The 115,343-nt window shown below is 66.4% G+C and carries 77 protein-coding genes, 1 tRNA gene and 5 pseudogenes (2 of these 83 running past the window's edge); 44 read left to right on the top strand and 39 right to left on the bottom strand.

Annotated features, from left to right (window positions below; genetic code table 11):
• Positions 1 to 1,773, bottom strand: the 5' portion of a protein-coding gene (locus AC3A57_RS01665) for a PKD domain-containing protein (RefSeq protein ID WP_487577275.1). 1,029 nt of this gene lie to the left of the window's left edge; only the first 1,773 of its 2,802 coding nucleotides appear in the window; it begins with the start codon at positions 1,771 to 1,773; the stop codon falls past the left edge of the window.
• Positions 1,774 to 2,464: 691 nt separating this feature from the next.
• Between AC3A57_RS01665 and AC3A57_RS01670 the strand changes: the two genes are divergently transcribed.
• A complete protein-coding gene (locus AC3A57_RS01670; RefSeq protein ID WP_487577276.1) occupies positions 2,465 to 3,190 on the top strand; it encodes an FKBP-type peptidyl-prolyl cis-trans isomerase in 726 nt (241 codons plus the stop codon).
• A 15-nt stretch (positions 3,191 to 3,205) separates the two neighbouring features.
• Here the strand turns inward: AC3A57_RS01670 and AC3A57_RS01675 are convergent, their stop codons facing one another.
• Both AC3A57_RS01675 and AC3A57_RS01680 read right to left on the bottom strand, forming a co-directional pair.
• Entirely contained in the window at positions 3,206 to 4,345 is a 1,140-nt protein-coding gene (locus AC3A57_RS01675; protein WP_487577277.1) for a metallophosphoesterase, read from the bottom strand.
• 83 nt (positions 4,346 to 4,428) lie between these two features.
• Positions 4,429 to 7,251: a TonB-dependent receptor domain-containing protein gene (locus AC3A57_RS01680; RefSeq protein WP_487577278.1), complete on the bottom strand. Its 2,823-nt coding sequence runs from the start codon at positions 7,249 to 7,251 to the stop codon at positions 4,429 to 4,431.
• A 507-nt stretch (positions 7,252 to 7,758) separates the two neighbouring features.
• Here AC3A57_RS01680 and AC3A57_RS01685 point away from each other — a divergent pair.
• From AC3A57_RS01685 to AC3A57_RS01705, 5 genes and pseudogenes are all read left to right on the top strand, one after another.
• On the top strand, positions 7,759 to 8,310 hold the full coding sequence (locus AC3A57_RS01685) for an RNA polymerase sigma factor (RefSeq protein ID WP_487577279.1): 552 nt from the start codon (positions 7,759 to 7,761) through the stop codon (positions 8,308 to 8,310).
• On the top strand, positions 8,307 to 9,320 hold the full coding sequence (locus tag AC3A57_RS01690) for a FecR family protein (RefSeq protein ID WP_487577280.1): 1,014 nt from the start codon (positions 8,307 to 8,309) through the stop codon (positions 9,318 to 9,320). The genes AC3A57_RS01685 and AC3A57_RS01690 overlap by 4 nt, the downstream gene beginning before the upstream one ends.
• A 387-nt stretch (positions 9,321 to 9,707) precedes the next feature.
• Positions 9,708 to 11,516: a DUF7933 domain-containing protein gene (locus AC3A57_RS01695; protein WP_487577281.1), complete on the top strand. Its 1,809-nt coding sequence runs from the start codon at positions 9,708 to 9,710 to the stop codon at positions 11,514 to 11,516.
• Between the two features lie 119 nt (positions 11,517 to 11,635).
• Entirely contained in the window at positions 11,636 to 12,067 is a 432-nt protein-coding gene (locus tag AC3A57_RS01700) for a MarR family winged helix-turn-helix transcriptional regulator (protein ID WP_487577282.1), read from the top strand.
• A 108-nt stretch (positions 12,068 to 12,175) separates the two neighbouring features.
• A pseudogene (locus AC3A57_RS01705) lies at positions 12,176 to 13,369 on the top strand (aldehyde dehydrogenase family protein); the annotation flags it as partial.
• A 371-nt stretch (positions 13,370 to 13,740) separates the two neighbouring features.
• Here the strand turns inward: AC3A57_RS01705 and AC3A57_RS01710 are convergent.
• From AC3A57_RS01710 to AC3A57_RS01750, 9 genes are all read right to left on the bottom strand, one after another.
• Positions 13,741 to 14,385 (bottom strand): DUF2894 domain-containing protein, encoded by a 645-nt coding sequence (locus AC3A57_RS01710; RefSeq protein ID WP_487577283.1) that lies wholly within the window; start codon positions 14,383 to 14,385, stop codon positions 13,741 to 13,743.
• The gene (locus AC3A57_RS01715) at positions 14,375 to 15,028 is read right to left on the bottom strand and encodes an OmpA family protein (protein ID WP_487577284.1); all 654 of its coding nucleotides are present in this window, start codon (positions 15,026 to 15,028) and stop codon (positions 14,375 to 14,377) included. The genes AC3A57_RS01710 and AC3A57_RS01715 overlap by 11 nt, the downstream gene beginning before the upstream one ends.
• A complete protein-coding gene (locus AC3A57_RS01720) occupies positions 15,025 to 17,415 on the bottom strand; it encodes a DUF802 domain-containing protein (RefSeq protein WP_487577285.1) in 2,391 nt (796 codons plus the stop codon). Before AC3A57_RS01720 ends, AC3A57_RS01715 begins: the two co-directional genes overlap by 4 nt.
• Positions 17,416 to 17,422: 7 nt before the next feature.
• Positions 17,423 to 18,130 (bottom strand): DUF3348 domain-containing protein, encoded by a 708-nt coding sequence (locus AC3A57_RS01725; protein ID WP_487577286.1) that lies wholly within the window; start codon positions 18,128 to 18,130, stop codon positions 17,423 to 17,425.
• Positions 18,131 to 18,313: 183 nt separating this feature from the next.
• The gene (locus AC3A57_RS01730; RefSeq protein ID WP_487577287.1) at positions 18,314 to 18,802 is read right to left on the bottom strand and encodes a YfbM family protein; all 489 of its coding nucleotides are present in this window, start codon (positions 18,800 to 18,802) and stop codon (positions 18,314 to 18,316) included.
• A gap of 358 nt (positions 18,803 to 19,160) precedes the next feature.
• Positions 19,161 to 19,820, bottom strand: coding sequence for a hypothetical protein (locus AC3A57_RS01735; RefSeq protein WP_487577288.1), 660 nt, complete (start codon positions 19,818 to 19,820; stop codon positions 19,161 to 19,163).
• A gap of 19 nt (positions 19,821 to 19,839) precedes the next feature.
• The gene (locus tag AC3A57_RS01740) at positions 19,840 to 20,607 is read right to left on the bottom strand and encodes a DUF899 domain-containing protein (protein ID WP_487577289.1); all 768 of its coding nucleotides are present in this window, start codon (positions 20,605 to 20,607) and stop codon (positions 19,840 to 19,842) included.
• 213 nt (positions 20,608 to 20,820) lie between these two features.
• Positions 20,821 to 21,486 (bottom strand): Vgb family protein, encoded by a 666-nt coding sequence (locus AC3A57_RS01745; protein ID WP_487577290.1) that lies wholly within the window; start codon positions 21,484 to 21,486, stop codon positions 20,821 to 20,823.
• 44 nt (positions 21,487 to 21,530) lie between these two features.
• Positions 21,531 to 22,751 carry a helix-turn-helix domain-containing protein gene (locus tag AC3A57_RS01750; protein WP_487577291.1) on the bottom strand — a complete coding sequence of 407 codons (1,221 nt, stop codon included), beginning with the start codon at positions 22,749 to 22,751 and terminating at the stop codon, positions 21,531 to 21,533.
• A 334-nt stretch (positions 22,752 to 23,085) separates the two neighbouring features.
• Between AC3A57_RS01750 and AC3A57_RS01755 the strand changes: the two genes are divergently transcribed.
• The 3 genes from AC3A57_RS01755 to AC3A57_RS01765 all read left to right on the top strand — a co-directional run bounded on the left by AC3A57_RS01755 (position 23,086) and on the right by AC3A57_RS01765 (position 24,311).
• Positions 23,086 to 23,538, top strand: a complete 453-nt coding sequence (locus tag AC3A57_RS01755) for a helix-turn-helix transcriptional regulator (RefSeq protein ID WP_487577292.1) — start codon at positions 23,086 to 23,088, stop codon at positions 23,536 to 23,538.
• A gap of 31 nt (positions 23,539 to 23,569) precedes the next feature.
• Positions 23,570 to 23,980: a VOC family protein gene (locus AC3A57_RS01760; protein WP_487577293.1), complete on the top strand. Its 411-nt coding sequence runs from the start codon at positions 23,570 to 23,572 to the stop codon at positions 23,978 to 23,980.
• A 112-nt stretch (positions 23,981 to 24,092) separates the two neighbouring features.
• Positions 24,093 to 24,311: a hypothetical protein gene (locus AC3A57_RS01765; protein WP_487577294.1), complete on the top strand. Its 219-nt coding sequence runs from the start codon at positions 24,093 to 24,095 to the stop codon at positions 24,309 to 24,311.
• A gap of 4 nt (positions 24,312 to 24,315) precedes the next feature.
• Here AC3A57_RS01765 and gcvA read toward each other — a convergent pair whose 3' ends face one another.
• Positions 24,316 to 25,242, bottom strand: coding sequence for a transcriptional regulator GcvA (gene gcvA / locus AC3A57_RS01770; protein WP_487577295.1), 927 nt, complete (start codon positions 25,240 to 25,242; stop codon positions 24,316 to 24,318).
• A 130-nt stretch (positions 25,243 to 25,372) separates the two neighbouring features.
• Between gcvA and AC3A57_RS01775 the strand changes: the two genes are divergently transcribed.
• Positions 25,373 to 26,197 carry an MBL fold metallo-hydrolase gene (locus AC3A57_RS01775; RefSeq protein ID WP_487577296.1) on the top strand — a complete coding sequence of 275 codons (825 nt, stop codon included), beginning with the start codon at positions 25,373 to 25,375 and terminating at the stop codon, positions 26,195 to 26,197.
• Entirely contained in the window at positions 26,194 to 27,054 is an 861-nt protein-coding gene (locus AC3A57_RS01780) for an MBL fold metallo-hydrolase (RefSeq protein WP_487577297.1), read from the top strand. Before AC3A57_RS01775 ends, AC3A57_RS01780 begins: the two co-directional genes overlap by 4 nt.
• Before the next feature lie 222 nt (positions 27,055 to 27,276).
• On the opposite strand, the gene AC3A57_RS01785 is transcribed toward AC3A57_RS01780, so the two are convergent.
• Positions 27,277 to 28,284 carry a GlxA family transcriptional regulator gene (locus tag AC3A57_RS01785; protein ID WP_487577298.1) on the bottom strand — a complete coding sequence of 336 codons (1,008 nt, stop codon included), beginning with the start codon at positions 28,282 to 28,284 and terminating at the stop codon, positions 27,277 to 27,279.
• Positions 28,285 to 28,390: 106 nt separating this feature from the next.
• On the opposite strand from AC3A57_RS01785, the gene AC3A57_RS01790 reads away from it, so the two are divergent.
• Positions 28,391 to 28,849 carry an SRPBCC domain-containing protein gene (locus tag AC3A57_RS01790; protein ID WP_487577299.1) on the top strand — a complete coding sequence of 153 codons (459 nt, stop codon included), beginning with the start codon at positions 28,391 to 28,393 and terminating at the stop codon, positions 28,847 to 28,849.
• A gap of 187 nt (positions 28,850 to 29,036) precedes the next feature.
• Here AC3A57_RS01790 and AC3A57_RS01795 read toward each other — a convergent pair whose 3' ends face one another.
• Positions 29,037 to 30,587 (bottom strand): M4 family metallopeptidase, encoded by a 1,551-nt coding sequence (locus AC3A57_RS01795; protein ID WP_487577300.1) that lies wholly within the window; start codon positions 30,585 to 30,587, stop codon positions 29,037 to 29,039.
• A gap of 645 nt (positions 30,588 to 31,232) precedes the next feature.
• Between AC3A57_RS01795 and AC3A57_RS01800 the strand changes: the two genes are divergently transcribed.
• The 4 genes from AC3A57_RS01800 (at position 31,233) to AC3A57_RS01815 (ending at position 33,149) form a co-directional block, all read left to right on the top strand.
• Positions 31,233 to 31,517, top strand: coding sequence for a DUF6959 family protein (locus tag AC3A57_RS01800; protein ID WP_487577301.1), 285 nt, complete (start codon positions 31,233 to 31,235; stop codon positions 31,515 to 31,517).
• Between the two features lie 61 nt (positions 31,518 to 31,578).
• Complete coding sequence (locus tag AC3A57_RS01805) at positions 31,579 to 31,953, top strand: hypothetical protein (protein ID WP_487577302.1); 375 nt, start codon at positions 31,579 to 31,581, stop codon at positions 31,951 to 31,953.
• The gene (locus AC3A57_RS01810; RefSeq protein WP_487577303.1) at positions 31,950 to 32,216 is read left to right on the top strand and encodes a hypothetical protein; all 267 of its coding nucleotides are present in this window, start codon (positions 31,950 to 31,952) and stop codon (positions 32,214 to 32,216) included. Before AC3A57_RS01805 ends, AC3A57_RS01810 begins: the two co-directional genes overlap by 4 nt.
• A 492-nt stretch (positions 32,217 to 32,708) precedes the next feature.
• On the top strand, positions 32,709 to 33,149 hold the full coding sequence (locus AC3A57_RS01815; RefSeq protein ID WP_487577304.1) for a hypothetical protein: 441 nt from the start codon (positions 32,709 to 32,711) through the stop codon (positions 33,147 to 33,149).
• A 4-nt stretch (positions 33,150 to 33,153) separates the two neighbouring features.
• Here the strand turns inward: AC3A57_RS01815 and AC3A57_RS01820 are convergent, their stop codons facing one another.
• A complete protein-coding gene (locus tag AC3A57_RS01820; RefSeq protein WP_487577305.1) occupies positions 33,154 to 33,486 on the bottom strand; it encodes a cupin domain-containing protein in 333 nt (110 codons plus the stop codon).
• Between the two features lie 286 nt (positions 33,487 to 33,772).
• On the opposite strand from AC3A57_RS01820, the gene AC3A57_RS01825 reads away from it, so the two are divergent.
• The 5 genes from AC3A57_RS01825 (at position 33,773) to AC3A57_RS01845 (ending at position 39,717) form a co-directional block, all read left to right on the top strand.
• Positions 33,773 to 34,228: a hypothetical protein gene (locus AC3A57_RS01825; RefSeq protein WP_487577306.1), complete on the top strand. Its 456-nt coding sequence runs from the start codon at positions 33,773 to 33,775 to the stop codon at positions 34,226 to 34,228.
• 487 nt (positions 34,229 to 34,715) lie between these two features.
• Positions 34,716 to 36,041: a glycosyltransferase gene (locus AC3A57_RS01830; RefSeq protein ID WP_487577307.1), complete on the top strand. Its 1,326-nt coding sequence runs from the start codon at positions 34,716 to 34,718 to the stop codon at positions 36,039 to 36,041.
• Positions 36,020 to 37,375: a condensation domain-containing protein gene (locus AC3A57_RS01835; protein WP_487577308.1), complete on the top strand. Its 1,356-nt coding sequence runs from the start codon at positions 36,020 to 36,022 to the stop codon at positions 37,373 to 37,375. Before AC3A57_RS01830 ends, AC3A57_RS01835 begins: the two co-directional genes overlap by 22 nt.
• Positions 37,372 to 38,385, top strand: coding sequence for a glycosyltransferase family 2 protein (locus AC3A57_RS01840; RefSeq protein WP_487577309.1), 1,014 nt, complete (start codon positions 37,372 to 37,374; stop codon positions 38,383 to 38,385). The genes AC3A57_RS01835 and AC3A57_RS01840 overlap by 4 nt, the downstream gene beginning before the upstream one ends.
• A gap of 36 nt (positions 38,386 to 38,421) precedes the next feature.
• A complete protein-coding gene (locus AC3A57_RS01845) occupies positions 38,422 to 39,717 on the top strand; it encodes a condensation domain-containing protein (RefSeq protein ID WP_487577310.1) in 1,296 nt (431 codons plus the stop codon).
• Positions 39,718 to 39,738: 21 nt separating this feature from the next.
• On the opposite strand, the gene AC3A57_RS01850 is transcribed toward AC3A57_RS01845, so the two are convergent.
• Positions 39,739 to 40,389: a putative immunity protein gene (locus AC3A57_RS01850; RefSeq protein WP_487577311.1), complete on the bottom strand. Its 651-nt coding sequence runs from the start codon at positions 40,387 to 40,389 to the stop codon at positions 39,739 to 39,741.
• A 76-nt stretch (positions 40,390 to 40,465) separates the two neighbouring features.
• Between AC3A57_RS01850 and AC3A57_RS01855 the strand changes: the two genes are divergently transcribed.
• A complete protein-coding gene (locus AC3A57_RS01855) occupies positions 40,466 to 40,903 on the top strand; it encodes a hypothetical protein (RefSeq protein WP_487577312.1) in 438 nt (145 codons plus the stop codon).
• 38 nt (positions 40,904 to 40,941) lie between these two features.
• Here the strand turns inward: AC3A57_RS01855 and AC3A57_RS01860 are convergent, their stop codons facing one another.
• The 3 genes from AC3A57_RS01860 to AC3A57_RS01870 all read right to left on the bottom strand — a co-directional run bounded on the left by AC3A57_RS01860 (position 40,942) and on the right by AC3A57_RS01870 (position 46,976).
• Complete coding sequence (locus tag AC3A57_RS01860) at positions 40,942 to 41,403, bottom strand: DUF4019 domain-containing protein (RefSeq protein WP_487577313.1); 462 nt, start codon at positions 41,401 to 41,403, stop codon at positions 40,942 to 40,944.
• Between the two features lie 61 nt (positions 41,404 to 41,464).
• Positions 41,465 to 42,298, bottom strand: coding sequence for an outer membrane protein assembly factor BamE (locus AC3A57_RS01865; RefSeq protein WP_487577314.1), 834 nt, complete (start codon positions 42,296 to 42,298; stop codon positions 41,465 to 41,467).
• A gap of 103 nt (positions 42,299 to 42,401) precedes the next feature.
• On the bottom strand, positions 42,402 to 46,976 hold the full coding sequence (locus tag AC3A57_RS01870; protein WP_487577315.1) for a YadA-like family protein: 4,575 nt from the start codon (positions 46,974 to 46,976) through the stop codon (positions 42,402 to 42,404).
• Between the two features lie 729 nt (positions 46,977 to 47,705).
• Between AC3A57_RS01870 and AC3A57_RS01875 the strand changes: the two genes are divergently transcribed.
• Positions 47,706 to 49,130 carry a sensor histidine kinase gene (locus AC3A57_RS01875; RefSeq protein ID WP_487577316.1) on the top strand — a complete coding sequence of 475 codons (1,425 nt, stop codon included), beginning with the start codon at positions 47,706 to 47,708 and terminating at the stop codon, positions 49,128 to 49,130.
• A gap of 7 nt (positions 49,131 to 49,137) precedes the next feature.
• Here AC3A57_RS01875 and AC3A57_RS01880 read toward each other — a convergent pair whose 3' ends face one another.
• The 3 genes from AC3A57_RS01880 to AC3A57_RS01890 all read right to left on the bottom strand — a co-directional run bounded on the left by AC3A57_RS01880 (position 49,138) and on the right by AC3A57_RS01890 (position 53,348).
• Complete coding sequence (locus AC3A57_RS01880; protein ID WP_487577317.1) at positions 49,138 to 51,507, bottom strand: ligand-binding sensor domain-containing protein; 2,370 nt, start codon at positions 51,505 to 51,507, stop codon at positions 49,138 to 49,140.
• An 8-nt stretch (positions 51,508 to 51,515) separates the two neighbouring features.
• On the bottom strand, positions 51,516 to 52,232 hold the full coding sequence (locus AC3A57_RS01885; protein ID WP_487577318.1) for a response regulator transcription factor: 717 nt from the start codon (positions 52,230 to 52,232) through the stop codon (positions 51,516 to 51,518).
• 201 nt (positions 52,233 to 52,433) lie between these two features.
• Positions 52,434 to 53,348 (bottom strand): LysR substrate-binding domain-containing protein, encoded by a 915-nt coding sequence (locus tag AC3A57_RS01890; protein ID WP_487577319.1) that lies wholly within the window; start codon positions 53,346 to 53,348, stop codon positions 52,434 to 52,436.
• 91 nt (positions 53,349 to 53,439) lie between these two features.
• Here AC3A57_RS01890 and AC3A57_RS01895 point away from each other — a divergent pair, with 91 nt between their 5' ends.
• The gene (locus AC3A57_RS01895) at positions 53,440 to 54,534 is read left to right on the top strand and encodes a hypothetical protein (RefSeq protein WP_487577320.1); all 1,095 of its coding nucleotides are present in this window, start codon (positions 53,440 to 53,442) and stop codon (positions 54,532 to 54,534) included.
• A 123-nt stretch (positions 54,535 to 54,657) separates the two neighbouring features.
• Here AC3A57_RS01895 and AC3A57_RS01900 read toward each other — a convergent pair whose 3' ends face one another.
• A complete protein-coding gene (locus tag AC3A57_RS01900) occupies positions 54,658 to 54,897 on the bottom strand; it encodes a hypothetical protein (RefSeq protein ID WP_487577321.1) in 240 nt (79 codons plus the stop codon).
• Between the two features lie 247 nt (positions 54,898 to 55,144).
• The gene (gene ligD, locus AC3A57_RS01905; protein ID WP_487577322.1) at positions 55,145 to 57,760 is read right to left on the bottom strand and encodes a DNA ligase D; all 2,616 of its coding nucleotides are present in this window, start codon (positions 57,758 to 57,760) and stop codon (positions 55,145 to 55,147) included.
• A gap of 427 nt (positions 57,761 to 58,187) precedes the next feature.
• Here ligD and AC3A57_RS01910 point away from each other — a divergent pair.
• Positions 58,188 to 59,306, top strand: a pseudogene (locus tag AC3A57_RS01910) (PAS domain S-box protein); the annotation flags it as partial.
• Positions 59,280 to 59,681 carry a response regulator gene (locus AC3A57_RS01915; RefSeq protein ID WP_487577701.1) on the top strand — a complete coding sequence of 134 codons (402 nt, stop codon included), beginning with the start codon at positions 59,280 to 59,282 and terminating at the stop codon, positions 59,679 to 59,681. The pseudogene AC3A57_RS01910 and the gene AC3A57_RS01915, both read left to right, overlap by 27 nt.
• 140 nt (positions 59,682 to 59,821) lie before the next feature.
• Here the strand turns inward: AC3A57_RS01915 and AC3A57_RS01920 are convergent, their stop codons facing one another.
• Entirely contained in the window at positions 59,822 to 60,154 is a 333-nt protein-coding gene (locus tag AC3A57_RS01920) for a hypothetical protein (protein ID WP_487577323.1), read from the bottom strand.
• A 345-nt stretch (positions 60,155 to 60,499) separates the two neighbouring features.
• On the opposite strand from AC3A57_RS01920, the gene AC3A57_RS01925 reads away from it, so the two are divergent.
• Positions 60,500 to 60,880, top strand: coding sequence for a hypothetical protein (locus AC3A57_RS01925; protein ID WP_487577324.1), 381 nt, complete (start codon positions 60,500 to 60,502; stop codon positions 60,878 to 60,880).
• Between the two features lie 72 nt (positions 60,881 to 60,952).
• On the opposite strand, the gene AC3A57_RS01930 is transcribed toward AC3A57_RS01925, so the two are convergent.
• The 4 genes from AC3A57_RS01930 to AC3A57_RS01945 form a co-directional block, all read right to left on the bottom strand.
• Positions 60,953 to 61,405 carry a hypothetical protein gene (locus tag AC3A57_RS01930; protein ID WP_487577325.1) on the bottom strand — a complete coding sequence of 151 codons (453 nt, stop codon included), beginning with the start codon at positions 61,403 to 61,405 and terminating at the stop codon, positions 60,953 to 60,955.
• A 73-nt stretch (positions 61,406 to 61,478) separates the two neighbouring features.
• Positions 61,479 to 61,961: an acyl-CoA thioesterase gene (locus AC3A57_RS01935; RefSeq protein WP_487577326.1), complete on the bottom strand. Its 483-nt coding sequence runs from the start codon at positions 61,959 to 61,961 to the stop codon at positions 61,479 to 61,481.
• Entirely contained in the window at positions 61,961 to 62,992 is a 1,032-nt protein-coding gene (locus AC3A57_RS01940; protein ID WP_487577327.1) for a hypothetical protein, read from the bottom strand. The genes AC3A57_RS01935 and AC3A57_RS01940 overlap by 1 nt, the downstream gene beginning before the upstream one ends.
• Positions 62,993 to 63,163: 171 nt before the next feature.
• On the bottom strand, positions 63,164 to 65,200 hold the full coding sequence (locus tag AC3A57_RS01945) for a hypothetical protein (protein ID WP_487577328.1): 2,037 nt from the start codon (positions 65,198 to 65,200) through the stop codon (positions 63,164 to 63,166).
• A 941-nt stretch (positions 65,201 to 66,141) separates the two neighbouring features.
• On the opposite strand from AC3A57_RS01945, the gene AC3A57_RS01950 reads away from it, so the two are divergent.
• The 3 genes from AC3A57_RS01950 to AC3A57_RS01960 all read left to right on the top strand — a co-directional run bounded on the left by AC3A57_RS01950 (position 66,142) and on the right by AC3A57_RS01960 (position 70,042).
• Entirely contained in the window at positions 66,142 to 66,783 is a 642-nt protein-coding gene (locus AC3A57_RS01950) for a TetR/AcrR family transcriptional regulator (protein ID WP_487577329.1), read from the top strand.
• A 251-nt stretch (positions 66,784 to 67,034) separates the two neighbouring features.
• Entirely contained in the window at positions 67,035 to 68,645 is a 1,611-nt protein-coding gene (locus tag AC3A57_RS01955) for a DUF1800 domain-containing protein (protein WP_487577330.1), read from the top strand.
• A gap of 8 nt (positions 68,646 to 68,653) precedes the next feature.
• Positions 68,654 to 70,042 (top strand): DUF1501 domain-containing protein, encoded by a 1,389-nt coding sequence (locus AC3A57_RS01960; RefSeq protein ID WP_487577331.1) that lies wholly within the window; start codon positions 68,654 to 68,656, stop codon positions 70,040 to 70,042.
• 130 nt (positions 70,043 to 70,172) lie between these two features.
• On the opposite strand, the gene AC3A57_RS01965 is transcribed toward AC3A57_RS01960, so the two are convergent.
• Positions 70,173 to 70,826 (bottom strand): hypothetical protein, encoded by a 654-nt coding sequence (locus AC3A57_RS01965; RefSeq protein WP_487577332.1) that lies wholly within the window; start codon positions 70,824 to 70,826, stop codon positions 70,173 to 70,175.
• Positions 70,827 to 70,942: 116 nt separating this feature from the next.
• Between AC3A57_RS01965 and AC3A57_RS01970 the strand changes: the two genes are divergently transcribed.
• The 8 genes from AC3A57_RS01970 to AC3A57_RS02005 all read left to right on the top strand — a co-directional run bounded on the left by AC3A57_RS01970 (position 70,943) and on the right by AC3A57_RS02005 (position 80,997).
• On the top strand, positions 70,943 to 72,076 hold the full coding sequence (locus tag AC3A57_RS01970) for a hypothetical protein (RefSeq protein ID WP_487577333.1): 1,134 nt from the start codon (positions 70,943 to 70,945) through the stop codon (positions 72,074 to 72,076).
• A gap of 124 nt (positions 72,077 to 72,200) precedes the next feature.
• Positions 72,201 to 72,276 (top strand) — tRNA-Ile (locus AC3A57_RS01975).
• Positions 72,277 to 73,057: 781 nt separating this feature from the next.
• Positions 73,058 to 73,390 (top strand): helix-turn-helix domain-containing protein, encoded by a 333-nt coding sequence (locus AC3A57_RS01980; RefSeq protein ID WP_487577334.1) that lies wholly within the window; start codon positions 73,058 to 73,060, stop codon positions 73,388 to 73,390.
• Positions 73,387 to 74,352: an ABC-three component system protein gene (locus tag AC3A57_RS01985; RefSeq protein ID WP_487577335.1), complete on the top strand. Its 966-nt coding sequence runs from the start codon at positions 73,387 to 73,389 to the stop codon at positions 74,350 to 74,352. The genes AC3A57_RS01980 and AC3A57_RS01985 overlap by 4 nt, the downstream gene beginning before the upstream one ends.
• Positions 74,336 to 74,584: an ABC-three component system middle component 8 gene (locus AC3A57_RS01990; RefSeq protein ID WP_487577336.1), complete on the top strand. Its 249-nt coding sequence runs from the start codon at positions 74,336 to 74,338 to the stop codon at positions 74,582 to 74,584. Before AC3A57_RS01985 ends, AC3A57_RS01990 begins: the two co-directional genes overlap by 17 nt.
• Entirely contained in the window at positions 74,571 to 76,364 is a 1,794-nt protein-coding gene (locus tag AC3A57_RS01995) for a DUF2326 domain-containing protein (protein WP_487577337.1), read from the top strand. Before AC3A57_RS01990 ends, AC3A57_RS01995 begins: the two co-directional genes overlap by 14 nt.
• A 432-nt stretch (positions 76,365 to 76,796) precedes the next feature.
• On the top strand, positions 76,797 to 76,934 hold the full coding sequence (locus AC3A57_RS02000; protein WP_487577338.1) for a hypothetical protein: 138 nt from the start codon (positions 76,797 to 76,799) through the stop codon (positions 76,932 to 76,934).
• A 280-nt stretch (positions 76,935 to 77,214) separates the two neighbouring features.
• A complete protein-coding gene (locus AC3A57_RS02005) occupies positions 77,215 to 80,997 on the top strand; it encodes an SIR2 family protein (protein WP_487577339.1) in 3,783 nt (1,260 codons plus the stop codon).
• Positions 80,998 to 82,001: 1,004 nt separating this feature from the next.
• On the opposite strand, the gene AC3A57_RS02010 is transcribed toward AC3A57_RS02005, so the two are convergent.
• Positions 82,002 to 82,538, bottom strand: coding sequence for a MepB family protein (locus AC3A57_RS02010; RefSeq protein WP_487577340.1), 537 nt, complete (start codon positions 82,536 to 82,538; stop codon positions 82,002 to 82,004).
• A gap of 1,549 nt (positions 82,539 to 84,087) precedes the next feature.
• On the opposite strand from AC3A57_RS02010, the gene AC3A57_RS02015 reads away from it, so the two are divergent.
• Positions 84,088 to 84,462, top strand: a complete 375-nt coding sequence (locus AC3A57_RS02015; protein ID WP_487577341.1) for a transposase — start codon at positions 84,088 to 84,090, stop codon at positions 84,460 to 84,462.
• A gap of 113 nt (positions 84,463 to 84,575) precedes the next feature.
• Here the strand turns inward: AC3A57_RS02015 and AC3A57_RS02020 are convergent, their stop codons facing one another.
• A complete protein-coding gene (locus AC3A57_RS02020) occupies positions 84,576 to 85,217 on the bottom strand; it encodes a response regulator (protein WP_487577342.1) in 642 nt (213 codons plus the stop codon).
• Positions 85,218 to 85,527: 310 nt separating this feature from the next.
• Between AC3A57_RS02020 and AC3A57_RS02025 the strand changes: the two genes are divergently transcribed.
• The 3 genes from AC3A57_RS02025 (at position 85,528) to AC3A57_RS02035 (ending at position 105,528) form a co-directional block, all read left to right on the top strand.
• Positions 85,528 to 86,712 (top strand): EAL domain-containing response regulator, encoded by a 1,185-nt coding sequence (locus AC3A57_RS02025; protein WP_487577343.1) that lies wholly within the window; start codon positions 85,528 to 85,530, stop codon positions 86,710 to 86,712.
• A gap of 198 nt (positions 86,713 to 86,910) precedes the next feature.
• On the top strand, positions 86,911 to 91,620 hold the full coding sequence (locus tag AC3A57_RS02030; protein WP_487577702.1) for an ATP-binding protein: 4,710 nt from the start codon (positions 86,911 to 86,913) through the stop codon (positions 91,618 to 91,620).
• A 1,065-nt stretch (positions 91,621 to 92,685) separates the two neighbouring features.
• On the top strand, positions 92,686 to 105,528 hold the full coding sequence (locus AC3A57_RS02035) for an autotransporter-associated beta strand repeat-containing protein (protein ID WP_487577344.1): 12,843 nt from the start codon (positions 92,686 to 92,688) through the stop codon (positions 105,526 to 105,528).
• Between the two features lie 1,030 nt (positions 105,529 to 106,558).
• On the opposite strand, the gene cpaB is transcribed toward AC3A57_RS02035, so the two are convergent.
• Positions 106,559 to 107,269: a metalloprotease secretion chaperone CpaB gene (gene cpaB, locus AC3A57_RS02040; protein WP_487577345.1), complete on the bottom strand. Its 711-nt coding sequence runs from the start codon at positions 107,267 to 107,269 to the stop codon at positions 106,559 to 106,561.
• 112 nt (positions 107,270 to 107,381) lie between these two features.
• Positions 107,382 to 109,175, bottom strand: coding sequence for a metalloendopeptidase CpaA (gene cpaA / locus AC3A57_RS02045; protein WP_487577346.1), 1,794 nt, complete (start codon positions 109,173 to 109,175; stop codon positions 107,382 to 107,384).
• 594 nt (positions 109,176 to 109,769) lie between these two features.
• Between cpaA and AC3A57_RS02050 the strand changes: the two are divergent.
• Positions 109,770 to 110,055 (top strand): annotated as a pseudogene (locus AC3A57_RS02050) (hypothetical protein); the annotation flags it as partial.
• Here AC3A57_RS02050 and AC3A57_RS02055 read toward each other — a convergent pair.
• The 4 genes and pseudogenes from AC3A57_RS02055 to AC3A57_RS02070 all read right to left on the bottom strand — a co-directional run.
• Entirely contained in the window at positions 109,980 to 110,225 is a 246-nt protein-coding gene (locus AC3A57_RS02055; protein WP_487577720.1) for a hypothetical protein, read from the bottom strand. The pseudogene AC3A57_RS02050 and the gene AC3A57_RS02055 overlap by 76 nt on opposite strands.
• Before the next feature lie 172 nt (positions 110,226 to 110,397).
• Positions 110,398 to 111,051, bottom strand: a complete 654-nt coding sequence (locus AC3A57_RS02060) for a hypothetical protein (protein WP_487577347.1) — start codon at positions 111,049 to 111,051, stop codon at positions 110,398 to 110,400.
• Between the two features lie 406 nt (positions 111,052 to 111,457).
• Positions 111,458 to 111,705 (bottom strand): annotated as a pseudogene (locus AC3A57_RS02065) (transposase); the annotation flags it as partial.
• A 655-nt stretch (positions 111,706 to 112,360) separates the two neighbouring features.
• Positions 112,361 to 112,576, bottom strand: a pseudogene (locus AC3A57_RS02070) (integrase core domain-containing protein); the annotation flags it as partial.
• A gap of 1,921 nt (positions 112,577 to 114,497) precedes the next feature.
• Here AC3A57_RS02070 and AC3A57_RS02075 point away from each other — a divergent pair.
• Positions 114,498 to 115,343, top strand: partial view of a peptidase domain-containing ABC transporter gene (locus AC3A57_RS02075; protein ID WP_487577348.1) — the start only. Its footprint extends 1,290 nt past the window's final position; 846 of the gene's 2,136 nt are visible here — the first part of the coding sequence; it begins with the start codon at positions 114,498 to 114,500; its stop codon lies off the right edge, out of view.

The following is a 115,343-nucleotide window of genomic DNA, read 5'->3' on the forward strand; positions in this document are numbered from 1 at the left end:
CAGGGCGTTGCCGCTGGGCGGCTCGGACACCGTCACCGCCTTGGTGACCGAATGGCTGGCGCCGTCGTCGTCGGTCACCTTGAGGGTCACGTTGAAAGTGCCCGCGGCCGCGTAGGTATGCGAGGGGCTGGCGGTGGTCGAGGTGACGCCGTCGCCGAAGTTCCATTCGCGCGTAACGATGCTGCCGTCGGAGTCGGTGGACGCATCGGTGAAGCTGGCGGTCAGGTTCGAGGTTGAGAAGGTGAACGCCGCGACCGGGTTGGCGTTGCCGGGCGTGGTCACGGTCACCGGCTTGCTCGCGGTGTGGGTGGCGCCGCCGTTGTCGGTTACGGTCAGCGATACCGTGTAGGTGCCGGCACTCGTGTAGGCGTGGCTGGGGTTGGTCGCGGTGGAGGTGGCGCCGTCGCCGAACGCCCAGGCGCGCGACACGATGCTGCCGTCGGCGTCGGTGGAACCGTCGCTGAAGTTGGCGGTGAGGCCGTTGGTCGCGGCGCTGAAGTTCGCCACCGGCGGCACGTTCCCGCCCGAGGCCTTGTTGCAGGTGCCGGTGAAGTTGTCGGTCCAGGTCTTGCCGGCGACCGGGACGAAATCGCCGGTGTAGCCGCTCGCGGTCAGGGTCAGCTTGAGCACGCCGAAGGTATGGTCCTGGCTTTTTTCCAGCAAGGCGTGGGTGCCGCTCAGGTCGTACAGGTCGCGGCCGCCGGTGCCGATCAGCACCTGGCGCAGGCCGTCGCTCTTGGCCGTGCGGGTGCCGTCCATCTTGCCGTAGCGCTGGTAGTTGTGGTCGTGGCCGACCAGCACCAGGTCGGCCTTGGCCGCGTACAGCCGCTCGTAGATCGGCTTGACGTCGTCGTCGTTGCCGTAATGGCCGCGGCTGATCAAGGGATGATGGAAGTAGGCCGCGGTGCAGGGCTTGGTGTTCGCCGCCAGATCGTTGCTGAGCCAGGTCAGCTGCGCCGATGAGATGCTCCCCCCCGACATCGTGTTGAGAGCGATGAAGTGCCAGTCGCCGACGTCGTAGCTGTAGTAGCCCTTGCTGCGATCGCCGGCGCGATCCGGCATATCGTCGTCGTTGTAGTAGTCGAAGTAACCGGATGCGCCCGAGGTAAGATAGTCGTGGTTGCCCGGCGAGGGGCGAGTCAAGGCCTTGAACCGGCCCCAGCGCGGGTCGTACAGCTCGTTGTACTCCGACAGCTTGCCGCTACCGTAGGCGTTGTCGCCGGCGGTGAACACAGCCGCCGGGTTGATCGCGACGATCAAGTCCGAGGTGGCCTTGCAATCGGCCGGCGAGCTGTCGCAGATGTCGCCAGCGCCGGCCACGGTGACCGTGGTCAGGTTCAGGTCCTGGGTGCCGGCATCGTAGCTCTCGACCGCGTAACGGCTGTCGGGATCGCCGAAGTAGGGCTCGATGGTCACGCATTCGCCGCGGAAAGCGCGGGTGTGGAAGGATCGGCCATTCCAGTGCTCGCCCTGGAACACGTAACGGTCGCCGCCGGAGCTGGTAATACGCAACGAGTCGTAGCCTTGCAGCACCAGCTGCTTGAAGCCCAGCCGGATCCATTTGGCGCCGGCCTCGCAGACCCGATTGCCCGGCGTGGCCAGCAAGGCCGATGGCGCGGCCTGCAAGCGCTTGCTGACCACGCCGTCCTCGCTGATCTGAACGGTGCGTTGCGCCTGCACGGCGCTGGGCGATACGGCGATCGAACTTGCCAGCAACAACAGCGCGGCGAACGATCTGCGCCGGCGTATACCGCGTAAAGCTGGGGTGGCCATCAGAGTTTCCTCTTAGCTTCCGATTGGGATAGCCGCTGGCGCACCGATCCGCCGGCGCGCAGGGCATGCGCTCATCGCACAGGCGGACCTGCGGCGACGGGCCATGCCGCAACGGCCGGCGAGTGGGGATGACGCCATCGCCGCGCACGGCCAAACCGGCCCTGCCCTGCATCTAGCGATGGGTAAGCCGAACGCCGCAACGGCCGCCGGCGACGCGCAAGGATGCGAACGCTAATGTGTTCGATATCGATGCCATCGACATCTTTTGTGGATGAATCGCAGGGCGCCAGCCGCGCATCGGATATCGCGAAAGCGGTGTTTGAGCGCGCGTACGAAGTAGCCGTCGCGCCTGCACTTGCCGGCATGACCTGGTCTCGCGTCTGGCGAACGAATCGCCCCCTGTAGAGACGCAGACGGAGCCGATCGCCTATACCTCAGCTGCGATCGTCCGAATTTCTCATGATCTTTGGTTATTTGACTCGACCCGCCGCCGAGTGAAACAAACACCGCAAAACAAGGGATTTTGTGTGCTTTTCCGGCATCAGGAATCGTGACAAGCGCCATGAATCGAGTCCTGCGCGCGTGGCCGCTTCGCGTCCTCATTGCCATGCGATCCGTCGCCGCGTCACGCCCGTTCCGGTCCGATCGCGCCTTCCATCCACGCCTACGCCTTGTCGCCAGGAGCCTCGCCATGAACCGCGCCGCCCATGCCCTAGTCCTGTGCCTGCTGGTCCTGCCGGCCGCTTGCGGTTCCGACACCGGGCCCGGGGCCACCGCGGCCAAGGCCGCTACGCTGGCGTTGGACGGACCGCGCGACAAAGCCAGCTACATGGTCGGCCTGGATCTGGCCAAGCGGATCGGGCCGATCAAGGACGAGGTCGACATCGACACCGTCGTCGCCGCGCTGCGCGCCGCTCACGCCGGCGCGCCGGCCCAGCTCGACGACAAGCAGATCGCCGCGATCCGCAGCGAATTCGTCGCCCACCTTCAGGCCAAGCGCGACGCCGCGCTCAAGGCGCTGGCGCAGAAGAACCGCAACGAGGGCGCGCGCTATCTGAGCGACAACGCACGCCGCGACGGCGTCGCCACCACCGCCTCCGGCCTGCAGTACCGCGTCGAGCGCGGCGGCCGCGGAGCGAAGCCGTCGGCGGACAGCACGGTGCGGGTCAATTACGTCGGCCGCCTGCTCGACGGCCGCGAGTTCGAAAGCACCTACGCCACCGACCATCCGGCCGAGTTTCCGCTCAACCGGATCATGCCCGGCCTGCGCGAAGGCCTGATGCTGATGGCGCCGGGCGCGAAGAGCCGGCTGTGGATTCCGGCCGCGCTGGCCTACGGCGAGGCCGGCGTGCCCGGGCAGATCGAGCCCAATGCGACCCTGGTGTTCGATGTGGAGCTGCTCGAGGTGGCGCGCTGAGCGCGCCCCGCGATCTCAGTCCGTTTCTGCGTCGCGCGCCATCGCCTGCAGGGGCAGGCGCTTGCCCTCGGGCGTGGCGCGCTGCATCCGGCCGCGCTCGATCAGCAGCAACTCGCCGTACTCGCCGTTCTTGATGCTGCTGTCGATGCCGATCACCCGGCCATCCAGGTAGCTGCCGACCTGCTTGTGCGAGGTGTGGCCGACGACGATGCGGCGCACGCCGAGCCGGGCCAGCAGCGCCTCGACCTCGGCCTGGCCCAGCGTGGCGTCGTTGAAATAACCGCGATACCAGATCGGGCTGGTCTTGCCGTTGTACAGCGGCGCCAACGCCGGATCCTGCTGCCAGACGGCCTTGGGCGTGCCCAGCGAGGCGCGATAGCGCGCGTTGGTATCCGCGCGGCTCAGGCCCAGATCGAGGTAGTCCGCGGAAATGCCGCCATGGACGAACAGCAGGTCGTCGATGCGCAGGATCGCCGGCCGGCTGCGCAGCCAGCGGCCGAGCACGGTGTCGGGCCCGTACAGCTCGGCATAGGGCGTGCCCAGCTCGGCGGCCGCATGCCGGTAACGCTGGTTGACGTAGCGCAGGTCGTTGGCCAGCACCATCGCCTCGTGGTTGCCGATCAGCAGATGCACCCCGCCGCCGGCCGCGCGCGCCTGCTGCTCCAGCCCGTACAGCAGCCACAGCACCTGGTTGACCTGGGGACCGCGGTCGAACACGTCGCCGGCGATCACCAGATGGCCGCGGCCGTAGCTCCAGTCGAGCCGTCGATCGACGATGCCGTTGCTCTGCAGCAGCTTGCGCAGCAGCTCGTACTGGCCATGCACGTCGGACAGGGCGGCGATGCGCGCGACCCGGCCCGGCACCGTGTCCGGCGCCGGCTCGGCCGGCGCCCGCACGCTCACCGGCTTGGCGTAGCCGCATCGCGCCGGCACCGCCACCGGCCAGCCCGGCGCGGCGTAGCTGCGTTCGACCGTGCGGCCGGCGCAGACCCAGCGCGCCTGGATCTGGCCCGGCGCGTAGCGCAGATAGGGGCCGTCGTCGAAGGATGCCGCCGCTGCCGCGGCGGCGTCCGGTTCGGTTTGCGCGGCGGCCGCGAACGGCGCCGACAGCCCCCAGGCCAGCGCGGCGCGGAACAGGAAAGCAGGCAGTTTCATCGTCGTCAGTATCGCCATTCGTCCGCGCAGGGCCAAGCCGACGGCCCGCAGAAGCAGGGGCGCGCTGCGCCCCTGCGAACCGCTCAGCGGAAGCGATATTCGTACTCGACCGCGACCTCGCGGCCGATCGGGCTGTACACGTCGTAGAAGTACGGGAAGCTGGTGTTGGTCTCGTCGTGCGGGTGGGTGTTGTCGAACAGGTTGTTGACGAACAGCTTCAAGGTCGCCTGTTCGGTGATGCGCTTGGCCAGGTTCGCGTTCCACAGGATGTGGACGCCGGTGCGGCCGGCGCCGCTGAACTTGGGCAGGCTGCCGTAGCGGGTCATGAACAGGCTCGACGACCAGTCGCCCGCGCGCCAGTTGGCGCCGGCGCGCAGCCGGCTGCGGAAGTCGAGATTGCCCGGGTCGTCGCGCCAATCGCTTTCGACCGGATCGGTGGCGAACACCTGGCGCTCGGACTTGAGCGTGTGCGACCAGTTCAGGTCGAAGCGGAAGTCGCCGTAACGCTCGGTCTTGAGCCGCCAGTTGACCCCGGCGTCGATGCCGGCGACGCGTCGGTAGGACTGGTTGAGCGGCGCCGACTTGACCTGGACCACGCGGTCGATCGGCTCGCTGCCTTCGGCGCGCCGGGTCACCAGGGCGGTGACGTTGCGGCAATAGCCCGAGTCCGGCGCGAACGCGAACGGCTGGCCGTTGAGCCGCTTGCCGGTGCGGCAGCCGGCCTCGCCTTCGAGGATGCTGGTCGGGCTGAGGCGCTCGATCGCGCCTTCCAGTTCGATGCTCCAGTAATCGGCGGTCAGGGCCAGGCCGTCGGCGACGTCCCAGACCGCGCCGACGTTCCAGGACTTGCCGGTTTCCTCTTCCAGGTTCGGATCGCCCTGGCTGAGGCTGAAGACGTTGTAGCTGTAGCCCGAGCACCCCGGGTTGGCGCCCGCGGCGATGCAGCGCCAGGGATCGACCGCGTTGCCGAAACTGCCGCTGCCTTCGCTGAACACCCAATGCAGGTCCGGCGCCTTGAAGCTGGTGGCGTAGCTGCCGCGCACCAGCAGGCTGTCGAACGGACGCCATTCCAGGCCGGCGTTCCAGGTCTTGGCGTCGCCGACCGCGGTGATGTCGTCGTACTTGTCGAAGCGGCCGGCCAGGCTGGCCTTGAGCGTGCGGTGGAGCGGAATGCGCAGCTCCGCGCCGACGGCGTAGCGGTCGCGTTCGCCGCCACCGTTGGTGCCGGTCAGGTTGTACAGCTGGACCACGCCGGGCTGCACGCGCGGGTCGCTGGACAGGTCGTAGCCCTGCGAACTGGCTTCCAGCACCGCGGCCGCGCCGACCGGGCCGGCCGGCAGTTCGAACAGATCGCCGCTGAGCACGAAGCTGGCGGTGTTGACCCAGGACTCGGCCTCGTACTTGGCCACGGTCGAGATCGAGGCGTATTCCTGCGGCGTCATCGGCCGGTACCAGCGATCCAGGTTGAGCCGGTGGATCGGCACGCCGTTGGAGCGGGTGCCGAGCTGCGGGCCGAAGAAATAGTCGTTGACCCGGTTGCCGACCATGCGCCGGCGGGTGCGCTCGAACCAGTAGTCGGCGCGGCTGAAGGTGGCATCCCAGTCCCAGCGTTCGCCGAGCTTGCCGCGCAGGCCGAGCGCGACGTCGAGCGAGCGCTCGCGGTAGTGCTGGTTCATCGGTTCCACCCCGCCCAGGTCGACCGGGGTCAACAGGCGGTTCGGCGCGATCACCGCATTGAACTGCGGATCGTAGAAGTCGCCGCGGCGACCGACGCCGTCGGTATGCGGCCCGGTGACGCTCTCGAATCCGCCCAGCGATTCGACCCGCGAGCGCCAGGCCTGCACCGACGCCCAGCCCTGCAGGCCGTCGCTGAAGTCCCAGGTGCCGAACACGTAGCCGGCGAGCTCGTTCTTGCCTTTGCTCAAGTGCTGGTAGGTGGCGTCGCGCCAGCTGCCGCAGCCGTCGCCGAGGCTTTGCACGGCGTTGCCGCTGATGCGCTTGTAGGTATGGCGGAAGAACTCGCCGCCCCAGCGTTCGCAGGTGCCGGCCGGCGGCGCGATCAGCGGGCTGCTGCTACTGGTGCTGCCGCGGCGGATGCGCAGGCCGGCGTCGGGCTGCACGCCCAGGCGCGGGTCGGGGCCGGGATGCGCGCGCAGGTCCCACTCGTCGCGCTGGAAGCCGTACAGCAGCTCCTGGTTGTAGTACTGGAAAGCGTAGGTCAGGCCCCAGCGTTCGCCGGTCTTGCCGCCGGTCCATTGCAGGTCGAAACGGTCGCGCCCGCCCTGGGTGCTGGTGCCGGCGCGCAATTTGACTTCGTCGCCCTGGTAGCCGCGCTTGAGCACCACGTTGACCACGCCGGAGACCGCATCGGCGCCGTAGATCGCCGACGCGCCGCCGGCCAGGATCTCGATCCGGTCGACCGCACCGGAGGGGATGTTGCCGAAGTTCTGGAAGTTGCTGCGGCCCTCGTAAGGGAAGGGATAGTCGGCGGCGCGGCGGCCGTCGATCAGCAGCAGCGAGCGTCCCGGCCCCAGCCCGCGCAGGTTCAGCGGATGGGCATTGGCCGAGAAACCGCCGGACAGCTCGGTCTCGACCTGGCCGTTGGCCATCACCAGCGTATCCAGCGCTTCGAACACGGTGGCGTGGCCCTCGCGTTCGAGCTGCTCGGCGCTGATCACCGTCACCGGCGAGGGGCCTTCGATTTCCGCGCGCTTGATGCGCGAGCCGGTGACCTGCACCGTTTCCAGTTCGGTCGGGTCGGGTTCGGCCCGCGCCTGCGGCTCGCGCGGCTGGGCCGGCTTGGCCGGCGCGGCCTTGGGCGCGGCGACGATCGCGATCACTCCGCTCGCGGTCACCCGGTACGACAGGCCGCTGCCGGCGAGCAGGCGCGCCACCGCTTCGCGCACGGTGTAGCGGCCCGACAGCGCCGGCGCTGCGCCCGCGCACCAGGTCCGGCGGAATCAGGATCTGCGCGTCGGCCGCCGCCGCGACCTGGTTGAGCGCCGCCGCCAGCGGCTGGCTCGGCAGGACGTACTGGTGCGCCGGATCGGCGGCGGGCGGCGCCGCCGCTGCCGGCGCGAACGCGGCGGCGAGCGCCACGCCCAAGGCCAGGGCGAGCGCGCTCGCCAGCGGACGCCGGCCGGCGCGGGCCGGGGCGGCGATGAGCGAATCCCGTGGTTTGCTGCGCTGCGCCTGCGTCCGACTGCCCTGCTCCGCCTGTTGCGGTGAAACGATCCCCATTGCAACGCTCCCCGATGAGTGACGACGACGCCGCTTCCCTGGCACTCGATCTCCTTTCCCCAATCGATGCAGACGCAGTCCGGCGCGGATTCCTCACTCGCCTTTCGGCAGGGTTGCCGGCGGCCAGCCGGTGGCTTAGCGTAGCCCCCGCTTGTCCGGCCGCGGGAGGGGCGATGAACAACAGCGAAGCCGGCGATGCGCCGGAAGCTGGCGCTGCGCCCGGTGCCGCCGACCTGCCCTTGCTGGCGGCTCGCTATCGGCCGGCGCTGGTGCGCTACTTCACCCGCCACCTGCCCAGCGCCGACGACGCCGAGGACCTGGCCCAGGAGGCGCTGGTCCGGCTGGTGCGGATGCCGTCGCTGGATGGAGTGAGCAACGTCGAAGCGTTCCTGCTGCAGATCGCCTCGAACCTGCTGCGCGACCGCTTCCGCCGCGACAAAAGCCACCAGGCGCAGCATCACGTCTCGATCGACGAGGTGGCGCGCGACTGGCCGAGCGAGGACCCGCACGGCGAGTGCGTCTACGAAGGCAACCGTCGCCTGCAGTCGTTCCTGGCCGCGTTGGACGAACTGCCGCCGCGTTGCCGCCAGGTGTTCCTGCTGCAGCGTTACGAAGGCCTGACCTACAGCGCCATCGCCAAACGTTTGCAGATCAGTGTCAGCGCAGTGGAGAAGAACATGATGCGCGCGTTGCTGCATTTCGACGCCCGTCTGGGAGAAGCGTGAAAACCCCGTTGCTCAACGTGATCGAAGGCGGCGACCCGTCGCGGCGCCAGGCCGCGGCCTGGTTCGCGCGCATGCACGCCGACGACGTCGCCGAACGCGACCGCCAGGGTTGGCAGCAGTGGATGGCGGCCGACCCGCGCCACCGCGCCGCTTACGAGCGCATCGAGCGGCTGTGGTCGGCGGCCGGCGAGCACGCCCAGCATCCGCAGATCGCCCAGCGCCTGCGCGAGGCGGTGACGCCGCCCGCCGCGGCGCCGAAACGCCGCGGCCGCGCCGGCTACGCCTGGGGCGCGGCCGCGGCGGCCGCCGCGCTGGCGCTGGCCCTGTTCGTGCCCGGCCTGCTGCGCCGGCCGGCGCCGGAGCAGAGCTACCTCACCCAGGTCGGCGAAAGCCGCACCATCGCCCTCGACGATGGTTCGCGGATCAGCATGGACACCGACAGTCGGCTGGTCGTCGCCTACTCCGACGCCGAACGCCGGGTCACCCTGTTGCGCGGTCGCGCCTACTTCCGCGTCGCCAAACAGGCGCGGCCGTTCCTGGTCCGCAGCGACGAAGGCAGCGTGCGCGCGCTCGGCACCGAGTTCGAGGTTTATCGCCATGGCGACGCGCTGGAAGTCGCCCTGGTCGAAGGCCGGGTCGCCTTGCTCGCGGCGCCGGCGGGCGCGGACGCGGAACCGACGTTGTTGGCAACGCTCGATCCGGGCCAGAAAGCGCGCTTCGGCAAACGCAGGCCGCTGCAGCGGCTGGCCTCGGCGGCAGCCGGCGCGCAGCCGGGCTGGCTGTCGGGCAAGCTGGTGTTCGACGACCGCAACCTGGCCGAGGCGGTGGCCGAGTTCAACCGCTACAGCCGGCGCCGCCTGGTCGTGGACGGCGACGAAACCGCGCGACTGCGGGTCAGCGGCGTATTCCGCAGCGACGACCCGCACGCTTTCGCCGAAGCCTTGCAGGAGTTGTATCCGGTCGCCGTGGACGAGTCGGCCGAACGGATCCGGATCAGTTCGCGGCGCTGAGTCACCGGCGGCGCGACGGCGCCGGGCCGATGCGTCTGCCGGCGCCTGCCGCGAGCCCCGCCGCGGCCGAAGCGCGGCCCAACTGGCCGGAACCCCGAGGGTTAAATGTGCTAACAGGCGCATTTGTTGCATGATCGCAACGTGCCCAGGATCCGACGGCGAGCCTCGACCTGCTCGGCCAAGCCTTGGAAATCCATCCCATTCAACGAATTACCGGCTAATACAGCGACGGCCGCAGGCCTCGAGCGCACTGCAACGCGGCTGTCGAGCGGAAGGCGACAAAGGCGACCCGATACAAGTACTCACCGCGTCCCATTCTGTTAGAGTCCGCCCAACACGGGGGGGAATGTGATGGACACCTCAAATTTTCGCAGGTGTGCCGCCATATTGCTGTTGGCCTGCGCCGGGTCCGCGCACGCCCAGACCACGATCCTGCGCGAGACTTTCGAGAACCGCGCCGGCGCCGCACCGGTCAGGCTCAACACCTACACCGGCACCATCCCGGCCGGCGTGACCTACACCGCCGACCCGGTCTACTTGGGCAACTGCAACGGCTGGGTCGCGAAATGGAACGACCCCCATCAGGCGCCGGCGGCGAATACTCAGATCGCCGACTGCTTCAACAGCCAACTGGCCTGGTCCCTGGCGCTGTCGATACCGCAGGCGCTCGGCGTACTCAATGGGCAGACCCTGGCGGCGGCCAAGGAAAATCTGGCGCTGACCGCTTTCACCCAAGGCGGCACCTATACCGCTACCGACATCGAAATCCAGAGCTCGCAGGCGCCGCTGACGCCGATTCCGGCCGGCGGCAGCGGTCGCTTCGTCACCTTCGGCGTCGATGCCGCGGCACAAAGCTGCGGCGCTCCTTCGCCCCTGTTCCAGTTCTATCTGCTGAGCCCGAGCAACGTCGAAACGGCCTTGGGCGCCGTGCTCAACGTCTGCACCGATCCGCGCGGCATCGATCTGATCGTGAGCAATCGCAACACCGATACGCAAATCGTCCCGGTGCGCGCGGTGCGCCTGCTCGCCACCGCCAGCACGCTCTATACCGGCGGCGCCACCATCGGCGTGCGCATGCGCAATACCGCCGCCACCGCGGCCGGCAACGACGGCGGCATCGACAACCTGTTGATCCTCGACGTCACCCCGACCCTGAGCAAATCCGCCACGCCGCTGCTCAGCTACGTCGGCCAGACCAAGACGCTGACCTTCACCGTGACCAACACGCCGGGCGACAACCTGGCCAAGACCGGCTGGGGCTTCACCGACACCCTGCCCGCCGGCGTCGTCGTCGCCAGCCCCAACGGCGTGATCAACACCTGCGGCGGCACCGTCACCGCAACCGCCGGCGCCGGCTCGATCGCGATCGCCAACGGCGCCCTGCCGGCCGGTACCGCCGGCGGCCCAGCCAGCACCTGCACCCTGACCGTCAACGTGGTCAGCAACACCGCCGCCAGCTACAGCAATGGAGCGAGCAATATCGGCAGCTCCACCGGCCTGAACCTGCCGCCGACACCGGCGGTGATGGAATGGGTGCAGAACCGGCTGACCCTGACCAAGATCAGCAACGGCCTCACCGGCGCCTTCCAGTTCGCCGGCAACAACGGCATCGCCAACCACACCATCACCACCACCGCGGCCGGCGCGCCCGGCACCGCCGGTGCGCAACAGACGCTCACCGTCGGCAGCACCACCGCCAACACCGTCGTCACCGAGACCGCGGCGGCCGGCTGGGCGATCACCGCCGCTACTTGCACCGGCCTGGTCGCCGGCCAGAGCCCCGGCTTCACCGCCACCACCCTGACCCTGCCCTTCGCCGGCCTGGCCCTGCAGAGCGGCGGGCGCAACGTCGCCTGCACCGTCAGCAACACCTTCTCGGCCGATCTGTCGATCACCAAGACCAACACGCCGAACATCAACAACGACCTCGACCAGGCCGCCGATACCGTGGTGAAGGGCTCGACCACGACCTACACCATCGTCGCCCGCAACAACGGCCCGGGCACCGTCACCGGCGCCATCCTGCGCGACCCGCCGCCGACCAACCTGTCCTGCAGCACGCCGGTGCCGTGTGCGGGCAGCGCCTGTCCCGGCGCGACGATCCCGCTGGCGACGCTGCAAGGCGCCGGCGCGGTCCTCGGCACCATGGCCAGCGGCGACACCGTGCAACTCTCCCTGAGTTGCACCGTGTTGTAGCGAAACCTCGTAGCGAAACCAGCCCGCACCGCCAGCCTCGGCCGGGCTGCGAGGCTTGCGGTACAGTGGCCGCCGTCCGGCGCGATGCCGTGGCGCGCCCACTTCTCCGCGAGTCCCCGATGGCAGCCAGCCGCGACATCGACATCCTCAACCTGGTCAACACGGTGGCGCACCAGGCCACCGCCGGCATGCAGCGCGCGTTGCGCGAGGCCGAACTCGGCCTGGTCGCGATGGAGGCGCGCACCCTGCGTTTCGTCGCCCGCCATCCGGGCTGCACCCAGAACGACATCGTTCGCGAGAGCGGCCGCGACAAGGCGCAGATCGCCCGCGTCATCAAGGCCTTGCTGGACCGCGGCGAGATCCGCCGCCTGGCCGACGAGCCCGGCGAGAAGCGCCTGCGCCTGCAGATCACCGACGCCGGCGCGGCCACCCATCGCCATGCCGAGGCCCTGCGCGGCAAGGTCGCCCAGTCGCTGCTGCGCGGCCTGGACGCCGGCGAACGCCGCAGCCTGCAAGCGCTGCTGCAGCGCATGACCGAAGCCGAGTCCTGACCCGGGCCCGGGACATGCATCAGGTTGACTTTATCAACCAGCTGGCCGAAAGTTGATAAAATCAACCCGGTAGCGGCCCGTCCGCGCCCCATCCCGCAGGCGCCTTGCATGACTCCAGTCTCCGCCGACACCGAAGCCTACGACGCTCACGCTCTGGACGCGCTGCGGGACTCGCTCGCGCAACGTCCGCCGGCGCTGCTGATCGACGGACGCTGGCAAGCCGCCGCATCCGCCGCCGCCCTCCAGGTCGACGCGCCGGGCGACGGCCGGCCGCTGGCGCGCATCGCCGCCGGCGACGCGCGCGACATCGACCTGGCGGTCGCCGCGGCCCGGCGCGCGTTCCGCCACGGGCCCTGGCCGCGGCTGCCGGCGACGCGGCGCGCGGCGCTGTTGTTCGCCCTGGCCGACGCGATCGAGCGCGAGCGGATCGGGCTGGCGCGGCTGGAGTCGCTCGACGCCGGCCATACCCTGCGCTCGATCCTCGCCGGCGACTTGGCCCAGGGCCTGCGCTCATTGCGCGACTACGCCGGCTGGGCGACCAAGATCGCCGGCGAGACGCCGGCGCAACCGGCCGATGCCGGGGCGATGGACTACTTCCTGCGCGAACCCATCGGCGTCGCCGGCCTGATCACGCCGTGGAACGCGCCGTTCCTGATGGTGCTGCAGAAACTCGCCGCCGCGCTGGCGGCCGGCTGCACCGCGGTGATCAAGCCGGCCGAACTGGCGCCGTTGAGCGCGCTGCGCATCGGCGAGTTGTGCCTGCAGGTCGGCATCCCCGCCGGCGTGGTCAATATCGTCACCGGCACCGGCGCCGCGGCGGGCCGGGCGCTGGCCGAGCATCCTGATGTCGACCTGGTCAGCTTCACCGGTTCGACCGCGGTCGGACGTTCGATCCTGGCCGCCGCCGCGCACAGCAACCTCAAACGGGTGGTGCTGGAACTGGGCGGAAAATCGCCGGTGCTGGTGTTCGCCGACGCCGACCTGGACCGGGCCGCGACCGCCATCGTCGCCGAGATCGCGTTCAAGAGCGGCCAGTACTGCGCCGCCGGCTCGCGCGTATACGTGCAGGCCTGCGTGCGCGAGGCCTTGATAGAGCGCATGCAGGCGGCGATGGACCGGCTGCGGGTCGGTCCCGGCCATCTCGCCGACAGCGACATGGGGCCGATGATCTCGCAGGCCCAGCGCGAACGCGCCCTGGACATCGTCGGCCACAGCCGCGCCGCCGGCGCGCGCCTGTTGCGCGGCGGGCATGCGCTGCCCGGGCCGGGCTATTACTTCGAGCCGACCTTATTGACCGAGGTTGCCGCCGACAGTTGCCGCCGACATGCGCGCGATGCGCGAAGAGATCTTCGCCCCCGCTTTGGCGGTCGCGTCGTTCGCCGACGACGCCTCGCTCGACCAGGTCGCGGCGCTGGCCAACGATTCGGCCTACGGGCTGTCGGCCAAACTGTGGGCGCGCGATGTGGGCACGGTGCACGGTCTGATCCGCCGGCTCGAATCCGGCCAGGTCGTGGTCAACGGCGGCGGCGGCGAGGCGGTGCTGCCGTTCGGCGGCGTGAAACAGTCCGGTTACGGCCGCGAGAACGGCCACGTCGGCCTGTCGGCCTTCACCGAAATCAAATCGGTGCGCCTGGGCTACTGACGGCGCACGCGGGGCGATCGCCGCGACGCGCTCATTCGCGCCGCTTGCGCGGCTTGTCGCGGCCGCGCTTGCCGTTGCCGGCCGGGCGCTGGGCGTCCTCGGGCTCGATCACGCCGTCGGCCTGCAGGTGCTCGATCCAGGCCAGGGTGTCGACATAGGACAGGAATTGCTGCAGATACTCCGGCGACGCCTCGCGCATCAGCAGCAACGAACGGTGCACCAGCCGGCCGGAATTGAGCGGCCCGGCGTTCTGCGGCGCCTGCTCCAGCGATTGGCGCAACTGGCTGTCGGCGCGCAGGCCGGCCCACAGCGCGCGGAATTCCGCCAGCGCGCCGAGTTCGGGAAACGGCGTCGACGAAGCGGCCGTGTCGATGCCGAGCGAGCGTTCGCGCGCCGCGGTCTCGCCGGCCGCGTCCCGGACGAGCGCGGCCAGCGAATCGGCGGCCGACGGTGGTTCGGCCATCGCCGCCTCGGCGCGCGCCTGCGCTACGGCGGCGAAGTCCTCGGCCAAGGCCTCCAGGCGCGCCTCCAGCAACCGCCGCGCCTCGCCGTCGCGGCTGCGCGCGCGCCGCGCCAAGGCCTCGATGCGATGGAAACGCAAGGGCTCGGCGCGATCGGCGCCTTGCGCGCGCCAGGCCTCGAGCCGGGCGACGAACTGCGCGGCCTTATCGTCCACGCGCGGCCGTACCGGTCTTGGATGGCTTCGGCACCGGCGCGATTTCCACCCGCCGGTTGCGGCTGCGTCCGGCCTCGTCGGCGTTCGAGCCGACCGGCTGTTCGGCGCCGAACGCGGCCGCGAACAGCGACCCCGAGGGCACGCCCTCGGCGATCAACGCGCGGGTCACGGTCAGCGCGCGCTGCGCCGACAGTTCCCAGTTGTCGGCGAACTGCCGATTGCTGTCGCTGACCTGACGGTCGTCGGTGAAGCCGCTGACCATCAGGATCTCGTCGCGCGAGCGCAGATAGCCGGCCAGCGGGCCGGCCAGGCTCTTGAGCAGTTCGCGCCCTTCCGGCTGCAACTGGTCGGAATTCAACGCGAACAGCACGCTGCCGCTGATGCCGATGCGGCCGTCGACCAGGGTCACCCGGCCCGCGGCCAAGGGCCCGGCCAAGGCCTGCTCCAGGGTCTGGCGGCGCTGCGCCTCCTGCTGCCGGCGCTTGACCTCCTGGTCGAGGCGATCGGACAGCTGCAGCTGCGCGCCGATCACGCCGACCAGGATCAGCACGAACACGCCCAGCAGCACCGACATCAGGTCGGCATAGGCGGCCCAGACCGGCGCCGAAGTGCCGGCTTCGGCGTCGTCGAACTCCACGCTCATGCCGCTTCGGCCCCGGCGCGCCGTTCCGCCAGTTGCTGCAGGTTCTCGATGATCTGCTTCTGCGACAGCACGCTCAGGTCGATGACTTCGCGCGCCTGCGCCACGTAGTAGCCCAGTTGCTCGTCGCTGCGCGACAGCGACTTCTCCAGCGCGTTCTCGACCCCCAGCAGGCGTTCGGAGAGCTGCTCGCTGGATTCGCCGAACGCCTGCACCGCCGCGCCGAAGGCCTCGCCCAGGCTGGCGACTTCGGCCGCGCCGACCGAGACCTGCGCGGCCAAGCCGCCGAGCTTGCCGGTTTCGATCTCGACCCGTTCGCTGAAGCGGCTGCCGACCTGTTCCAGCGCCTGGGACGAAGCGGCCAACAGAGCGTCGACCGCCGCGCGCTGTTGGGTCGAAGCGTGGTCGACCGCGTCGAGCAGGGTTTCCAGGGTCGCCAGCAGCCGGTTGCGCTCCTCCAGCATCGCGGTGTCGCGGACCATGCTGTCGGACAGCTTCTGGCGCAGCTCGGCGACCACCTCGGCCGCGGCCTTGGGCGCTTCGGCGGCGGCATCGACCAGGCGCGAGATCTCGGCGATCGTGTCGCGGGCATGGCCCTGCGCCTGGGCGGCGATCTCGTCCGCGGTGCGCGCCAGGGCGTCGCAGATCGCCTGCTGGCGCTCGCTCGCCCGCTCGCCGGCCTGCTCCCAACGCTGGCCCAGATTCGCCGCCATGCCTTCGAACGCGCCGGTCCACGCGGTCAGGCGCTGCTCGTCGCGCGACTCCAGCGTCGCCTGCAGCTCGGCATGCGAGGCCTGGGCGGCGCGCACCAGTTCGGCGGCGGCCTGGGGCGCTTGCGCCGCGGCATCGACCAGACGCGCCACCTCGGCGAGGGTGCCCTGGGCATGGGTTCGCGCCTGCGCGGCGATGTCTTCGGCGGTGCGGGCCAGGGCGTCGCAGATCCGCTGCTGACGCTCGGCGACCTGCTCGCCGGCCTGCTGCCAGCGCTGGTCCAGCGCGCCGGTCAGGGCTTCGAAGCGCTCCGACCAGAGCGCCAGGCGCTGCTCGTCGCGCGCGGCCAGGCTGGCCTGCAGCTGCGCGTGCGAATCGTCGGCGCCGCGCACCAGCGCCGCGGCCTGGGCCTGGAAGCCGGCGGTCGCCGCGCTCAGCGCTTCGCGATTGCGCGCCGCCAGTTCCTCGTGCGCAGCGGACTGCCGCGCCAGGGCGTCGCTCCAGGCCTGCTCCGTGCGCTGCGCGTCGGCCTGCATGCGCGAAGAAAGGTTGTCGAGCAGATCGGTCGCGCCGCGACCGAAGGTTTCGGCGACGCCGTCCAGGCTCTGGCGCAGATCGCGCACCAGCGCTTCATGGGCGCGGCCCTGGTCGGCCAGGGCCCCGTTCCAGATCCCGGTCACCGTGCTCGCGGTGGCGGCGAAGCCCGCCGCCAATCCGTCGGCCTGGCGTTGCACCGCCGACTCGACCGAGGCGTGCAGCGCGCGGGTCTGCTCGGCGATCGCGCCCATGGTGGCGTCGACCATCGGCTGCAACGCCGCGCCGCTGGCGCGCACGCTGTCGCCGATGCTGTCGCGCAGCGAGTCCTGCACCGACGAGGCCAGGCGCGCGTAGGCCGCTTCGGTGCGTTCGTGGAAGGCTTGCTGCGCCGCCGTCTGGCGTTCGTGCGCGACCTGGCTGTGCTGCTCCAGCGCGGTTATCATCGCCTGCATCCGTTCGATCAGCGCCGGCATGGCGTCGGCCTGGCGCTGCAGCAACTTGAACGATTCTTCGCGGCGCTGCGCCTGCGAATAGCCGCGCAGATCGGTCGCGATGGCCGCGTCCAGGCCCTGCACCGCCTGGTTGCGTTCGCGTCGGCACAGCGCCGACAACAAGCCGAGCATGGCCGAGGCGGCGACGCCGGCGATCGAGGTGCCGAAGGCGAAGCCCAGGCCGGCCACCGGCGCGGCGATCGAGTCGCGCACCGCCTGCAGGTCGGCGGCGCTTTCCAGCGCCAGCCCGGTGCCGCGCAAGGTGGTCATCATGCCGAGCAGGGTGCCGAGCATGCCCAGCAGCACCAGCAAGCCGACCAGGTACGGGGTCAACGCCGGCGCCGGCAAGGCCGCGCGCTCGCCCTCCACGCGCAGGCGCACCGCCTGGCGCAGCGAAGGGTCCAACGCCTGCAGCCATTCGCCCAGCGCCGGCGGCGGCGGCGGCGCCGACAGGCCGTCGAGCGCGCGGCGCAACGAGGCGGTCGCCTGCCGATAGCGATGCAGCTCCAAGGCGCCGGCGCAGTAACAGGCGCCGATCAGGACCGCGACCGAAAGCGCCAGCGGATGGCTGCCGACATAACCGGCGGCGACCCAGACGATGGCGGCCAGGCCGGCGAGAAAGACGAAGGCGTGCAGCGAGGGCTTGGACATATCGTTCTTATGAATTGTTGCGCAGGGCCGAGAGCAAACCCTCGGCCGGTTGAAGTCGTACATCCAGCTCGGCCAGCAGCAGGTTGCGCATGTCGCGGCGGAACGTGTCCAGCCACGCCTGAGCGCACGGCGCCGCGGCCGCATCGTCCTGCGCCGCCAGGCGCAAGCGTTCGAAGTGTTCGCCCAGCAAGGCCGGCGCCGAGCCCAGCAAGGCGCGCTCGCGCCGGGCCAGCGCGCGTTCCATCACCTGGTCGACCGCGGCCAGCTGCGCCATGCCCGGCGTGCCCAGGCTGAGCCGGTCGCGCAGGCGTTCGCGCAGGCGGCCGGCGCCGGCTTCCATGGTCTGCTGCAGGGCCAGGTAGCGTTGACGGAAGAACGGGTAATCGGCGGCGTCCTCGACCCGCGGCGCGGCCGGCGCGCCCGCTTCGGCGGTGGCGAAGGCGCGGTCGCCGGCGATCGCCTGGCTCAGCGCGCTGCGCACCTTGGCGCACTCGGCCGCCTCGCTGTCGGCGCACACGCGTTCGCCCGGCGCGGCGGCCAAGGGGGCGGCGTCGAGCGCGGCCGACAAGGTCAGCGAATGCGTCCAATCGACCCACTGGCTCAAGCGGTCCGACAGCGGCTGGCTCGGCTGCGGTATATCGGCGTGGGTCAGGCGGGCGAGCAGGCGAATGAACGTCGGGCCGCGGACCGTCGCCCGTCGTGAAGCTTCCATCATTACCGCAGGCTAAAAAAGGCGGCTATTTTACACGGCGAAGGCGACCGCTTGCTGACCGCCGCTCCGACGCGCCAGGCAGAAAACGCCGCTCGATTCAGCGGATTCATATTCATGCCCGGATGGCGGCGAACGCCCCTGCCCCCGGGCGAGCGGCGCCCGGGGCCGCTCGTGAGGCGACCTGTATCAGTTGATATAGGCCAGAACCGCATCGCCGCGTTGCGCAGCCTCGCGGTAGAACGCCACCAACTCCAGATAATACCCAAGCACATATTCCCGCCCTTCCTGGTCGTCGCGCTGCCAGATCTGCGGATAGATCTCGGCCGCGGCCAGGGCCGCGGGCGAGAATCTCGCACCGAACTGCGCCGCATCGATCGCCGACAAGGCCGCCGACACGGCCTGGACCTGGCTCGGACTGAGGTAGCGCACCGGCCCGTAGCCAACGTCCTCGCCGATCGCCTGCCCGCCCAGTACCGCCAGGAACAAGGGCGCTTCGCCCTCCCAGGCGCTGCCGTTGAGGGTGAAATGGATCGCGTGCCAGGCCTTGTCGATGTCCAGATGGTTTTCCGGTTCGTCCTCATCCGGATAGATGAAGCTATGCACCGCGCCGGGATCGTCGAGCAGGGCTTGCAATTGCGCCGGCGACAGCGCGGCGAAGTTTCCGATCATCCCCATTACGTTTCTCCGTCCCACCGCGCACCCGGCCGCGCGGCCGCCCGGGGCAAGCGCCGCAGGGCGCGGCAACAGCGCACAGCGCCGGTTCCGTCCTGTCCGCAGGCGGCGGCGCTCAGTTTGCCGGACAGCTTTGAGGTTGGGTAAGGCGGTCTCCATCGGATGTCGATCGCCTGAACGCCTGCGGCGCCGGGGAATGCTCGGCGAAAACCGCGCGATGCGAATGAAATGTCGACTCGACGGCGCCTCATCCGCAGTTGCTCCTATCGGCCGCGCCGACGTATTCGAACCGGTGCCGCATGAATGCCGTCCCGATCGTGCGCCGCCGACCATCGGCCCGAATCGTGACCGCACCGGCGGCTCAGCCGCGCATCGCCAGGATCGCGCCGGCGATACCCAGCGATGCCGTCCAGCCGTGCCGCACCGCGCGTGCGCCGGCCCACGACGACAGCCCGGCAAGGCCGCGGGCGACGCCGGTCGCGATCGCGGCGACGACCAGCAGCATCGCCGCCAGATGCACGGCGGCCATGGCCAGGGCGAACGCGAGCGGTCCGCCCGACGCGGCCGCATCGCCCGTCGCGCACATCGGCCCCAGGGTCGGCAACAGGATCAAACCGGCGCCTTGACCGGTCGCCGCCAGGCACGACCACAGCGCGAGACCGGCATGGCCGCCGCACCCAACCGGCGCTACGCGCGCCGATACGGCAGACGCGGCGGACAGGTCGCTACGGACCGAACCGGCGTCTTGCAAGGCTCGATACACCGCGGTCGCGATCAGCAGCGCCGCGGCGCACCGCCTGCTGAGCCCGGCATCGAGCCACAGCCCCTGGGCGAAGGCGAACCCGGCGATGGCCAGGGCGGCGATGTGGCCGACGGCCAGGGCGAGCACGCCGCGCGCCGTCGCCGCCGCGCCGTGCGGGCCCGCCTCCCGCGCGGCGAGTAGGCACCAGCCGTTGACCGGGCTGAGCCCATGCAGCGCGCCGGTCGCCGCCATCAACGCCCAGGGCCACCACCCGTCCACGCGCGGGCCCCGGTCCGGCTCAGCCCTGCGAGCCGCAGCACGCGCTCGCCGCGTCCGCGTCATAGCGGTCGCGGTGGCGCACCCAGGCCATCGAATACTCCAGGCCGTCCTCGTCGCGTCCCTTGGGCGTCAGATCGAGCAATGGATAGGTGTGCATCATCACTTCGACGCCGCGGCCATAACAGGAATAGGTGTGGAATACCGCGCCGGTCGGGTCGCGGTAGAACACGCTGAGGCCTGGCGCTTCCTCGTGCGGGAAAGCCTGGCGCACGTAGTTGTAGTTCACCTGTCCGGACGACATCTCGTCCTGGTCGAAATTGACCCCGAAGTCGCGATTGAAGTCGCTGCCGTAGGACGACGCCCAGGCGAAACCCCATCCCATGCGCCGGCGGAAGGCTTCGATCTGCGCCAACGGCGCGCGCGAGATCGCGACGAAGCCGACATCGCGCTGGGCGAGGTGGGCGATCGCGCCGTCGGTGTGGTCGGCCATGAAGGAACAACTCTTGCAGCCCTGCTCCCAACCGGGCGCGAACATGAAGTGCTGGACCAGCAGCTGGCTGCGGCGGCCGAACAGCTCGCCCAGCCGGCGCGGTCCCTGCGGCGTATCGAACCGATAGTCCTTCTCGACCCGCAGCCATGGCAGCGCGCGGCGTTCGCGCGCGATCTGGTCCTGCAGGCGGGTCAGTTCCTTCTCGCGCGCCAGCAGCCGGCGGCGCTCGGCCAGCCAGCGCTCGGCGGAAACCACGGCATGGCCGGCGAGGCCGGCGTCGGCGATCACAGCGTTCATCGTGTGCTCCTCGGCCCGAGGGGCCGTCGTAGGGAAGGCGGTGCGATGGTTGGTCGAGCCGGACCGGTGCCTTTCCGGATCGGCATCTTTTGGGACCGGCACCGTTCGGAACCGGCACCGTTCGGCGACGGCGTGCCGTTCCGGTGCGCGAACCGGTGGGGGAGATCGGATCCGGCGCGGCGGCAGCGAGCCGCCGCTTGCGCGGCGCGAGCGCTAGCCGGCCTTGGCTTTCGGCCGGCGCACCGCGCGCACCCGGCCGCTGGAACCGCCGCCGCAATAGAACAGCTCCGCGCCGTCGGACTCGAGCCCGCTGACGAAGCTGTCGGCCGGCATCGCCAGCCGTTGCAGCACTGCGCCGCTGTGCGGTTCGATCCGGCGCAGTTCGCTTTCGTCGCCTTCCCAGGTGGCGTGCCAGAGCTCGCCGTCGACCCAGGTCACGCCGGTGACGAAACGATTGGATTCGATCGTGCGCAACACCGCGCCGCTGGCGGGGTCGATCTGGTGGATCTTGCGTTCGCGGTACTGGCCGACCCACAGGCTGCCTTCGGCCCAGGCCAGGCCCGAATCGCCGCCGGCGCCCGGCGCCGGGATCGTCGCCAACACCTCGCCGGTGACCGGGTCGATCTTGTCTATGCGCGCTTCGGCGATCTGATAGAGGTAGGTGCCGTCGAATGCGGTGCCGGCATCGGCCGCGCGCTCGATGCTGCGTTCGACCCGGCCGCTGGCGGGGTCGAAGGCCAGCACCCGGTCGCCGGTGGCGGCCCAGACATGGCGGCCGTCGTAGGTCACTCCGGCGATCTTGTCGGCGCCGTCGAACGGGCCGTATTCGCGCACGATCTGCGCCGGCAACGGATCGGGCTGGTGGGCGTTGCGGGCCATGCTGGACTCCCGGGGGGCGCTCGTCGCGGCGCCGTGAGGCCAATCTACTCAGGCGGCAGCGAAGCGGGGAGTAACAAGATCGTCGTGAATCCGAGCAGCGGCGGCGCCAGCCAGCGCTGGGCGCGGGCACGGCCGACCGAACGCACCCGGCCTTGGTCCTGCAACTCGGCCAGGGCGCGCTGCACCGAGCGCTGGCTGGCGCCCAGCGCCTGCGCCAGGCCCGAGGTCGACCAGGCCGCGCCGTCGGCGAGCAGGGCCAGCAACGAGGCCTGGCCGCCGTCGATCGGCGGCGCCAGCACCGCCACCCTTCGCCCTTGCCGCGGCCGCAGGGCGAAGCCGTGCGCGGTCGCCTCGATCGCGGCCGCCGGCGCCAGCAGCGCGCGCAGTCGGCCGATCTCGACCCGCAGCCGCGCGCGATGGCTGTCGTCGGCGACGCGAGTGCGGAACACGCGCGCGATCAGCTCGCCGCGCTCGGCCTCGCCGGGCCAGGCTTCGGCCAGGGCGCGCAGCAAGGCGAACAGCACCGGCCGCCGCGCCAGCGGGCGCCAGACCTGGCCCGCCTGCCAGCCGCGACGGCAGGCATCGACGACCAGCGCGTCCGAGACGAACAGGGCTTCGACCTGCTCCAGGCGCAGCGGTTGCTCGTGCCCGGCGCGGATCAACCGCGCCGCGACGCATTCGAGCGCACCGCGCGCCTCGGCGGTTTCGGCGACCAGCGAGGCCACCCCGGCATGCCGAGCCGCCGCTTCGGCACGATCCAGGGCCGCGCGCGCGGCACGGGTACGCAACGAGCGCAAGGCCAGTTCGGCCTCGACCAATGCCGCCACCGCGGTCAGCGCCGGCGGCAAGTCGGTCGGCTCCAGCGTCGCCAACACCGACATCGCTTCGTCCAGGCGGCCGAGCAACAGCGCCCGGCGCGCCGCGATCAACCGCGCCTGGCCGGCGTTGGCGCGGTCGCCGCGTTGGGCCAGCGCTGTCGCGGCTTGGGCGAGCGCGCGCGGCGAGCCGCCGAGGTCGCGCATGGCCAACGCGGTTTCGGCCTCGGCGACCACGCAACGCGCCCGCGCCCCGGCCTCGCGCGCGCCGAACCCGCGCGCGGCGCGGCGCAGCAGCTCGCGCGCGCGCGGGTAATCGCCCAGTTGGGCCATGGCGATGCCGCGCAGGGCCAGCGCCGGCGGATCCTCGCGCAGGGCCACCCGCTTGAGCGCGGCGAGCGCATCGCCGACGGCCAATGCGCGTCCGGCGGCGGCGATCAGCGAGTCCATCGCGCCACGCTACGCCGGCGCCGCGGCGGCGTACAGGGCAGCGACCGCAGCGGCGCACATCGCCGAAGTCTCTGCGTGCCCGGGTGCGCGGCACGAGCGCCCGAGACCAGGGACGCAGGGGGTTAAGCGCGCTTGACCCTGCGTCCTTTCGCAACCGCTCGGACCACTGGAGCGAAGCAGCGGATAAGCGCAATGCGCGACGAAACCTTCCGCCGTCGTTGCCGCGAAAGCGGGAGCCCAGGGCTCTACCGAGACAGGGTTGCGGAACCGCTGCCCGCCTGCGCGGTGATGACGCCACTCGCGCTGGCGACCTCGCCGTGGCAGGATCGCCGCCGTGACCAGCCGACCCACCGCAGCCGCCGCCACGGTGCACTTGCGCGATCTCGCGCGGCTGCGCCGTGTGCGCGACCGGATCGACCGCGAGTACGCGCAGCCGCTGGACGTGGAAGCCCTGGCTCGCGCCGCCGGCATGTCGGCCGGCCATCTCAGCCGCCAGTTCAAGCTCGCTTACGGCGAATCGCCCTACGCCTATCTGATGACCCGGCGCATCGAACGCGCCATGGCCCTGCTGCGCCAAGGCGAGCAAAGCGTGACCGAGGTCTGTTTCGCGGTCGGCTGCTCCTCGCTCGGCACCTTCAGCACCCGCTTCGCCGAACTGGTCGGCATGCCGCCCAGCGTCTATCAGCGCCAGCACGCGCAGGCCACCGCCGGCCTGCCGTCGTGCGTGGCCAAGCAAGTGACAAGACCGATCAGGAATCGAGAAGCGCCGGCCGTCGAGCCCGCCTAGGATGACGGCTCACTCACCCACCGAGACGGCCATGAACCTCAACATCCACTCCAGCTTTCTGCCGCACAACGATCCGGAAGCCTCGCTGGCCTTCTACCGCGACACGCTCGGCTTCGAAGTGCGCAAGGACGTCGGCTACCAGGGCCTGCGCTGGATCACCGTCGGCCCCAGCGGCCAGCCCGCGACCTCGATCGTGCTGTACCCGCCCAATGCCACCCCCGGCATCACCGACGAAGAACGCCGGGTGATCGCCGAGATGATGGCCAAGGGCACCTTCGCCATCCTGATGCTGGCCACGCCCGACCTGGACGGCGTGTTCGCCCGCCTGCAGAGCGGCGAGGTCGAAGTCGTGCAGGAACCGACCGATCAGCCCTACGGCGTGCGCGACTGCGCGGTGCGCGATCCGGCCGGCAACTTGATCCGCATCCAGGCCCAGGGCTGAGCCGAGCGGCGGCCGCGATGCCACGCGGCCGCCATCGCCCCCAGCCGCTGCCGCTACCGCCTCTCCCCGGCCGCGCGCCGGGGCCCATCGGTCGTCCCGCCCAGGAGCACTCATGAACGCGAATCAGTGGATCCGGCAATTCCACCGTTGGACCTCGATCGTCTTCACCCTCAGCGTCATCGCCACCTTCGTCGCCCTGGCGCAGGAAAAACCGATCGTCTGGGTGTCGTATGTGCCGCTGTTGCCGCTGGCCTTGCTGGCTTTGACCGGGCTGTACCTGTTCGCCCTGCCCTATCTGGCCAAGCGGCGCCGGCCCGCGGCCGGCGAATGAGGCCTCACGCGCCGGCGCCGGCGTCCATCGCCGTCGCTTCCGCGCGCAGCCAACCGCAGAACGCGTCGATCGCCGGGTGCGCGTCCGCGCCCGGCCGGCGCACGATCCAGAACGCATAGGCGTTGTCCAGCGACAGCGCGAACGGCCGCGCCAGCCGTCCGCGCTGCAGATCGTCCGCGACCAGGGGCGCCACCCCCAGGGCCACGCCGTGGCCCGCGGCGGCCGCCTCCTGGGCCAGATAGATGCTGGCGAACAGCGGCCCGCGGCCGGCGTCGATGCGGCCGGCGCCGGCCGCCTGCAACCACGCGCGCCAATCGGGCACGCCGGCGCGGCCGACCGCGCTTTCGTCGTGCAGCAACGTGTGCCGGCGCAAATCCTGCGCGCGCTGCAGCGGCCGCGCCGCGTCCTCCAGCAGCGCCGGAGCGCAGACCGGAAACGCCGGCGCCGGCATCAACCGCTCGGCGCTCAGCCCCGGATACGCGCCGACGCCGTAACGGATCGCCACGTCGATGCCGTCGCGGACGAAATCGGCGTGTTCGTTGCCGGTTTCGATGCGCAGCCTGAGTTCGGGATGGGCCTGGTGGAACCGGTGCAGGCGCGGCGCCAGCCATTTCGCCGCGAACGACTCCATCGTGCTCACCCGCAGATCGGCCGCGGCCGGCGCAGCGACCCGGTCCACAGCCAGATCGAGCAAGCCGAACAACTCGCCCAGCGACGCCGCCAGGGTCGCGCCTTCGCCGGTCAGTTCGATCGCGCGGTGGCCGCGGTGGAACAGCTTCGTCCCCAGATACGCTTCCAGGCGCTTGACCTGATGGCTGACCGCGGCCGGGGTCACGAACAACTGCGCCGCCGCATTCTGGAAGCTGCGGCAGCGCGCGGCGGCCTCGAAGGCGCGCAGGGCGTTGAGCGGAACGGGAGGACGCGGCTTCACGGTGGCCTCGGGCGCGGAGCCGGCATCGTATCAAGTTAGTTTTACTAATGCGTACGCGAAAACATCTCGTTTGTCGCGCCGGCCGGCGCTGGCCATCCTGGCCGCCCGCCCCCCCCCTCAGGCACGCGCCATGAAAGTCGAGCCGCTCCACCCGGATGCCGTCATGTTCGTCGGCGACGAGTACGAATCGGTCGCCACCGCCTTCTTCGACGGCGACGACGCCCTGCTGGTCGATGCGCTGGCCGGCGAGGCGGATGCGCGCCGCCTGCGCCAGGTGCTGTGCGAGGAACTGGGCAAGACCGTGCGGGTGGTGGTCTCGACCCATCGCATGAGCGACCACATGGCCGGGCTGGCCCTGTTTCCGCAGGCGCTGGGCATCGCCCACCGCCACCACCGCCATACCTTCCTGTCGCAGAACCGGCGCGTCGACGCGTACTACCGCGAGCCGAAACTGGTGTTCGACGCCGCGATGAGCCTGCGCTGGGGCCGGCACGAACTGCATCTGCTGCACAACCCCGGCAAGACCCTGGACCATGTCAGCGTCGACGTGCCCAGCGCCGATCTGGTCTGCGCCGGCGACAACATCGTCGGCCGCATCGTCTACCTGTCCAAGGCCGACCCGGCGCAGATCCGCGCCGCGATCGGCCGGATCGCCCAGCTCGGCCGCGGCACGGTGATCGGCGGCCACATCGGCCGCTTTCCCGCCGCCGCGCTCGGACAGGCGCTGCACTACCTGGACCGGTTGCAGAACACCGTGGTGGGCATCCGCGGCGAAGCGGCGCCGGAGCGGGCGGAACGACGCATCCGCGCGATCGCGATCGAAGACTGCCTCGCGCCCGGCGTGACGCCGACGGCGTTCGAGCGCGAATGGCACGGCCACAATCTCGACGTCATCGTCGCCCAATCGGTGTTCGCGCTCGACGCCGCGCTGGCCGTAGGCGAGGCCCGCGCATGAGCGCCGGCCGCGATCCGTCCGCCTACCGCCTGCAGCGGCGCCGTTTGCTGCTCGGCGGCGTCGGCCTCGCCGGCGCCGCGCTGCTCGGTGCGCGCTCCGCCTTCGCCGCGCCGGGCGAGGGACTGCGCATCCAGCGCCTGGCCTGGGCCGGCATCCGCCTGCAACTGCCGGCCGCGAGCCTGTTCGTCGATCCGCTGATCAATCCCGAAGAATGGGGCCGGGCCTTGGCCGATCCACTGATTCCGGTCGAGGTCGCCGACGGCGATGCTTATGTCCTGATCACCCACGCACACGGCGACCACTTCGACGCCAAAGCCGCCGCGCAGGCCCTGCGCAACGGCGGCGTGCTGGCGCATCCGGCCGGCACTCATCCGCTGCCGATCCCGCCCAAGGCGCGGGTGCGGCCGAGCGCGCTGTGGGAGCCGCAGTTGCTCGGCGACTTCACCGCCACCGCCGTGCCGGCCTCGGACGGCTACGGCGACCCGCAGGCCTCGTGGGTGATCTCGGCCGGCGGCCGACGCCTCTTCCACGGCGGCGACACTCTCTGGCACGGGCACTGGTGGCGCATCGGCCGCCAATACGGTCCCTTCGACGCCGCCTTCCTGCCGGTCAACGGCGCCCGCTTCGGCTGGCGCAAACCGGTCAGCGGCCAGCCCGGCGTGCTGACCCCGGAACAGGCGGTGGCCGCGGCGGCCATCCTCGGCGCCGAACGCCTGGTGCCGATCCACTACGGCGTGTCGGGCATCGCCGAGTACGTCGAGGTCGACGATCCGATCGGACGGTTGCGCGCCGCCGCGCGTGGCCAGGCCGTCGAGATCCGTCCGCTCGCGCCGGGGCAATGGCTGGATTGGGATTGATCCGCACGCTCTTGTAGGAGCGGCGTCAGCCGCGACCACCGAAGCGATGGACGCGAGCGAAGCATCCGAAGGCAGCTTGCGGCAGATACGCTTTCGAACACCGCTTCGGTGGTCGCGGCTCATGACCGGAGGAAATCCCTGTGGGACGCCGCTCCTACAGGCTGCTTGCGGTTGGCGACGCAATCGGCTCGGCGGCAAAGGCGCGCACGCAAAACTTGCGACTTAGGCCCCCGACCGCCGCCGGTTGCGCAAGCGGTACTGCGCCGGAGTCACCCCGGTCTTGCGCTTGAACAGCTTGCGGAAGAAGGTCGGATCCTCGTAGCCGACGATCGCGGCGATCTCGTCCACGCCGGCGTCCTCGCACTCGAGCCGCTGCTTGGCCGCTTCGATCCGCAACGATTGCGCGTATTCGACCGGGCTGTAGCCGGTGGCGGCCTGGAAGCGCCGCTTGAAGCTGCGTTCGGCCAGGCCGGAATACGCCGCCATCGCCGCGACCGGGTTGGCGGCCGCGTAGCGCTGCGCGATCCAGGCCTGGACCTTGGCGATCGCGGCATCGTTGTGCTGGCGCGGGCGGGCCATGGACGCGAACGGCAACTGGCCCTGGCCGCGGTCGCCGATCAGGAACAGCCGGGCGACGCGCGAGGCCTCTTGCTGGCCGCAGAACCGGCCGATCAGATACAGCGCCAAGTCCTGCCAGGCGGAGGCGCCGCCGGCGGTGATCAGCTGGCCGCCGCGGCCGCTGTCGCACAGGATGCGCTCGGGACGGAACTTCACCTTGGGGTAGCGATCGCGGAACAGGTCCGCGAGTTGCCAATGCGACGCCACCTCGGCCCCATCGAGCAGGCCGGCTTCGGCCAGCAGGATCGCTCCGCTGCACGAGGAGCACACCAGCGCGCCCTGCTCGGCGTGCCGGCGCACCCAGGCGATTTCCTCGCGCCAACGCCCCGCCGGAGACTCCTGCGGCGCGAGGTGGATGTCGCAGACGATCACGATGTCGGCCGGCGCCTCGTGCAAGCCGTCCTGCGGCGTGACCCGCAGGCCGGTGCTCGACGCGAACGGTCGGGCGCGGCGCGCCACCAGGCGCGGGTGCAGCGCGCGCGGACCGGCCTCGGGATTGCTCGCGGTGTCGCCCAGCACTTCGTGCAGCCCATAGGCCGCCATGGTCCCGCTCTCGGCCAGGGACAGGATCGACAGGTTCAGTGCGGTCTTGGGTCGGGGGCGTACGGGCACCCGGCGATCGTGGCACAAAAGCCCCGATTCCGGCGAATCCGCCTCTCGTTCCGGGCCGCTGCGCGGGCGATCTTGTCGCCACCCCAACCACTAGCCAGGACAACACATGCACGCGCAAGAAGGCCTCGTCGACATCACCCGCCAACTCGCCCACCCCGCCAGCGCGGTCTACGCCGCGTGGTCGCAGCAAGAGGCGCAGCTCGCCTGGGGCGACCCCGGCGATGGCTGGCGGCTGGCGTTCGACGACTTCCGCTTCGCGGTCGGCGAAGTCGACGTCTGCCGTTTCGGCCCCGCGGACGGGCCGCATTACCTCAATCGCAATCGCTACCTGGTCCTGGCCCCGGAGCGGCGGATCGTCTACGCCACCTCGCTGCAGACCGACCAGGGCTTGAGCTTCTGCGGCACGGTCGAGGTCGACCTGGAACCGCACCAGGGCGGCACCCGGCTGCACCTACGCGAACGCGGCTATTACCTCGGCGACGGCGACAGCGCCGAAGCGCACCGCGAAGGCTGGGAAAGCATGCTGTCCGCGCTGGGCGAGTATCTCGACGCCCACGCCGGTTGAAAGCCGCGAAGCCGAAAGCCGGTAGCGCGAGCGAAACGGTCCCCCGGCCGAAGCCGGGGGACCGCGGGTTGCAAGGATTCCGATCCGCTGCCGTCGGTGCCGGACGCCCGCTCGAGAATGCGGCGGGACGATGCGGCGGCCGAAGGCGCGGCCGACGTGGGACGGGTCGAAGAGAACGGCCCGGAGGTTACTGGGCGGTCACGCCGACCTGGGCGAAGGCGTCGATCACGTCGGCGGTGCTGTAGCCCAGGTCGCTGGCGGCCTGGCGCACGCCGACGCCGCCCTGGTTGAAGGTCGTGCTCGGGGTCCAGTAGTCCTTGTTCGCCTTGGCGAAGGCCTTGAACGCCTTGACCGTGCCCCAGTTCGGCTTGTTCGCCAACAGGTAGAACGCCTTGTTGAACACGCCCGAGGAGTAGTGCACGTCCAGGCCGGCGCGGTAGTCGCGGGCATGGCCGATCGAGCGGCCGTCCTGCGGCGGATTGGCGAAGTAGCGCAGCGCGCGGCCGCTGGCCTTGAAGATGTCGGCGCCGACCAGGAAATCGTTGCGGCCGCGGTGGTAGAACTCGGCCGCCTCGCCGGCGATGTCGGAGAACGACTCGTTGATGCCGCCGGACTGGCCGGAGTAGATCAGGCCCGACTGCTGCTCGGTGAACCCGTGCGAAGCCTCGTGCGCGACCACGTCCAGCGAGACCAGCGGATAGAAGGTGCTGCGGCCGTCGCCGAAGGTCAGGGTGCGGCCGTCCCAGAACGCGTTCTCGTAGCTGTTGCTGTAGTGCACGCGCAGGTTCAGCTGGAAGTTCAGCGGCGAAACGCCGACGTAGGCCCGGTAGGTGTCGAACACCACCTTGCCGAAGAAGTGGGCGTCGTTGAGCGGCGAGTAGGCGCCGTTGATCGGCTTCACCGTGTTGCGCGGACCGGTGTAGGAGTACGCGGTCGAGCCGCTCGTGCCGTGATTGAGGTTGATGGTTTTGACGTTCGGGGTGTTGAAGCTGTAGGTGCTGCCGCTCTGGGCGACGTCGATGAAGCCGCGCCCGCCGCTGCCGTACTCGTACTGGCCGATCTTCTGGTTGCCGCCCGGGCCGGTGCCGACCTCGGCGTGGTTCAGGCCTTCCCACTGCTTGAGCACCCGTCCGCTGACGGCGTCGACGATCGCGAACGGCCGGGTCGGCTCGCCGCCTTGCGGCGCGTCGGCGAAGAAGTCCACCGCGTAGGCCAGGTGGGCGCGGTCGGCGTCGTCCAGGTAGATCACCTTGCGGCTGTTCTGCTGGCCCACGCGCAGCGACGCCGCACGCTGGCCCAGGACCGCGCTCTTCGCCAGGCCCAGCGCCTGGGCGCTGTCGATCCTGGCCTGCAGCTTCGGCACGTCCGCGCCGATGCCCGCGACCGAGCGGCCGAACAGCGCGCGCACGTTGCCCTGCGCGTCCTCGCGCACCACCACGTGCTCGCCGAACACCGGAATGCCGCGCCAGCTCTGCTGATAGCGGTAGTTGCGCGAGCCGTCGGCGTCCTGGCTGCGCTTGAGCTCGCCCAGGCTGGATTCGGCATCGAGCGCGATCAGTTCGGCGTGGCGCAGCGACGCCTTGGCGACGGCGCCGGATTGGGCCGTGGCGGCCTGGTACTGCCGGCCGAGCTTGGCCACGTCGACGCCGTGCAAGTCGACGCGTTGCGCCGCGCCGGCGGCGCCGGCGGCCAGGGCCAGGGAAACGGCGAAGCTCAGTACCGATACGTTGCGGTTCATTGGAATACCCCCGAAGGTCAGCGATTGAGTGACGGCCGCGGGCGCGGCCGATGTGCGGCGTTCCGCCGGCGCGTCCGGGCAGCGCGCGCCGGATATCGATTCACCGATTCCGACGGGGTCGCGACTGCCGCGGACGAGGACGTGCGGCGGAATCGACGCTAGGGGGCGGGCGAAAAACGAAGCAAACCCGATTGCCGTCGTCACGTCGCGGATGAGACGGCGATTTTCCCGATCCCAGAGGGCATAGGACGAAACTCCTTGGCGGTCCGGCACTTCGGAATTTCCCGTGTTTTCGCACTGAAAAACCCGCGCGCCGCTGGCGACCCAGGTATATGTTGCAGCGCAACATAATTCGAGCGCGACGCTTGCGCCGATTCCGTTCGATCGACACGACTGCGACGTGACCGAGTGGGCGATTCGAGTCGGCCGAAGGTCGGTGGCGTCGGCGACAAGATCCGTTCCCAGCCAAGACTCATCGCGTCGTCGATCCGTCAACCCGGCTTCGTGACCGACGTAGCCGCGTGACTGCGATATATTCGAGCACTAATCGAAATCGGCGGCCGCTATAACGTTTCGTCATGGCTAGGGCATAAGCCAAGTCGTCGACCGAACCGCTTCGATTTCAGCCATCGCCCCAGGTCGAACATGCGCACCGCAGACGTCGAAATCTATTCCGACCGCAGCAACCAGGCGGTCTTGCGCCATCCCGGGCGGCGCTTTCCCGGCGTCCTGATCCAGGGCGATTCGCTGCATAGCCTGTGCCAGCAGGCCGACCGGGCCTGCGCGGCCGCCGCAGGACGCCTGTCCCCGGACGACTACGACGAACTCGCCGAGTTGCAGTACCTGCTACGGTCCTATCTCGACCATTACAAGGCGGTCCTGGCCGAGCACGGCATGGCGCTTCCGTTCGGCGACGATTGCGACCGATGAGCCATACCAATCCCCGATCGACGTTCGATCGGCCCGCCACGACCTGCGATATCCGCTCCCGATGAAACACGTCGACGAGAAGACCCTGCTGCGCCACGTCCTCGCCGAGTTGGATGGCAAGGCCAAGCACCCCAGCCGATTCGCGCACGTCCTGACGACGCTCTCGCTTTGGCTGCTGACGTTCTCGGTCGCCATGCTCTACTTTCGCTACGGACAGCCCGCGCACTGGACCGACGCCCTGCTGGCGGCAGTCTGCCTCGGCGTCGGCGTCTGGCTCACCCACGACCTGTACCGCAGCGCTTCGCGCCGGCAATGGTCGCAACTGGCGCCGTACATCGATCGCGCCAAGCTGGAGCAGCACTTGCGGCGGCTCGATATGCCTGAGACGGCTGGCTCGGACCCGACTCGCCCCTCACCCGACGACAAGACACCATGACCCGAAAACGACTGCAAGCCGTCCTCGTCGCGCTGTTTTCAGCCGGCTGGCTGGTCCCGCTCGCGTTGGGGGTCGATATCTGGCTGGACTTCTGGCAACTCGAAGCCTGGCCGTTGTTGTCCGGCGTCCCGCGCGGCAATTCCTTTCCCTTCATCGACGCGACCAAGGACTGCCTGCGCTGGGCCTTGCTCTGGCTCGGCGCCGTGGTCGCATTCTGGTCCTATCGGGCTTTTACCGCGACTGCGCGGACTGGCGCCCCATGAAGCCGGCGCCGGCTAGGCCGGGGACTAGGCCGCTCGCCACGCATGCCCAAGGACTCGCCTTGATCGCATCGCTGTCAACCGCGCTATCGTGCGCGGCAACGCCCAACCTGCCCGCATGTCCGACCTCGCTAGCCCCAACATCCGCCCTCGCACCACAGCTGCCGGCCCGACTGCATAACGAATTCGAAGGCGTCGCGAGCATCGTCCTGACGGTGCAGCCCTCTGGTCGGGTTGGCGCGATTCGGATCCTCGCAACGCAATGGAAGCCGACAGGCCGTGCCTCCGGCCGACCGGTCGGCTATGAGGAAGCGATACGTGCGGCCGTATCTCAATGGCGCTATCGACCACGAAGGCAGGCTTGCGTTCACGAGACGCGGATCGATTTTCGCCACGACTTAGCGCGCTGACAGGGCTGTGCCGCAGGCAGTCTGCGCTCTGCTGCCCTTCAAAATGCACACGTCCACCCAGGTCCCGGCACCAGCCGCATCGAACATGACCGAACCCGAGTTCTTCGACATACCCAGCCACAGCCGGTTTCTGGACGGCTACCTGGATGCCGTGGGCCGCTCGCTGACGACCGAACTCGAATCCGTCCAAATCTGGCTTGCGCCGGATCCCGACGCGGACTCGGCCGCGGATGCCGGCGTGGAATGGACGCAAGTCCGGCGCTGGAGCGCCGAGTTCGGCGCCTTCGTGGAGCGATTCCTGCAGATCGACCAGCGCTCCAGTCTGGGCTTCTATCTGATCGATTACCTGTGTTGGTACCGGGATTTCACCGAATCTGCGCTCTGCTTCCGCAGCAGCGTCGGCACGGCCACATACGACATTGCTTATCGGATCGAATGGCCCGATGGAACGCGGGTGCGGCTGATGGCCAGGCGGTCGCTCATCGATCACCCAAACTGCGGGCCGACCTCGGCCCTGGCCTGCTGAGCCGCTAGTCCGCCTTTCCGTCCGCGGCGGACGGATGCAGATGCACCGCCAGCCACAACGCCCCCTGCGACACCCGGCGCACGCTGTGCGGCGTTCCGGCGGGCAGGAACACATGATCGCCGGCGCGCAGCTCGACCGATTCGCCCGCGACGTCCAGCGTCGCCTCGCCCTGCAGCAGCGCCACCCATTCGTCCTGGGGCTGCACGTATTCGGTCGGCTCGATCGCCGCGGAGCTGAGGATCCGCTCCACCACCAGGTTGCGGTGGCTCAGCAGGGGTTCGAAGCGCTCGCCCTCCTCGGGCGCCGGCGCGCCGGCGAACAAGTTGCCGATCTTCATGCCGTATCGCTCCGCTGCGTCGGTCGTCGTGCGCGATCTTCTACCGCAACGCTGCCCCCGGCAACGGAGCCATCGCATCTCCCGCCTTCGTAGAGGCGGTCACGGGGATTCGCTTTCGCTCCCAACGCCGCCGAGACGACCCGCCGCCCGCCAGCCCATCGCTGCTCTGGCCGCCTCCGCCCATCCGGACCGTTGGAACACACGTCGGCCGCATCCAGCGAGTACGGCCTAGCCGGACCGCACCCCACCCGAACGGCCCACCGACGAGTTCCGCCCAGGCGCCCTCATGGACGACAAACTGCGCACCGAATTGCAGGCCGAGTATCTCTACTTGCAGAAGGTCATCGAGGACTTCGACGCCCGCGCGCTGACCATCAAGGCCTGGAGCGTGACGTTCGGCCTGAGCGCAGTCGCCGGCGCCTTCGCCAGCAACGCCCGGGAAGTGCTGCTCGTCGCCGCGTTCAGCGCCCTGGCGTTCTGGTTCCTGGAGGCGATGTGGAAGTCGTTCCAGCTCGGCTACCTCGAGCGCAGCCTGGCGATCGAGCAACATCTTCGCAACGCGGCACAGGTCGCCGCGCCGTTCCAGATCGGCACGGCCTGGAAGACGTACTGGGATCAGCTTGGACGCGCGATGTGGGCGCGTACCCTGTGGTGGCCGCATGTCGCCTTCCCGCACGCCCTGGTCGCGGCCGCCGGCGCGCTGCTGTACCTGCTTTCGGGATACGGGGCGGTCGAACTCTAGCGCGGCCTCGCGGCCCATCGGGCCATCGGGCCATCGGGCCATCGCACGCGATCTTCGGCCCGAACACAACGCGATCTGCAGGTCTATCGCGACGCCCGGGATTTTGTTCGAAACCGGGCATTTTCCCGGATTTTTCCGAAACGGATAACGCGGTCACAGGGTGCGCCACGAGTGGGCGCGACCCGCGACGAACTGTGATGCCGCCAAGGGAAAACTTCCGTGGCGCAGCATTAGATTCCAACGACACCGGTCGTTTCGCGGCGACCCGGCGCACGCCGCCCGGGGACCGAACGTCCGGCGATTCCGTTGCAGCAAGACCCGCGTCCGACCGGCGGATCCCGTCCCGGGTCCAGGACGAGCGCGGGCGGACGCCAGCGGCGCAAGCCGGCCATAGCGGCCGCGGGCCGAGGGCGCGGCACGGCGCTCCGCGGGCGGACTTCGCACGGCGGGCGCGACTTCCACCGTCAGAAGAGGCTGCGATTCACCCATGAGCACGCGGGCGCCGATCGCCATCTTCACCATCGGAACCCAGGGCGACATCCGTCCCCTGGTCGCGCTCGGGCGCGGGCTGCGCAACGCGGGCTACCCGGTGCGCATCGTCACCAGCGACAACTTCGCCGAGCTGGTGCGCGGCGCAGGGCTGGAGCACTACCCGCTGACCAGCGATTTCCACGCCATGCTCCACGCCGACCGCAGCATCGCCGACCGCGGCCTGGACATGCGCGAAATGGCGCGCGTGTTCCGCCGCCAGTACGCGCAGTGGGCGCGCAGCTGGGTCGCCGAAGGCCGCGCGGCGATCGAAGGCGCCGGGCTGCTGATCGGGGTCGGCAACAGCACCTTGCTGGCCAAGTCCCTGGCCGAGGCCCACGGCATCCCGTTCGCGGCCGCGCAGCTGCAGCCGCTCACCCCGTCGCGGCTGGTGCCGCCGGTGGTGCTGGCCGGCAAGAAACGCAACCTGCCGCCGCTGCTCAACGTCGCCAGCTATCACCTGTTGCGCCACCTGGTCTGGCATGTGATGAAGCCGGCGCTCAACGACATCGTGCGGCCCCAACTCGGGCTGAAGAAATATCCCTGGTACGGTCCCTACTACCGCAATGCCGACACCCGGGTGGTCTACGGCTTCAGCCGCCACGTCTCGCCGCGCCCGGCCGACTGGCCGCAGAACGTGCAGATCGCCGGCTACTGGTTCCTGGACGACGCGGGCTGGCGACCCTCGCCGGAACTGCAGGCGTTTCTCGCCGCCGGACCGAAACCGGTCTACATCGGTTTCGGCAGCATGGTCTCCAGCGACGCGACCCAGTTCACCCAGACCGTCGTCGACAGCGTGCGCAAGAGCGGTCGGCGCGCGGTGCTGGCCACCGGCTGGGGCGGGCTGGACCATCCCGACGGCGCGCTCGACGAGCAGATCTTCTTCATCCGCCAGGCGCCCCACGACCGCCTGTTCCCGTTGATGTCGGCGGCGGTGCACCACGGCGGCGCCGGCACCACCGCGGCGGCGGCGCGCGCCGGCATCCCTTCGATCATCGTGCCCTTCTACGGCGACCAGCCGTTCTGGGCCCATTCGCTCAACGCTCTGGGCGCCGGCCCGGCCGCGCTCGACCGCAACCGGCTCGACGCCGACGTCCTGGCCGACGCGCTGGAGCAGGCGCACGACGTGCCGATGCAGCAGGCCGCGGCCGCGCTGGGCGAGCGCATCCGGGCCGAAGACGGCGTGGCCGAGGCGATCCGCCACCTGCGCAGTTGGGGCCTGCTGGAGCCGGCCGTGGAAGAGCGCGGCAAGGCGTCCCTGCAATGGCTGGGGAACACCGCATGATCGGCGCGGACCGGACCGCTTCGCCCGCTGCCGGCCAGGCCCTGCAGCGGCCGCTGAGCCTATTCGAGCGCGGCATGTACCTGGAAGGCCAAGTGCCGGTGGCGATCGTGATTCCGGCGCGCATCGAAGGCCGGTTGGACGAGGCGCGCCTGCGCCGCGCCTTGGCCCGGATCCAGGCCAAGCACCCGCTGCTGCGCAGCGTGGTGACCGCCGTCGACGGCCGGCCCTGGTTCAAGGAGCAACGGCCGGCGCCGCCGATCCCGCTGCGCGTGGTCGAGCGCGACGACGACCAGCATTGGGAACGCGAAAGCGAACTCGAGCGCAGTCGCTTGTTCGATGCCGGGCGCGAACCGCTGGTGCGGGTCGTGCTGGTGCGCGGGGCCGGCGCGAGCGAACTGCTGCTGACCTGCCATCACTGCGTCTGCGACGGCGTTTCGGTGTTGACCCTGCTGCGCGAGCTGTTGCTGTTGTGCGACGATCCGGAGCGCGACATCGGCCGCCACGACGCGATGCCGCCGGTCGACGCCTTGCTGCCCGACTCCGTGCTCGGCGACGGCGCGATCCGGCGCCGGCTGCGCTGGAAGACGGTCCTGTTCAACCTGTGGGTGCGTACGCGCCGGATCGGCCCCGCGGTCGGCTATGGCCCGGTGTACAGCACCCGCTGGCAGTTGGACGCCGCCGACTACCGCGCCCTGGCCGAACGCTGCCGGCAGGAACAGGTCACCGTGTTCAACGTCGTCGGCCTGGCGCTGATGCTGAGTTTCCGCGACATCCTGGGCAAGCAGGCGATCGAGCAGTTCTCGCTGCCGGTCGACGTGCGCCGGTTCCTGCCCAAGCTCGGCGCCGACGCGCTGTTCGCGATGGCGCCGACCATCCAGCTGTCGCCGGCGATCGCCACCGGCTTCGGCGGCGACGAGGGCGAGTACTGGACCGTCGCCCGCGGCATGCGCAAGGACATCGACGCCAAGATCGGCGAGCTCGGCCCGCAGGTGCACGAGAACCTGCTCGGCATGGAGCGCGTGCACGCCCTGTTCGACCGCCTGATCGCCTATTCGCGCTCGCGCCGCGGCGGCCGCGGCGTCACCCTGTCCTACCTGGGCAAGCTCGACCTGGCGCGCGACTACGGCGATTTCCGGCTCAAGGCGGTGCTCAGCCCGACCGCGGCGCTGGCGCCGACCCCGGCCAACCTGGTCACCATCGTCGCCGACCAGGACGTGCTCGATTTCGCCCTGACCTCGGACGAACAGTCGCTGCCGCGCGCCCAGGCCAAGGCGATCCGCGACCGCACCCTGCAACGGCTGCGCCGGCTGGCGCAGCGGGAGACCGACGCATGAGCGAATCCCAGGCCGATTCCGCGGCGTTGCCGGCCGCTGTCGCCGCGCAGCCCGCGCCGTCGCCCGCGCTAGACGACGACACCGCCGGGACCGCCGTGTTCGGGCTGATCTTCGTGCTCTACCAGCCCACCGCCGAGTTCGTGCGCAACCTCGACAAGGCGCGCGCGCAGTGCCGGCACGTGGTCGCGGTCGACAACTCGCCGCAGATCGATCCGGAACTGCACGAGGCCCTGCGCCGCGGCGGCACCACGGTGATCGCCAACCACAACCGCGGCGGCCTGGCCGGGGCCTACAACCGCGGCACCGAGGCGCTGCTGGCGCAAGGCTGCGAAGTGGTGTTCCTGCTCGACCAGGACTCCGACATCGCCGAGGACTTCTTCGCCGACATGATGCGCGCCTGCGCCGAAACCGGCAGCCGCACCTTCCTGATCGGCCCGAAGATCTACGAGATCAACCTCGGCAAGTGCATGCCCTCGATCCCGCCGGGCCGGCGCTTTCCCAAGCCGCGGCGCATCGACGACGAGCCGCAGGGCCTGTTCCCGTCGCTGTTCGTGATCTCCTCCGGCTCGGCGTTCTCGGCCGAGACCTTCCGCCAACTCGGCGCGTTCCGCGAAGACTATTTCATCGAGTACATCGACATCGAATACGGCCTGCGCGCCTCCGATCGCGGCATTCCGGTGTACATGAACGCCGGCGTGACCATGCGCCAGACCACCGGCGCGATCCAACGCCACGGCAAGATGTTCACCACCCACCACGTCGCCTGGCGCCGGTATTACGGCGCCCGCAACGCGGTGCACGCGCTGGGCTTGTACCGGCGCAAATGGGCGCTGCACTGGCTGCCGGGCCTGCTGGCCGTGCACCAATCGGTCTGCGTGCTGCTGTTCGAACCGCGCAAGCTGGCCAAAGTCGCGGCGATCTGGTGCGGCTACCTCGACGGCCTGTTCGGCCGGCTGGGCACCTTCGAAAGCCGCCACCCGCGCATCCACGCCTTCTGCACCCGGCGCTGACCCGGCGCGCGTGCCCGTCCCGATACGAGGTCGACGATGAAGCGCAAGATGTCCACGATCGAACGCATGATCGACGGCAACGTGGTATTCGCGGTCACTCTGGCCGGAGACCTGGACGAAACCCGGCTGCGCGCGGCGATCGACCGGGTGCAGGCCAAGCACCCGGCGTTGCGGATGCTGATCCGCGAGCAAGGCGGAGCCCTGCTCTACGAGATGGACTGCGCGCCGCCGGTGCCGCTGCGCATCGTCGAAGGCGTCGATCACGAAACCCATGCCCGCGAATGGCGCCACGAGGCCTACACGCCCTTCGTCCACGAGCTGCCGCAGCTGCGCCTGACCTGGCTGCGCTCGGACGAGGAGCACGAGCTGCTGATCGCCGCCACCCACCGCATCTGCGACGGCATGAGCCAGCTGACCATCGTCCGCGAGTTGCTCGACGGGCTGGACTCCGGGCAGGCGCTGGTGCCCTATCGAGCCATCACCCCGACCGACGTGATCGGCGACTTCGACGACGGCAAGCGCTGGAAGCGGCGCGCCGCCGCCTGGCTGATCAACGCCGTATTCGCCCTGCTGCCGCCTACGCGCCGGCCGGTCGACAAGCACGAACTGCATATCCACTGGAGCCTCGGCGCCGACCTCACCGAGGCCCTGCGCCGGCGTTGCAAGGCCGAGGCCGTGTCCCTGCACACCGCGCTGCTGTTGGCCCTCAGCCAGGCCCAGCAGGCCACCTTGAAGCGCAAGATGCCGGACTGGATCGAAAGCCCGATCGACGCCCGCCGCGAACGCCTGTCCATGCTCAAGAGCGACATGCTGTTCTTCGGCGGCGGCAGCTTCAAGGTACCGGCGCGGCAGAACGCCGGTCCGGATTTCTGGAGCGCCGCGCGCGAACTCAACCGCCACATCCTGCAGCAGGTCGCCCAGGGCATCGACGACATCCCCGGCAAGTACCAGTTCTGCGAAATGATCCGCCCGCCCTCGCAGGCCAAGATCCGCACGCTGGTCCGGCTCGGCGATGCGATCAGCCGCAACCGCAACTGGAACCTGTTTTCGTTCTCCAACCTCGGCAACATCCAGTTGCTGCAACCCGGCTCGCCGCTGCGCGTACGCCGGCTGCGGATCTACGTGCACTCCTTCGCCAGCCGCGTGCTCGGGGTGATCGCCTACACCTTGAACGGCGAACTGAACTTCATGTACACCGGCGACGACCAGTGCCTGAGCCGGCCGGAAGCCGATGCCCTGCGGGCGGCGTTCATGGCCCAGTTGGAGGCCTGCCTGGCCCAGGACAGCACGCTCGTGCCGGCGCAGGACGCGTTGGACGCCGAGCCCGCCTAAGGCTGCGCGCCGGTCCGGCGATCAGCCGCGCAGCGCGGCATCGAGGCGGTGGATCGACACCGCCCTCGCGCCCTGGGCCGGCGCCGGCGCGGGCAGCCTGCGCACCGCCGCGCGGACACGCTCCGGCACCTGTTCGATCGCCCAACCCAACGCGGCGTCCAACGCTGCGGCGTCCGCGCCCGCCGCCAGCGCCTGCGCCGCATAAGCCGCCGGCCCGAGAATGTGGTTGAGCTGATGCGCGCTGGCGATCGGATGGGTATAGGCGGCCGCCGCCGCGAGCGAGGCCGCACGCGCGGCGGCCTGGGCCGCGGGATCGTCCGCTTCGCGCGCCGCGGCGTGAGCGGCCCAGCTCAGGCTGCGCAGCCGCGCCGTACGTCGTTCGCCGGCGGCGAACTCGCGCGCGGCCGCGCATCGCCCGGCACCGCCGCTTCGAACAGCGGCAGCGCACGCTGCGCGCAGTCGGCGGCCCAGCGCGCGATCTGGCGCAGGTCGTCGAGATCCAGCAGCGCGCGCGGCGATGGGGCATTCATTTCCGACCTCTGCCGCGGCGGCGACGCACCGCGATCCGGCTGCGCAGTGTACTGCGTTCGATGCGCTCCCTCGCGGCGCGGAAACGTTCGTCCGTTCGCAGCGAAACCACCGAGCAAACGGCCGAATACGGGGTCGTATCATCGATCCTAGTCGACGTCACAAAGCCTAAATCGCAATCGGCGGACGATCCGACAGGATCTCCGTCGGGCTCACCCGCATGCCCGCCAGCGCCCCAAAAGCCAGGATCGAGCAGTTCTTCCGCCGCTATCAACGCCGTTTCCAGCGCGCCCTGGACGACCTGCACGACATCGACACCGATGCGGTGACCGGGGCCTTCGCCGACTACTTCGTCCAGTCCAGCTTGGCCGGCGTGTACGGCGGCAAGAACGGGCTGAAGTTCAAGTTCTTGATCGGCCGCGGCTTCGCCCGGTATCGCAAGATCGGCATAACCTCGATGGCGATCGCCAAGATCGAGTCCACGCCGTTGGACCCGACGCATGCACTGGCCAAGGTAAATTGGGACTCGCGCTACCGCGCGCGCGCAAGGACGGCGCCGAAGTGCGGATCGTGTTCGCCTACCTCTACTTCCTGCTCCTGCGGCCGGGCAAGCCGAAAATCTTCGGTTATGTCACCGGCGACGAAGCGGCGCTGCTGAAGAAGCATGGCTTGGCATGAGCGGGGCCAGCCGAGAGGTCACTGGATCACGTAGCCGCTGAAGCGCCACCGCCCGTCCTCGTCCAGGCGCAACGACACCAGTTCGATCGCCGATCGCCGGCCCTGGAATTGGCTGGCGAACTCGATGCTGGCGTACACGCCCGGCGGCAGCTCACGACCCTCGCCCACGCCTTCGCGCCGTACCGCGGTCCAGCGGCGCGCGTTGGCCGGCCCCAGCGGCTTGCGCACCGCCCCGACCCGGGCGACGAACTCCGCACGATGGGTCGATCGCTGAGTCACGTTGGAGGCGCTATCCCAAAGCGCACCGGTTTGCTCGCGGTCGATCGTCTGCAGGATCTGCAGCGCGGCTTGGGCCAGCGCGTTGGGATCGATGTCGCGCACGCCTGCCGGCGCTGTCGGGCGCGGCGCCGGAGTCGGGCCCTGGGCGACCGCGCCGGCCGAACATAGGGCCAGGAGCAGGATGGCGACGTAGCATTTCATGGAGCGGCCTCGATGGCTGGACGACGGAAGGCAGGACGCGGCGACGTCGTACCGGACAGAATCATCGGATCGCATCGGCTGCGATCTCGACCCGGCGGTCGGGTTGCAGGCAGGCAATCAGGTTGGCGCGCGCCAGCGAGACATCGCAGTGCCTGGCGATCGGTTCCGACTCGCCGCGTCCTTCGGCTTGAACCCGGTCCGCGGGCACGCCACGCTCGATCAGCATCTGGCGCACGGTCTGCGCACGCTGCAACGATAGGGCGCGGTTGGCCGACTCGTCGCCGATCACGTCGGTGTGGCCGATCACTCGGATCTCGCCGGTCGCACCGGCGGCGCTCAGCTCATCTGCGATGCGCGCGATCTGTTCCCGTCCGGCCGGTTGCAGATCGCCGATACCGCCGCCGCCGAACGCGAACAACGCATCGGCGGACAAGGCGAAGCGGCGCGGCGCGACGGCGGCCGGCGCGGGCGGCGCCGCGGCGACCGCTGCGGCGAGCCGCTCGGCGCAGTCCTGCGGCTGCCAGTAGAAGCTGCGCCCCAGGTAATCGCGGTCGAAGACCACCTTGTACTGACAGGTGGCCACGCCGCCGTCGTGGCGAAAACGAAAGATGTAGTCCCATTCCCGCACGCCGGCGTAACCCTCGCGAAAATGCGGACGCCCGAGCAGGTGGTAGAGCTGTTCCTTGCTGACGCCGGGCCCGACCTGGCGCAGATCGTCCAGGTTCGGGAAAGTTCCCTCTTTCAGCACCGCCCTGTCCATCGCCGGGAACACGACCTGTTCCGGCACGCCGTCGGCGGAAATGCCGCGACTGACATGGCGGGTTCCGCAAGCCGGCAACAGGCCGATCGCGATTGCGCACACGATCGCCTTGCCGGCGTATCCCTTGGCTTGCATTGGATGTCCTCGCTTTGACTGATGGCCGGCGGGCGGCGCGCGCTGCCGGCCGAACCGCGATTGGTTGCGCCCGCGCCGGCCGGATCCGCCGACGCGGACCGTCTCACCACTGGATGCCGGCGCCGACCGAGAAGCCCCAGTCGCGCGCGGTGTTGCCGCTGGCCTGGGCCTTGTACACCCATCGGCCGTTCTCGGTGATGCCCGACAGGCCCACCGCCATGCCGTACTCGCCCTGATAGCCGCCGGCCGCGACCGCGAGCATGCTCTTGCCCGGCAGGTACGCCTGCGGCAGGCCCGCCATCGCCATCGCCGACGAGGTGCCGGCGCGCAAGTCCCGGCGCAATGTCCACACGTCGCTGTCGAACTGCTGGAAGCGCGCGTCGGTGTAGGCCTTGGACTGGTCGATGGCGTGGCTGACGCCTGCGCCGAGCTGGCTGACGTTGACCGCGTCGGTGGCGGCGATGCCAGGCGCGACGCCGGTCACGGTGCGGCCGCCGAGGTTGACCTCGCCGGTCGAGGTGCTGGTGCCGACATAGGCGGCGTTGTAGCCGCTCTGCGCGCCGACCGTGGTCGCCGAGCCCGTGCCCAGGGCCACGCTGTTGGCGTGGCTGGCGGTCGCGCCGGTGCCGAGGGCGGTACTGCCGGCGCCGCTGGCGGTGCTCTGGTTGCCCACCGCCAGCGCGTTGTTGCCGCTGGCCACCGCGCCGTCGCCGCCGGCCGATGAATTGCTTCCGGTCGGGCGCGGCTTGACCACGGCATCCTCCTGGCTGACCTGGAACATGCCGTCGGAGCCGTTCTGCACGCTGCTGATCCGGCCGTCGAAGCTGTTGACGGTGTTGGCCAGGTTGGCCACGTTGCCTTCGACCTGGGTGATGCGGCCGTCGAAACCGTTGACGGTGGTGCTCAGGTTGGCGATGTCGCCTTCGACCTCGGTGACCCGGCCGTCAAGCGCGTTGACCGCCTGGTTGGTGGCGTGCAGCTGCGAACCGTTGACCGCGTCGGTCGAGGTTTCCGACAACCGTCCCGCGGCGACATGGGTGAGGGTGCGCTCGGCGCCGGCGCTGCCGACGGCGACGGTACCGACCGGAGCGGCGCCGGCGAAGTCGTAGCGGGTGCCGGCGATGGTGGCGCTGGCGGTGCCCACCGCCGTGCCGGTGGCCGAACCGGCGCCCAGAGCCACGCTGTTGGCGTCGCCGGCGCTCGCGCCGGTGCCGATCGCGACCGCGTCGACGGCGCTGGCGCCGGCATTGACGCCGGAGGCGATGGCGCCGGTCGCGGTAGCGCCGTCGTTGGCGTAGTTGCCGCCGGCGACGCCGCCGTCGTTGACGCTGTAGTAGTGCACCGCGCCGGAAGCGATGGCCTGGTTGAGCTGGTCCAGGTTGACCGCGTCGCTGCCGTCGACGCCGGCCGCGACGTTGCGGATAGTCGTTCTGCCGGCGTCGATGCCGAGATTGGTGATGCTGGGGCCGCCGGCGATGCTCAGGCCGTTACTGGTGATCGTGGTATTGCCGACCGCCACGCTGTTGAAGCTCGGATCGGGCACCACGCCGACGGTCAGGGTGCCGGTGGCGTCATCGTAGGCGACGGTGGCGTTGCTGCCCGCGGCGACGGCTAGCGTTTCGCCGGGGCCGATGTTGCCGCTGCCGCCGCCGGCGGTGATGTTCCAACCGGCGTTGGCGCTGTTGTTGATCTGGGTCAGGGCGTCCTGGACGTTGTTGTAGGTATTGCCGCCGACCGCCAGGCCGGCGCTCACGGTATGGCTGACCGGGTCGTACGCCGAGCTGCCTCCGAGTGCGGCCGCGGTGCTGCTGCCGAGCCGGTCGAGATCGACACCGAGCGCTCCGACCGCGCGATTGGTGGCGAACAACTGCGAGCCGTTGACGGCGTCGGTCGAGACGTCGGTCACGCGCCCGGCGGCGACGTGGGTCAGCGTGCGTTCCGCGCCGGCGGCGCCGATGCTGACCGTGCTGGTCGGGGCGATGCCGGCGTAGCCGTAGCCGATCCCGTCGATGACGTCGCCGGCGGTCGCTACGACCGCGCCGGTGGCCGAGCCCGCCCCCAGCGCCACGTCGCCGGCCTGGGTCGCGGCGGTCGCGCCGAAACCCAGCGCCGTGGCGCCGGCGGTGGTCGCGCTCGCGCCGATGCCCGCGGCCAGCGCGTTGAGGCCGGTGGCGCCGTCGTTGTCGTAGTTGGCGCCGGCGACGCCGTTGTCGTTGACGCTGTAGTAGTGGCCGCGCACCGCGTCGGCGGCGTCGGTCAGCTGGTCGAGGTTGACCGCGTCGGTGCCGGCCACGCCGGGGGCGACGTTGCGGATCGTCGAACCGCCCGCGTCGATGCCGGCAACAGTGACGCTGGGTCCACCGACGATGGTCAGGCCGTTGTTGTTCAGCACGCTGTTGCCGGCGGTCACGCTGTCGACGGTGATCGCATCAGCCAGATCGAAACCGACGTCGTCGTCGCCGGCGTTCTTGGCGATCACGATGTTGCCGTCGGTATTGTGCAGGTCGACCGCCTCGCCGGGGGCGACGTTGCCGGCATTGGCGCCTTGGGCGCTGAGGTTCCAGCCGGCGTTGGCGGTGGTCGCCACCGCCTCGATCGCCTGCTGCGCCGCGAACAACTGCGAACCGTTGATGGCGTCGGTCGAGGCGCCCGAGATCCGGCCCGCGGCGACGTGGGTCAGGGTGCGCTCGGTGCCGGCGTTGCCGATGCTGACCGTGCGGGTCGGCGCGGCGCCGGCGAAGTTGTAGGTCGTGCCGTCGATGACCGCGCTGGGAGTGGCGACCGCGGCGGCGGTGACCGAGCCCGATCCCAGAGCGACGTCGCCGGCGTTGTTGGCGCTGGCCGCATCGCCGAACGCTACTGAGCCCGCGGCCAGCGCGCGGCTGGCGTGTCCGATCGCGACGCTGCCCTGGCCGACCACGGTGTTCTGGAATCCGATGCCGACCGCGCCCTGCGCGGCAGTGCCGGGCACGCCGACCGCCTGGCCGCCGCCGCCGACCATGTTGGTATTGCCGAGTGCGATCGTGCCGTTGCCGGTGGCGGTGTTGTCCAGGCCCTGGGCCACGGCGCCGTTGCCGCTGGCGGTGTTGGGGTCGCCGATCGCGACCGCGCCGTCGCCGCTGGCGAAATTGCCCGAGCCGATCGCGACCGCGCGGCCGCCGGTGGCAGTGGAGGCGGTACCGATCGCGACCGCGTCCTCGGCGTCGGCACGGGTGCCGGTGCCCATCGCGATCGCGTTGAGCGCCGAGGCGCCCGCACCGCTGCCGATCGCGATCGCCTGCGCCGCAGAGGCGTCGGCCTGCGCCCCCATCGCGGTGGCGTTGGTGCCGCTGGCGCGGGCGCCGAAGCCCAGTGCGGTGGTGCGCGATACGGTCGCGGTCGCATTGTTGCCGAGCGCGACCGCACCGGCGTCGCCGGCCCGCGCGCCGGAGCCGGCCGCGATCGAGCCGACGCCGCTGGAGACGGCCTGATTGCCGAGCGCCAGGGCGAAGTCGGCCGAAGCGTCGGCGAGGTTGCCGAGCGCCGCCGAGCTGAGCCCGGCCGCATCGGCTAGGGTGCCGATGGCCAGGGCATCCGTGCCCGTCGCGTTGGCGGTGCGGCCGGCGGCGAACGCGCGTTCGCCGCCGGCGCTGGCGCCGCCGCCGACCGCTGTCGAATTGGCGCCCGAGGCGTTGACGAAGGTGCCCAGCGCGGTCGCGCCGGCGCCGCTGGAGGAGGCGGCGGCGCCCAGCGCCACCGCGTTGACATTGTTGGCGACGGTGCCGGAGCCCAGCGCCATCGCCGCCGGCCCGGTCGCCGCGGCGTTCGCTCCCAGCGCCACGGCGCTTTGCGCCGCGGCCCGGCTCTGCAGGCCGACCGCGACGGCGTTGGTCTGCGATGCGGCCACGTCGGTGCCGATGGCGATCGCGCCGACCGCCGTCGCGCCGGTGCCGGCCACGGTGCGCGAACCGATGTGGATCGAGTTGAGTTGCGAGGCGATGGTTTGGAATCCGATCGCGACCGCGTTCTGGCCGCCCGCGCTGGCGCTGTTGCCTTGCGCCACCGCGTCCAGCGCCGCGGCGTTGGCGCGGTAGCCCAGGGCCAGGCTGCGCAGTCCGGCGGCGTTGGCCTCGGCGCCCAACGATGTCGCGCTGACCTCGGTGGCGCGGGCGAAGCTGCCGATCGCCACGGTGTTTCCGGCACTGGCGGTGACGTCGGTGCCGACGGCGATCGCGCCGCCCGACAGGGCGCCGGTTCCGGCCGCGCTACGTGCGCCGAGATAGATCGAGTTGATCCCGGCGCTATAGGCCTGGAAGCCGAGCGAGATGGTGTTCTGCCCCGCGCTGTGGGCAGCATAGCCGACCGCCAGGCCGCCGAGCACGTCGGCAGCCGCGAGCGAGCCCAGCGCGGTGGCGCCGATGCCGCTGGCGCGGGCGCCCAAGCCCATGCACGAAGCGGTGCTGTTGTACTGGTTGTACGGCGGCGCATTGCAGTCGACCGACTGCGCTTGCGCCGCCGTGGTCCACGTTCCCGCGCCCATCGCCAGCAATACGGCGGCGATGCACGCGCCCAGGGCGGTCGGCGGCGGCGAACGGCGGATCGCCCCGGCGCCGACCTTGCCGCGCGGCGCGGCCAACTCGGAGGCGACCACCGGCCGGTTGAGCGATCGGCTCCACACAACGCTGTAGATCTTGTTCATCACGTATGTTCCCGGTTGCGTGCTGATGCGACGGTCTGCGGACCAGGAGGTCGGTCCATGAACCCGTTCGGCGAGCGGCGCGTCGTCGCGGCGGTCCGGCGGCGGCATGCGCGAAACGGCGAGGCGTACCTGCGGCTCGGGGGACGATTGGCAGTGCGCATCGCCGCCATTCGGCGCCGCGCGGCAGGTCGTTCGCGGCGAACACTAGCGAGCGGTCCCCAGGCTTACACGCACCGGTTTTCACGAATGTTTTCGCGTCCGCGGGCCGGCGGCGCATCGGTCCGCGCGGCTTCGACGCTCGCCGCGGCGACGGACCGGCCGAGGCCGGCGCCGCGGATCGAACCGGTTTGCCGGGGCTGCGCGCGCCAAGGCGAACGCGGCGCCGGCCGCCGCGCCCGCCGATGGCAAGGCCTGCGCCGGGCAGTCCGCCGCGTGCCGCGCGCGCACTCGCGCCGCGGCCGTCGGTTGCGATGGCGCCAAACTCACCGGCGGTGAGAATCGCAATTCGCAATTTGCGTCGCGCGATGGCGAATCGGCTGCGGAAGACGGCGCGGTGTCACGCTTCCCGATGCCGTAACCCGCCGCCCCTGGCGGCGCCTGACGGCGATGCTAGGCTGTCCGCCGGTAGCCCACCGCAAACGGATTCGCCGCCGCCGGGCCTGATCGCGACGGCGCGTGCGGCAGTGCGGACCGTTTCCTCCCAGCCCTCCGGCAGCGCATGCAGTTCCGATGACCGTCCGCGTATCGTCCGTCTCTCCCTGGCGTGGTTTCGTCGACTGGGTCAAACGCGTGCCGGGCGCTACGCCGCGCGACCGACGCAATGCGCTGATGCTGCAAACCCTGCTCGCCGGCGTCGCCGCGACCACGCTGTGCGTGGCGGTCGCGACTTGGGCGACCGCGGCCGGGCGAGCGGCCAACGGCGAAGGCGGCCTGGCCTTGCTGGTCGGCCTCTGCGCCTGCGCTTGCCTGGTCCTGCTGCGCAACGGCCGTTTCCGCCTGGCCACCGGACTGACGGTTTCCGGCAGTCTGGGCCTGATGGCGCTGAGCTACTACGCCTACGGCTTGCGCGCCCACTCCGGCCTGCAGATCATCCAGTTGCTGCCGCTGCTGGTGTCCGGCCTGTTCCTGGGCAGAGCGGCGGCATGGTGGACCGCACTGGCCGGCGTGGCGGTGCTGGCGATCGGCGCGCAGACCGATCTGAGCCTGGCGAGTGGCGCCGTGCAAGCCGCCGACAGCCTGTCCAACCTGCTGCTGGCGGGCGCGAACTTCCTGATCCTGGTGGCGATCCTGGACCGGCTGGTGCTGTCGATCCAGCGCGCTGTGCATCGCAGCGAGGCATTGAACGCGATATGCCTGGAACTCGAACGCCAGGTGGGGGAAAAGGAACGCGCCTACGAGCGGCTGCTGCAGACCCAGAAGATGGAGACCATCGGCCGCTTGTCGACCGGCATCGCCCACGACTTCAACGCCATTCTCAGCGTGATCCTGGGCCATGCGACCTCGGCGAACCTGCGCGGCAGCTCGGTCGACGCGGTCTTGCCCGGCATCCGCGACGCGGCCCGGCGCGGCGCCACCCTGACCCGGCGTCTGCTCGGCTTCAGCCGCGTCCACGTACGCCAAGTCTCGACCTTCGATCTGGCCGCGGCGGTCGAGGAAGTTCGGCCGCTGCTGCTGCCTATGTTCCCGCGCAGCATCGAAGTGGCGCTGGAGACCTCGGCTTCCGGCCTGTATGTCTGCGCCGACCGCGAAGAACTGGTACTGGCGCTGCTGAACATCGCCAGCAACGCCTGCGATGCCATGCCGAACGGCGGGCGCTTCGTGCTGGCGGTCGAACCGGAGGGCGACCGCGCAGGGCTCAGACTGGAGGACACCGGCAGCGGCATGACGCCGGAAGTGCTGGCGCGACTGTTCGAGCCGTTCTTCACCACCAAGCCGCGCGACCAAGGCACCGGCATCGGCATGGCGACCGTGCGGCGCTTCGTGCTCGATCACGGCGGCGAGATCGACGCCGACAGCCGGCCCGGTCAGGGCACGCGCATCCGGATCCGCTTGCCGCGCGTGCAGGCGAACTCCGGACACGCGGAAGAAGTCAGCGCAGGACAGCCCCGGGAGTGGACGGATGCGCTCGCGCACTCGCCATGCTCACCAACGTAAGCGGTGCCTAGAGGCCCTCATCGCCCCGGCGCACCGGGTCGCGCTCCTGGCTTGAGCCCAGTTGGGTCGCACCGACCAGAACGACCAAGCCCAGCGCAGTGGCCAGGATCAAAATCCAGGGCCGCAGATACCACGGCTGCGGATTGTTGATCTCCAACCTGGCCGACGCCGGCGACCAGGCGCCGCCCTGGCTGCGGGCCTGGACCTCGAACACGTGTTCGCCCCATGGAATGGTGCTGTACAGGACGCTGCGATTGAGTCCTACCTCGACCCAATCCTGGTCGAACCCGAGCAGGCGCAGGCGAAAGCGGGTATCGCGCGGACGGCTGAGGCTGATCGCCGTGTAGTGGATTTCCAGGTTGCGCGCGAACGGCTCCAGGGTCAGCGACGGACCGGCGCGGTCGCGCAGGCGCCCACCGACCGCGACTTGCTCGATGTGCGGCCTCGGCCGGTTCGGTTTGACCCCCGACAGGCGGGCCGAATCGATGAACGCGAACCCCTCGACCAAAGCGAACCAAAGCCGGCCTTGGCTATCGCGGTGACAGGCGGTCGAGTGGCCGCCGTTGATTTCGGCCGGGATCAGTCCATCGCTTGCGGAATAGCCGACCGATTCGATCGCCGTCGCGGCTTCGTTCGGGTACGGCAGCAAGGCGACGCCACGGTTGCCGCCCAACCACAGACGCCCCTGTCCGTCCGGCAAGATGCACGACACGGTGTCGTCGAACAGACCGTTGCGGCTGTCGTAACGTTGCACCCGACCGAGCCGGATGCGATTCAATCCGCCGCCATAAGTGCCTACCCACACCGTGCCGGTCGCTCGGTCTTCGTAGAGCGATCGCACGAAACGCGAAGACAATCCTTCGCGTGGCGTCCAGCGCTCGACGATCCGATCGCCGTCCAATCGCCACACGCCGCGATCGCCGATGGCCCAGTAGCCGCCGCGCGCCGCGGGCACCAAGCCGTTGACGGCCATGTCCTGCAAAGCGCCAATGCGTCGTTGCGCGGCGATGCGTCCTTCGCGGTCGAGTTCGATCTCGTAGCTGGAGCGTCCGGCGCCGACGAGAAAGCGTCCGCCGGCATAGGGCCAGACGCTCAACGCGCCGACGCCCGTCCAAGTGCCGATCAGCCGCGACGTGCCGTTCCAGACCCGCACCAAGCGCCCTTCGGCGGTGCCCGCCAGCAACTCGCCATCGCGCCCCGGGGCCAGGCTGGTGACGCAGTCGTCGCCGACCCGCGCCTGCAGCGGTTGCAGGCGCATGCTGCCGTCGCGCCGCCAATGGCGCAGCCCGGCGCAGGCCGAGCCCAGCCACAAACCGCCCCGCCGGTCTTCGACGATCGCCCGGCCGGCCATGTTCACTCCCGACCGTTGCGCGGACAGCAAGCCGAACAAGGGCCGACGCACGCGGAACAGCCCCTTGCTGCCGCTGCCGATCCAGACATTGCCTTCGTCGTCGCGCGCCAGGCTGACCACGCCCAGGCCCGACAGTTCGGGGATTTCCCGCCAATCGCCGGGGCCGACTTCGCGCAGCACCCGCCCTCCCGCCGCGGCCACCCACCAACGGTCTTCCGCATCCTTAACCGCGGCCGTGGGGCCCGCGACCCCGAGCGGCTGCCAATGGCCTTGGTCGGGACGGTAGCGGTACAGCGCACGATTGGTGCCGACCAGTAGTTCTCCGCCGCTGGCGTGCAATACCTGCACCCATCCGCCGCCGTTCGGCAGCGGTATTGGTCGCAGGCCGCCATCGGCCATGACGAACAAGCCTTCCCCACCGCCCACGTAGGTACGGCCGCGCGCGTCGCTCGCCAGATGCGTGTGGCCGGTCCGTACTGGATCGATCCAGGTCGCGCGCAAGCGCAACGGGTCCAGGCTGAACATGCCCATGTTGCTGAGGATCCACAGCCGGCCGCCGGGTGCGCGATGGATTGCGTTGATCTGGCAAGTACCGCCGCAAACCGGCAGATGCCGGAACCTGCCCTCCCGATACACGCTCAAGCCGGCGTCCTGGGTGCCGATCCACAGTTGCCTGCGATCGTCTTCGAACAGCGCCAGGATGCGATCGCTGGCAGGGCCGGTCTGCACCGCTGGATCCGCGGCCGGGGAAAGCCGTGCCCGGAACTGCGTGAAGGCCAAACCGTCGAAACGCGCCAGCCCGCCGAAAGTGCCCAGCCACAGGTAACCGTCGCGGGTCTGGAGCACGGTGTTCACGCCCGATTGCGGCAGGCCGTCCTCGCCGGTGAAGGCGTGCACGCCTACCTGATAACGCGGCTGCACCTGCGGCGAGGCGACGGCAAGGCCGCAGGCGAGCATTGCGGCGATCGCCGATTCGACCAGCCGCGACCACAGCGCCGAGACGGCGCCACAGATCCTACGCCGCACGCGCCCGCCTACCAGTTGAGCACATAGCCGATGCCGCGTACTGCGCGCAACGGAAGCTCTTCCTCCGCCAACTGCTGACACTTCTTGCGGAGGCGGTGCACCAGCATCTCCAGCCGGTGCGGGTCGAAGTCGTAAGCGTTCTTGACCAGCTTGGCGATCAGCGTTTCACGCTGCACCGGAACGCCGGCGTTGGCCGCCAGCGCCGCGATGACCTGGCGCTCGGCCAAGTTCATCTCGATCTCCACTCCGCCCGGGCTCAGGATGCACCAGCCCTTTTCGTCCAGCCGCCACCGCATCGGCGCGGACACCGCCTGGGTATCCGGCACCACCCAGCGGGACAGATTGTGCAAAGTCGTCACCACCTCTTCCATGTCGACCGGCTTGGGCAGATACGCGTCCGCACCGGCGCGCAGCCCGCGCATGCGGTCTTCGTTGGTATCGCACCCGGTCAGCATCACGATGCCGACGCGGGAAGACAGCCGGCGCAGATGTGCGGCGATGCTGAAACCGTCTTCGTCCGGCAGGTTGATGTCCAACAGCACCAGATCGTAGGAGCGCAGCGTCATCGACCTGTACAGGTCGAGCGCGCTGGCCATACCGACCGCGACGAACCCGGCGTGATTCAACACCGGCAGCAAGACTTCTTCCCTGAACGCGCTGTCGTCCTCCACCACCGCAAGCGTGGGCCGCCGGCATCCGGCGTCCCTCAAGCGAGCGTCCTTCATCACTTCCCCCCAAGCAAGCAGGCTGTCGCACCCAATGGCACGACGCGCCTCGGTGCAAATTAGCACTACGTCGCGATACTGCAGTCGGCCGCGCGCGCAATCGTGACAAATATCACATCGATCTGTCGGCCGAGTAGGCGCGCGTCCTGGCGCTCGGCAAAAAACAAGAGCGAAGCGTTCGGTCGATAGGCTCTGAGGCCGCTAGCACAACAGGCGCGCCGCCTCGCGCGCACTGGCGGCTTCCTCGGCCAACCATTCGCGGAAACGGGCGATCTTGGGCTGGTGCTGGCGCGCGGACGGACTGACGAACCAGAACGCGCGGCCGTCGCCGGCCGCGCGCTCGTGCGCCGGTACCAGCCGGCCGGCATCGATTTCCTGGCGGAACAGGATCGGCGAACCGATCGCGATGCCCTGCCCGGCCACCGCAGCGGAGATGTCCAGGTATTCGGCCGGCAATTGCATCGCGAAGCTGCCCGCCGGCAGGTTGCGCTCGCAGCCCACCGCCGCGAACCACAGCGTCCACCAATCGCGCCGGCCGATCAGCGGCACGTCCAGCGCCTGCGCGGGATCGGTCAGGCCGCGCGCCGCGTCGGCCAGCGCCGGCGCGCACAGCGGCACGAACACGCTCGGGAACAGGGCGGTGGCCTGCAGCCCGGGCCAGTCGCCATGGCCGTTGCGGATCGCCGCATCGAAGCGGCCGCCGGCCAGGTCCTCGGCCTCGACCGACAGGTCCAGCTCCAGTTGCAGCTCAGGATGGCGTTGGCGGAACCGGCCGAGCCGCGGCATCAGCCAGCTCGTGCCCAGCGTCGGCAGGGTGGTCAGCGACAGATGCGCGCGGTCGGCGTCGGCGGCGCGGACGAAGCTGGCGCGCAAGGCGGCGAAGGCGCCGATCGCTTCGCGGGCGACGATCTCGCCGGGCACGGTCAGGCTGACCCGGTTGGCGCTGCGCACGAACAGGGGCATGCCCAGCTGCGTCTCCAGCCGGCGCACGTGGTAGCTGACCGATGCGGCGGTGGTGTCCAACTCGTCGGCCGCCTTGGCGAAGCTGCCCAGCCGCGCCGCGGCCTCGAAGGCGCGGATCGCGGACAGGGACGGGAAGCGGCCGGCGCCGAGCATAAGTGTGGCTTAGCCTGCGCAGCGGAACTTGCGTTGTCAACGCGGCGCGGCGCTGCCGATGATCGGCGCATTCCCCTTCAGGATCCACGCCATGGCCTTTCTGCGCACCCGTCGCGCTCTGCTGGCCGCCGTCGCCGGCGCAGGCGCTGCCGCCGCCACCGGCCTGCCGCTGTTCGCGCGCACCGCCCACCCGGCCCATCCGGCCCGGCCGACCTCCGGCGGCGACCCGGCGCAGGACTGGGCCTGGCTGATCGGCAACTGGGACGTGCGCCATCGCCGGCTCAAGGAGCGGCTGACCGGCAGCGAGGACTGGGAGGAATTCGCCGGCACCAGCATGTTCCGGCCGATGCTGGACGGCTTGGCCAACATCGACGACAACATCGTCGGCCTGCCGTCCGGCAGCTACCGCGGCCTGTCGTTGCGCGCCTTCGATCGCGCCAGCGGGCAGTGGTCAATCTGGTGGCTGGACGCGCGCCGCCCCGACCGCATCGACCCGCCGGTGCGCGGCGCGTTCGCCGGCGACGTCGGCACCTTCTTCGGCCGCGACACCCTGCGCGGCCGGCCAATCCTGATGCGCTTCCGCTGGCGCGACGTGCGCGGCGCGCGGCCGTGGTGGGAGCAGGCGTTCTCGCCCGACGACGGCGCCAGTTGGGAGGTCAATTGGCGCAACTGGTTCACCCGCACCGCGGCCGAGCCCTCGCCGCTGCCCAGGCTCGCCGATGCGCCGAAGGATTTCGATTTCCTGGTCGGGCGCTGGAAAGTCGCCCATCGCCGCTTGCGCCAGCGCCTGGCCGGCAGCGGCGACTGGGACGAATTCGGCGGCCGTTTCGAGAACCTGCCGGTGCTCGGCGGCTACGGCAACATCGGCGACAATCTGATGGAGTTCCCCAGCGGCACCGTGCGCGGCATCGGCCTGCGCGCCTACGATGCGCAGCGCCGGCGCTGGTCGAGCTGGTGGCTGGACGGCCGCGAACCGACCACGATCCAGCCGCCGGTGCTCGGCGGCTTCAGCGACGGCATCGGCACCTTCATCGGCGACGACAGCCTCGACGGCCGTCCGATCCGGACCCGGGTGATCTGGTCGCGCATCACCGCGCGCTCGGCGCGCTGGGAACAGGCATGCTCCGACGACGGCGGACGCAGCTGGGAGACCAACTGGATCAGCGACTTCGAACGTCTGGCCTGAGCGGCCGACGCGGCCCGCGTCGCTGCGCCGTCGCGATCGCCGCCGGCGACAGGGTTCGCGCGTCGGCCGCGCCGGCACAGGCGAGCCCCGGGACGGCCGGGGCTCGAAGCAAGCGGTGCGCGATCAGCGTTGCTTCTGATCCGGCTCGCGCTCCCCCTGGGCCTGCTTCTGGTGTTGCCGTTGATCCTGGCTCGGCTGCCCCTGCTGGTTGCGGCCCTGTTGGTTGTGCTCCTGCTGGCCCTTGGCTTGCTGCTTCTGTCCCTGTTGGTTTTGCCCTTGCCGGTTCTTGTCTTGCGGGTTGTTGGCCATGTTGGCTTCTCCGGTGCTACGCCGAGTCGCGATGACGTCGGTCGTGCGGTCCACGCTGCGTTCGCCGGCGTTACCGGCCCGTGGGCATCGGCAGGGCGCTGCCTCACGGCAAACCAACGCCCGCATCGCCGATCGCATCCGCGGGGCTGTGGACGGGAAGAAATTTCAGACAGCCCGCGCTCGCGCGCCTGCGCCATTGCGCGACCGCGCAACAAATGCCGGACATACGCCTTAACGATTCAGGATCGGGTGCGCAGCGCCGACGGATGGCAGCGCGCAGCGCCCGCAGATCGCGGCCGAATCAGGCCGCGCCGAGTTCGCCCAGCCGCTCGGAAACACGTTCCAGGTCCTGCTCGACCCGGTCGATCCCCTGCCACGGATGCCGGCGCAGGCGCTTGACCCGCGCCACCGCCGAGACGATGTCGAAGGCGTGTCCGCTCTTGACCTTGCCCAGTTCCTCCCAGCGCAGCGGCATCGCCACCGGCGCGCCTTCGCGCGCGCGCAGCGAGAACGAGGCCACGCTGGTCGCGCCGCGGCCGTTGCGCAGGTAGTCGACGAAGATCCGCTTGTTGCGGAACTTCTTGCTCGAAGTGGCGACGAATTTCAGCGGCTCCATCGCCGCCAGGGTGTCGGCGAAGCCGTGCGCGAAGGGCTTGATCAGGCTCCAGTCGCAGCCCGGCCTGACCGGCACCACCACGTGCAGGCCCTTGCCGCCGGAGGTGCGCACGAACGACTGCAGCCGCAAGGACGCCAGCAGCTTGCGGATCTGCCGCGCCGCATCGACCACCTCGCTCCAGGCCACGCCCGGTCCCGGGTCGAGATCGAACACGATCCGGTTGGCGCGATCGGGCCGCTCGGCGGTCGAGCCCCAGGGATGGAATTCGAGCGCGTTGAACTGGACCAGCTCCATCAGCCCGCGCGCATCGCGCACCACCAGGTAGTCGGCGTGGTTGCCGGCTTCTTCCTTGAGCTTGACCCGGTCGACGCGCTCCAGTCCGGCGGTGTGGTGCTTCTGGAAAAAACACGGCCGGCCGACGCCCTGGGTGCAACGGACGATCGACAGCGGCCGGTCGACGATCTCCGGCAACAGCCAGTCCATCATCGCCAGGTAGTAATCGGCGACGTCCTGCTTGGTCGCGCCGATATCGGCATACACCACCCGGTTCGGGCTGGACACCTGGAAGCCGGACAGATCGTCGTCGCCCGGCGGCGGCCTGCGCTTTGGGGCGGCTGCGGAGGTGGATTTGGCCTTGGACGTGGCCTGGGATTCTGACTTCGACTTGGCCGACGCCCTGGCTGCGGATACGCGCTTGGCCGATGCCGTCGCACGGTCCGAGTCGAGCAGATCGGCCGGCGCCTTGTCCGGCCGCACGGCCTTCAACGAGGGTTGGCGCAGCAGCCCGTGCGAGCCCAGGCCGCGGTAGAACACCTCGACCACCGCGGCCGGCTCGAACCAGCGCGCGCTGCGCAGATCGGTGTCGTGCGGCGGTACGTGCACGGTCGGCGCCTTGCGCCCCCCCTGCAGGCGCGCCGAGACCTGGGCGATCAGTTCGTCGGAGAAACCCGAACCGACCTTGCCGGCGTAGATCCAACCGCGCTCGGGGTGCGGACGCGCCAGCAACAGCGAGCCGAAGCCCTGGCGCGAGCCTTTCGGCGCGGTGTAGCCGACCACCGCGAACTCGTCGCTGGCCAGGCTCTTGGTCTTGCGCCAATCGTCGCTGCGCCCGGCGCTGTAGGGCCGGTCGGCGCGCTTGGAGATCACGCCCTCGAAGTCGCGCGCGACCGCCAGCCGGTAGGCCTCGTCGCCGTCGCCCTGGATATGCGAGCTGTAGCGCAGATGGCCGTGCGCGCCTTCCAGGATGCGTTCGAGCAGCCGCTTGCGCTCGATCAGCGGCGCGCCGGTCAGGTCCCAGCCGTCCAGGTGCAGCAGATCGAACAGCGCCAGCGACAAGGCGCCCTGCTTCTCGCCCGACAAGGTCGCCTGGAGCAGGTTGAAATCGGCTTTGGCGCCGCCGCCGGCGATCAACTCGCCGTCCAGCGCGGCGGACTTCAGGCCCAGCGCGGCGACCGCCGCGGCGATCTCCGGGAGCTTGTCGGTCCACTCCAGCGCGTTGCGCGACCACAGCCGCACCTTGCCCTTGGCCACCGCGACGCCGATCCGATAGCCGTCCCACTTCAGTTCGTGCAGCCATTGCTCGCCGCGCGGCGGTTCCCGGCCCAGCGTGGCCAATTGCAATGCGAAGGCTTCGCCGCTCAAGCTCGCCGCTCGCGCGCCCGGCAGTTTCTTCGCTTGCGCTGCCCAGTTGCGCCGCGCCGCCTTCGCCACCGGCACTTCGCTCAGCCGCCGCTTGCGCGGTTTTCCGGCCCCGGAGCGCTTGAGGTCCGCGGCCGGCGGCGGGGTCACGTCGGCGAGCAGGTCGTCGGCCTCGACCTTGCCGGCGTACTCGTCCTGGTCCTTGAACAGCAGCCATTGCGGCTGCCGGGCCGCCTTGCCCGAACGCACCAAGTGCCAACCGCCCTTGAGCTTGCGGCCGAACAACTCGAAACGCAGGTGGCCCTTGGCCAATTGCGCCTCCGGGTCGCCGTCGCTGGCCCACACCCCGGCATCGAACTGGGCGACGTGGCCGCCGCCGTAATGCCCCTGCGGGATATGGCCTTCGAACCCGGCGTAATCGACCGGATGGTCTTCGACCTCGACCGCCATGCGCTTGACCGCCGGATCGTAGGACGGCCCCTTCGGCACCGCCCAGCTCTTGAGCGCATCGCCGATCTGCAGGCGAAAGTCGTAGTGGCGGCGGCTGGCGTGGTGCAACTGGACCACGAAGATCGCGCGCTTGCCCTTGGGCAGGCGCTTGCCCGGCTCCGGCTCGCGGGTGCCGGCGAAGTCGCGCTTGCGGCGGTACTCGACCAGGCTCATTGCGGGTGTGGCCGGGCGCCGCCGGACGCGGCGGCCTGGCGATTCGCGCGGGCGTTGTGGAGACGCAGATGCGGGACGGTCATGGTGCGGCTCCTCGCCGCCGGACGGTTGGTTGCCACGCTGGCGGGAATGGCGTTAGCGAGGCGCGAAGGCCGCACGCCGGCCTGAGCGGCGCGGACTGTGGGCCAGTGCGCGGCTTTGCACTGAACGGTTCACGGACCTGCAGTTTTTTCATCCTCCCCACAGCCCCCGACGCGCGCCAAGCCCAGCGCGGCGGCATCCCGCACCACGGCACGGTACTTGCGTACTCGTCCAGCGAGGCGTGCACCCGGAGATCCGGCCGGGCGCGCGAACCGGTGGACGGACACGGCGTTTCGCGGCAGGCTGATTTTCCCCTGGCGACAGCGCCGAACGAGCCATGACCTCTTTGGACATCCCCGCGCCCGCCACTGAGGCCGCCATGCTGCTGCACCAGCCCCGCCAGCTCGAACTGCTCATCGCCGGGGTCGTGGACTACGCGATCTACATGCTCGATCCGCGCGGCCGGATCGCAAGTTGGAATCCCGGCGGCGTTCGCATCAAGGGCTATCAGTCCGAGGAGGTCATCGGCCGCCACTTCTCGATGTTCTACACGCCGCAGGACAACGCCGCCGGAGTGCCGGAAGGCGCCTTGGCGCGGGCGCGCGACACCGGCCGGTTCGAGGCCGAAGGCTGGCGCGTGCGCAAGGACGGCACCCGGTTCTGGGCCCACGTGGTGATCGACGCGATCCGCGAGAACGGCGAACTGATCGGTTTCGCCAAGGTCACCCGCGACATCACCGAACGCAAGCAGGCCGAGCGCGAGCTCGAAGAAGCGCGCTCGGCGCTGCTGCAGTCGCAGAAACTCGAAGCGGTCGGTCAGCTGACCTACGGCCTGGCGCACGACTTCAACAATCTGCTAACCGTCGCGCTCAACAGCCTGGAGCGGATGAAGAACGTGCGCGGCGACGCGGGGAAATTCGACCGCGCCGCCGGAACCGCACGGCGCGCCCTCGACCGCGGCACTCGCCTGACCAGGCAGTTGTTGGCGTTCTCGCGCGGCCAGACCCTGCGACCGAAGGCGGTCGACGTGAACGCCCTGATCCGCGACGCCGAAGTGCTGCTGGCGCGGGTCTGCGACGAACGGGTCCAACTGCTGTTCGAATTGCACAGCCCCCAGGCCACGATCCAGGTCGATCCGACCCAGTTGGAAGCGGCACTGCTGAATCTGGTCATCAACGCCCGCGACGCGATCGACGCCGAAGGCGGCAGCGTCCGCATCGGTACCCGCACCGCCGGCGACGCGTTGATCGTCTCGGTCGCCGACGACGGGCACGGCATGCCGACCGAAGTGGCCAAGCGCGCCACCGAACCGTTCTTCACCACCAAGGAGATCGGCAGCGGCACCGGACTGGGACTGAGCCAGGTGTATGGCTTCGTCCGCCAGTCCGGCGGCACCTTCGAGTTGCAGTCCGCGCCCGGCAACGGCACCACGGTGCTGATGCATTTCCCTTTGACCGCCAGCGCCGCCCCCGAAGACCGCATCTCGGTGCTGCTGGTCGACGACGACGAAAACATCCTCGACGTGGTCCAGGACAGCCTGGCCGACGCCGGCTATGCGGTCACGGTAGCCAAGAGCGGCAAGCAAGCGCTGCAGATCCTCGATACCGACGCCCAGATCGATATCGTTTTCAGCGACGTGTCCATGCCCGGCGGCGTCTCCGGCATCGATCTGGCGAGCCGGCTGCAGGAACTGCGTCCGCAGGTGCGGGTAATCCTGACCTCCGGCTACTCGCCGAACTGGCTGCCGGAAATGCCGCCGAACTGCGAGTTCATGCCCAAGCCCTACGAGCTGTCGGACCTGGACCGGAAACTGAAACGGCTGCGTCGGCGACGCGCCTGAGGCGGTCGATCGGACTCGGCGCACACCACGCCGCCAGCAGCGCCGGCCGCCGCACATGCAGGGACGCGCGGGCAGCGCGGGCGGCGAAGTAGCGCAAGGTACCGATCTGCATGGGTGGGCGCATGCAGCCGCCCGGCCGCTCAACCGCCGCTTTCGAACAGCCCCAGGCAAGCTCCGAAGGCGTCCATGACCCGCATGCAGGCGAAGTTGTCGCCCAGGCCGAACCAGTTGCAGCCGACCCAGCCGAGCGGAACGCACAGGACCGCGACCCGCTTTCGCGCCGCCTGCACCAGCAGATCGACGCCGAAGCCGAGCATCAGCAGTACGCAGATCGTTCCCAGCAGCAGAGCGATGCCCAGGCCGGTATCGCCGCGGCGCTGCTGAGCCTGGGCATGCTCGAACGCGCTCAAGGCGTAGCAGTACAGGCCGACGAACGGGGCGACGGCAAGGCCCAGGCGCAGCGCCACGGCCATCAACGGTCGGCGGAATCTTGCCGCGCGCGTAACGACGGCATTCATGACGGCCCTTGTGGATTCGGCCGCGCGGCGGATCGCGCGACGGGCGACAAGCCTCGTGCCGGCCGTTCGCGCCGGCGTGCGACCTTATCAGATCGTGGCCGCCCCAAGGCGGCGCGACCCGCCGACCGGCGCATCGCCCCGGACCGGTCGGCCGCGCCGCGATCGTGCTGTCCGCCACTCGGATGATCCCGTTCGCCCCAGGCGGATTGATCGCCCGCGCCGGCTCGCCTAGGCTCGATCCGACGACCGCCACGATCCATCGCCGGGTCGCCGCCAACCGACGCAGCCAAGGACGACGCCATGCGCCCACGCAAACCCACTCAGATACGCATCGCGGTCGGCTTGTTCTACCTGGCGCTGCTGCTGTCGCTGGCGAAACCCTTCATCGAGCCCTGGGCCTGGCTGCGCCCGCCGATGATCGCGATCGTCGGCTCCGCGGTCGCCGCCTTGCTGACCGTGTTCCTGATCGAGTTCGTCTCGATCGGCCGCAACTGGGCCCGCATCACCTACCTGGTCCTGACCCTGCTGTCGCTGCCGATCACCGCCCTGGCGCTGAAAGCCGAACTGTCGGCCCCGCACATCGGCACGGCCTCGATCGCGGTGCAGTTGCTCGCCCACGCCGTCGGCCTGTGCCTGCTGTTCACCGCGCCGGGCAAGGCCTGGTTCGCGCCGCGCGGCTGAGCCGCGTCCGCCCGAACCCTGCAGCCGTGACCGGCCCCGATGCATCCAGAACCGGCTGCGCCAAGTCCTGAGTCACCGCCAATTGTTCAGATAGAAATAGAACTCCAGGGTCTTGCCGCCTCCCTGGAGTTCGTACCGATCGCAACGCGGCGGTTCCGTGTCGGCACGATAGGCGCATTCGACCTGCTCGCGCATGACGACCTGCATGTCATCGGACGCGTGTTCGGATATCCAGTATTCCTGAAGACTGGTCCGGTACTCGCTATCGGACCGTTTCATCTTGCGCCCCAACACGGTGATGACGACCGGCGACTCCGAGGTCGCATGGGCCTCGGAGAAATGGAACTCCGGCCCTTCTTGTCCGCGCAGCTGAACGGAGAGCTCCGGATGGGGAGTACTTTGCTCGGCCGCGACCGGCATGGGCGCAAACAAAGCAGCCATCGATGCGACGGAGACTACGATGCCGGATCTCAAGAAATCCATTCTTCGTCCTTTTCCTGCGGGCTGGAAGCGCACGGCCGTCATGATACGACTGCCGCATTTCATCTGCGCTCGGACGATGACGCCGACAAGAAAACACGCCCTCTAGACGGGATGGTCATCCTGCATCTGGATGCCCTTCGAGCGCAGCCTTCAATTCGGCCGGCAGCGCCACGGGACGCCGGGTCTCGGGCGACACGGCAACCTGGCTGAGCGCGCCGCGGAACGTGGCCTGGCCCTCGGCGTTGCGGGCCAGCACCGACAACGCGAACGAATGCTCGCCGATCCTATCGACCGCGACCTCGATCTCGATGGTCTCGTCCCAGGTCATGGGATGCAGGAACTCGATCGACAACGCCCGCGCGGGCGGCAGGATGCCCATGGCGAAGATCCGCCGCTCGGCGGGGCCGGCCAGCGCATGCGACAGGAAGGCCAGCCCCGCCTCGACCACGAAATGGGCGATGCGCGGCGTGTAGACCACGCCGCCCGGGTCGCAGTCGCCGAACTGGATGACTCGCGAAATCCGAAACGGCATGGCCCGCTCCGCGCTTGGGTGGAGCGAGCATACGCCGGCCGGCGATGGTCCGGCGGAGATCCGCACTAGGGACTGGGACGCAGGTTCCGCTTGAAGAAATCGACATAGCCGGCGAAGGCCGCGCCCGGATCGCCCTCATAGCGCGAGTCGGCGTCGAACGTGCAGCGCGCGCTGTTGCCGAACGCCTGCAAGTAGGCCTGGCACAGCGCCGGGCCGAAGTCCGGGTAGTGGACCGGGTCGCGCTGGGCGATCTCCTCCAGGGTCAATAGCCGGCCGACCTCGGGGCTGTCGTAGATCAAGCGCACCGGCGGGTCCGGCGTCGGGCCGGCATCGACGCTGCCGATCGCGCTGCCGAACTGGGCGTGCTTGGGGTTCTTCCGGTTGAACAGGTACACGAATCGCGGCCGGTCGGCCGGCACGATGAAGCGGTCGGCGAACTCGGCGCCGGAATAGGTCGTCTGCGCGTTCACCGCATAGACCGCGTTGACCCGGGTCGACTGGCGCGCGACCGGATCGGCGCTGTCCGGATCGCGCATATCGTCCTGTAGCGCGGTCCACACCGCCAGGGTGCCGCGCGACTGGCCGACCAGGAATACGTTGCGCTTGTCGATGTTCAGCGCCTGCGCGTTGGCGCGGATGAACTGCAGCGCATAGGCGATATCGTAGTGCGGCACGCGTGGGTCGGTGCCGCTGTTGGCCTCGGCCTGGTTGGTCACCGGATGGCGGAACTCGAGCGAGGCGAACGAAAAGCCCGCCCGCAGCGCCGGCGCCACCAGGGCCTGGTACATCGGCGAAGCATCGGACAGGGTCTTGCTCATCCCATTCGGATGCGCCCAGACGATCAGCGGCGTCGGCGTCGTCGACGGCGCGCGGTAGAAATCGAATTGCTGCTGCAACTGGCGTCCGCCCAAGGTCGGCTCCGGCCAGGTCTGCGCGCCGTAGCACAGGTCCGGCCCCTGCGCGCCCATCGGCAACGGCGTCGGCGTGCAGGCGCCGGCTTCGCCGGCGAACAGGACCAGGGCCGCGGCGGCGCCCAGCAGGCCGGCGCGCAGGCCGCGCATTTTTCGGTACTCGTTCTCGTTCGAGGGCTGCATCATCGTTCGGCTCCGTGTGTTGTCGTCGTAGCGCGGCGCCGCATCGGCCGTCCCGCGGCCGACACAGCGATTCGCTCGGCGCCGCACGACCGGCCGCGCTATCGCGGCCGGCCGTGCGGCAGTGCCGCCGGACGCTCCCCCATCCGGCGGCGTCTTGCAGGGCTCAGCCCGCGCTCAGCGCGCCGCCGCCGTGTCCGCGGCGCAACCGTCCCACCAGCACGGCACCGAGTCGCGATACGGCAGTACCGCGCTCCACTTCGGGCTGTCCGCCGCTGTCTTGAACAGGCTTTCGCGCAGGCCCCAGGCGCCGTACTTGCTGTAGGCGCCGGCGAAGTTGAACTGCACGAATACCTGGCCGTCGTTGGCCTGCCAGCGCTCCATCGTTTGCTCATAGGCCTGGCCCATGCGCGGATCGCGATTGGCGCGCAGCCACAATGCCTGCCACTTGGCCTGGAACTCGGCCTCCACCGCGGCGCAGTCCGGCGGATCCTTGATCTTGCACTTGTACGGGCTGCCGTTGATCAGATGCTGGCCGCCCTCGTAGGCGTAGATCGGCTTGGCGTGCGCACCGCGTGCGATGACGTCGCGATAGTTGCGCATCCAGATGCCGGACTGGGCCAGAGCGCCGCCGACCGCATCGGGCTGATGCCCAGCGGCGATGTCGCTCAGCGGCGTCTTGGCCAGCGGCTGGCCGTTCTTGTCCCGGGCGAGGATCTCTTCGAACAACTTGTCCAGGCCGCCGTCGCTCTGGGTGAACCAAGTCTTGACGATGCGGTCGCGGTAAGCGTGCTCGGACATGTAGACGCCGAAATAGGGCGCGATCGCCACCGCATCGAAGCTGGCGGCGCAGGGCTTGCCCAGGATCGGCGCCGCCTTCGGACACGGCAGCAGCACGTGTTCGGCGGTCCAGGTCGTCGCCGCCTGCGCATTCACCACGCATTCCACTCGCCCCGCCTCGGCGCCAAACTCGGCCTTGACCAGATCGCACAGCTGCGCGGCGCGCATCGCGTGCCAGTTCTGCTGCCAGTCGTAAGGCGTGGTGTTCGGATCGTCGTCCGCTTCCGGATCGCCCCACAGGCCGACCGACTGGTCGTACTGCCACTTGTAGTTGTCCCAGAAGCCGCCGTTCCAGGGTTCGTTGGTGTATTCGAGGATCAGCTTGGCCTTGGGGTTCAACGAGGCCTTGGCGACGCGCGCGAAGCGCTGCGCGTAATCGTCGTTGGCCCGGGTCGGCAGGTTGATCCAGGCGTCGGCCTTCAGCGTGTTGGCCAGGTCGAACATCATCCCGACCGGCACCCCAAAGGGGCCGGTCCAGGTGGCGTCGGTCTTCAGCGGACGGTCGGCCCAATCGGCGAGCCTGGAACTGTTGGTCCGGCCCCAGTCCATGAAGCGCAGCGTGCGCATGCCGCTGAGATCGGCCAGGAAGGTCGGGAACCAGGTCTGGGTCTTGGACAAGGTCTCCAGGGAGATGTAATCGCCGCTGCAACTGGACGCAGCCGGCACGTAGACGTTCTTGGCCGCAGCGCAGACGCCGCCCGGCGGGATCACCCGGATGTTGCGGATGTGGTCGCCGGCGGTGGTCTGCTTGATCTTCAGCAGAAAGCCGCCGCCTTCGTCCTGGCCCGAGTTGCTCACCCGCACCAGGTCGCGACCCTTGGACGCCGACACCAGCGAGCCGATGCCGTCGTATTCGATCGCGCCGCTGCCGTCGTACAGCACGGTGTAGACGCCGGCCGGATGATCGCCGCGATCGCCCTGGAACATGTCCGCCACCACGTAGCGGTAGCGCACGTTGCCGTCGCCCGCGGCCGGAAGGCTCTTCACCCAGCCGTTCTCGTCCAGGTCCAGTTGCGCCTCTTCGCCGGTGTCCCAGACCCCGTCCTTGGAGGTGATCCAGGGGCTGGCGCGCTTGAACTGGTCGATGGTCGGGAAATCGTTCGACCAGTAATCGAACCCGGACAGGTTCACCCCCATGCCGCCGTAATGCCTTTGTCCCGGCAACGCCGCGGCAAGAGCTGCGACGTGCGCGGGGTCGCGCGGGCTCACTACGGCCGGCGCGGCCTGCGACGGCGCGCTCGCGCTTTCGCCCGGGACATCGCCAACGCTACCGCCGCTGCAAGCCTGCAGGGCGCCGGTCATCGCCACCAGGCACAGCCACTGCGGCCCCGGCATCCGCGCTGCGGATGCGATGCGGGACTTCGACTTCGACATGTCTTCTTCTCCATAAGAATGAGTGGAAGCGGGAGAGCTTCCGACGGCCGCCCGCGTACGCGGATCGCTCCGATCAAACGCGCAGGCGGTTTCGCGCAGCCGCGCATCGATGCGACACCGCTGGGCGACGCGCCGCGAGCTTACGGCAGCCGCGGACGCATCGGCGCGGCCGGATGCGTCTTCGACAGCGCGGATGTTCGGAGCTGGGAGCGAGCGCCCGGTCGCCGGCTACGGTCGGCATGGCCGGTGTCGCAATGTCGCGCATGCGGCGTGCGCGTACTGCATGCCGGCAAAGCACCGTGCGCTTCCGTTCGTCGCGATCGGACGCCCGTTCGTCGCGGCAGCGAAATTTCCCGGCGTCGCTGTCAACCCGATCGCGGGTAGGGCGTTCTTGCCGAAGTCGGACGGACCCGCGCGCGCATCGTCGCTTGCGGACGGTTCGCCGCGCAGCCCCGTCGAGGCGCGGCGGATTTCGGTATTCCGCTGCCGCATGCAAGGACTCCCCCTGCGCTCGACCCAGAACAGAACGATCAGACAAGGACGCACCCATGAAGCTCGAGCCGACGCCGCCTCCTAGCGCAAGCACCGCTCCGGGCGGAGCGATGGATATCGCAATCCCGCATCGATTCCGCTCGGCGCCGCCGCCGATACACCGAGGCCGCATGCCCGACGCCGGGCACGACTACGGCGGTTGCGGCGCGATGCCGCGCCCCAGGCTTCAACCGGCCTAGTTTCGGCCGGCGCACGGCTGCGCCGCGCTCGTTTCGGCCGGGCCGAACGGCCGCCGCCGGTCGCGCCCGGCGCAGGCCGGCGGCGGCAGCGCGATCCAGACGACGTTCGAATCCGGCTCAGTACCGCCGGCGGACCGGCCGTGCGCGATCGCCCCGCGCCGGCATCGCCGGACCCTTCAACCACCGTCCTGTCTCCCCTCCGAGCCCCTCATGTCCCCCGCCCACATACGCGAAGGCATCGGTACGCGCCGCTCCCGCATCCTGCGCACCGCGCTCGAGTGCTTCCTGAATTTCGGCTACCAGAAGACCTCGATCGAAGATATCGCCCGACGATCCGGCCTGGCGCGCACCTTGGTCTATCGGATCTTCCGCAACAAAGAGGACGTGTTCTCCGCCGTATTCGAACAGTGGCTGGCATCGCGCCATCCGGCCGCACGGACGATCGCCGTATCCAAGCAAACCGCTTGCGAGCGCCTGAGCGCGGTGATCGAACTGCTGGTGATCGCCCCCTGGCGGGAGATGGCCGGCGCGCCGATGGCCGGGCAGTACTATGAAGTCTGCCGCCGGCTGATTCCGGAACATCTGGACAATCACCGCCAAGCCCTGCGTCGCTGTACCGAGTCGGTGCTGGGCGACGAGTTGGCCGCCGAAGTCTTCCTGCTCGCGCTGGACGGCCTGCTCGCCAGCGAACCGTCCGCGGAAGCGCTCCGGCAGCGGGTGGCGCTGCTGATCGATCGCTTCGCACCGCCTCCCGCGCCCCGTTTCGGCCTGCCCAGCGTCGCGCCGGAGCGGCTGGCCGGCGCGTCCCGGCCCTACCGGCCCGGCCTTTCGCCATCGCTGTATCGACCCTAGCCCATCGCCGCCCATCGTCCGCGCCGGACGCCGTCGTTGCCGCGACGCCGGGCACGCGACACCACATAGAGGGGAACTCCATGTCCTTGCAACGCATACGCATCCGAGCGCCGGGCTATGCCGCCCTGGCGCTGCTGACATTCGCCTTGAGCGCTTGCGACAGGCCCGCTCCCGGCGCTGCGACCGCGCCGATGGCGCGCGCACCGCAGTCCGTTCGCACTGCCGCCCGGGCGGTATCCGACGCCGCGCCGATGGCGGTCGAATCCGATGCCGCGGCCGCGCGCTTCCTGGCCCAGGCCACCTTCGGCCCGACCTTGGACGAGATCGCCCACCTGCGCCGGCTCGGCAGCTACGAGCGCTGGATCGACGAGCAGTTTGCGCTGCCGGCGTCCTCGCATGCGCAGTATCTGCATGCCTTGCAACCGGACCCGCCCGACACCGGCATCGACGACGACCAGCGCCTGGAAGGCTGGCTGCAGATGGCGATCGGCGGCGCGGACGGGCTCACCCCGGGGCTGATCCATCGCGATCAGTTGCGCCAGCGGGTCGCCTTCGCGCTCAGCGAGATCCTGGTGATTTCGGCCGCCGGCATGCAGCAACGCGCCGGCTTCTCGACCAGCAGCTACTACGACGTGTTGGTCGAAGAGGGCTTGGGCAACTACCGCACCCTGCTGGAACGGGTGACCCTGCATCCGGCGATGGGCAAGTACCTGTCGATGCTCGGCAACGAGAAACCCGACCCGCTGCTCAACATCCGCCCCGACGAAAACTATGCGCGCGAGGTGATGCAGTTGTTCAGCGTCGGGCTGATCCGGCTGAACCCCAACGGCACGCCGCTGCGCGTCGACGGCAAGACCGTGCCGACCTACGGCCAGGACACGATCCAGGGCTTCGCCCACGTGTTCACCGGCTGGTCGTACCGCGGCTGCGTGCGCTTCCGCAATTGCAAGGCCAACCGCATCGATCCGGTGCGCGAGCAGCCGATGGCGGCGTATCCGGAGTTCCACGCCAGCGCGCAGTCCAAGCAACTGCTCAAGTACCCCGGCGTCGCCCTGCCCGACGGCGTACTGGCGGCCGGCGGCTCGCCCGAGAGCGACCTGCGCGCGGCCCTGGACAATATCTTCCACCACCCCAACCTCGGCCCCTTCATCGGCCGCCAGCTGATCCAGCGCCTGGTGACCAGCAACCCCAGCCGGCCCTACGTCGCCCGCGTCGCGGCCAAGTTCGACGACAACGGCGCCGGCGTGCGCGGCGACATGCAGGCGGTGGTCAAGGCCATCCTGCTCGACCCGGAGGCTCGCGCCGCGGTCGCGCCGGAACACTTCGGCAAAGTGCGCGAGCCGATGCTGCGCCTGACCCACCTGTGGCGGGCCATGGACGCGCGCAGCCGCAGCGGCCGCTACGTCGCGCGCAGCCCCGACTACTACCAGCGCAACCTCGGCCAGTATCCGCTCGGCTCGCCGTCGGTGTTCAACTTCTTCCGCCCCGACTTCATGCCGATGGGCGAAATGAGCGAGCTGCGCCTGGCCGCGCCGGAGCTGTCGCTGGCCAACGATTCGCTGATCCCGGCCACCAACAACCTGTGGTGGACCCTGCTGCGCTCGTACCACACCGGCAACCCCGACCAGCCCGACAGCGCGGTCCTGATGGACTACCGCCGCGACCTGCCGCTGGCGGCCGACCCCGGCGCCCTGCTCGACCGCTACGACCTGCTGTTCCTGTCCGGGCAGATGTCGCCGGCGATGCGCCAGGTGCTGCTGCGCCGACTCGAAGACACGCGCAACGACGACGGCGGCCTGGCCCGGGTGCAGCTGGCGCTGTACCTGATCCTCAACTCGCCCGAATACAACGTCCAAAAGTGAGGTCCGCCATGAATAGACGCACGTTCCTCGGCCAGTCGCTGCTGGCCGCCGTCGGCGCCGGCGCCGCCTATGCCGCCCCTTCGGGCCTGAACCTGCTCGGCACGGCGATCGACCGCTACGGCCCCGGCCAGTTCGACGACTACAAAGCGCTGGTGATGGTGTTCCTCCACGGCGGTAACGACGGCTTCAACACCGTGGTGCCGCTGGAAGGCGCCCACTACGACCGCTACGCCGCGGCCCGCGCGACCCTCGCCCTGCCGGCCTCGGCCTTGCTGCCGCTGGACGCGCTGCCGGGCGGCGGCGCGTCGGACGGCGCGCGCTACGGCCTGCAATCGGCACTGAGCGAAACCGACGAGATCGGCACCACCGGCCTGCAGCGGCTGTTCGGCCGCGGCGCCGCCGCCGTGCTGGCCAACGTCGGCACCCTGGTCCGGCCGACCGACAAGGACGCCTACCTCGGCAACCGGGTGCCGCTGCCGCCGCAGTTGTTCTCGCACTTCGACCAGGCCCAGTACTGGCAGATCTCGCGCAACGACGATAGCCGCCGACTCGGCTGGGGCGGCCGCATCGCCGATGCGATGGCTCCGGTCAACGGCGATACCGCGGTGCCGATGCTGATCTCGATCAATGCCGCCGCGACGCTGGCGCGCGCCGCCAGCCTCGACCAATACGTGCTGCACCAGACCGGCCCGCTGCTGATGACCCCGGCCAACGCCGACACCCGCCAGGCCATGCAGGACCTGGTCGCCCCGGACCTGCAGGCGCATGCGATGGAACGCAGCTACGCCGGCTCGTACCGGCGCGCGCGCGACGTCGGCCAGGCGGTGAGCGAAGCCCTGGCCAGCGTGGCCCCGCCGACCACGCCGTTTCCCGACACCGGCCTGGGCGGCGCGCTGCAGATGGTTGCGCACGCGATCGCCGCACGCAACGCGCTCGGCCACCGCCGGCAGATCTACTGCGTCTCCCTGGGCGGCTTCGACACCCACGACGACCAGTTGCTCGAACACCCGACCTTGCTGAGCACGCTGTCGCAGGCGCTGACCGCGTTCCACGAGGCCACGGTCGAACTCGACATCGACCGCGGCGTCACCGCCTTCACCGCCTCGGATTTCGGCCGCACCCTGTCGTCCAACGGCGACGGCTCCGACCACGGCTGGGGCTCGCACCACTTCGTCGTCGGCGGCGCCGTACGCGGCGGCCGCTACTACGGCCGCATGCCCGACCTCAGCGTCGACGGCCCCGACGACGGCGGCCAGGGCCGGATCATCCCCACCACTTCGGTCGACCAGTACGCCGCCACCCTGGCCCGCTGGTTCGGCCTGGGCGAAGACGACATCGACTCGATCCTGCCGAACCTGCGGAATTTTCCGGTGCGGGATTTGGGGTTTTTGGGGTGAATCCGTGTCGCGCTGCCACTATCCGGGTCGTCTTCATCCGGCCCGCTCGACCCGGCCGGCATCGACCGGGTCGTGCTTTGATTGCCTCGCAACCCTGCTCGAATGCTGCGCCCGGTGCGCGCCCCAAACCTCAGGTTTGCGGGACTATGCCGCGGATCCGCACCAGCGGCGCGAAGTAGGCATGGACCATGGCGAGCTCCTCCGCCACGTAGGCCTGCGAGACCTCCGGGAAAAAGCCGACGTTGGCGCGGAACCCGCCGGTCTTCGAGCCTGATCCGGACTTCTTCACCGTATAGGTGACCGTGCGCTCATCCGGGCTGATTCGAGGCGCGTACTTCGGCCGGAAATCCCTCCGGATCAATTGCAGCGGCGCCAGAAACCGGCTGCCGGCCGGAGCCGTCACCGACATGTGGCATAACCTGGTCTCGCCTCGATGCGAAACGCACTTTTTCGTGCTTACGATCAGGCATTGCGCCTGCCCGTACGCCGTCAACCGCTCGTTTCGCAGATTCGCGTAGACCTGACCAACCCGAGTGTTCAGATTCACAGCCGCCGGCTCCGGCCCGATCTCGGCGCTCTCCTTGCGCCACCTGGCCATCAGCGTAACCGCCAATGCATCCAGTTCCAGTTTCCGCTCTTGCATGCCGAACTCAGGGCGCAGCGGCGGATGCCCAAGGCAGGCCACAGCCGCCATTTTCGCCACCGGCGATTTATTTTCCGATCCGGCCACAGGCGTGACCGCGCTCGCAATCAAAACGGCGCTCAAAATCGATCTGAAGTTCATTTGGTCTCCCCTCTCTCTGGACTCGCACATCGGCGCACTTCACCGACGCGTAGTTGATAGAGCCGCGACCGGGGCGGAAGATACTTCCGAATGCGGCTTGACGTCGGGAGGGAACCATGGCAAGCGCCGCCATCGCGAAAGTTCTGGAACCGCTTTACGCCTCGATCGCGGAACCGGCGCGGCTGCCCGAGTTCTGCTCCCGCCTGGCCGACGCTACGGGCAGTCATGTCGGCGCGGTGATGACGCAGGACCTGCGCCTGCGGGGAGGCCGTCTCGACCTGGTGGTCGGCGGCGATGCGCAGGAAGCGGCGCGCTACGAGTTGGAGTTCGCGGCCGATAATCTCTGGCTGCAACGCGGCGCCCATCGCCTGGCGACCGGAGCCGTGCTGGACAGCGACGACTTCGTTCCGCGTCGCGAACTCCGTCTCAGCCGGTACTACAACGAGTACCTGCGGGCGCACGATGTCGAGCAGTCCGCCGCCTTGTGCGCGCACTTCGACGGCAAGAACGTGGTTACGGCCACCGTCTGCCGGTCCGGCAGGCTGCGCCCTTACAGCAAACACCACCTGGACGTCCTGCGGCAGGTCGCCCCGCATTGGGTCAACGCCTATGCCCTGTTGCGCCGGATCAAAGGTCTGGAACTGCGCATAGACTCACTGGAAAGCGCGGTGGACAGATTGCCCGCCGCCGTATTTCTACTCGACGCAACCGGCCGTCTGGTCCGCTGCAACGCCGCCGCGCAGCCACTGCTGAGCAGCGGGCGTCTGCGCAGCACGCCGACCGGCCTGGCCGCCACCGGGCGGGCCGCGGCCCCGTTCCACGCCCTGGTGCGAGCGGCAACGACCGGCATCCTGCACGACGGCCAACTGCAGCGACGCAGCGGCAACCTGGCCCTGCACGCAGCCGAAGGACCGGCCGGCTGGGTCGCGGCCATTCACCCATTGCCGAGCGCGTTGAGCGCCGACGATCGATCCGTCGCGATGCTGATCGTCCAGCCGAAAATCGCCTCGGACACCCCCTCGTTCCGCAGCCTGCTACGCAGCGCCTTCGACCTGACCGCGGCCGAAGCCGCGTTGGCGGCGGCGCTGTACCGGCATGCCGACTTGGCAGCCGCCGCCGAGGCCTGCGGCATCACCGTACCGACCGCGAAGACCCGCATCCAGGCCGTCTACGACAAGACCGGCGAACACGGACAAGCGGCCCTTATGCGCTTGCTGGCGGCGATCGCGATGTCGAGCGGCAATCTCTGACCGCTACCGATCGCATTCGACGGATTCGCCCGCAAGTGCCCCTCGGACGCCCCGTCGCGACAAACCAGCCCCGCGCCCACGGCTTACGTCCCATCCGCTTAGCCATTAGAATGCCCGCTCGCACGGGCCTATAGCTCAACGGTTAGAGCAGAGGACTCATAATCCTTTGGTTCCAGGTTCGAATCCTGGTGGGCCCACCACTGCTTCCCGAAGTGCGTTTATCTCCCCCGCCGTGGGTCGAGAAAGCCCCCTTATTTTTGTGGGTTTCCGCGTAAGCCGTGGTTTCGGAGAACCGGCGAAAAACGCGATATGGCGAAAAATTCGCCAGCCAGTCCTCTCTCTTCTCCCTACCTGTGGTCTCGGAACCACAGGCTTGAATTTTCGCCCCTTACAATTCAACGGGTTACCCGTGGACCTTTTTGCGAGTTTTTCGGCGATCAACGGGTCAACCGGCACGTCAAACTCACTCTCCGAAACCACAGGTGCGGAGAATGAAAAGCACTTGGGTCTACCGTTATGGTCGCTGACGAAAAGCGCCCCGAGTCGCACATCACTGTGGGGTTGACGTTCAAGTTTTGACGCGCCCACGGCCACGGTTTTCAAACCAGTCTATTCACGCAGGGGAGCATCCGGGAACCGTAGGCAACTGGCATCGCGCCTACCGGCTTAACAAAGTGTCCGCCAGTCGACGGATAGGGCTCAGCGCCCGGAGGGGCGAACTCTGCCTTGCTCTGCCACCGACTCATTGCGGGGTGCCCGGGCCGGCGCGCGGACTGTGCCGGCGTGGGCGTGCCGCACTCTGAACGCTAATTGCCCCGACGGGCGAGCATGCTCTGACTCCGTCCGCTAGGGTTCTTCTTGGCTGTAGGTATATAATTTTATACATATGGGGCCCGCAATGGGGCCGGCGCTGGCTGGAATCACGAGGGGGCGGAGTAGATGGAAGTAGAGTCGGAGACTCCTCCTACGAGTGGGACCGCAGTGTCCCCCCATCAGCGATTGGGCTCGTCGCCGATCGATGCTAAGCGCTTATCCGCGGCGTCCCGCAGGCCTATCAACGATACGAACGCGCTCAAAGAGCAGCTCATGGGCGAGATATCGGACTGGATCAACCGCCATAGGCTGAAACAGGCGGAGGCTGCTGAGATATTGAAGGTTTCGCGGCCGCGCGTGTCCGATGTCGTCAACAAGAAGGCCTCGAAGTTCACAATGGATGCGCTGGTCGACATGCTTAGCCGCGTCGGAAAGTCTGTGACGCTCTCAGTTGGCGAGGGGAAACCCGACATGAATGCTTCGGCGAATATGCCGTCATGAAGTACGCCTACGAGGATATGAGTGATGAACAGTTTGAGAGACTAATCGTCTTTCTGTGCCAGCGGTTGCTCGGGATTTCAGTACAGGGCTTTGCAAAAGGGCCTGACGGCGGGCGCGATGCAAAGTTCGTAGGGACTGCGGAGCTGCACCCTAGCAGCGCGGCGCCTTGGGTCGGAACTACCATCATTCAGGCCAAGCACACTAATGGGTACAACCGAAATTTCTCTGAGTCCGACTTCTTCAGCACGACTGCGGCCAATACGGTACTCGGCAAGGAAATTCCGCGTATCAAGAAGCTGCGTGAGTCGAAGCAGATCGATCATTACATGCTCTTTGCCAACAGGCGGCTGGCTGGCAACGCCGAAAGCGACATACGGCAGTACCTAGCTGACCAGTGCGGCATTGCAGAAGCGTCGATCTACTTGTGCGGAGTGGAGCAGCTAGAGATCCTATTGAAGGTTTTCCCCGATGTAGCGACCAAGGCCAATCTCGATCCGATCGACTCTCCACTCATTGTCAGTCCTGATGATCTTGCCGAGGTCGTGCAGGCGCTCGCTCGTCAGAAGGATCGGATAACAGCTCTACTTGATGATCCGCCAACGACGCGGGTGACATACGAAGAGAAAAACAAGCTGAATAACATGAGCGCCGAGTACGCCAAGGCGCAACGCAAAAAGTACCTCAAGGAAACCGCGCAGATTCGAGCATTCCTGGCAGCGCCGGAGAATCTCGACCTTCTGCACATGTACGAGTCGGTGGTTGACGAATTCCAGCTTAAAATTATTGCCAAGCGTAAGGATTACCAGACCTTCGATGAAGTGATGGAGTATCTGATAGACCTGCTGTCAAATCGGGACGCGGTGTTACGGCAACACGCGCACAAGCGGCTCACCCGTGCCATTCTTTTCTACATGTATTGGAACTGCGATATCGGCGAGGTGGGTGATGCTTCGACCGACTAAGCATTCACACCCTGACCGGACGGTCATCAATGTTGCCTTGCTTCTGCTGGTGCGACTGAAGGATCGTCGGATCGACGACTACGCTGGGCTTCGCAGGTATGCGAAGAAGGCGGTGAGCGGCGGTGATGTCCTATTCCTGCCTGCCCTGAACTTCTTGTACCTGCTAGGTCTGATCGACTATCGCCCTAAAACCGACGCAGTGGAATACGTGGGCCCCAATGAAGCTGTCTAAATTCTATTCAAATAAGCCCGAGCTGTTCGAATCTATCGACTTCGTGCAGGGGCTCAATGTGGTCATGGCAGAGATTCGGCTGCCCGAGAACCGCGAGAAGGACACCCATAACCTCGGCAAGACTACGCTAGGTCGTATGCTCGACTTCGGATTTCTAGCGGGGCGTGACCCAAAGTTCTTCCTGTACAAGTATCCGGATCGATTCAATGATTTCGTCTTTTTCTTAGAAGTCGAGTTGGAGGATGCTTCTTTCGTTACGATACGGCGCGGGGTGCAGGAGGCAAGCAAGATCAGCTTCAAGAAGCATCAAGCTGGACACCAGGACTTCTCATCGTTGCCCCTCTCCGGATGGGACCACCAAGATGTCGCATTCGAACGGGCGCGAGAGCTGCTCGACGGACTTCTGGACTGGCGGGCGCTCAAGCCCTGGTCATATCGCAAAGGGCTCGGCTACTTGCTGCGCTCTCAGGAAGACTTTCGTGAGGTCTTTCAGTTGCGCAAGTTCGCATCCAAGCATGCCGATTGGAAGCCGTTTCTCGCTCATTTGCTCGGCTTCGATGCAAACCTGGTCGCGCTGCATTACGAGAAGGAAGAGCAGCTTTCTAAACAGCAGTCTACTGAGCAGACCATCAAAGCCGAGTTGGGTGGATCGATCGAGGATATCAGCAAGGTTGAAGGTATTCTCCTGCTCAAGCAGAAGGAAGCTGAGAAGAAGCAAGAGCTTCTTGATGCTTTTGATTTCCGTGCCCAGGACAAGGAAAAGACCAAGTTGCTGGTTGACCAGGTCGATGACCGTATCGCGGCGCTTAACCGCGAGCGCTATTCGTTGGCCCAGAACAAAAAGAAGATTTTGGTGTCGCTGGAGGAGGATCAGATTCTCTTCAATCCCGACGAGGCGCAACGCCTGTTTCAGGAAGCCGGTGTCCTGTTCAAAGGTCAGGTGAAGAAGGACTTCCAGCAGCTGATAGCATTCAATCGCGCGATCACGGATGAGCGCCGGCAATATCTTCAGGAGGAGCGTGCCGAGGTCGAGGCTGAGCTGAAGCGCGTCGGCGCAGAACTGACCGTGCTGGGTAAAAAGCGTTCAGATGTGCTCTCGTTCCTGAGCGAATCGGACATCTTCGGGAAATATAAGCAGGTGTCCGATGACATGGTTGCATTGCGCGCCGATATTGCTTCGCTGGAGCGTCAGCGCGGCTTTCTGCATCGTCTCCAGGAGCTGCGTGCTGAGATCCGGACATTGACCGAAGAGCGCAGCCGCCTTCAAGCGCAGATCGAGGCTGACGTCGAGAAGCGGAACTCTGATCCCAACAGTCTATTCTCGACAATTCGCATCTTCTTCAACGAAATTGTCGAGGAAGTGATCGATCGCAAGGCGCTTCTGAGCGTCTCACCCAATAAGGAAGGACATCTCGAGTTCAGGGCTGAAATCCTGGACGAGTCTGGAAATGCGACTAGCGCCGATCGTGGACACACGTATCGCAAGTTGCTGTGTGTCGCCTTTGACCTGGCCGTTCTACGCGCCCGCCTGGATGAAAAGTTCCCGCGCTTTGTCTATCACGATGGAGTGTTGGAGTCTCTCGACGATCGGAAGAAGGAGAGCCTGCTGGCAGTGCTTCACCGGTATGCGGATCTAGGCCTGCAATCTGTGATCACTTTGATCGATTCAGACCTGCCTGCACGTGGCGATGGCGGCCCTGTGTTCACGTCGGACGAGATCATCCTTACCTTGCACGACGAAGGCGAGCAAGGCCGTCTGTTCAAGATAAAGGCTTGGTAACGCAGACTGGACTCGCTGAGCCCCCCGCGAGTTCAGCAGCAGCCAGAGCGCTGGTCGTGTCAGGGCTGGGTTCTTACCTGGAGCATCATCTAGCCAGCTCAGGCCCCTGTGGGGAGAAGCGGCGGCCGGCGTTCTGACGGATAACCCTGCGACACTAACTCGGGCACGTGTATCAGTGCGCAGCGTGGGGGCTAGCGGAAGCTAGTGGCCGCCCGGCATGGTGGACGGCCAGCACCAGGGCCGCGCGAGGCCGGCCTAGCTAGGGCCGCCACCGCCCGATTCGGTCACGGATGGTGAACTCGGTCGCCAGCTGTTTACGGGTCTGGCCAAGGCCGAAGTTCGGGGGCTGGCAGTTACACTTAGCCAGGAACGGCGGATGCCTGCTCTAGGGCAGCCCCGCTGAACCGAGTCCATCATATGGAGCCCAATGGAATGAGCGCCTCACCCAGCCATTTCGACGGCCGCGTGGCCGTTCTCGTTGACTGCGACAACGTTTCGCCCGACATCCTCGACTACGCCCTGCTGATGCCACCCCAGTTCGGGCGGGTGGCGTTCGCCCGCGGTCCGTGATCGCTGCGGTGGAGTTGCTTGGTGGCGCGACGCCGGATGGAAAGCGAACGTTGAGCGCACTAGGTGTTTACCAACGGCGCGCTGACCCTGCGTTCTCGACGCAGCTCATGGACATCCGGGACTTTTGAGCACGCTCAAGACTTACGACCTCGCGCTCAAGCAAGAGCAGGGAGGTCGCTGGTCTGTTGGGATTAAACCTTCGAATTAGCAGCGCGGAACTTTGCTTGGCGCCATCAATTGATGAATCACTTTCGTTGTACCGATTTCAAGGACTGAGGTTATGAGATTCCATTCAGATGGACCCAGCATACCCGATGCACTTCTAGAGCGCCGCGACGCTGGCCGAGTGGTATTTCTCTGTGGCGCTGGGGTCTCTTTTCCATCCGGGATGCCGGATTTCCCAGGCCTAACTAAGCACGTCATTGATTCTTTTGACCCTCCAAGCAATTCAGAAATCATGGCCGCGTTCCGGCCGTGGCTAACGAGTCGATCTGCGACAAATGTTCCTCTTGACCAGATTTTCAACCTTCTTCACCTGGAATACGGCAAGGACGAGGTAAATGCCAAGGTGACAGAGCGATTGGCTGCGTCTGCGGCGATCCAAAATCCGGGCCGCGAGCATGGCTGGGTTAAGCGAATTTCATCAAGCCAAAGCGGCAGCCCCCAGGTCGTTACGACTAACTTCGATCGGCTCTTTGAGTTAGACATGGGCGAAGGACAGATGAACTTACATCTGCCACCGGCCTTTCCTGACCTCAATGTCGGCTCAACCATAGAGGGCATTACCTATCTGCATGGGCGATTGGTGGACCCCTCTTCGGAACATCATCCATACGTATTGAGCAGTGCGGATTTCGGGCGCGCTTACCTGGCGGAAGGATGGGCTACTAACTTCATCAGGAACCTCCTCGAACGGCATACCGTGGTTTTACTCGGCTACCAGGCTGAAGACCCCCCGGTCAAATATTTGCTTCAAGGGCTTAACCATGACGGGCAGTATGACCGGTCTAAGCTCTACGCCTTTGACCGCGGGCTGCCGGAGGAGATCGAAGCCAAATGGCGCGATCGTGGTGTGACTGCTATTGCGTATTCCGATCATCCGTTACTCTGGAAGACTATCGAAGCCTGGGCGGATCGCGCCGATGATCCTCGAAAGTGGCGAGCGTCCATAGTCGCAAGAAGCCAACATGATCCGAAGGGACTTGCTCCACATGAGCGTGGCCAAACTGCACATGTATTACGCACAGTGCAGGGAGCGAAAATTTTCTCGGAGGCCGACCCCGCACCGCATCCCGAGTGGATCTGTGTGATGGATGTGCGAGTTCGATCTGGCGAACGGAGCAAGGGCTACGGTGGTGATGCAGAGACCTTCGACCCCGTGGCCGCATATGCACTTGACGACGATCAGCAGGATGCTTCTGGCAACGACAATCTCTTAGTCTGGCGCAGTGGGGACGATAGCCCGCATGAGCTTCACAGACTTGATGGGCGCGAAGCCGAAGGCTTCGAGGCTATGCCGAGAAGGCTTAGTCACCTTGCCATCTGGTGTAGCAAATTAGTGCATAGTCCTGCATTGGCTTGGTGGGCCATCCGTCAGAAAGGGCTGCATCCACGGCTGATGCAATTGCTTAAGTTGCAGATAAAGCGTTCAAGTGATCTCAGCGAACGTGCTCGCCATATCTGGAACCTCATCCTTGAACATCATAGAGATCCCCGCAATCGTCAATGGGACGGCGAATGGTTTGATCTGAAGCAGCGAATCACTGCGGAAGGTTGGACCGCCAGTGCTTTAAGAGAGTTTCGGAGAGTTTCGACGCCGCGAGTGACGATTAATCCGCCTTATGGTTTGGCTCAATCTAAACCCCCGACGGTACTGTGGAATGATCTTCAGCTAGGCGACCTCGGTCGATTCGAAGTCGTCTTCCTAAACCGGCACGACGAAGCCCTAGAGATCCCGGATGATCGATTGCCACAGGTAATTGCAATCTTTGCGGAGCAGTTAACCGTCGCCTCAGGACTGCTGGAAGATATAGACCCGAGCTACTTCCACGCACCTACTTGCTATCCGGGCCGTGACGTTAGTGGCGTGGAGAACATCACGACAGCCGCGAAGTCGGTGAAGTGGTTTATCCAACTTTTCGACCGGTTGGCTGCCAGATCGCCCAACCTAGCTGGCGCCCACGCAACGACATGGCCCGCGACTGATCGCTTCTTCTTTCGGAAACTTAAGCTATACGCACTCAATAAGGTAACCGCCTTCGACGCCAATCACGTTGCCGCGGAAGTCTTGTCCATGGACCAGAGTGCCTTCTGGGACACGGCTGTGGTGCGGGAGCTTCTTTTCCTACTCGTGGATCGATGGAAAGAGTTCGACTTGGCGAGCCAGGACCAAATCGTCGATCGCATCCTGCAGGGCCCCGATCGGCTCCCACATTGGCCCGAGGAGGAGTTTGACGCGCGGCGGACCTCGTACTCCTCCAGGTACGCGCGGTATCTCCAGCTTCAGGGTTGCGAGCTATCGGCAGCTAGGGCTGATCGACTCTCCGATATGATCAAAGCGATCCCCGCGTGGAGTGACGGTTGGGCAAATTCGATCGCTGTCGAGCAAGGCTCATTCAGTGGCTGGGTTGGAACGGACGAGAAGCCAGATGCAGTCTTGGGCATTCCAGTAAGCGAAGTAGTGGCGAGGGCGATGGCGGACTCGAAGCGGGATTTCGGAAGCTTCAGTGAGAAACGCCCCTTCACTGGCTTAGTGAAGGCAAACCCGAGAAGGGCACTATCGGCGCTGACGATTGCAGGCAAGACCGGCGACTATCCGGACGCGCTGTGGACGTCGATGATCAACGATCTCCCGGACTCGGTCGATCCTAGGCTAAAACGTGTATTCCTGAGGCGAGTATTACGACTTCCATCTTGGGTCGTTACTGATCTGCGTCATACCTTGGGACGATGGCTGGAACAGAATCTTACTGCGATCCTAGCGTTTGACAATGATCTTGGTTGGGCAGTTTACGACCATGTCGTCAGTAGCGTTCTGGGCGGCGGAACTGAGGCGAAGGAACTGGATGAGAAAATTCATCTGGGTGGAGCAGATCCTCAGCGATCTCAGCGCACATTTGGTGACGCTATCAATAGCCCAATTGGCATGTGTACGGAGGCGCTATTCAACGCAGTCCCTGTAAATACAAAGCAAGCTAACGCGCTGGTCCCATATCAAATCAAATCTCGACTAGAGCGCCTCATTGCGGCGTCCGGTGAGAATTCCGATCACGCCGTGTCTATCGCAATGTCCAAACTAAATTGGCTGATGTTCGCCGACCCCACCTGGACTGAGGCCCGGTTAATACCAATGCTAGCGTTCGATCATCCGGCCTCGGAGCCAGCATGGAACGGGTTTCTCCATAGTGCGGAGGGGCTTTGGCCGTCTCTAAGACAACTTGTTAAGCCGCTACTGCTCGACTTCTTCCCGTGGGCTCAAAGGCTCTCCTGGGATCGCGAGCTCTTAGCGGTGGCTGCTGGATGGTTAGGATACATGCGGGTGTTTCACCTCGATGAGCCGGACGGGCTTTCTCGAAGCGAAATGCGTGCGGTCCTTAGAGCGATGTCAGATGATATTCGCAACAGGTTCATCTCGTGGGTGGGCCAAGTTGGGCAGCTAAACGAGAATGGTTGGACAAAGCACGCTATTCCTTTAATCGCCGGCGACTGGCCAAGAGAGCGCCGGTTCAGAACTTCCTCATCGGTGCGAGCTTGGATGGGCCTCCTGGACGACACCGGCGATAACTTCCCCGCCGTCTATAGCGCGGTGAAGCTTTTCTTGGTGCGGGTGGAGGCAAGTGATGACCTGTTCCACCGATTTACCGGAGAATTCAGCGAAGAAAAGCCGATCGCGGCACTCTTCCCGGAGGTAACCCTGGATTTGATAGATCGAGTAACGCCTCAGACTTTGACTGCTCCCCTGCTAGGGTTGCCGAATGTTCTGGCGCATATTGTCGAAGCGCAGTCTAATCTGAGGTCCGATGCTCGATATTTGCGACTTGTCGATCTTATCGAACGGAGCTAGTTCTACGATCGTTGTTCGATAGTTCGGGCTTCCGGGGAAATTTCCGGGGAGGCTATTTCGCGACTCGGCCTAGTTCAGGCGTTCGGTCAAGGGAGAAGCATACATGACAGTTGAAAAGTTCATGCGCAAATGCGACCTGTGTGGTTCTAACTACCAATTTGGTCCTGGTCGCTATGAGGGGCACAAGCTCGAGTTATATGGCGATATCTTCTGTTGTGATTCCTGCTGGAACGGCAACTGGGATGGCTGGAGTCTCGCCCTTGATCATGTATTACTTGCTCACTTGAGCGCTAAGGACCTCCCTGTGCCGACTCGCAACGCCAAGGGATTGCTTCCTCGTGACTAGCGCAGTGAGCCGAGGACCTCCCATCGCAGAGGTGACTGGTGCAGCGCTGGCGCTCGGGTAGCGATACCGATCTCGGCGGATATAAGGAGTACGGAATCGTGCGAAGTATAGGTTTTTCGGGCCATTTCTCACTGTTAGTCCAGGAGTCTCACCTCGCCAGAAACTCAATGCTTTCCGGATTCGACGCGATCCTCAAGGCGGAGTTCGATGCCGATAAGGACGGCTATTTCTATTCGGCATTTTTCAATCTGTCTATCGGCATAGAGAGATTATTGAAGTTGGCAGTAGTAGCCGATCACATGTTGAGGCACGACTTAAAGGCGCCCACGCGTAGTCAGCTGAAAGCGTACGGGCATGATATTGGGAGCCTGATTGAGGTATGCGATCGGCTGGCTGCGCACTACCGTCCACAGATCAACATAGGCCCAAGGAGCATTACGGTGAGCAGTAGCTACTTTTCTCCCGAGGATAGGCGCAGGGCGTTGTAGAACTCCAGCTTGGCGATACCACCGGCAATAGCGAACAGCTTCAGACGGCTAACATCACCGACACCTGGGTCGAGCGGAAGCTGGAGCAGGCGCAAGAGGGCGTCACGACACGAAAGTACCCAATCTGTCCGACTTTTGAGAACGAATTGAGAACATATTTAATGAGTACATCAGGCTTGAAAGAGTTTTCGCACCTGCTGCGGTGATTCAGCTGTCCCATCCGCCGCAAGGGGAAGAAAGTGCTGGGTCTGCCATTGCTGTGTTCGTACTGCGTCTTTTGCAGTTGGACTACTCCACGGTGGATATACGCGAATGGCTCTCTTTCCGCCTTTGCCGTTGCGCGACATGATGCCTTTTGCAATCAGGAGCTTCTGATTGAAGATAAATTGCCCCCGGTAGTCAGCGTCTGACACACTGACTACAACAAACTGCACGTCGTCAGTGATATCGAGCGGCACAATTTCACTGTCTGGCGTCGGTCGTTTCCAGATTGTCACGAACTGACCAATCTTGGTTGGTGTTGTCTTGGCAACGCGGAAGGCTATGACATAACCATTAAGGCCAAAGCGGAAGGCTCCATACTCCGCACTTTCAGCCTCGCGCTGGACTGGGTGCGTCACCTCCATCCCGGCGTACTCATATACATCTCGAATGGCGGTATTCAGCTGGTCCAAGAAAGGATTTAGCGTGTTCTTGCTGGAGGTCATGGGGTTCCTACAGAGATGTTGCATCTGAGCAACTGTGGGGACGTTCTTGCCGTGGTCGGCTACCGACGCGACGGGGCAGGGTACAACTCCGGGGACTTGTGAAAGCTGGAGCCGGCGGAACCGTCATCTTTGTACGTCCTATAGACTTTCGCCCGCCCGCGTAGCAGATCTATATGGCCGTGAGCGATTCAAGTATTCCTGCTCGCGTTGACGTGAAAGCGAATGGCGATGTCCTGGTTTCGAAGCCGGGGGGCGGCGTGGCCGGCTGGCTATCTCTGGATGAGTCTTGTTCTTTGCTGAATAGCATATATCGGCATCAGCGAGCTGTCTGTAACAGGATAAGCCCTTGTTGCCAACAAATCGGCCCGCCGCGCTTGCGGCAGAGATTGTGCAAAGAGAAAGGCCCCGTTGCCGGGGCCTCTTTTGGCTACCCGCTGAAACCTACTTCCAAGATGCAATTTCTTTCCTAAGATCAGGATTCTCAGCCAGTTCCGCTAGCAGTTGGGAAATCTCGGAATCTTTCTCGATGCACTCTCTAAGAAATTTGAGTAAGAGAACTCGGATTTCACCGTTTGAGCGATCATTCACGAGCGAAATTGACTCGGGCAATATTGTCTCGCTCACAGCAGCCCTTAACGCCAGCGCTAGGCCATCTTTGGCAACCAGTCTGTACTGCTCGATTTCGCCAGGTCCGACATATCCCCTGCCGGCGGCATCCCCTAGTAGAGCTATCGCCTGCGCGATACTTCGGGCAGCTACGATGGGGATCGCTCGATCGACGAGACCGAGCTCACGACGGCGCTAATCGACCTGGTACCGGCACCAAGTGTCCCACCCGATGCATCGTCAACCACCCCCGCCATCGTGCCGTCCCTGCCCAAGCCGGAAAGGTTGATCCAAGACATGACTAGCTTCGCCCCCCTGGCTGGCATCGACTTGCTCTTTGCCTAAAGCGGAAGAACGACGAAGCACGAGATGTTGCTCGCACTGCCGCGGCATAGTGACACTCCCCTGTTTTGAGTCGGGAATGGCCGAAGTGCAGGTTGAGTGATCCCTGCGAAGCATGTGGACTTCAGTCCCGAGGTGCATCTCTCGGCGCTGATGGGACTCCGCGGCGAGAGCCGGGTCCGGACTGCAGTCGTTGCGGATCACGGCAATTGGGCTAAGACATTTCCCTATAGGCATGCTTTGGTGGGCTTTGTACGATGCTCTATATTGTGATGAGCATCACTTTGTTCGGATTCCACAGGTAGTGCTTGGCGAAGGGGATGGGCTCAGGCCCGGAAGCGTAGTCACCACAGAAACGTCGTTGCTTCGGTCGCGGCGTTGGGGTGCCTGCATTCACAACTACTACTTTCAGCGAGCGCTCGAGTGGAGTTCGGCGAGGGCAAGGGCGTAGGAGCGACGGAAGGTCCGCGAGTCAGCGACTGCGATGGAGGATGCGTCTTGCGACGAAATCCGTTCTATCTTGAGTTCAATGTGCCGACGGCAATCGAAGTCCGCTGCGCCTTGGTAGCTCTGACTTGACCTACTAGGAGATGCCGCTCAGATGAACATTGAAGTCACCGCGAAGCAATACGCCGAGAGGGTCAGCGACCTGGATTGGCAGAAGATGATTCTTGCGTTGCCGCCAAGGATGGCTGCCAGGGTGAGGTGCAGTGAAGAAGAGTACCGGCGCTTTGTCGAGGCGGTCGTCTGGGTGGCGTGCAACTATGCATTTTGGAGCGAGCTGCCAAGCGCCTACGGCCAATGGCGAGCGACCTACGTGCGCTACATGCGTTGGCTCGATGCTGGAATATGGACTGCGATCGATCGCGATCTTGCCTCGGATAGCGTCTGGGCCGTTGCGTTCAGGCTGATGTTGGAGAAGCAATTGCACGAACAGCTACGTCGACGCTCGCGTATCAAACGGAAGGTGCCCTAGTCGACCATGGTGTACGGCCAGGCAGGTCTTCGCGCAGCGCGCCGTTCGCCGACGGCTTCATGCCGCCGCCCGCGTCGCCGGAATCGACACTGGCGCAAGCGGCGTCGAGTGGGTCACCCGACTAGGTAGGTCAATCCATTGCGTTCCAGGTATCGGCCGATCTCTTCGTTCGACCTCAGCCCCAGCTTGCGCATGGCGTTGTACTTGTGAGTGGTCACGGTCTTGTAGCTACGCGAACTATCGATTGCAATTGCCTGCAGATTCTCGCCACGTGCAAGAGCAAGCACGACTGCCTGCTCGCCCGATGTGAGTTGATACCAAGGGTGATTCTTCGCGGACACCACATCTATCGCTGGATCGACGAAGCTATTGCCGAGCATCACTGCGGAAATGGCGTCGATAACGATTCGCGGGCCGCTGGATTTGGAAACGAAGCCTAGGGCGCCGAATTCCAGCGCCGACAGGGCCAGGCAAGGCAGTTCTAATCCCGTGTAGATAATGATTCTCAACTGAGGCTGCCTGGAGAGCGCCTCCTTGAGCAAGGCAATACTCTTGAATCTGCCGGGCATATACAGGTCCAGAACCAGGCAATCCAGCGGGGCCGATTCCAGGATTCGGAGAAGGCCGTCGCCGTCGGAAACCGAACCCACGACGACATTGTCGCTACCCAGCTTTGCCTCTAGCATCTCAGTCAGTGCGAAGACGATGATGGGGTGATCATCCGCAATCAGTACTTTAATAGGGTTCTGATCCATGCTCGGCTTGAGCCCAAGGAGCGGATTGGAGACAGTTTGACCGGCCAATTGTCACCAGTATCACACACTGTTCACTCACGTTCGCTCACGTGGCAGGTTGGGCGCTACCTGTGCCGGGTGCCGCGCATCCCGGTCGACGAGCGCCTACTTGGCCAGGATCGGGAGCTGCTTTCCTTGGATCGTCGCGGGCGACTAAGGAGGACCTACCAAGGTGCAGAAGACCGTTTGCGGCGCCGGGACGAGAACAAGCAAAGTCCTGATAGTCTGGTTCTCGAGCTTGTCCGCCGCTTTTGAAGGGAGCTAAGCAGTCATGGTGGCGCCGCCCCGCACAAGCTGCCTCGAGATCCTTATCGTCGACGACGACCCGACCATGGCCGAGATCATTGCCGCCATGCTGTGTGACGCGGGAGAGACTTCCCTTTCGATCGCCTACGCAGGCGAAGAGGCGCTAGCGATCGCCACCCGGCGCAAGATCGATGTCCTGGTCTGCGATTTGAACATGCCTGGGAGGGATGGGGTTTGGTTGTTGACCCGGATGGCGGAACTTGTCGTTCGCCCATCGGTGATCCTGATCAGCGGGGAAGATCCGAGAGTGATCGATTCTACAGGGCAGCTCGCCGAGGCCCGAGGGCTGACGTTGCTCGGCACGTTGCGAAAGCCCATCGAGCAGAAGGCGCTGCTGAGCGCCCTGTATCGGTATCGGTACGAAGCCGCGCCGGATGCGCAGAAGTCCTCGCGGCCGCCATTCGATTCCGCCCGGATCGCGCAGGCGCTGCGCGGGGACGCTGTGCAACTGGCGTTCCAGCCTAAGGTGTACCTTCCCGATAGGACGCTTGCCGGGGCCGAGGCTCTGCTGAGGTGGCATGATCCCGAGTTCGGCTACATTCCCGCCAGCGAAGTCGTCGATGGTGCAGAGGCGGTCGGCTTGATAGATGAGTTGACTTTGGCCGTGCTCGCGAAGGCCATTGCTGCACGCAGGGCGATGTCGAAGCGAAAACTGGACGTCGGGATTTCGTTCAATATATCGATGAGAAGCTTGAACAATCCGGAGCTCGTCAATCGGATGGTAGACCTCACCGCCGCCTCGAACGACCGTTTCGATCGCTATACGGTGGAGGTGACCGAAACCCACCTGATGCACGAGCCGGCCAAAGTCATGGAGTCGCTGATCCGATTCAGGTTGCGGGGGTTCAGGATTGCCATCGACGATTACGGCATGGGCGCAGCGGCGATGCAGTTTCTGATGAAGTTGCCGAGCAATGAGCTGAAGATCGATCGGATGTTCGTCGCCGCCGCACCGGCCAGCGCGCAAGCCTACGTATTGCTCCAGTCGGCGGTCGAATTGGGATTGCGGCTCGGGCAAGTCGTGGTAGCCGAGGGCGTGGAAACCCAGGTCGAGTCCGAACTGGTGGAGGCGCTTGGTTGCCAGCAGGGGCAGGGATACCTCTACGGGCCGCCGATGGATGTGGATGAGTTGATCCGGCGGTATCATTAGCGGTGCCAGACTGGGGCTGGCGTGGGACGATCCGCTGGCGTGCGTTCGTGTTCGGGTGGGGAGCGAATTCGGACGTCTTCGTGGACGACGGACGTTTCGATCGGCTTCGACGTCGGGAGATTGCGGTCAGTTTCGCTCGGAGGACACGCGTGCGACCCCAGTATAACTGTTGAATACGGCGAATCAGATAGCGTGAACATGCCGCGCACGGTCGTCCATGTGCTTGCCCTGGTCCTGCTTATACTCGGCTGGACAGAGGCCGCTGCTAGGCCTGCGCCCAGTCCGGACCCGTTGTCGACAATCAGCCTGAGTCATAGCCGCGGCGAGGGCGCGTTCGACCTCTTCGATCGCCACAAAGGACTCGCCAGCGACCGAGCCCTGAAAGTCCTGGTGGACCGCCACGGGTTCGTATGGGTCGGTGGCAACAACGGCCTGCACCGTTTCGACGGCAGGGACTTCTATACGCTCGACCGTGATCCGAACAATCCCGAGTCGTTGGCCAGTCGGATCTCTCAATTTCTGGCTGACACGTCCGGTGCGCTGTGGATCGGAAACGAGGACGGCGTAGTCCAGCGTCTGGATCGCGCGACGGGACGACTGGAGCGCACGCCGATACGGACCGAAGACGGTCAAACTGCGACGTCCATCTATTGGATGGGCAGCGACAGCACCGGCGCTCTGTGGCTGCACACGAATCTGGGGCTCTTGCGAATAGTGACTTCGCAGCGAACGGCTTCCGTGGTGATGCCGAGCTCAGCATTCACTAGCGATCTGACGAGCTTCGAGTTCGATCAGGACCGCAGAATCCTGTTCGCATCAGTCGGTTCCGAACTCAACGCGATTCGATTCGACGCTGATCGCACCGATCCTGTTGCTGCCTTGGCCACGATTCCGGGCGGCCGGTCGATCACCGGCATAGCGGCCGATGCAGAAGGGCTGTGGTTCGTCGCCGGCGACCAGTTGTGGCGTATGCGGGCAGGCGGCGTCCCAAACCGGATTGCCACTCCGGTGCCCATGCTGCGGGCGACGACGATGGTGGTCGATCGCAATGGAGTGCTCTGGCTCGCGAGCAACATCGACGCCAAGGGCGGTTTGTACCGGCTCGACCCGAAGCGCGGCGAACTTTCTGTTTATCGCCACTACGCTACTGACCCGCAGAGCCTGGCCGACGACCGAATCTGGTCGCTTGCGGTGGACGGCAGCAACACACTGTGGATAGGCACCCGTGGCGGCGTCAATCGGCTCCGGCTGATGGACAACGGTGTCAAGAGAATCGGCTTGCCAGGCAAGAACACGGCCGCCGTCTGCGCGCTGCACGAAAGCGCGAACGGCGAGCTCTACGTGTCTCTTTGCAGCGAAGAGCTAACCAAGTTCGATTCGGTGCGTTGGAGCTGGGAGGCGATTCCGCCGGCGTTGCGACAGGCCCTGGACGCGACGTATCCGGGCATAGCCACGACTATCAGCGACATTGTCGACGACGGCGAAGGTGGGCTGTGGGTCGCTGGTGGCATGGGGCTTGTGCACTGGGGCCGCAACGGGCGGGCGGACCCAATTCCGTTCGAAGACCGGCCCGCGGTCTATACCACCGCCATGGTCGTGGATAGGACGCGTGGTCTGTGGGTGATCACGCATTCTCACGGCCTGGCCTTGGTGCCGCCCGGGCAGAAGCGGCTGCGTAGCATTGGGATCGGCGCGGATCGAATCCTGACGAGCCTCGTCGCCGGACCGGATGGATCCCTGTGGCTGGGCTCCGAGCGTGGGCTGTTGCACTACCAGCCGGATTCGGGCCAAACGACCCAATTCAGCCATCGCCCCGACGATCCGGGCAGCCTGTCCGACGACCACATCCTCGACTTGTACTTCGACGGCCAGGGCGTGCTTTGGATCGGGACCCGCGCGGGACTGAACAGGGCGATGTTCGGTCACGATGGCCGCGTCCGCTTCCGTCGCTACGGCGTCGCTGATGGGCTTCCGGACCAGACCATCGAAGCGATATTGAACGATGCCGCGGGCGAGATTTGGGTAGGCACGGACCGAGGCATCGCCCGGTGGCTTCCAAAGGCAGATCAGTTCAACGCCTATACCTCGATAGACGGGATTCCCGACGACACCATCAGGAAGTCTGGCGCAGTGAACGGTCGCGACGGCAACCTCTACTTCGGTACGTCGAAGGGACTTTGGCGAGTGGATCCCCGCCGTCTGAGCCATACCGATCCTGGCATGATTTCCATCGCCAGCTATGAGATTGGCGATGCGACATTCGTCAACTATCTCGGTCGCGAGTTGCGTGGGATCAGGACCTCATTCCGCGACGGCCGCATCGCCTTCCGGATCGCGAGTTCCGGAGCGTCACGTTCGCTGTCGTACCGCCTGGCCGGCCTGGAGGAGCAGTGGCAGGACTTGCCGCCCGACCTATCTATCACCTATCACCATCTCGCGGCCGGGAAGTACGAATTGCAGGTCAGGCAGTTCGACGGCCAGGGCGTCCAGGTTCGGGAATTGTTGTTGTCGGTGGAAGTCGATCCTTCGCCTTGGCTCACTTGGTGGGCCAAACTTATCTACGCGGCGGCAGCTGTTTCGCTGGCGACGTGGCTCATTCTCTCCGTCCTCGCCGGCCGCCGCCGCCGCCGCGAGTACGTAAGTACGTTACGCGAACGTGACCAGCGCCTGCGCCTGGCGATGTCGGCCGCCGGCGGCGTAATGGTGGAAATCGACCTCCAGCGCGGCGGCGTCCGTCATTTGGACGGCGCCGGTCTGGGGGCTCTCGATATCACGGACTATGTCGCCCTGGTTCACCCGGACGACAGGAAGGCGATAGAGGAATCATTCGAGGGCCTGCGCGGCCTGTCGGCGGCGGATCTCGATATCGAGTACCGGCTGCGCAGTACCGATGGCCGATGGACCTGGGTCAGGCTACGCGGCCAATTGATGGGGCAACCCGGCGGCGTGCGCGAGATATTTTCCGGCATGATCCATGACGTGTCCCAAGAGCGGAGCTATAGAGAATTACGCCAGCGAGGAGAGTTCCTGGCGGTTATGAGTCACGAAATCCGCACGCCCTTGAATGGGGTGGTCGGCATGATCGATCTGCTCGACAGGACGCCTTTAAATACCGATCAGCGCAAGATGCTCCACATATGCAAGGAATCCTCCTCGATCCTGCTATCGCTGATCAACGACGTCCTGGACCTGTCCAAGATAGATGCGGGGAAGCTGGACCTGCAGAAGAGCGACGTACCGATACGTGCCCTGGTCGAGTCCGTCGCCGGTGCGTTCAGCTCCCAGGCCTACAAAAGTGGCATCGACATCGATGTCTGCATCGCGGCCGACGTGCCGACGCATGTGGTGGGCGATGCGACGCGCTTGCACCAGATATTCACCAACCTGATCGCCAACGCAGTGAAGTTCACAGAGAGCGGCGGCGTCGAGATCGATGTGACGATGGATGGGCCCGACAGGCTCCGGTTCCAGGTCAGCGACACCGGCATCGGCATGGACGAGGAGGGCATTAAGAGCTTGTTCCTGCCGTTCCAGCAGATAGCCGGGACCACTCAGCGCTACGGGGGCACCGGACTCGGCTTGAGCATCGTCAAGAGCCTGGTTGAAGCCATGGACGGACATATCATATGCGATAGCCGATTGGGGCGCGGCACGCGCTTCGACCTGGTGGTCTCGGCACCGGCCGACGCTTCCTGCGAAGCGACGCCGAAGCGATTGAATGGCGTTCGTGCAATGGTGGTCGCGCAAGATGAGGGCGGCCGGCGATTCGTCCGCGAGTTGCTGCATTGGCTGGGCGCGGAGGTCGAATTCGTATTCGGCGTCGAGGAGGCGATGACTCGGTTGCAACAGGTCGCTGCGGCGCCGATCGACGTGATCCTGATCGATAAACGAGAGCCACTGCAAGTAGGCGTCGAATTGACCGAGCGCGCCGGCACCGCACAGTCCATGCCTATCGTCGCCGTCCGCCGGCACAACACGGGCGACGTTACACCTGATCGGCTCAACTGGATCGACGGTTGCCCTCTCACCGAGGCAGGCCTCCTGCGTGGTATCGAGCTAGCTCTACGGCGAGTGAAGGAAGAGCGGCAGTCGCCCTCCAACCGGAACCCGGCTTCGCCCTCGAATGTCCCCTTCGCTCAGCGACCGATCGCGTTGCTGGCCGAAGACAACCCGACGAACCGCGAGGTCGCGTTCCGGCAGCTCCAGTTGCTGGGACTCCGCTGCGACATGGCCAAAGATGGTGAAGAAGCCTGGACGCTGCTACAGCGCTATCCAGGTCGCTATTGCGTGCTGATCACCGATGGGCAAATGCCGCGTCTGGACGGCTATCGACTGGCCGAACGGATTCGCAACAGCGAGGCGAGGAACGGGGGGGCGAGATTGAAGATACTGTTGTTGACTGCCAGCGTTCTCGTCTCCGATCGAGAGCGATGCTTGGCGATCGGCATGGATGGATTGCTCATCAAGCCAATGCTCATCGAGGATTTGAGGGCAAAGCTGCGCGATATCCTCCATCCCGACGGCTTCATCGAGCAGGCCGACGCAGCGAGTCCACGAAGCGGCATTCCCGCTGGACTATCGAAGCTGCTAACGCTGTTGAACGGGAATGAGGCCGCGTTGCGGCGTCTGCTCGAGATCTACCTCGGTACCAGCGAAGTCGACGCGACGGCGCTGGAAAGCGCGATGCAATCGCGGGATCGTCGAACGATGGGCGAATTGGCGCATCGGATGAAGTCGGCGTGCTTCCAGATGGGACAAAGAGCGGCCGGAGATTGCTTCGAGCGGGTCGAGCAAGCCGCAATCGGCGACGATGCGACGCTGCATGCGTTGACCGACGAAGCGCTTCAGGAGCTTCGTCGCTCGTTGGAGATGGCAAGGCGCTATCTGGCCCAATTCCATTCCAGTTGACCAACTTCCACGCGCGCAGTCGTGCCGAACGGACCGCCGTGCGCCCCGCAACGCCATCGTCCTGATTAAGCCCCAGGGACAGCCGAGTCGCGGTGAGTGCAGCCCCAGTGCCCGCCCTCGTCGATTTAGCGGCTCTAAGACTTTTCCCAGTATCGAGGCTGATAGGCGCCTGCTTAAAATGAGATAGGCGTCACATTAAGCCGGGGCTATGTCGGGGGACTCGAATGTCAACACAGATGGCTGCACTTCCCAAGTGCTGAAGCATGGCCCGGACAAGATCCGGCAGGTCGCGCGTGCTCTATCGCAGCGCTGCGTCGGACTTGAAGCGCCTATAGGACGCCGTCGCCAGCGAATGGCTTGGGCCGGCGAGCGATTGCAGCGCATCCAGGCGATCTGCCTACCACCGTCGGGGCACGATGGCGACGGAGTTGCCGTGGGTCGACGAGGGGCGCTTCGCCGCCGCTAATGCGCGGCATCAGCCCATCTTCGTCGAGCTACTGAACCATACCGAAGATTTCGAGCTTTGAAGCAGTCGTAGCAGTTCGATCCGACATGAATGCATACGAGGGGACGCTATGGAATCGAATCTTACTGGCCATGCAGGCGCAGACGCTGATTGGCATCGCTATCGAATGCTCACTGAAACTAACGCTTCCTCACCACAAGAAGCGGGCGGCCCACAGACTATTCGTCGATTGCGACTCATTTCCCAACGATCGTCGTGCACAGTCATTGCGAGACGGCGAATTCGCTTGCGACTTGGCTATTGCCGGGTGTAGAAGCCTTTCGAATCGAACGTGAGCGCTTATGTCCGGAGAGGGGGAGCAGCGCTGTTCTGGTTCCGCGCATTGCGCCCGTTCTAGCCACATTTCCCCTTCAAGACGCTGCCTGGTCCGCTCCGCGAAAGCTTCAGCTCATCATTCGCTGCACGCGCTCGCCGCAGTCACGCACGAAGCGTGAATTTCTTCATCCAACGCATCGACTTGTTCGTACCTAACAACTGTCACTGACATAGGTCGGCGCACCTTCACCTTAAAGGCGCACGCGACTCACACGGAGAAACATATGAACCGTATCTTCCGCATCCTCTGGTCGCAGGCGCTGAATACCTGGGTGGTCGTCTCCGAACTCGCCACGTCCCGCGGCAAGAGCCGGGGCGGGGTCGACAAACGCAAGCGCATACTCGCGCTGCCGCTCGATCGCGATCAGGTCAAGGGCACGCCGCCAGCGGGCAACTGGCCGCTGCAGCTGGGCGTGTTCTTCGCCCTGCTGGCGCTGTATGCGCCGGCATGGGCGGCGGACCGATACTGGGACTTCAACCGCACCGCCATCGGTCTTGGTGGGGGGCCTGGAACCTGGAGTACGAGCGCGGCCAATTCGTACTGGAGCACCAACAACGACGGCGTCAGCGGCCCGTACAGCACGTGGAACAATGCAGCCCTGGACGATGCTTTCTTCGGCGGGACCGCCGGTACCGTCACCTTGGGCGGGCCAATCACCGTCCACAATATGACGTTCCAGACCAACGGCTACACGGTTACCGGCAACACCCTGACCCTGGGCGGGGTTAATCCGACCCTCTCAGTCACGTCCGGAAGCTCCACCATCGCCTCGACAGTCAACAGCGCCAGCGCCCTGGTTAAGACCGGGGCCGGAACGCTGACCATGAGCGGCAACAACAGTTTCGGCGGCGGCTTGAGCCTCAACCAAGGCAGCCTGTCGCTTTCCGGAAACAACAGCTTCGGCGGCGGCATGACCGTCAACGGCGGTCTGACGCTATCCGGCACCAATACCTTCACTGGCAACATAAACGTCACCGGCGGCAGTCTGAACATCAACAGCAATGCCGCGCTGGGTGCCGCCACTAACGGGGTCAGCTTAGCCGACACCACATCTTTGACCGCCGGCAGCGCGAACTTGACCGGCCGCACGATCACTCTGGTTGGGGGCACCGCCAGCGTCAACGGCTCCGCCCTTGGCGGCGCGTTCTTTACCGGAGCTGGGGGCCTGAGCGTCAGAGGCAACCCGAGCTTCACCAACGACGCCAATAACTACACCGGTGCAACGACCCTTATCGGGGGCACCTCCTTCACTTCGGTTCGCGATCTGGGAGTGGCGAGTTCGTTGGGGGCGCCCACCACCGCGACGAACGGCCGCATCACCCTGCAGCCAACCCTTGGGAACAGCGCCACGATGTCCTACATCGGTGATGGCGATAGCTCGAACCGCAATTGGTCCCTCAACCCAGTCTCGGGAAACTCGATTGGGCTTTCCAATTCCGGCACCGGCACCCTGACCCTGACTGGCAACATCGCCCTAGGCGGGGGAGGGGGGGTAACCCTTAGCGCATCGACGGCCGATCTGCAATTACAAGGCGTCATCAGTGGCGCCGCCGGCACCTTTTCGGCGGCAGCGGGGCGCGCCGTAACCCTCGCCGGCGCCAATACGTTCAACGGCGGCGCTGCAGTCAGCGGTGCAGGCATGGTGCGGGCCAGCACGCTGGCCAACACCGGTACCGCCAGCTCGTTCGGCACCGCCGGCACGATAACGATCAATGGGTCAGGCACCCTGAGCTATACCGGCGGTGCCGCCAGCACCGACCGTACCTGGAGCATCATCCAAGGCACCCTTGCCAACAACGGCAGCGGCGCCATGTCGCTGACAGGCGCCACGACCATTGGCGGCACAGCAACGCTGGGCGGTTCCTACGCCGGCTCCGCCAATGTGTTGGCCGGGGTCGTGTCCGGTGGCGGCAATCTGCGCAGCGCCGGCGCCGGCACCTGGGTGCTCACCGGCGCCAATACCTATACCGGCAGCACCATCGTCGACAGCGGCGTGCTGCGCGCGGGCTCGGCCGGGGCCTTCGGCGCGTCCACCAGCTTTGTCGTCAACGGCGGCACGCTGGACATGAACGGTTTCGACAAGACGCTGCCCAACATCACCGGCAGCGGCGGCACAGTGGCGCTGGGCAGCGCCATGCTGACCTTGCAGGGTGCCAGCGGGGGCACCGGTACCTACGCTGGCAGCATCACCGGCAGTGGCGGCCTGACCAAGCTGGGCGCCAGCACTCAAACCCTGACCGGCGCCAGTACCTACACGGGCGACACCACCATCAACGGCGGCATCCTCGCTCTGGACTTCAGCCCCGCCGGCGGCCCGAGCAGCGGCATCATCGGCAGCGATTCCACCCTCAACCTGGGCGGCGGTCGGCTCAACATCATCGGCGCCAACGGCGAAAGCAACACCCAGACCTTCGACGGCCTGAACATCACCGGCAGCAACAACACCATCGATGCCAAGTCCGGCACTGGCGGTAGCCTGACCGTCAACCTGGGCGCCATCACCCGTACTGGCGGGCTGATCAACTTCAATCTGCCCACGAGCGGCAACATCACCACCACCAATACCGTGCTGGGCGGTTGGGCCACAGTCAACGGCACCGACTACGCCAAGGTGGTCGGCGGCAACATTACCGCCTTCGTCGATGCCGACTATACCGACAAGGACAACGCCGCCAACTGGCTGCCCAATGAATACATTACCGACGTGAATGGATTCTTCGGCACGGTGAACGGCAGCGTCCAACTGGCTGGCCTGCGCTACACCGTGCCCACCTCCACCACGGTGACCGTGCAGCCCGGCCAGACCCTGGGCGTGGACGGCACCATTATCGTCGCGCCTTCGGTCCTCAACACCAACCAACTCGTCACCGGCGGGATGCTGACCGGCCCGATAGGTGGCGCATTGAGCGTGCAGCAGAACAGCACCGGCAACTACACCATCGCCTCGCAAATTGTCGACAACGGCGGCAGCATCGGCTTCACCAAGGCCGGCACCGGCTTGGTCACCCTGACCGGCACCAACAACACCTACACCGGCGCCACCCAGGTGGTGCAGGGCACGCTGGCGGTCGCCGACATCGGCAACGGCGGCGCGGCCAGCGGTATCGGCGCCTCCTCCGCCGATCCGGCCAACCTGCGTCTAGAGGGCGCCACCTTGCGCTATACCGGTCCGGGCGACACCAGCGACCGTGGCTTCACCTTCGCCAAGTCCGGCGCCATCATCGGTGCCGGGGTCGAAGTTACCAGCGCCAGCGCCAACCTCACTTTCGGCGGGCTGGTCACCAGCCCCGACGGCGCCAACTTCACCAAGAGCGGGCCCGGCACCCTGACCTTGTCCAACGACAGCAACGACTTCACCGGCATCACTACCGTCAGCGGCGGCCTGCTGTCGGTCGACACCCTGGCCAACGGCGGCCTGGTCAGCGGCATCGGCCGCGCGAGCAGCGCCTCCGCCAATCTGGTCCTCGCCGGCGGCGGCCTGCAATACACCGGCGGCACAGTCAGCACCAACCGCGGCTTCACCGTGGGTGCCGGCAACGGCACTGTCGATGTCAGCAATGCCGCGACCACCCTAACCGTCAGCGGCGCGGCGGTCGGCACCGGTCGGCTGACCAAGAACGGCGACGGCACCCTGGTGCTGTCCGGCACCAACACCTACGCCGGTGGCAACACGGTCAACCGTGGCATCCTGCGCGCCGGCTCAACCCAGGCGTTCGGCGCAGCCAATGGGCCCATGACCCTGGCCAACACCGCTGGCGTGCTGCTCGACCTGGAGGGGTTCAACAACAGCATCGGCCCGCTGAGCGGCGGCGGCGCCAATGGCGGCAACATCACCCTCGATGCCGGCACCCTGACGATCAATGGCGACGGCGGCAACTACTCGGGCGCCATCAGCGGCACAGGCGGCATCACCCGCGCCGGCGGCGGCACCCAAACCTTTAACGGCTGCAACAACACCTACACCGGCCCCACCAGCCTGCAGGTGGCCAACCTGACCGTGAACTGCCTGGCCAACGGCGGGGTCGCCAGCGGCATCGGTGCCTCGACCAGCGCGCCCACCAACCTGGTCTTCAACGGCGGCGTTCTGAACTATACCGGCGCCACCGTCACCACTGATCGCGGCTTTCAGTTGGCCGGCGGTACCGGCAATACCATCAGCGTGATCAATGCGGCCACCACCCTGCAAATGACCGGCCAGATCATCGGCGGCGGCGGCTTCAACAAGGGCGGCGCGGGCACCCTGGTGCTGTCCGGGACCAACACCTCCACCGGCAACACCGCGGTTTCGGGGGGAGTGCTGCGCGCGGGCACCACCAATGCCTTCGGCCCGCAGGGGATCATGACCCTGAACAATACCGCCGGTGTGCTGCTGGATTTGGCCGGGTTCGACACGGTTGTGACCTCGCTCAACGGCGGCGGCACCACCGGTGGCAACATCACCCTGGGCGACGCCGTGTTGACCCTCAGCAACGGCGGCACCACCTACGCTGGCGCTATCAGCGGCACCGGCAGCTTGATCAAGAACGGCGGCGGCGACCAGGCGCTGACCGGCTGCAACAGCAGCTATACCGGTCCCACGGTTATCAACGCCGGCACCTTATCGGTCAACTGCCTGAACAACGGTGGCGTCGCCAGCTCGATAGGCTCCTCCAGTGCTGCGCCCACCAACCTGGTGGTCAACGGTACCTTGCGCTATGTCGGCACCGGCTCCAGTACCAACCGCGAATTCACCCTCGGCACCAGCGGCGGCGCCCTCGACTCCTCCGGCACTGGCACCGTTACCTTCGCCCACACCGGCCCGGTGACCTTGGCCGGCGCCAACACCGCGCGTACCCTGACCTTGACCGGTACTAACACCGGCGACAACGTGTTCTCCGGGCAACTGGACAACAACGGCACTGGCGCTACCTCGCTGACCAAGGCCGGCACTGGCACTTGGCGCCTGACCAATAACAACAGCACCTACACAGGCGCCACCATCATCAACGGTGGCGTGCTAAGCGTCGATCAGATGGCTAACGGCGGCGTCGCCAGCAGCATCGGCGCCTCGTCGAACGCCCCCTCCAACCTGGTGATCGGCAACAGCTCGACCCTGCGCTACACCGGTGCGGGCGACACCACCGACCGTCGCTTCACGCTGACTCCCGGCGTTAGCTTCATCGAGTCCTCCGGCACCGGCGCGATCCAGTTCACCAACACCGGCGCGGTCACGTTGTCGGGCACCAATACCGCGCGCACTATGGCCCTAGGCGGCACCAACACCGGCGCCAACACCTTCGGTGGCACCATCGGCAATAACGGCACCGGCGCAACCACCCTGGCCAAGAACGATAGCGGCAACTGGATCCTCACCGGCAACAACACCTACACCGGCAATACCGTCATCAACGACGGCAACCTGATGGTCGGCAACGGAGGTACCACCGGTAATGTCGGCAGCGGCGAGGTGATCATCGATTCGCCGACCTCGACCCTGTCGCTCAACCGCAGCGATACCTTCACTGTCAGCGGCCTCATAAGTGGCCCCGGCACGCTGGCCCAGATCGGCACCGGCACCGCCATACTGCAGCCGCCTGCTCTGACCACCAGCGACGTCGGCGCGGTCACCATCAGCGCCGGCACGCTGGAGAACCGAGGCGGCTTGGTCACGCCGACCCTCGACATGACCGGCACCTCGACGTTCGCGGTAACCGAGGGAGGTGCATTCGGTGGGCCGGGCCAAACCCCTGCAACGATCACCGGCGACGCGGGCAACCAAACCGTCCGGATGGCCGGCGCCGATGTGTTCGATGCCCAGGGCGATCTCGGCGGCGGAAGCGATACTTTCGACTTAAGCGGCTTGATGCGCTTCGGCAACCTCAGCCTGGGCGATGGCGATGACACGCTGATCCTGCGCGATGGCTTCGAATTTAGCGACGGCGCCAACGTGACCGGCGGCGCCGGCAGCAACGACAACCTGGTGGTCGACAACACGGGGCCGCTCGTGCTCAGTAATGACGGAACGACGGCCGGCTTCGAGCGCCTGACCAAACAGAACACAGGCACGCTGACCGTCGTCGACGACCACAGCTTTACCGCGGGCACCGACCTCGTCAGCGGAACTCTGGACGTGGACGGCCGGCTGGAGACACCGGCCCTGTCAATGGCCGACGGCACCGTGCTCGACGTGGACGGTACCGTCGAAGCTGCGGGCGGCGCGGCGGCAACCCTCACCGGTAGCGCCGGTACCAACACCATCGCTGTAAACAGTGGCGGCACCCTGCGCGCCGACGGCGACCTCGGCGGCGGCAGCGATAGCGTGACCGTCGCTGGGCTTCTGGATACCGGTACCAGCGGCGGCCTGGAACTGGGGACTGGCGACGACACGCTGACCTTACAAGACGGAGCCACCCTCGCCGGAACCGGCGTGGGCGGAGGGATCGGCGGCGACGACCAGTTGGTGCTGGACAATGCCTCGGCGCTGACCGTCAATCTTGGTCGAGTCGAACACTTCGAGCGCTTGGTCAAACAGAATACCGGTACCGCCACACTGACCGGAGCGGAGATTTTCGACACCAGCGTGACCGTCGCAGTCGGCGTGCTGGAAGTCGATGCCGATAGCATCATCGAAACGCCGGTCTTCGACCTGGGCGACAACACCGAACTGATCGTCGATGGCACAGTCCAAGGCGTCGGCGGCGGATTTTCCCAGATCAACGGTAGCGCCGGCGACAACACCGTCACGGTGGGCGCAGGCGGCAGCCTGGCGGCCAGCGGCGATCTCGGTGCGGGCAACGACATACTGGACGTGGCCGGCACTCTCTTCACCGGCAGCGGCGTGCTAGCGCTGGGCGACGGCGACGACACCCTGACCATCCATGAGAATACCAATATCGACGGCACCGTTTCGGCCGGCGCCGGCAACGATACCTTCAACACCCACATCGACACGGTCGCCGACCTGGGCGCCGTGCAGGGCTTCGAGTCGCTTAGCAAGACCGGCACCGGTGTTTTGAATATCAACGGGCCGATGAGCTCGGACTTCACCACCGTGACGGTGGCCGAAGGCACCCTGAATGTCGCCGCCGGCGGTAGCGTGGTGCCCGCGCCCGGCAACACCCTGGATACCATCGTGGCCAGCGGCGCCACCTTGAATGTGGACGGTAGTTACGGCTGCGGCCCCGGCAACGATTCGATGACCGTGGCCGGTACCGTGGCGGGCACCGGAACCATCGACCTGTGCGCCGGCGACGACCGTCTGGTGCTGCAGGATGGCGCGGCCCTTAGCAACACGATCAACGGCGGCCTGGGCGCCGGCGATACGCTGGTGCTCGACAACGCGAATCTGCTGACTTTCAACGGCGGCAATACCGCTGGCTTCGAAGTGCTGCAGAAGACCAACACCGGCACCGCGACGGTCACCGGCAGCCAGGCTTTCACCGGCGGTACCCTGGTCGACGCCGGCACCCTCGACGTGGACGGCGCGTTGGAAACGCCGACCGTAGCCATCGCTGATGGCGCCACGCTCAACGTCGATGGCAGCATGCAGGCCGCGGGTGGAACCGCCGTCGCGGTAACCGGCGATGCCGGCGTCAATACGGTGGTCGTTGGCGCCGGCGGCACCCTGCTGGCCGACGGTGACCTGGGGGCTGGCAACGACGTGCTCGACGTAATCGGTACGCTCGACACCGGCGGCGGTGTGTTCGTTCTCGGCGATGGCGACGACAACTTCGTCGTGCACGACGGCACCGTAGTGATCGGCACCATCGACGGCGGCGCCGGTGCGGATACCCGCACCTACGACATCAACACCAGCGCCGACCTCGGCGCGCTGCAGAACTTCGAGGGCGTGACCAAGACCGGCACGGGTGTGCTCAACATCAACGGCCCGGGCGCTACCGACCTGCAGGAAGTACAGGTGCTCCAAGGCACCCTGGACGTGCACGCGGGTGCCAGCATCGCCGCCGCCGCAGGCACTGCGCTCGACGCCACTGTGGCCAGCGGCGCCACCTTGAACGTAGACGGCGCGTTCGGCTGCGGCAGCGGAGCGGACAGCCTGACGGTGGCCGGCACGGTAAGCGGCAGCGGCACGGTCAATCTGTGCGGCGGCGACGACACCTTGACCCTCAGCGACGGTGCCAACATCAGCGGCTTGACGAATCCGATCGACGGCGATGCCGGCAACGACCGACTGGTGCTCGACACGGCTGGCGTCATGACTTTGAACGGCGGCGATGTCGCCAACTTCGAAGTGCTGCAGAAGGACAACAGCGGCGAGGCGATCCTGGCCGGGCCGCAGGCATTCAGCGGCGGCACCGTCCTAAACAACGGCACCCTGACCGTGGCCGGCAGCCTCGACACCCCGACCATGACCCTGGCCGACGACACCACGCTCAATGTCGACGGCAGCGTGCAGGGCGGCGCGGGCGCCGCGACGACGATCACCGGCAGCGCCGGCAGTAACACCATCAACGTCGCTGCGGGCGGAAGCTTGCTGGCCACCGGCGATCTGGGCGACGGCAGCGACCTGCTCGATGTCGCCGGTAGCCTCGACACCGGTGCCGGCGTGCTCGACCTGGGCGCGGGCGACGACACGCTCACCATCCAAGACGGCACCGCCATCGTCGGCACGGTCGCCGCCGGCAGCGGCACCGACCTGCTGAACGCCGACATCGTCACCAGCGCCGACCTTGGCGCGGTGCAGGGCTTCGAAACGCTGAGCAAGACCGGCGACGGTACACTCAACATCAACGGCCCGGCCGCGTCGGACTTCATCACCGTCGATGTACTCGACGGTACCTTGAACGTCGCTCCGGCGGGCAGCGTGATCGCTCAAGACACCACCGTCGCCAACGGTGCAACCCTGAACGTCGACGGCAGCTACTCCGGTACCGCCGGCAACGACAGCCTCACCGTGGCCGGCACCGTGACCGGCGACGGCACGTTGGAGCTGCTCGACGGCGACGATACCTTCACCATCCAGGACGGCGCCGACCTGTCCGGGCTGAGCAATCCCGTCGACGGCGGCGCCGGCGCCGGCGCCGACACCTTCGTTGCCGACCTGGCCGGCACCGCCACCCTGGGGGGCGCGGTCGGGTTCGAAACCCTGACCAAGGCCAACACCGGCACTCTGCATATCGACGGTCCGGCCGCTTCAGCGTTCACCACCGTCAACGTCAACGGCGGCACCCTCGACATTGGCGCTGGCGGCGACGTGAGCGGGGTCAACACCGCCACGGTGGCCAATGGTGCCAGCCTGGTGGTTGACGGCAATCTGGGCTTCACTGCGGGCGCGGACAGCTTCACCGTGGCCGGCAACGTCAGCGGATCCAGCGCGATCGATATGCTCGACGGCGACGATCAGTTGATCCTGCAGGACGGCGCCGACATGAGCGGCTTGGCTTCGCCGATCGACGGCGGCGCTGGCGTCGATACCCTGGTCGCGGACTTCGCCGGCAACGCGACCCTGGGCGGCGCGACCAACTTCGAGACCCTGACCAAGACCAACACCGGCACCTTGAACATAGACGGTCCGGCCGCATCGGACTTCACCACAGTCAACGTCGTCGGCGGCACGCTCGACGTCGGCCCCGCCGGCAGCGTCAGCGGCGTGGTCACCACCACCGTGGCTAACGGCGCCACCTTGAACGTCGACGGCAGCTTCACCGGTTCGACTGGCGACGACACGATGACCGTGGCCGGCGCCATCGCCGGTACCGGCACGATCGCCCTCGACGACGGCGACGACACCTTGACCCTCAACGACGGCGCCGACCTGAGCGGCTTCGCGGGCGTGCTCGACGGCGGCGCAGGGACCGGCGATGCGGTCGTGCTCGACAACGCCGGGCCGTTGAGCTTTGGTGCCGGCAGTGTGGCGAATTTCGAGTTGCTGCAGAAAGACAACACAGGCACCGCGACCCTGACTGGAGCGCTCAGCTTCAGTGGCGGTACCAGCCTCAACGGCGGCGAATTGGCCGTGGCCGGCACCCTGAGCACGCCGACCCTGGCGATGGCTGACGACACCGCCTTGGCCGTCGACGGCAACCTGGACGCCGGTGCAGGCCTCGCCGCAGCGATCACCGGCAGCGCCGGTATCAATGCCGTAACTGTCAACGGCACGGCGCTGGCCAATGGCGATCTGGGCGCGGGCGAGGATGTGCTCGACGTCGTTGGCACCCTCAACACGCAGGGCGGGGTGTTCGCCCTCGGCGACGGCGACGACAGCTTCGTGGTCCACGACGGGACCACCGTTCTGGGCACCATCGACGGCGGCGCTGGTCTGGATACCCGCGTCTACGATATCAACCTGAGCGCCGATCTGGGCTCGCTGACCAACTTCGAAGGCGTCACCAAGACGGGTACTGGCGTGCTCAACATCACCGGCCCGGGAACGACCGACTTGCAGGAAGTCAGCGTGCTCGGCGGCACCTTGAACATCGGACCGGCCGGCAGCGTGACCGCGATCGCCGGCAGTCCGCTGAACACGGTGGTCGCGGCTGGCGCCACCCTGAACGTCGACGGCAGCTTCGGCTGTGGCGCCGACAACGACAGCATGAGCGTGGCCGGCACCGTGTCCGGCAGCGGCACCATCGACCTGTGCGACGGCGAAGACGTGCTGACCCTCCAAGACGGTGCGGTACTCAATGCGGTGATCAGTGGTGGCGGTCACGGCACCGGCGATACCGTGGTGCTCGACACCGCGAGCGCCTTCACCTTTGACGCCTCGAACACGATCAACTTCGAGTATCTGCAGAAGGACAACGCTGGCATCGCGACTCTGGTGGGCGCGCAGAGCTTCAGCGGCGGCACAACCCTGAACGCCGGCGAGCTGAGCGTGGCCGGTACGTTGCAGACGCCGACCGTGGCGATGGCCGACGACACCGTTCTGTCGATCGGCGGCAGCGTGCGAGGTCTGGCATCGGATCCGACGGAGCTGACCGGCAGCGCCGGCGTCAATACGGTCGAAGTGGCTGCCGGAGCGAATCTGCTGGCGACCGGCGATCTGGGCGACGGCGACGACGTGTTCGACCTGGCCGGCACGCTCGATACCGGCACCGGCACGCTTGCCCTCGGCGACGGCGACGACCGCTTCATCATCCACGAGACCACTGCCGCCACCGGCACGGTCGAAGGCGGTCTGGGCATCGATACGATCGAAGCCCACATCGACGGCGCCAACAGCGTGCCGCTGGGCAGCATGCTGGGCTTCGAATCGCTGGCCAAGTCCGGTACCGGTACTCTGCAGATCAACGGCCCGTCCGAGTTCATCGACGTCGACGTGATCGGCGGCCTGCTCGAGGTCACCGCCACCGGCAGCGTCGCGGCGCAGAACACCAAGATCGCGGCCGGATCGACCCTGAAGGCGACTGGCCCGTACACCGGGACCGACGGAAACGACACCTTCGATTCGGCGGGCACGGTGATCGGCAACTTCGAGTTCGGAGCCGGCAACGACCGAGCTGATTTCCGCGGTGGCGACCTGAACGGCCTGACTCGCTTCGATGGCGGGGCTGGCGGCGAAGACCAGGTGAACTTCCATGGCATGACCCTGGATCAGAGCGATGTAAACCCGCTGTCCAACTGGGAACGGGTGGATCTGCTGACCGGCACGCAGCTGACCCTGACCGGACCGCTGAACCTGGGCAACGGCCTGCTGTCGATCGACGGCACTTCGGAGCTGATCGGCATGAGCGGTGCCAACCTGACCGGCAATGTGGCCAATTCGGGCGTGATCACGGTCGGCAACGCCCGCTTCGGCATCAGCGGCAATTACACGGGTGGAGGCGGGTTGACGGTGACGGTGTCGCCAGGCGGCCAGAGCTCGGGCGGCCTGAATATCGGCGGCGACGTCACCGGCACCACCGCGGTGACCTTCCTCAGCGACGGCAGTGAGACCCCGCAGCAGCCGGCCTCGATCCAGGTGATCTCGGCGCCGAACGACAATACGGGCACCGAAGGCAATTTCACCGCGGCGGGTGCTGGCGTGGTGCGCTTGACGGGCAGCGTGCTGCCCTGGACCTTCGACCGTCAAAGCGACGGCTGGTACCTCAACACCGAAGCCAACAACATCCTGCCGGAAATCGGCGGCTACGCCATATTGCCAAGCATCGGAGCCGCCTTGGTCCAAGAGAACAACCGCCTGCTGTTTGAACGTATGGCTGGCGTGCGTGGCGACACCCCGCGCTGCGGCTCGCACGAAGAAGAAATGGAGCGCGCGTACTGGTCACTGGAGGGCGACTGCCACGGCTTCTGGATGGCCGCGACTGGCAGCGAACTGGAGATGGGCGCCAACCCAGGCTTCGCCTTCAGCGGCGACACGCTTGGCCTGTACGCCGGCGTCGACACGCAGTTGCAGGATCGCGAGACCCGCACCTTGCGCGGCGGCCTATTCATGGCGTTCCAGCGAGGCAACTACTGGGCCAGTGGCACCAACTCGACTGACTTGCAAGGCATCGGCGAGGCTAACGTGCGCGTCGAGACGCCCATGGTCGGCATGTATGGCAGCGTCAGCTGGAAGAATGGCACCTACCTTGACATGACCCTGGTCGGGCAATTGCCGGAGGCCACCATCGCGGTCGCCGATGGTTTCAAGGAAGAGATCGGCGGGAACAGCCTGACCGCGAGCGCGCAGCTCGGGCATCGCTTTCGCTTGAGCAACGGCTGGACCGTCGAACCGCAGGTCAACTTGAGCGCCAGTGCGATGCAGTGGGAAGACAAGCTCGATGCCAGCGGCAAGCAGTTGGTGATGGACGACGACCTGCTGGGCACCGCGCGAGTAGCGGTGCGCGCCGATAAGACGTTCGAGACCGCCGGCGGTGCGCGAGTACGTCCCTGGGCGACGGTCGGTGTGCAGGACACCGTGGGCGAGAAAGACAACGCCCTGGTCGTGCTGCCGCCTGGTGCCGCCGGACAGGTGCAGGCATTCCCGAACCACGAGCTAGGACTGATGGCGACCGTCGATATCGGCGTGGAAGCCGAGTTGAACGAAAAGGTCAGCGTGTTCGGCGTGCTGTCCTACGGCGAAAGCCTGGACGGCAGCGACGTCAAACAGCGTCAGGCCAACCTGGGTGTGAGGATCCGTTGGTGAGCGAAGGGCGGCCGGCACCTGACGGTCCGGCCGCCTGTCGCGCCGCAGCAGCTTGGGCGCTCGACTAGACAGCCCCTTTGCCCTGCCCTACTGACTTCGGTACCGACGCCGAGGTATACGAATCACTCGGCCTGTTCGATGCACTGCCCCAGGGCGAAAGCCCGAATGACAGCGGCACCATGCGACGCCGGGCCAATCAGGACATGAAAGTCCGCTAAGATTGGCGCCCCGTAACGCTGCTGTAGCCACGAGGTTGGAGCCAAGCGTAGCTGACCACCTCTCTCGCCAGGCTCCACATCAAAGCGGCCGAGACAAGGCGATGAACTTTCTATGGTTGAATGAACTGGGTGACGATCGCTGGCAGCTGACTCGCGACGGAAGCTGGCATGCAGTCATACCACTGATCGCATTCTTGAATACGAGCAACATACGTAGCGGCGAAACGTGGCTTGCCACTTTTGATCATTGGGGCCGACTGCAACCACGAAGGTATTCGATCGAACGTATCGCCGCCCTCCGCGAAGGGGGAGACCCCTACGTCACCATATCGGCCTCCATGGGAGACTGGCCTTGGCCCGAACTTCTCCATGGGACTAGTACTACCGCCTAAAGAAGTTGAGCATCGACAGTCGTTTCCGGCCCGAGGAGTGGGCATGTCCCGCTTGCGGAATAGCCAGTCGCTTGATTGGTGGAGAGCAAGTCGCCACTACCTGGGCTACGAAGTTCATATTCGACACCGCGCCCAGAACAATCGATCGGTAAACCCCATGGCGTATACCAGACTGTCGATAGCAACTCCTTCCAACTAGGCATCCTTGCTAGGAAGCACCCGCACCGACTGATCGACGGTTCGCCCAGTCGGAACGCATCCGCTTCAAGCGGCGACTTTCGTCGTACAAGCCCATTCAGAGAACCTCCGGCACCGATGATCTTCCGTCAACGTGCTCGATTCGTCTCTATCGTCCCTACAACCGAAGCAGATCCCTTCTCTGAATCTTCCAGCTCCCAATGATGTGAACCCGAGGCCTGATCACGGGCTAGTGGCATGAGCGCGCAACGGGGGCGCCTCGACATAGTCTTTACCGTCCGAGGGCAAGTGGAACTCTTCGGCTTGATCGACGATCCAGCCACGGCCGTTCTTCGCCTCTAGACTGAAGCTGCCCATTGGCGTATCGAAAGTGCCTAGCACATAGTTGTCGATCATCGTTTGGCTAATCGAAAACCTACTCTCGGTCGAATTGAAGTCCTCAAATCCGCCCGACCAACGAATGATGTCTCCATTGACTTCGACATCGTCTATTACGCCGTGCAAGATCAAGCCAGCCTGAGGCACGTACACTTCGATCTCGTCACCGACGTCTTTCGCTTCCAGTACATACGGATCATAGGCGACGAACTGGCGGCCGTTCGCGACCTGCCGCTCTGCAGCGTCCAGCACGCCGGGAACGACCTCGCTCGGCCCGATCAGCCTCAATAGATTCTTACGCGGCTTCGCTGCAATCAGGCGAGTCCTGTCGAGCAAATAGGTCGCGCTGCGCCGCTCGATCGCAGCCTGGATGCCGTCTAACGCCGGAACCAGCATGGTAGTCGCATCAGCTATCGATATTGCGCGATCCGTATGTTGCGGGCCATGCGCAACATCGATGCTTGCTGGCGAACCGGTCCGATCGAGCACGAGCCCAATTGCGGCCAAGCCCAGTGCTACGCCAAAAGCTAACGATCTACTTAGGCGGATCCGCATGAGAACCCTTTCTTTCAGTCGGAGACAGCCGACCGCACGGCGGCCAGGGGCGTCCGAGATCTACGGGAAGTCAGTCTGGCCGGATAGATCCGGCCAGACTGCGGTTGATGAATCAGTAGTATTCAGAGACAAGCTTGGAGCGTTCGTTTATTGCCCGAACGGAATCGGTCACGTTCGCGATACCCATTGGCAGGCCGATGGCCAGGTCGGGTAGAGTCGTGTACAGATACGGATTCGAGTAATAGGGAATGGCGTTCCCGCCCATAATGTCCTTAATCAGGCTGTATCCCTTGGCGTAAGGTGCTGACCCACCAGGCGCGTCGCCATGGTGTAAACCCATGTTGTGACCGAACTCATGACGCATCACGGTAGTGCCGCATGCTAGAGAACCGGTGCCGATCATGTTGTACTTGCCGGCCGTTAGCCACGCCACGCCGCAACCATCTTCGGTTCCTTCGTAATAGACGGCATCGGCGGCCAGCTGCGTACGGGTAGACGCCACGAGCGGATCTCTGAGAGCGACATTAAGGACATCGTTTAGCGTTGTAGCCTGGAACTGGCGCTTTAGCAGTCCGACGGGCTTGACGTAGAAGTTTGCCCTGGAGTTATCCAGCGCTTCATTCGTCAGGCGCACTCCTTCCAACAGTCGCATCTGGGCCGCTGTTTCCCCGAGCCGCTCAGCTGCTTCTTCACTGTATATCAGCAGCATGGTGATGAGCCGACTATCTAGCGACCAAGCACCGGCTGCAGTACGGACAAAGCGCACGGATTCTCCGCGTCGAACGGCGATCGTCCCAAACGTTGTGTCCTGACCGGTGACGTTGAAGTCCGATGCAGCATCGCTCTTGACAGTAACTCTGTCGCCCGGGCTGCCAATAAGCGGAAGCTTCAACAACGGCATCCAGTTTCCGTCCGAGGCTGAGTAGCGAATCGTCGGCGACTTCATATCGGGCAGCTGGGGGGTGCCGAGACTGCTCGCGGTATAGCTCATGCTCGGGCTGGATTGAAGCACCCAGAGCGCGCGCTCCTTGATGTAGATGAAGTCGTATCGTGAGCCCGCGAACAATCTCAAAGTGGCGGTCGTATCGACATTCAGATTCGATATGGTTGCCGCGCTGGTTGCTTCGGAGCTGATGCTCACTCGGTCACGGTCGCCTGCGAATTCTGGAAGACGAATTTCTGGAATGGTTGCGCCGTCGCTGAACTTTACTTGCGTGTACGGCACGACAGGCGCTTGCATCTGAGGCCCGGCGCTGTTGGCGCTTAACGCCATGATCGGAGTCTTGATGCTGATCCAGCGGTTCAGACTCCGGCGATAGAGGAAGGCATATTGGTCCCCTGCTCGCACGTTGAATGTGCTGGCGTACATGATGTTCTGCGGGCTGACTCGGCTCGTCGATGAAGCCGTGGATGAAACTACGAGCAAGCTGCCGTCCGGAGCGACTGCCGGGAGCGTGACGTTCTGAACCCAATCGCCGTTAGCGAGATTGAAGCGCAAGAAGTTCCCGCTCGGGTATGATGAAATTGTACCGCTCCCGCCATTGGTGTTTGGACTAAGCGTAGCCCCGGCGAAGCTCCATTGGCGGCGAGCCGCTTCATAGACAAAGGACGCGTGGTCGCCGGACCGGATGCGCATTGAGCTCAATGGATAGTCAGTGTTGGCGGTCGCCAATTGACTGTCATAGGCCGCCGAGGAATGAATTGTCACCTTGTATTGATCGCCAGCCGCATCGGATAGCGTGAGACGTGGGGCCCAATCGCCATTGCGCAGATAGAAGTCGATCGCCGGGTAGTTGCCGGGTATGTCGCCCCCGCCAATCCGATTTGGACTTAGGTCGATTGCCATTGCATTAGCTGAGGAAAGCGCAAGAAGCGCCACCATTAGTATCTTGGTCACTGTGTTCATCTCCATGGACTAGGTTGCGGCGCGTAGCGCCAACACGGTGAATCGTCGCTGAGCGCATTTAGCATTGCTGTTAGTTGTTTGATAGCCGCGAAGATGAACTTCGAGCTACTGCGCATCGACCTTTTACCTGCGGCAACATCACGGGCGAATCGCGCTTCGCAAGCATGCTATTAGGCATTCGAATGAAAAATCACTTCTCGTCACATCGTGAGCCTTGGTGAGACGTCATGAGCACGCTCGGTGACTGACACCACTTTTCCTGTAGAGATTCATCGCATGTCGTCCCGCGCTCCCTGTGATGCGGGTAGACCTTTACGGTCCGACACGATCTTCGAGATTGGCGAGCACGGACCCTAGCCAATGATCAACGTTCTTCGTACTGACTCGATACCCGTCGCCGCTGAGACGACTTGGAGCCAATAGTGGATGCTCGGCTATTCGCACTGGCATCAAGTTCAAGTCCGGCGAACGGCTCCCCACCTTTGAGTAGCACGCCGGGTTGGAGCCAAACCCCCCGGCGACCGGGAGACTAGACGTGAAGAAGCGTCTCTCGAAGAGCAGATCATCGGCTTACTGCGTGAGGCGGGCGCTGGCATGGCGATCAAGGACCTGTGCCCCCGGCACGGCTGCAGCGCGTTGGCGCACTATCTGTGGCGCAGCAAGTTCGGCGGCATAGCCGTGCCGGACGCAAAGCGGCTGCACGCGCAACCAGGCGTTGGCGCAGCGATACGAGCGATACGGCGCTGGGATGATCCACTTCGAGCTCAGGCAGACGGGAATGCTCGTCAGCTACAAGCAGCTCGATCAGCTGCACTCATGCAGCACGCTCCAACGCCGATGCCGGCGCAGGATCGAAAGGAAGAGGGGAGAGCGCGTCGCAAGGGCATGGAGCCGGCGGTACTCGCCCATCGCGTGCGTGCCCAGGAAGCAGCGGTGCTCGTTCGACGGGTCACCCAGCGGGTTCCGCGCGTCCGCTCGCTGCCGGCGCTGCTGGTCGAGGAGGTACAGGTTCGGGAGCGGCACTGCGACCTGGTTGCTGCTCTGCGACATGTCCGTCCGCCCCGATGGCCGTGGGTGGCCGATGGGGTAGATCGCCAAACGTAGTGGCGTGCTAATACCAAGAATAGAACTGTTTCGACAATTCTATGAAGAGGGCAACCGCCAACCCCCTAGACGGCAAGAGCCCCGCCGAAGCGGGGTCGTGGGTTTGCCGGTGGGGCAGTCAATTCACTTCCTTGCAGCTCTGACCTTGGCACTGGATCACCAGTGATCGCCCGGTAGACGGGCAGCTAGCTCTGTACACGTTGCCGCTCACGACAGCTACGCCGCCGGCGCTGCAGTCACGCTCGGCCGCATAGCGAAGTGCAGCGTCGTACGCGCTTCCAGCTTGGGGTGACGCAGGGGCGGCCGGCGAAGTTGCCGAGGCCGAAGCCCCTTGGGAGAGCGGAGCAGCTACCGCGGTCTCCTGGTCGTTCACATATATCGCCATGCCCCAGCCGGCCTTGCGATAGTTCGCGGTACTTGTGCTGACCCCGAATGCCGTATTGCCGTCGGACCAAGCGTCAGTCACGCTAACACTACCCGAGTATTGGTCGCCGACGCCCTCGATAAGAACGCCGTTCGCACCGTATTTCGCTGCCTCGATCTTCAGGCGATCGATCGCTTTGTTGGTCTTCTGCCGGTCCGTGATCGCCCAGGAAGCGTCGCTGTTCGACTCCAAGATCGCGATCTTCTCGAATCGCTCAGGTGGGTCGACATAGAGCCGGACAAGGGCCGGATCTATGGGCGGGCGAGCAGTTCCTATCAGGATGCTCGATGAAGCGCAGCCTGTAGCCGCGACAGTGAGTACTGCTGCCAGCAGGTGTCTATGAAACATTTGTCTCTCCTTTCCCTTGATATTGCCGGCTCCCTGTGGGCCGGCGGATTCGCTTATCGTTTGTGCCTTCCGGCCCGCCTAGAAATCAATAGCGGTATCGCCGGGGGCTAGCGGCAACTCTGCTTGAACTGGGGGAGGCTTCCGTGCCAACAGCACAGTGTCAATCTACCGAGAGCCATTCTGCGAGTGTCCACAGCTTCCCGGCCGACCACTTGCTCATCCGTGCCATCTGGCCCGAAGCCACTCGCTCATGTGTTGACTCATCCTCCAGATCGAAATCCAAAGGGCTCAGCGATACGACGTCGTAAGCCATAGGCAGCATCTTGGTGTTCTTGTCCGAAATAGCGAACTTAAGACCTTGGATGTGTGACACACTGTCGCGTCGATCGGTTAAGTTCGCCGCGACGTTTCTTTTTTGGGTATCTCGTTCTTCAGTGACCCGGCGCAGTTCCGCCTTCAGGCGACGCACATCCGGGTTCTGGTCGCTTTCGACACGGCGAACCACGTCGCTCCTTCCTAGCTGTCGCCGCCAGCCACACGGGCTGCGCACGGACACCCCAGTCGCTCAGTCACCTCGGCCACCGGCCGACCGTACTAAACGATCTGATGAACCGCTTCGATCTTGAATTCATCAGCGTACCGCTTCGCGCTCATAGCCACCTCAGCTTAAGTCATAGCCTATGGCTGCGGATGTCCACGAAACTGTGGCCGATTCAAGGCGCGTAGCTGCACGCTCAGGCATATAGTCGTAGCGCCACGACTATGCAACCGTACAGAATCCAGGCAAACAAGATTAGTGGAAGTGATTTTGAGGGCCGATATTGCAGCCCACCCCTCTCTTTTACTATCGATTTCACTGCTCCCCCCTGCGAAGGTTACAAAGGTCCGAGCCGGGCCGTGCCTGCACGCATTTGCTGGCTGTTAATCCACAACAGTAAGTTTGCTAAGTATTTGCATCTGCGATGTGTTTGGATTTATGAACTATCTTGTGTCCACTCAATTTCGAGAGCATCACATTCGAAGAGAAAAACTCAAGTGCAAACGCACCACCCAAGCGGATCAATAATTAGAATGAGCTATTCTGATTCGGTAGACGGCAGTGCTCGCATGCCCCTTGGGGTGTCTTCCAGTTCCTTAGATTCCATTGTCACTGCTTCCATTTGCGCCAAGCGTGACAATTGAAAGCTACGGAGGGCAGGTATTCGAGGCGAATGCTCTGTTCGCATCTGAGCAACGGACGCAATTGAATCCAAATTGATTAGCTATGATTAGGTATTCCTCCAGCTTTTAGCGGACTCCAAAAGTGGAGCTAAGTGGTATCTGCCACCTTCTGTTGGACTAGAGTGATGCCGCCGAGTGCGGTGTTGGGACACTCGTGGTTGTATGTCGATGGCCAGGGGTTGCGGATTCGAACATCTTGCAGATCGATTTGAACAAAGTTTGGGCCAGCCAGTCGTAGCGAACGGTCCGGTTGTAGCGTTCGACATACGTTCTGCTGCGGCTTGCCGGGCTGGATGTAATCCAGCTAGCGCCGTGTTGCTCTGCCTGGATCAGCAAGGCAGAGCTGACAGTTGTGTTGCGCGAGTTTTCACAGGTCGATTGCAGATTCGTCCATCTGGTGCTTTCCTGAATCCCTTGCGTAGGTCTTTCGACTTTCCGACCTACGCACGCGGTGGGCTGCGTGCCGAGTCTGGCGACTCGCCCCCCTATCGGAGAGGAGGGCGAAGTTAAATGTGATGAAATTCGCATTTGTGATCCAATGCTATCGGCGATCTTCCGGCGCCGATATTAGGAATAGTCTTAGAGCGGCCGGGCCCACCGAACCAGCATATGCCCGGTGTTTGGAGCCTTTTGTGTTGACCGAGCAGACCGCTCCGGTGTCGCGCATGCACCGGAGGCGGGCCGCCGGCGCAGTGGGCCAAGCAAGCTCCGCCGCCTGGATGATCGCGCCTTTTGCGCATGGCAGGGAACTGTCCGGCGCGGGCAGCCGGGGCCGCGCTGGGTTCGCTGCCGTGTCGGACCGAAAGCACCCGTGGGCCGCCAGTTCGATCGGGGCTTGGCGATATCTACGCGAACCGAATCGGAGGGGAATCTCGTTCCGAGATATCACGGGTAAAGGATTCCTCTGCGCTATCGAGTGTCTGCACCATTCGCGGGCGTGATTGCCGATAGGTGCCGGCAAGCCGCTCGGACGAACTACCTGCCAATCCGGCCGCTGCATCGGCCGCAGTCGCGCTCGCCCAGTTGCAAGTAGCCGATCCGAATTCGCTGCGCCAGCCTTTGCACGGATTGCCACTCTTCGCTGTCGCTGCCTGTTCCAAGCGATACGATTCTTTCATCGACGAACGATGGAATTCCCATGCCACCCGTTGCAAGCTCGTTCCGGGCGTTCTCCACCAATCTAGTGAGTTCCGGAAGATGAACACTCATTGTGTACGCCTGGCGAACATGGGGCTTTCTGCTTGCCTGGATATCTAGGCATGATCTCCGGTCCGGGTAGGCGCTTCGGACGCGCCCGTGCACGTGAAATGTCCTAAGCAGATCGTTGGCGCATAGTTGCCAACCTGTAGATCCGCTGCTCGCGGGGGTTATGGGTCAGTCGCCATGCACAAGATCGTTGGTCGACTTCGCGATGCCTTTGAATGCGAAATGCTCCGGGCCCGTGCACTTCTACGTGCGGCTCTCGGTCAATGTCTTGGCTGTCGTGGCGCAATTCGCAAGCTGCCCGATACGGATGCACTAGTCGTCATTCGGGGGATTGCGGAGTGCGTTCTGCTTCGCGATGTCGATCCGGAGCGACCTGTGACCGGCAGCGAAATCGTAGAGTCGCGGCGCCACAGCACAGGCCATGAAATTGCGGGGCCGAGATGTGCAGTCCGCCCCGTGTCTCTCCATTGAGTCGGCCATCAGTCGGCAGACGATGCCGGCTGGCACGCTTTGCTCTGTGAGATTGAGACACTGCGGGGAGTCGCTGTTCGCCCAGAAGGTGGGCGTGCGCGGCGGTTGACAGTGCTTCGCGGCTGAGCGAGTTCGGTTCGCAGGGGGGGGGCGGGGGGCGAAGAAAGCCGTTGCGCACGCTGCGATTGCTGACTACTGGGATGGCGCAGCTCCCATTCTGCCGAAGTCGATGGAGCCAGGGCAGGTCGAGGTCGACAGCCGACTGGCCAGTACAGCGACTTGCGCAGAAGAGCGCGATTCGGGGCTGCTCCTACCAGCTGCATAGCGCCGTCTGCGGTCGTACCAAGCCCCTGCGCTGACACGCCGCGAACGACCCGTGAGCTACCACCTATGTGCAGTGAGGCACATTCAGAACTATCAATCTAAGACGTTTCCCTATTGCAATTGCCTGCGGGTCAGGGAAGCCTGTTTGATATGTGAGACTTGAATCACGTTTCTATAAGACGCATCGATCGAGAGCGCACCGTGATCGGTCCCCGAGGAAGGGGATGTCAAAACTCCAAGCGATCGACGATCGAGCCCATACGCTGAGTTCAGCTCTGGGTTGCTGCCGCATTCTGCTGTCCCTAGTGAAAGGGAAGGAGCAGGATCCCGGCTACGCGGCTTCGATCGCCGACCTGAAACATGCGATAGCGCTCTATGGCCGGGCGCACGACGCTAAGTTTTCCGTAGCCAGCCTGCGCTATTCGAGGCTGGGGAGAGTCCGTTTGCCTTTGGCTTTTCGGACCGAAGCGGACGGGTATCAGGTGCTTCTGAACCGATCGTCCGCCCAGGCTCTGGTGTTCCAACCGGGTAGTGCAGCTCCGAAAATCATAAGTAGCGAGGAACTGCAAATGAGCTGGACAGGCGAGAGCATCAGATTGCTCGATTCGCCGCCGAAGTTCGATATCCGCTGGTTTCTCCCCGAGTTCGCCCGCCACAAGCGCCTGTTGGCTGAGGTGGTGTTCGTCTCACTGGTCCTGCAGTTGCTCGCACTGGGCTCCCCGCTGATATTCCAGGTGGCAATGGACAAGGTGCTGGTGCATAAAGCGCTCTCGACGCTCGATGTCCTAATGTTTGTGCTGGTAGCGATTGCGGTGTGGGAAGCGGTCTTGACCGGATTGCGGGGGTACATCTTCACCCATACGACCAACCGAATAGACATAGCCATCGGCGCCAAGCTGTTCAGGCACTTGATGGGTTTGCCGCTGCGCTACTTCAAAGCACGCCAGATAGGAACGATCGTAGCCCGTGTACAGCAGTTGGAAGGGATTCGATCCTTTCTTACCGGCTCGATGCTTACTCTCTGTGTCGACGTCGCGTTCGCCTTCGTCTTCCTGTACGTGATGTCGCGT

The sequence above is a fragment of the Lysobacter sp. Soil_C_15 genome (assembly GCF_057657315.1).

Bases quoted from the DNA above. Each gene is read 5' to 3' on its own strand.
- cpaA (WP_487577346.1), bottom strand. From the start codon at position 109,175: ATGAACACAGTGACCAAGATACTAATGGTGGCGCTTCTTGCGCTTTCC.
- AC3A57_RS01885 (WP_487577318.1), bottom strand. From the start codon at position 52,232: ATGAAGGACGCTCGCTTGAGGGACGCCGGATGCCGGCGGCCCACGCTT.
- AC3A57_RS01730 (WP_487577287.1), bottom strand. From the start codon at position 18,802: ATGGGGATGATCGGAAACTTCGCCGCGCTGTCGCCGGCGCAATTGCAA.
- AC3A57_RS01725 (WP_487577286.1), bottom strand. From the start codon at position 18,130: ATGATGGAAGCTTCACGACGGGCGACGGTCCGCGGCCCGACGTTCATT.
- AC3A57_RS01930 (WP_487577325.1), bottom strand. From the start codon at position 61,405: ATGACGGCCGTGCGCTTCCAGCCCGCAGGAAAAGGACGAAGAATGGAT.
- AC3A57_RS01715 (WP_487577284.1), bottom strand. From the start codon at position 15,028: ATGAGCGTGGAGTTCGACGACGCCGAAGCCGGCACTTCGGCGCCGGTC.
- AC3A57_RS01855 (WP_487577312.1), top strand. From the start codon at position 40,466: ATGCCCGCCAGCGCCCCAAAAGCCAGGATCGAGCAGTTCTTCCGCCGC.
- ligD (WP_487577322.1), bottom strand. From the start codon at position 57,760: ATGAGCCTGGTCGAGTACCGCCGCAAGCGCGACTTCGCCGGCACCCGC.
- AC3A57_RS02035 (WP_487577344.1), top strand. From the start codon at position 92,686: ATGAACCGTATCTTCCGCATCCTCTGGTCGCAGGCGCTGAATACCTGG.
- AC3A57_RS01675 (WP_487577277.1), bottom strand. From the start codon at position 4,345: ATGAAACTGCCTGCTTTCCTGTTCCGCGCCGCGCTGGCCTGGGGGCTG.
- AC3A57_RS01915 (WP_487577701.1), top strand. From the start codon at position 59,280: ATGCATTTCCCTTTGACCGCCAGCGCCGCCCCCGAAGACCGCATCTCG.
- AC3A57_RS01775 (WP_487577296.1), top strand. From the start codon at position 25,373: ATGAAAGTCGAGCCGCTCCACCCGGATGCCGTCATGTTCGTCGGCGAC.
- AC3A57_RS01860 (WP_487577313.1), bottom strand. From the start codon at position 41,403: ATGAAATGCTACGTCGCCATCCTGCTCCTGGCCCTATGTTCGGCCGGC.
- AC3A57_RS01765 (WP_487577294.1), top strand. From the start codon at position 24,093: ATGAACGCGAATCAGTGGATCCGGCAATTCCACCGTTGGACCTCGATC.
- AC3A57_RS01955 (WP_487577330.1), top strand. From the start codon at position 67,035: ATGGCGGTCGAATCCGATGCCGCGGCCGCGCGCTTCCTGGCCCAGGCC.
- AC3A57_RS01925 (WP_487577324.1), top strand. From the start codon at position 60,500: ATGCGCCCACGCAAACCCACTCAGATACGCATCGCGGTCGGCTTGTTC.
- AC3A57_RS01875 (WP_487577316.1), top strand. From the start codon at position 47,706: ATGACCGTCCGCGTATCGTCCGTCTCTCCCTGGCGTGGTTTCGTCGAC.
- AC3A57_RS01850 (WP_487577311.1), bottom strand. From the start codon at position 40,389: ATGATACGACCCCGTATTCGGCCGTTTGCTCGGTGGTTTCGCTGCGAA.
- AC3A57_RS02000 (WP_487577338.1), top strand. From the start codon at position 76,797: ATGAGCGCCTCACCCAGCCATTTCGACGGCCGCGTGGCCGTTCTCGTT.
- AC3A57_RS01670 (WP_487577276.1), top strand. From the start codon at position 2,465: ATGAACCGCGCCGCCCATGCCCTAGTCCTGTGCCTGCTGGTCCTGCCG.
- AC3A57_RS01970 (WP_487577333.1), top strand. From the start codon at position 70,943: ATGGCAAGCGCCGCCATCGCGAAAGTTCTGGAACCGCTTTACGCCTCG.
- AC3A57_RS01890 (WP_487577319.1), bottom strand. From the start codon at position 53,348: ATGCTCGGCGCCGGCCGCTTCCCGTCCCTGTCCGCGATCCGCGCCTTC.
- AC3A57_RS01990 (WP_487577336.1), top strand. From the start codon at position 74,336: ATGCTTCGACCGACTAAGCATTCACACCCTGACCGGACGGTCATCAAT.
- AC3A57_RS01945 (WP_487577328.1), bottom strand. From the start codon at position 65,200: ATGTCGAAGTCGAAGTCCCGCATCGCATCCGCAGCGCGGATGCCGGGG.
- AC3A57_RS02005 (WP_487577339.1), top strand. From the start codon at position 77,215: ATGAGATTCCATTCAGATGGACCCAGCATACCCGATGCACTTCTAGAG.
- AC3A57_RS01940 (WP_487577327.1), bottom strand. From the start codon at position 62,992: ATGATGCAGCCCTCGAACGAGAACGAGTACCGAAAAATGCGCGGCCTG.
- AC3A57_RS01895 (WP_487577320.1), top strand. From the start codon at position 53,440: ATGGCCTTTCTGCGCACCCGTCGCGCTCTGCTGGCCGCCGTCGCCGGC.
- AC3A57_RS01800 (WP_487577301.1), top strand. From the start codon at position 31,233: ATGCGCACCGCAGACGTCGAAATCTATTCCGACCGCAGCAACCAGGCG.
- AC3A57_RS02010 (WP_487577340.1), bottom strand. From the start codon at position 82,538: ATGACCTCCAGCAAGAACACGCTAAATCCTTTCTTGGACCAGCTGAAT.
- AC3A57_RS01865 (WP_487577314.1), bottom strand. From the start codon at position 42,298: ATGCAAGCCAAGGGATACGCCGGCAAGGCGATCGTGTGCGCAATCGCG.
- AC3A57_RS02030 (WP_487577702.1), top strand. From the start codon at position 86,911: ATGCCGCGCACGGTCGTCCATGTGCTTGCCCTGGTCCTGCTTATACTC.
- AC3A57_RS01745 (WP_487577290.1), bottom strand. From the start codon at position 21,486: ATGGCCCGCAACGCCCACCAGCCCGATCCGTTGCCGGCGCAGATCGTG.
- AC3A57_RS01920 (WP_487577323.1), bottom strand. From the start codon at position 60,154: ATGGCCGTGGCGCTGCGCCTGGGCCTTGCCGTCGCCCCGTTCGTCGGC.
- AC3A57_RS01790 (WP_487577299.1), top strand. From the start codon at position 28,391: ATGCACGCGCAAGAAGGCCTCGTCGACATCACCCGCCAACTCGCCCAC.
- cpaB (WP_487577345.1), bottom strand. From the start codon at position 107,269: ATGCGGATCCGCCTAAGTAGATCGTTAGCTTTTGGCGTAGCACTGGGC.
- AC3A57_RS02055 (WP_487577720.1), bottom strand. From the start codon at position 110,225: ATGTCGCAGAGCAGCAACCAGGTCGCAGTGCCGCTCCCGAACCTGTAC.
- AC3A57_RS01965 (WP_487577332.1), bottom strand. From the start codon at position 70,826: ATGAACTTCAGATCGATTTTGAGCGCCGTTTTGATTGCGAGCGCGGTC.
- AC3A57_RS01795 (WP_487577300.1), bottom strand. From the start codon at position 30,587: ATGAACCGCAACGTATCGGTACTGAGCTTCGCCGTTTCCCTGGCCCTG.
- AC3A57_RS02020 (WP_487577342.1), bottom strand. From the start codon at position 85,217: ATGGATCAGAACCCTATTAAAGTACTGATTGCGGATGATCACCCCATC.
- AC3A57_RS01740 (WP_487577289.1), bottom strand. From the start codon at position 20,607: ATGAACGCTGTGATCGCCGACGCCGGCCTCGCCGGCCATGCCGTGGTT.
- AC3A57_RS01830 (WP_487577307.1), top strand. From the start codon at position 34,716: ATGAGCACGCGGGCGCCGATCGCCATCTTCACCATCGGAACCCAGGGC.
- AC3A57_RS01750 (WP_487577291.1), bottom strand. From the start codon at position 22,751: ATGGACTCGCTGATCGCCGCCGCCGGACGCGCATTGGCCGTCGGCGAT.
- AC3A57_RS01960 (WP_487577331.1), top strand. From the start codon at position 68,654: ATGAATAGACGCACGTTCCTCGGCCAGTCGCTGCTGGCCGCCGTCGGC.
- AC3A57_RS01820 (WP_487577305.1), bottom strand. From the start codon at position 33,486: ATGAAGATCGGCAACTTGTTCGCCGGCGCGCCGGCGCCCGAGGAGGGC.
- AC3A57_RS02060 (WP_487577347.1), bottom strand. From the start codon at position 111,051: ATGTTTCATAGACACCTGCTGGCAGCAGTACTCACTGTCGCGGCTACA.
- AC3A57_RS01760 (WP_487577293.1), top strand. From the start codon at position 23,570: ATGAACCTCAACATCCACTCCAGCTTTCTGCCGCACAACGATCCGGAA.
- AC3A57_RS01840 (WP_487577309.1), top strand. From the start codon at position 37,372: ATGAGCGAATCCCAGGCCGATTCCGCGGCGTTGCCGGCCGCTGTCGCC.
- AC3A57_RS01815 (WP_487577304.1), top strand. From the start codon at position 32,709: ATGACCGAACCCGAGTTCTTCGACATACCCAGCCACAGCCGGTTTCTG.
- AC3A57_RS01870 (WP_487577315.1), bottom strand. From the start codon at position 46,976: ATGAACAAGATCTACAGCGTTGTGTGGAGCCGATCGCTCAACCGGCCG.
- AC3A57_RS01700 (WP_487577282.1), top strand. From the start codon at position 11,636: ATGGCAGCCAGCCGCGACATCGACATCCTCAACCTGGTCAACACGGTG.
- AC3A57_RS01720 (WP_487577285.1), bottom strand. From the start codon at position 17,415: ATGTCCAAGCCCTCGCTGCACGCCTTCGTCTTTCTCGCCGGCCTGGCC.
- AC3A57_RS01950 (WP_487577329.1), top strand. From the start codon at position 66,142: ATGTCCCCCGCCCACATACGCGAAGGCATCGGTACGCGCCGCTCCCGC.
- AC3A57_RS02015 (WP_487577341.1), top strand. From the start codon at position 84,088: ATGAACATTGAAGTCACCGCGAAGCAATACGCCGAGAGGGTCAGCGAC.
- AC3A57_RS01835 (WP_487577308.1), top strand. From the start codon at position 36,020: ATGGCTGGGGAACACCGCATGATCGGCGCGGACCGGACCGCTTCGCCC.
- AC3A57_RS01685 (WP_487577279.1), top strand. From the start codon at position 7,759: ATGAACAACAGCGAAGCCGGCGATGCGCCGGAAGCTGGCGCTGCGCCC.
- AC3A57_RS01845 (WP_487577310.1), top strand. From the start codon at position 38,422: ATGAAGCGCAAGATGTCCACGATCGAACGCATGATCGACGGCAACGTG.
- AC3A57_RS01985 (WP_487577335.1), top strand. From the start codon at position 73,387: ATGAAGTACGCCTACGAGGATATGAGTGATGAACAGTTTGAGAGACTA.
- AC3A57_RS01810 (WP_487577303.1), top strand. From the start codon at position 31,950: ATGACCCGAAAACGACTGCAAGCCGTCCTCGTCGCGCTGTTTTCAGCC.
- AC3A57_RS02025 (WP_487577343.1), top strand. From the start codon at position 85,528: ATGGTGGCGCCGCCCCGCACAAGCTGCCTCGAGATCCTTATCGTCGAC.
- AC3A57_RS01805 (WP_487577302.1), top strand. From the start codon at position 31,579: ATGAAACACGTCGACGAGAAGACCCTGCTGCGCCACGTCCTCGCCGAG.
- AC3A57_RS01780 (WP_487577297.1), top strand. From the start codon at position 26,194: ATGAGCGCCGGCCGCGATCCGTCCGCCTACCGCCTGCAGCGGCGCCGT.
- AC3A57_RS01995 (WP_487577337.1), top strand. From the start codon at position 74,571: ATGAAGCTGTCTAAATTCTATTCAAATAAGCCCGAGCTGTTCGAATCT.
- AC3A57_RS01825 (WP_487577306.1), top strand. From the start codon at position 33,773: ATGGACGACAAACTGCGCACCGAATTGCAGGCCGAGTATCTCTACTTG.